Genomic DNA, 115343 nt, shown 5'->3' with positions numbered 1-115343 from the left:
GGATTCCTGATTGGTTATTTCGTGAACTGGTTTATCGTTGCTCCTCGATTACGTAAGTTTTCCGAGAAATCGGAGGCACTGAGTATGTCTGACTTCTTCGAAAAACGCTTCAATGATAAATCGCACTTATTAAAAATCACCTCGAGCGTCATCATCATTATTTTCTTTGTTGCTTATATGGGGTCTCAGCTATCGGCTGCAGGTAAAACATTAGATGCCGTCATTGACTTTGATTTCAATACAGGTCTTATACTTAGCGGTATCTTCGTTTTAGGCTATTCCATTCTCGGCGGATATCGTTCGGTTATGGTTACCGACGTGACGCAAGGGGTTATGATGTTACTTGTACTAGCTGGTTTCCCGCTCTATATGATTTTGTTCCAGCTTGGCGGTTTTGGCACTTTCTTTGACACTGTGAGAAGTATTGATCCATTGCTCGCCTCTCCAGCAGCAGGTAATATTGGTTCGCTCGCAGTCGGTATAATTATCGGTCATATTGCATTTGGTTTTGGTGTACCAGGTCAGCCGCATATATCGCAGCGCTTTTTGTCCGCTAAAGATAACAGCACCATCAAGCAGGGATCCATTATTGCAATGGCATGGATTATTATCTCTATGACAGGAGCTAACCTGCTTGGATTAATCGGCCGCGTCTTGCTTCCTAACTTGGAGGATCCAGAATATGTATTCCCAACTGTTGCGATGGAGGTATCGCACCCTATTATTGCCGGTGTTATCGTAGGTGCTATCTTTGCCGCCATTCAGTCAACATTCTCTTCCCAGCTGATGGTTACTACACAGGCAATTGCAAGTGATATTTGGAAATCCGTTTCGAAAAAGGAATATTCGAGCAAACAGTCTCTTGTTATCAGCCGTACAGCTATGGTAGTGCTGACGCTGCTCGCTATTGGTATAGCACTGCTCAATTTACAATCTGTCTTTGCACTTGTTCAATATGCATGGGCTGGATTGGCAGCAAGCTTTGCGCCGGTTCTTATATTCAGTCTATACTCGAATATCGCTACTAAATGGGGTGCCTTCTCCAGTATGATTACTGGTTCTCTTGTGACGGTAATCTGGAAAGGTTTAGGCTTGGATGCGTATTTATACGAGATTATCCCAGGCTTAGTTGTTTCAACACTTGTATTACTTGTTGTAAGCAAACTTACTAAACAGCGTGACAATGCTCCACTGAAAGAAGAAAGTATGAATCTTTAAAACGAAAGACAGGTTTGCCAGGATAATAGCGGCAAACCTGTTTTTTCCCGTCATAACGTTGACTTTCCCGGGGAACCTTCCTATCATTAGGTTCAGCTATTCTATTTAAAAGGATGAGACGATGTGAAAATTAAGTCTTTGTATAAGACCATCTACGATGATCTTGTCAGCAAGATCATGAGCGGATACTATAAAGAAGGCCAAAAGCTTCCATCTGAAAAAGAACTGGACCAGCTTTATCACGCCAGCAGAACACCTGTGAGACAGGCTTTATCCAAACTGGAAAGTGACGGGTTTATCTATCGGCTGCAAGGGCGCGGATCCTTTGTATCTGATAATCGTCCAAAACAGCTATGGACAAGAATGACTGGGTTCACCAATTATTACTTAAGCGAATGGGAAAAGATCACTTCACGTACAATCGATGTTGAGAAAGTACCTGCACCGGCTGCGATTTCACCGCTGCTGAAGTTAACGGATGGTGACAGTGCGCTGCTGACCAAGATGACTCGCATCCGTTTTTATGAAGGCGATCCTATCATCTATTTGCAGCATTATCTGCATCCTCGTTTCCCAGTTGAATCACTGCAATCAAATGAAAATTTCTTTTCTATTGCAGAAATCTTAAATGAAGAGTTCCAAGTGAAGGTGGCACGAGCGGATGAGGAGATCGAGGCTATTATGGCAGATGATTACTTAAAGGATGTCCTCCAGCTGGATGATGCACACACTCCCTTAATCAAGGTAACTAGAACATCTTATACGGCAGCTGATGAACCCCTGGACGTAAATGTGTACTACGTTAATTCGAAGAGATGGAAATTCGAAGTAAGCTTTCGTCAAAGCGAGAAAAATTTCGAGTTTTTCTGAATCAAAAGCGCACTGCTCGTGCGCTTTTTGTATTGCTTCATGAAAATCGTTGCACTACCAAAAAAATATGTTATACTGCAATCAAATAGCTTGTAAGCGCTAACAAATTATACACTTGCACTTTCCCGCTGCTGTAAAATTTGATTTGGCAAAATGCTAGTAGGAGGAGAATGATGATGCGATCTAAAAAGACGCTTATTCATGTTGCTGTAGATATTAATCAGACTGCAAATCAATTCAAATCAAGCATTGTACTTGTAATGGATAATAAAGTAGTAGATGCGAAAAGCATGCTCGGTCTTTCTAATTCCGTGCTTACTTCTCACTTTTTCCGTTTGGAAATATACGGCGAGGATGCGGAAGAAGCGAAAAGAGCAATGCGGGATGTGTTCTTAAGTAACGGACTGCCTGTTGAAATTAGTGAAAAATAAACCCAATAAAAGACAGCTCCGCCGAAACGGTGAGCTGTCTTTTATTAAAATCGTGAGGCTTTTGGAATGATGTGATTCCGAAGCTGGCCAAGATCCTCGATTTCTATCTCCACTACATCCCCATCTTTCAAAAACTGCGGCGGATTCATGGCAAAACCAACACCGTTCGGAGTGCCGGTCATAATCACATCTCCCGGCTCCAGCGTCATAATCTCAGAAATGAATGAAACAAGATACGGAACGGAGAAAATAAGCTGTCCGGTATTAGAGTCCTGGCGCTTCTCCCCGTTCACAAACGTCCGAATAGAAAGATTGGAAACATCTTCGATTTCGTCAGCAGTGACAAGATACGGCCCCATTGGCGCACTTCTGTCCAGCGTTTTCCCCTGCAGGAACTGGGGAGTCCGCCGCTGCAGATCACGTGCTGTCACATCGTTGGCAATTGTGTAGCCAGCTATGTATTGCATTGCCTCTTTCTCCGGTACTTCTTGCGCTCTCCTGCCGATAACAACCGCAAGCTCCCCTTCATAATCCAGCTTTTCGGTCAGCTTCGAGTGGTATACGCCTTGGTCATGTGCACAAACTGCATTAGCAAATTTACCGAAAAGAACTGGATATTCCGGCATTTCCCTGCCCATCTCTTCTATATGATCCTTATAATTCAACCCTACACAAATAATCTTGCCTGGCTTTGGTACTGGCGGTCCTAATTTCACTTCTTCTGCTCTGTATTGTACTGTGTTAAGACCCTCACTGCGTGCAAATGCCTCCGCTCGGCAAGCACGTTTCAGTGCTTGGGGGCCCATTTGGTAAAATACATGCGGATCTGCGGGAAGCAGGCTCGCTACCGACATAGCTAAATCCACTTCTCCCTCTGACAGAAGAAAATGCCGATATGCCTCTTGCAGATCAACGACACGTCCCTCGACACTGCTTCCAATTCGATATGGATGCAGCTCTTTTCCAGCTTTATAGGTTACTAGCTTCATTATGCTGTTCCCCCTTCATTGTTTGAATACTCGAAATTAACTCTCTCTTCTATGATATAGTAAGAAAGTCAGACAGCATAGAAGAAAGGGAGTCTTAGAATGAAAAATGTTTACTTGAATCATGATGGCGGTGTAGATGATTTAATTTCGCTATACCTGCTGCTGAAAATGGAAAATGTAAATCTAATTGGCTGTTCCGTTATTCCAGCTGATTGCTATTTGGAACCAGCATTATCAGCCAGTCGTAAAATTAACGACAAATTCGGTGATCCGGAAACATTGGAAATAGCTGCATCTACTTCGCGAGGCAAAAATCCTTTTCCGAAAGATTGGCGTATGCACGCTTTCTTCGTTGATGCGCTGCCAATTCTGAATGAACAGCTTCCTGTGCAAACAAAGGTGGCTGAAAAACCTGCACATTTAGATTTAATTGATAAGCTCAAAGCACAAAAAGAGAAAACAACACTCATCTTCATTGGACCGCTGACAGATTTAGCTCGAGCGTTAGAGGTGGATGCTTCTATTGAACAGCATATTGAGAAGCTTGTCTGGATGGGCGGCACCTTGCTGCCGAATGGCAACGTGGAAGAACCTGAGCATGATGGAACAGCGGAATGGAATGCCTTCTGGGATCCGGAAGCCATGGACGTTGTTTGGAAAAGTGACATACTAATTGACATGGTCGCTCTGGAAAGTACGAATCAAGTACCTCTAACTGTGGATATCCGAAACAACTGGGCGAAAAACCGCAAGCATGAAGGTGTGGATTTTGTCGGCCAAAGCTATGCCGCTGTCCCTCCGCTCGTTCACTTTGAGACGAATTCCACTTACTATTTGTGGGATGTGCTGACAACTGCATCCGTCGGAAAAGAAGCATTAGTCAAGAAGAAGTCCGTGTCTGTAAGTGTGGAAGCACATGGACCATCACAAGGTCGTACATATGAAAATCAAGACGGGAAAAGAATTAAATTGGTCTATGATGTGGATCATGATGCGTTCTTCTCTTACATTCTAGACTTAATGAGGGCTTAAACATATAATTGGTATCGCACATATACAAGAAATTTGTTATACTATTCCGTGGCTGTTATCCACAAGTGGATAACTTAAAACGCATGAAACGGAAAGAAGGCAGATTAGCGACATGTATATGGATTACCATCATCACACGAACAACTCGATTGATTCTAAAGCAGTCATGCAAGATGTCTGCAAGGAAGCAATCAGCAAAGGAATTAAAGAAATTTGCTTTACCGAACATTACTCTGTCAATCCTTTGGCGCCTACTTATGGTCATATGGATTTTACTAAATACCAAGCAGACATTGCTGCATCACGGGAACAATTTGGCGATCAGCTGTCCATCAAAATGGGAATCGAGCTGTGCGAACCGCATTTGATGATGGATGTTTATGAAAAAGCGCTTCAGCCTGTTCCTTTCGATTTCATCATGGGTTCTGTGCATAATATCGGCAACCAAAAGCTGCGTCTGCATCTGCGCGCTAATCCAGAGACATTTTATCAAGACTATTTTGCAGAGATGTACAAGCTTGTATCAGATGCAGATATCGATGTTTTGGCACATATTGATCTGATGAAGCGGTATGCTGTCCAAGAAGGTCATGATATCTATTCTTTTGAGCAGCACAAAGATCAAATCGCTGCCATTCTGGAGAAAGCGATTCAGCGCAGTATTGGGATAGAAATTAATACATCCGGCATGCGCAGCTCACTTGGTGAAGCGATGCCGACTCCGCAAATTGTATCGCTTTATCACGACTTAGGCGGCAGAATCTTGACTCTGGGTTCGGATTCTCATAAAGCAGAAACAGTCGGCGCTGGAATAAAAGAAGCCGCGCAAATTGCGCGGCAATGCGGTTTTACTCATATTCACCAATTTGAAAACCGCAAGCCGAAAGCTGTGCCTTTAAGCTAAATTTTTCTCTCATTTCGCAGTTTATGTTTAATAAACGCAACAAATTGATCATCCTGGCTGGACGGCAGCAATGCTGGACGGTCAGGATTTTTCATGACAGCTTCATCTTCCCTCCAAAGTTCTTTTCGTAAGTGGCGAAGTCGAACATAATACGTCATCAGCTTCAAATCAAGCCACATTTCTTCTTTAAAGAATTCAAATACTTCTGCTTGACTGTCCATCGTCTCCTGTTTCTTCTGCGCAATTGTGTATTGCGCTTGTATAATTTGATTCACATGCTTCTCCATTAATTCCAGCTCTTCTGTTGTAAACGTACCTTTTTCAAGGGTATCGTTCATTAGCTTTTCTGCTTCGTCAGTATGCTTCAATATGATTAGCTGCTGGTCCCGAATTGTATTCAATAAATCAGAGAACCGGGAAAACGATTGCTGAATCATTTCTGTCGCTAAATGCATGACGTTTTTTTCAACATTCTCCAATAAGTCCTGAAACGTATGGTAACGTTTATCTGTCAGCCTGACCCCATTATCAGAAGTCAAACGCTGAATAGTCTGTACGCTCGTCATATATCGATAGTACCGACCTGCCATTTCTTCTACTTCATGCTCTGCCGGCACTCTGCCGTCCTCTGCGACTAGCAATCGATCATTACTGGGCATATAAATAAAATAATAATGCACCGGTATTTTATTCTCCTTATAAACTGCGGGACATAAGTCCATACGTTCATCCTGCTGCTGCCGATTACGCTCAGACGCCTCTGTCACCGGCTGCGGTAAAGATTCTTTCGTAATCATCTGATTTCCTCCGTTCTTTCCTGCTCATTACCTATTATTTCACAAATCACCCTATCTCAATCCTACCTTATTCCACTATTCCAGTGTAAGCATTTTCATGACATAGAATTAAAAAAATAACAGCCCGTCAGGACTGTTATTCGGTCTTTGCTGTTCGCGGAAGAATTAATACTTCCACGCGACGGTTTTTCTCTTTGCCTTCAGCTGTATCGTTTGAGGCAATTGGTTTGAACTCTCCATAGCCTTTGGCGCTAAACCAACGCGGGTCAAGCTTGTCATTTTCTAATACAACCTTCATGAAATTAACGGAGCGCATGACACTGAGTTCCCAGTTAGAATGATAGGAAGATGTACTAATCGGGACGTTATCGGTGTGTCCGCTAATGATTACTTCTCGAGGCGGATCCATCACAAGCAGATCGGAAATCTCCCTGGCAATTTCTTCGTCATTTACACTCACTTCACTGCTGCCGGAATTAAATAAGACGTTATCGTTAATCGTTAACAGCAGTCCCTCATCTGTCAAATCCGCGGAAAACTTATTACTCAAATCTTTATCTTTAATGTATGTTTCGATTTTTTCTTGAATCTGCTGCAGTTCTTCCCGCTCTGCCGCTTCGAGAGCAGCTTTGTTCTTTTCTTCTTCACTGACCTCTGGTGTAACAGCAGCCTCTATTGTCTCTTCTTTCTTTTCTTCCTCGTTAATCGGGTCAGTAACTGTAGAACTTGTCTCATTTCCAGACGTCATGCTCGTATTTGACTCCAATAATCCTTCTCCGCCATGCAGCACACTGCTGAAGCTATCGGATATTTTATTGAATTTCTGCGCGTCGATGGAACTTGTTGCAAACAAGACAATAAAAAGCGCCAGCAGCAGGGTCAGAAGATCCGCATAAGGAAGAAGCCAGGATTCGTCGACATGTTCTTCGTGTTTTTTGTGCTTGCGCTTCCTGCTCATACCGCTACTTCCTCTTCTGCATCGCCAAACTCCGCTTTTTCTTTGCTCGGCAGGTAAGCGAGCAGCTTCTGCTCAAGCATTCGCGGTGTTTCCCCTTCCAAAATGGAAAGAATCCCTTCTACCATCAACAGCTTATGCTGCACTTCTTGCTGTGTTTTTCGTTTCAGCTTGTTGGCAATAGGGTGACAAATAACATACCCCATGAAAATTCCCATCAACGTGGCAACGAAGGCCGCTGCAATAGCGTGGCTTAACTTATCAATATCTGATATATCGCCAAGTGCTGCAATTAGTCCAATAACAGCGCCTAGTACGCCTAGTGAAGGTGCATAAGTACCTGCCTGAGTAAAGATAGCAGCTCCAATTGCATGACGGTCTTCCAAGGCATCTACTTCTTCATTCAGCACATTACGGATATATTCTGGTGATTCTCCATCGACAGCCATGCTTAAGCCGTTTCGAAGAAAGTCATCCTCTATATCACGCGTACTGTTTTCTAATGCCAGCAATCCTTCTTTTCTGCTGATCTGAGACCATTCAGAAAACATGCTGACAAGTTCTTTCGTATCAAATTGCTGTTTGCTTTTAAATACAACTCCGAGCAACTTAGGAAATCGTTTTAATTCGTTCCCTGGAAAAGCTAGTGTTACGGATGCAGCCGTACCGACTAGAATGATCAGGATGGCAGCAGGATTAATAAGCGCAGCAGGACTGACACCCTTCAATACCATTCCGACACCAACCGCAACCAGACCTAATATGACACCAATTAGTGAAGATTTATCCATATTTCCATTCTCCTAAATTAGTTTGATTACTCCTTATATCGGATACATTCCAGAAATCTGTATCTTTTTTAATAAACTTTACGTTTCTTTTCCAGTTGAGAAGGCTAATAGTAACAGAAGTGTCATATTTCTATTCGACAGTATAAGGTGCGTCCTTCTACCTAAGCAAATACATAACATTAGACACCATTGGCAGGAATACATGTGACAAAGGTGGTGTTTGTTTCTGTTGTGAAATCGCATACATAGGACGTAAGATAAAAGTAAGCACTTACAAATTAATTTGTTTTTATAAAAGGAGGAAACAGCATGGCACAGGAAAAAACCAGTGTCCGCGCTCGCGTTCAGAAGTTCGGCTCCTATCTAAGCAGCATGGTTATGCCGAACATCGGCGCATTTATTGCTTGGGGTCTTATTACAGCTTTATTTATTCCTGATGGATATTTTCCTAACGAAACAATCGCAGCTATCGTAAGTCCCTCTATCACTTATCTTTTGCCACTGTTAATTGGTTTCACGGGCGGCCGTCTTGTACACGATATTCGAGGCGGGGTTGTCGGCGCAATCGTTACCATGGGAGCGATCGTTGGTTCTCCGGATACGCCAATGTTTTTAGGCGCAATGGCAATGGGTCCGCTTGGCGGGTATGCCATTAAGTTATTTGACCAATATGTTGGATCTAAAGTACGTTCCGGGTTCGAAATGCTCGTTAATAACTTCTCTGCCGGTATTATCGGCGGTGCTTTAGCAATTGGTGCTATCTATTTCGTTGGTCCGCTTCTTGAAGGATTGACAAATGTATTGTCATCTGGCGTTGACTGGCTTGTAGGACTCGGTCTTCTGCCACTTGTCAATGTCTTGATCGAACCAGCAAAAGTATTGTTCCTAAACAATGCAATCAACCATAGTATTTTCACCCCCCTTGGTCTGGAACAATCGGCAGAAGTCGGTAAATCCATCCTATTTTTATTAGAAGCGAATCCTGGTCCAGGACTAGGTATCCTGCTCGCTTTTATAGTATTTGGAAAAGGAAGTGCAAGAGCGTCTGCACCAGGTGCAGCAATCATCCACTTCTTGGGTGGTATACATGAAATCTACTTCCCTTATATTCTGATGAAGCCATTCTTGATTATTGCAGCTATTGGCGGCGGAGTAACTGGAACACTTATTTTCTCCCTGATGGATGTTGGTCTTCGTGCGGCAGCTTCACCTGGTAGTGTTATCGCGATTTTCCTAATGGGTAATCCAAGTGACTATCTTGGCTTGGCACTAGGTATTCTTGGTGCAGCAGCTGTATCCTTCGCAATCTCTGCTGTAATCATGAAGAGCAGTAAAAATGCAGAAACAGATATCGAGGAAGCAACTGCGAAATCAAAAGAAATGAAAGGTACGAAGCCTGCAGCTGCCGTGGGTATTAATCAATCTGGCGGTGCAGCAGATGATGCTGCTGAGAATTTGGATACAGCTCCAGAACATGCAGACAATAGCAGGGAGGCTTTCAATTACAGCAATGTAAACAAGATTACTTTTGCTTGTGATGCCGGAATGGGCTCCAGCGCAATGGGCGCTTCCCTACTTCGTAAGAAAATGAAAGATGCTGGATTGGATGTTCATGTAGACAATGCTGCTATCTCTAACATCCAAGACGATGCAGACATTGTGATCACACAAAAGAACTTAACAGACCGCGCACGTAATAAACGACCAGGTGCGGAGCACATCTCTGTAGAAAACTTCTTGAACAGTCCGAAATACGCTGAACTGATTGAGAATTTAAAGAAGCACCAATAAGCAGGGAGTGATTTGATTTGGAATTGGTTAGCAGCAGAGAGAGAAGAATCATCCTGCAATTGCTGCGTTCCAGACACCAATTCATCTCCATTCGAGAGCTGGCAGAGTTATTACATGTCAGCTCTCGAACTATTCATCGGGAATTGAAACAGGTGGAACGGACACTTGCCGAGTATGAACTATCTTTACTTCGTGTCACTGGTTCTGGTATTCGCGTAGAAGGAGATTCTGATCAGATGGAAACCTTACAGAAGCAGTTGCATGAAGCGGTTGAGGTAGACACGACCCAAGAAGAAAGGCTGCTCCACTTACTCTTTCTGTTAGTAGGAGCTTCGGAGCCGGTTAAGGCCGCTTTTTTGGCAAACAAAGTACAGCTGTCAAAAACAGCTGTCTCCCTCTATTTAGATGCATTGGAGGCAAAACTGGCGGTGTACATGCTAACCATCACCAGGCGCCGCGGTGTCGGCGTTGAGTTGGAAGGCGAAGAGAACGAAAAACGAAAAGCACTTGTTCAGCTTACGATGGAACAGCTGGATCAAGCATCTATATATACATTTACAAATGATTATGAAGAACGAAACTTGCACCAGTTTCTGCAGCAATTTATCAAAGAACAGCAGATGACGTTAGTCGAGAAATATGTCATGGAGCATGTCGCAAAACTGTCTTACTCGATCGCAGATAATGCTTATGTCGCGCTAATCACCTATATCAGCATTACCATTCAGCGGATCAAACAGGGGCGGTTCGTCAGCCTCTCCCCTCCGCTGCTGAAATCTTTACAAAAAACAGAAGAATATACGATTGCTGCTGCACTTAGCAGGGAATTGGAAACTAGCTTGTCCCTTAGCTTTTCCACGTCCGAAATCGGCTGCATTGCTGTTCAAATTCAAGGTGCTAAACGGAACGAAACCATGCATCGTTCTGACCCGCTGTTCGAACTGCAAGTTCAAGCATTCATTCAGCTCGTTGCCGCTGCCATCAAGCTGCCGCAGCTTGAAAAGGATGAAGCATTTACCGACAGCTTGCTCACCCATATCGAACCAGCCATCAGCCGGGCGCGAGAAGGCATTCAGACTTATAATCCGCTCACTGAGAAAATTGAACACGATTACAAGGAAGTTGTTGCAGCAGTCCGTGAGGCTTTGGAAGCTGTCTTTCCTGCCTTTCATTTCGGACAAGGAGAAGTTGCCTTTTTGGCGCTGCACTTTGCTTCTGCAAAGGAGCGGCAGCGCAGCAGGCAACGACTACACGCTTTAGTTGTTTGCGCAAGCGGAATTGGCACTTCAAAAATGCTGGCTAGCAGATTGCAGAATGAATTCCCGGAGATCACACAGGTCACATTATCGTCTTATTTAGAACTAAAAGACATAGAGCCAGACAAATTTGACTTGCTCGTATCGACGATTAGCCTTGATCAATTCAACAAGCCCTACTTGCTTGTCAATCCGCTGCTGCCTTCCCCGGATGTGAAACGGATGGACGCTTTCATTCAGCAGGAGCTGCCAACCATTTATACGAAACGAAAGCAGATAACACCTGCCAGAACAGCATCATCTATGAAGCCGGAAACAGCTGCTTTTGAGCCAAAACTGGCAGAGCTTCAAACACTGGCAGCAGTATCGCGCATACTGTGGAAGCGCTTTTTCATCGATAACGCTTATCAAAGTCAGACTGATTTATTTGCATATATAGAACAGCAGGCTGCTGAACAGTCGATTATTAAAGCAAAAGGAACGCTCGCTGAGCTTCTGCACAATCGTGAAGAGCTTGGCGGTATGGGTATTCCTGACACACGGATGGCGCTGTATCACAGCCGAAACAATGATATAGCACAGCCTGCATTTTGGATGATGGCGCTATCCTCCCCTATTTCAATTAAGGGGATGGACAACCGGGTGATGAAGGCAGACCGCCTGTTCATCCTTGCTGCACCGGACAATTTGCCTTTGAGCTGTTATGAGCTGTTCAGTAAAATCTCAAGTTTTATATTAGAAGAGCATATCCAGCCACTGATTCGTTCAGCGGATCAAAAGGCACTCAGCAAGGAATTGGCGCAGCTGCTCACTGCCCACATCCAGCAATTCACAGATCACTTAGGAGGGTAATCATGCAAGTATTACAAGAAGCAAATATTCTAATGAACACAAAATTAACAGATCAGGAAGATGCCATTCGCAAAGCCGGTCAGATTCTTGTGGATAATGGTTATGTTAACGCAACCTATGTGGATAAAATGATCGAACGTGAAGCATTGACTTCCACGTATATGGGTAATTTTGTTGCCATTCCGCATGGTACAGAAGATGCCAAAGATGAAGTGATTGCTTCCGGAATCTCTGTCATTCAAGCACCAGAGGGTGTGACATTTGAAGGAAATGAAGTAAAACTTGTCTTCGGTATTGCCGGGAAAAACAATGAACATTTAGATATTCTTTCGCAGATTGCTATTGTCTGCTCAGAGGAGGAAAACATCGATAAGCTTGTTAGCGCGACAAGCAAACAAGAGATTATAGATATGTTCTCTGAGGTGGATGCATAATGAAAAGCGTACACATCGGAGCAGGCAATATCGGACGAGGCTTTATCGGCGCCCTTCTCTCTCATGCAGATATCCATGTAACTTTTGCTGATGTCAATGCAGATATCATTTCTGCCCTGAAGGAAAGGCAGCAATATGAAGTTGTTTATGCCCAGGAAGAAGCGCATTCCGAAACGATTACCGGGGTTACGGCTTTAAACAGTACTACCGAAGAAGAAGCTGTCGTCAAAGCAATTGCTGAAGCCGATCTTATTACGACTGCTGTTGGTCCGTCCATCTTGCCTCATGTGGCCCCAGTTATAGCAAAAGGACTTGTTCAACATGCGAAGCAGCCAAAGCCAGTTCATGTAATTGCTTGTGAAAATATGATTCGCGGTTCCAGCCAATTACGTGAATTCGTTATGCCGCATATTGATGAACAGGACAAGGAACAAGTTGAAAGCTATACAGCGTTCTGTGACGCAGCAGTCGACCGGATTGTTCCGATCCAAGAACAGCAGGATTTGCTGACAGTACAAGTTGAGCCTTACTTTGAGTGGGTTGTAGAGAAGAAAAATTGGCAAGGTGCGCTTCCTGCTATCGAAGCAATTACTTTTGTCGATAATCTGGATCCTTATATTGAAAGAAAGCTGCTCACTGTTAATACAGGACATGCCGCTATAGCCTATGCAGGATATGCCAAAGGCTATAGCACAATTATCGAGGCTATCCAAGATGAAGAAATTCTAACATTAGCTAAGCATGCTTTAGAAGAAACTAGCGCACTACTGAAAGATAAATGGAACTTCCAGGAAGACGATTTGAATCACTATATCACAAAAATCCTGCAGCGTTACCAAAATCCATACATTTCCGATCTCGTCACGCGTGTAGGACGCGGGCCAATCCGTAAGCTTGGTCCGAAAGACAGACTCGTGTATCCGACTCAAGCTTTATTGGAGCAAGGGAAAACTGCTGATGCATTGCTGACTACCATTGCTTATGCCTTACATTTCAATCCAGCTGATGATGAGGAAGCAGCTGAATTACAGGAGCGCATTAAGTCAGAAGGTGCTGCTTCAACGTTAGCCAGCATTAGCGGGCAAACCCAAGACAGTGCGCTTGTACAGCAAGCGATAAAGAAATATGAACAGCAAAAAGACAGAGTCTAAACGCTCTGTCTTTTCTCTTCACTTCATTTTCAGCAGCCGCTTTTGCATCCAAATCGCTGCCTGCATCCCATCTCCCATAGCAATGCTGACTTGCTCAGAATGCACGGTTACATCACCGGCCGCCCACACACCTTCTACGTTCGTTTCTTTCGTACGGGGGTTGTTTTCAATATGATTGTTTTTATGAAGCTCCACACCTAAAGACGCTGCCAAATTACTGTTCACCCGATTCTTCCCAAATGCCACAAAAGCTTTCTCTGCCCACAGCTTCTCTCCATCTGTCAGGCGAAATCCTTCTAAGCCGCCACTTTCATCTAGCACTGCCTCTTCAATAGACTGTTCATAATATTCAATGGAATGCAGCTTCAGCTTTTCAAATGTTTCCTCACTCACAGGTTCTTTTTCATGATTGATGAAAATAACATCATCAGACCAGTATGTCAGCATCACTGCTAATCCCGCTCCCGCTTCACCAGTACCTGCGACCACCGTTCGCTTGCCGCTTATCTCATACCCATCACAATCCGGACAAACATATACATCTGTTCCAAGCAATGGATACAAACCTTTAACCGGGATCCGATCTGTTATTCCAGTAGCAAACAAAAGCAATGCTGCATCATGGGATTGCCCATCAGCAGTTTTGACTGTGAAGCCGTGTTTCCACTTTTCCACTTCCACTGCCTCCTGCTGCTCGACACGAATACCGCCATAAGTATCTATTTGTTTTCGCCCAAGTTTCAGCAGATGATTTCCTGATACACCATCCGGCCAGCCAATTAAGTTATGGTAGCTTTGACACCAATGTGATCTGCCATCATTTCGTTTATCCAGCAGCAGGACATCTCGCTTATATCGGCCAAATTGGATGGCAGCTTGAACTCCTGCGATTCCGCCGCCTATTATAATTACATCATGCATATACTTGCACCCCTCCTATTAATCCTTTCATTGCACACTCTACAGCAGTGTTTCCGCTCCGTCAGCATATAGAACACTTCCTGACATATGACCGGCTGCGTCTGACGCTAGAAAGCAGACAATGGACGCTACATCTTCCGGTTTTCCAGGTTTTCCTTTCAGCGGATGCTGCCCTTTAGGGAAAACTTTCGGAATTTCTATCTCCGCTAAATGCGCTGTATCCTTTTCTGTTCTCTCTTCAATGTTCGTCTCAATGCCTCCCGGACATACGACATTCACCCGAATACCATATGCCGACAGCTCAAGCGCAGCCATTTTCCCGAAAGCTGTCTGCGCTGCTTTGGAGGCACTATAAGCACTCATACCAAAGCCTGAAAACGTACGATTACCATTTATTGAACTGGTAATGATGACACTGCCGCCTTTTTCTTTCATGTAAGGAATGGCGTTCTTTAGTGTCAGAAAGGTACCCTTCGCATTTGTACCAAGCGTCTGGTCCCAGTCTTCTTCCGGCAAATGCTCAATCGGGGAAAGTGTCCCATTAATACCTGCATTAGCAAACACAATATCCAGCTGCCCAAATTGATCAATCGTTTGTTTAAACATCTGTTTCAGCTGCTGGCTGTCAGTAACATCTACTGTTGATGCAATTGCTGATCCGCCTGCAGCCTCGATATCAGCAGCCGCATCCTTTACAGTGTCTTCATCCATGTCAAAAAGACCTACACGCACACCTTTGGCCGCCAGCATGGCTGCCGCGGCTCTTCCAATACCTGAGCCTGCTCCGGTCACAATTGCCACTTTTCCATCCAGCGATGCTTCCATCCCGTCATCCACTCCTTTATGTATCTACTAGTTATTTCCTTACTCTCTATGAAGTAAAACCCTTTCTGTATAAAAAAAGAGTGTATCTGCTGAGATACACTCCATGTCGTTAATCTTTTAAAGCTAAATGAATATGTGCCAAATGATGTTTGCCATGCCAAGCATAGATACCTATATTCTCTTTCAGGCTGACTTCCTCTCTTGTCCCCGGATGAATAAATGTTCGCTGAAGCTGCGCCGGGGTGAGCGTGCGCAGCAGAACAACCCATTTACGGTGAATGGAAGCAAGCAAGTCCAGGGCGGACTGCACAGGCATTTCATAATCAGGCAGCTGTGCCCAGCTCGCCTCATCGTATGGTTTTATAACAGGTTTTTCTTCTGTTAACGCCAGTTTGAAACGTACAAAGGAATTCAGATGACTATCAGCCAAATGATGCACAAGCTGCCTAATATTCCATCCTCGTTCTCGGTAGGTACGTTGAAGCTCGAGTTCTGAAAGCTTGTTTACCAGCTCGCACACCTGTTTTGGAAGCTGATCTATTTCTTCTATCCATTGTTTTGTCTGTGATGCTGAACTATCTCCCTCTACACGAAACTGCCCAATCGGATGTCTTCTGTCCATCTGATTACCTCCCCGCTCTTTTAACTAATTTTAACAGAAAAAAGACCGTACCGAGTAGGTACAGTCTTTTTTTAAGTCAGGATACTTGCGAAGCAGCATTGGGTGCTGTAATCCGGCCTTCTGTTTCTTTATCGAAGAAATGCACTTGTTCCATATCAAATAGTAATGTGCGCTTATCTTTGCCTTTAATATCCGAGCGGGCATCAACACGTGCTACAAATTCTTCTCCTTCAACACTTGCATACAGGAAGCTCTCCGCACCCATTAATTCAACTACATCAATCGTTGCTTCTACTTCATGTGCATGTGCAAGACTTTCCTCGTAGTCAGCATCGTGGATATGTTCTGGTCTGATTCCCATCACAATCTCTCCGTTGCCGTAGCCTGCATCCTGCAGCATTTTTCTTTTTGCCGGCGGAAGCTGGAACGTCACATTGCCAAGCTTGGCCTTGCCTTCCTGAATAGTAACGTTGAGGAAGTTCATAGATGGAGAACCAATAAAACCGCCAACGAACATATTGTTAGGGTTGTCGTAAACATCCTTTGGTGCCCCTACTTGCTGGATGATCCCATCTTTCATCACAACTAGTCTGCTTGCCATTGTCATCGCTTCCGTTTGGTCATGTGTAACATAAATTGTGGTCGTCTGAAGGCGCTGATGCAGCTTTTGGATTTCTGCTCGCATCTGTACACGGAGTTTGGCATCTAAGTTGGAAAGCGGCTCATCCATAAGGAAAACTTTTGCGTCTCGGACAATCGCGCGACCAAGCGCAACACGCTGGCGCTGACCGCCGGAAAGCGCTTTCGGTTTTCGGTTTAAGTAATCTGTCAGCCCAAGAATACGGCTTGCTTCCTGTACACGTCTGTCTATCTCATCTTTTTTGTATTTACGCAATTTCAAGCCGAATGCCATGTTATTGTATACATTCATATGCGGATACAACGCATAGTTCTGGAATACCATTGCAATATCCCGGTCTTTCGGCGGGACATCATTCATACGTTCTCCGTCTATATAGAAGTCACCGCCAGAGATTTCTTCCAGGCCGGCAATCATTCGTAATGTGGTTGATTTTCCGCAACCGGAGGGACCGACGAACACGATGAATTCTTTATCATCTATCTCTAGGTTAAAATCTTCAACCGCCGTAACATTCTTGTCGTAGACCTTCTGGATACCGTTCAACTGTAGCTTTGCCAATGTAAGCGCCTCCTTTATTGTATACTCTTACTTTACCGTGTTTCTCCTGTAATTGCTATTTGGCAGTTGCACAAAATGTAAGCGCTTTTATTGTGCGGAATGTTAAAAACAAATATGGTTAATAAGAAACATGCAGTGTAAGAACTACCACTTCGGCAATACTCCGCTTTATGCGGGCACAGCCTCAGCTCTCGCCGAAATTTCACCGCTGTTAGGCACTTAACTCGCGCTGCCCGCCGAATCTCCACATTTTTCCTGAGTTGGTTGAACTCCCTCCTACACAAGAGGCTATAGAAAATTACGAACTAGTTTTAAACGCGAGCAGCCTTTAAGATAGCGGAGTGTATTTTTGAAGCGATGCTTACCATATTTATTAGCTAAAAAGACTATTGTCCCCGCTTCACCATATTGCCTTCTTCAAGCAGAAGCGTATCATCCAGATGGACAGTTGGTGCTTTTACGACGCAGTCAATATGGACGCCTGCCGCAATTGTTCCGCCGAATGTGTTGTTGCTGCCAAATGCAATGTGGATGGTTCCGTATACTTTTTCGTCTTCCAATACGTTACCGGTAATTCGCGCTTTTTCATTGGTACCAACGCCAAACTCAGCTACACAGCGTCCTTCTCCTTCCCCAAGCATATGAAGCAGTCTCTCTCCTTGCCGTCCGCTGGCAGCTGTCAAAAGTCCTTCCTCGATTGTAAGAAGTACTGGCTCTTCTGCTTTTCCCAGGCCGGAAATAGAGCCGTCGATCCAAATTCGGCCAGATGCTGTCCCTTCCAGCGGTGCAATATATGCCTCTCCAGAAGGCAGATTACCCGATTGCCCATTTTCACGGTAGACGCCTGTGCTAGCTACACCATTACGTCCTTGAATAGAAAAGGTTAGCACTTCTCCACCTTTTGATACGGTAACCTTTTGGGCTTGGTCCAGTTTTTGAGAAACATTATATGTCAGTTTTTCTACTGTATCGTAATCAGCGCTGATAGCTCCCTCCAGAAACATATCATATGTAATGCCTGGCATCGTTGCGACGCGGACACCCGCTGCTGCTGCATCTTTCTTGGCTGTCGTATGTGTTAAAGAATGCTCCGTAATACAGACCGCTACATCACAATGTTTCATTGCTTCTGCCACGCCGCTTGGAGGCTCTTCTCCTGACTTCTCTCTGTCCTGTATCACAAGCATGAGCGTTTCTGCTCCAATTGATCTGCCGGCTGCGTACAATGCTTCTGCCAGCTCTTTCTTGCTGTCATCCGTCACAATAAGCAATGTTTCCTCTTTTTTCAGTGCCAAACTGCTGCGCAGTACATTCTTGCTATTCTCCACTAACTTACTCCCCATGAAGGCACCTCCTCTTGTTTCTTCCTATTATACACAAAGAAAACCGCCTGATTAAGCAGACGATTTTCAAAATTAGATAAATAAAAGTAAACTCACAGCCATTACCATCATACCGCTGATTAATCCGTAAATGGATGTGTGTCCTTCATCGTATTTCTTTGCCGCTGGCAGCAAACCATCTAGTGAAATAAAGACCATAATACCTGCTACCGCTGCGAAAATCACACCGAACATGACGTCGTTTAAGAATGGCATAAGAACAAGGTAAGCCAGCACAGCACCTACAGGCTCTGAAAGGCCAGACAAGAAGGAAAGGCCGAACGCTTTCTTTTTGTTGTTGGTGGCAAAATATACCGGAACCGCAACAGCAATCCCCTCTGGTATGTTATGGATGGCAATTGCAATGGCAATCGCTACTCCCAGTGATGGGTCTTGTAACGCAGACGTAAAAGTAGCGATACCTTCCGGGAAATTATGAATAGCAATTGCGAGTGCCGTAAAAGTTCCCATCTTTAGCAAGGCCTGGTTGTGCGCTTGATTGTCCATGTCTTCCACTTTTTTGCCTTCATGCGGATTGGATTGATTAGGAATCAATTTATCAATTAGAGCGATAAGAAGCATTCCGCCGAAGAATCCACCAACTGTCGCCCAGTTGCCTGCTTGTGCGCCAATCGCACCCGTCAAGGCATCCTTTGCTTTAACGAAAATCTCCACCATCGAGACATAAATCATTACACCAGCCGAAAAACCGAGACTGAGTGATAGGAATTTCGTATTTGTTGTAGAAGTAAAAAATCCCATCAAGCTGCCTATGCCAGTGGCGAGGCCAGCCATCAGTGTTAAACCTAGAGCCAGTAAAACATTTTCGTCCATCATTGCCCTCCTCGTTCTGCTGTCCATCTGTTTCTTTTATTATGCACTATATCAATAAAGTTTCACAGTAGAAACTTTTAAGCAGTATTACAACCCTTCTTCCCTTCCTACTATATGGTGAAGCATCTAGGAAGTTTCCAAAAAAATAGCTGGCAATCTCGTTGCCAGCCTTTGTCATTTCAGTGTTTCGACAAACTCCATATTGACTAGCTCTTCGTACTTATAGTCTCCCTTATAAACCCCTGTCTTTGTCACAACATCCATCGTTTTATCGGTAGCTTCTTCGGTAATATAACCATCCTCACTCCAAAGCTTATCTGCGTATGCCCGATCTAAGGAAGCTTGAAGACTTGCTTCATCTGTTGTGGGGAATTCTTCCTTCAATACCCGCATTCCGACTTCTTCATCTTCGTTGACAGTTTTTAAAGCTTTCGTCATTGCTTTAACAAATTTCTGTACTGTTTCCGGATCTTCATCAATTGTAGACTGCTTCACACTAATAACAGAGTATGGGTAATCACCCAAGCTAGGGAATCCATAGAAAGGTTCCCCCCAAACGCCTTTTTCAATACCTTCATAGATTTGCGGCTCTGCTCCATTTGCAATATCTGCTTGCCCGTTTTCCACTAAAGAGACAACAGCACTTGCATCTGCGGGTTCCTCTAGCAGAACATCCTTCCCTGGCTCTAAGCCAAGTTCCATGATTAAATAGCGTGTAAGGAGGTTGGGACTGCCTCCAAAGCGGCCTGCAGCAATTGTTTTTCCTTGCAGAAAAGCAGCCAGCTCTTCATCAGAAGCGCCTGCAGGAGGCGATTCGCCGCCGGCCATCAAATAGACATTGGCCCGGTTAACAACATTGACAACAGAGACGATTGGATCCTTGCTGTCTATATTCGCTAAAGCATTTGAATCGGGACCAGCTATATTGCCCCAGGCATCTCCGCTCACAACTGTTGTTACATGTGCTCCGCCAGTTGCTGTAACGACTTCTACATCCAGACCTTCTTCTTCAAAATATCCTTCATGAATTGCCGTGTACAGAGGCAGATAGCCCGTCAAATGCACCGGTTCTGCAATCGTCAGCTTTTTTAACTTTTCTTCTTTCTCTCCTCCTGTACACCCTGCAATACCCAGCAAAACAGCCAAACACAGAATGCCTAGTAACCGGATCTTTTTCATGCAGACACCTCCTATTGTTTTGGTTCCTGCCCGCGAAGCAGCAGCTTCTCGAGACTAACTGTCCCGGCGTACATAAGCAGCGATAAAATAGATAACACACAAACACCGACCCACACAAGGTCAATATCCAATATTTGGCCTGCATACAAAATCATTCGTCCGATTCCTTGGCGGGAACTAATAAATTCTCCGACAATCGTACCCGCCAGCGCCAAAGCGATATTGATTCGCAAACTGCTTACAATCCACGGCATCGCAGTCGGCACAACTACTTTGGTAAATACATGTCTGCGCTTTGCTCCCAAGGAATACAGCAGCTTCTCCAAATCTTCATCTACTGCTTTAATTCCGCTATGAGCAGCAAGTGCAGTAACAATGACGGTCATCAAGAAGGCCAGCATCACTTTTGAAAAGAAGCCGATGCCGAATAAGATGACGATAACAGGTCCAAGTGCTATTTTGGGTATGGCATTGAATGCAATCAAGTAAGGTTCTGAAATTCTGGAATAATAGGCAGACCACCAAAAAGACAATCCAATCAGCGAACCGAAAAATGTACCTGAAGCAAAGCCAGCTAGTGTTGCAAGTGATGTATAAACCAAATCACTCCAAAGCGTTCCCTTCAGGAGTGCAACTTTAGCAGTTTCATAGATTGTGCTCGGACTGCTCCAATAATAAGAATCCATGACCCCTATACGAGTAAGAACTTCCCATAAAACAATTACTAGAATACCTATACTAAGCTGCCCCGCTATAACAATCCGCTTCATCCGCTGCCGGCGTTTTTTCTCATCTTCGATATACCGATTCTTCTCAGGCTGTGTCATTCTCATCTGGTTCCTCTCTAAGCAAATCCAGCAATGTTTGCTTTAGTGTGATAAATTCATTCGACAGCAGCGTCCCCTCTCCTCGCGGCCGCTCCAGCTCCACGTGAACCTTCGCCTTCAACTTACCTGGACGCTGGGAAAGCACGTAAATGTCATCAGATAAAAAGATCGCTTCATCGATGTCATGCGTCACAAACAAAATCGTCTTCTGAAAATCTTCCCAAATCTTCAACAGCCAGCTCTGCATTTGCAACCTTGTCTGCGCATCCAGTGCTCCAAATGGTTCATCCAGCAAAATAATATCCTGGTCATACAACAGCGTTCTAAGCAAAGCCGCCCGCTGGCGCATCCCCCCGGACAACTCAGGCGGATAGTTATCCTCAAACCCTTCCAAACCATATCTTTTTAGAAGCGGCAATGCTCTTTGCCTTGCATCTCGCTTTGACACTCCTTTAATCTCCAGGCCAAGAATGATATTATCTAAAATCGTCCGCCATGGCAGCAGCAAGTCTTTTTGCAGCATATAACCAACGTATCCGCTCTTGCCGACAATATTTTTGTCGTCTAAAAGAATCTCGCCAGTAGTCGGTTTGATAAGTCCAGCAATCATATTGAAGAGTGTCGATTTGCCGCAGCCACTTGGGCCAATAATACTGACAAAACGCCCCGCTGGGATTTGCATCGTAGTTTCCTGCAAAGCCACTACTTCCTGGCCGTCACGTCTAAATATCTTGCTAGCTTCTACGACTTTTAATTTATACATAGCGCCACTCCTGTCATTTCTATAAATCCATCATACGCAAACGCCCGGTAAATGATGACAAATTCACAGCATGTCCAGCACAAGTTTCTTATTTTCTGCAAAAAGCATAAAAAAAAAAGCCTGCACAGTCAGATATGCCACGCAACACATCACCTGTACAAGCTATAGAACAAGCCGAACAATGCATCCTGCTTGCAAATGAGAGGGATTAACCGAGAACATGACGAAAGCTGCCTGTTGGTTACCATCGTTGTTACCCGAAAATCTTAATGTAACTTTACCATAGGGAATCTTGCATGACAGCAAACTTGTAAGATTATGTGACGACCTTTTTTAAGAAGGAGAAAAAGCTCTAGAATGACTGCCGCGACAGCTATCCTTCCACAAAAGAATCCAGACTCACACATTACTCATCGTTCATGTGTAAGTCCGGATTCGCTTTTCCCTATTGATTCTATACGAATATTAATTACAAAACTTTGCTCAAGAATGCCTGTGTCCGTTCTTCTTTTGGATTGCTGAAGATTTCTTCCGGCTTAGCTTCTTCAACGATGTAACCGCCATCCATGAACAGGACACGGTCTCCCACTTCCCGGGCGAAGCCCATTTCATGTGTAACGACAATCATCGTCATTCCTTCTTGGGCTAGCTGCTTCATCACTTCTAAAACTTCACCGACCATCTCCGGATCGAGTGCGGAGGTTGGTTCATCAAACAGCATGACTTTTGGTTCCATGCATAATGCACGGGCAATTGCGACACGCTGCTTCTGTCCGCCGGAAAGCGAATCCGGATATACATGCGCTTTGTCTTCTAATCCTACTTTACGCAGTAATGCCAGCGCTTTGTTTTCTGCTTCTTTCTTCTTCCATTTACGGACAACCATTGGTGACAGCATAATATTTTGCAATACCGTCTTATGCGGGAACAAATTAAACTGCTGGAATACCATGCCGACATCCGTCCGTACTTTGTTGATGTTCACTTTTTTGTTTGATATATCTGTTCCTTCTATATAAACGTGGCCATCTGTTATATCTTCGATGCGATTGAGACAGCGAATGAAGGTAGATTTGCCGGAACCAGATGGCCCAATTACAACAACAACTTCTTTTTCTTGTATTTCGACGTTAATGTCCTTCAGCACCTCGAGCTCGCCGAACGACTTTTTTAGATTTTTTACGCTGATCATCTGTTGCATACTTCCTTTCTAAAAAGCTCTGTACATATGATAATACTAAACAAACAACAAAATATAAAACAGCAACAGACAAGTAAGGCTCCCAAACTCTGGAATAAGATCCGACTGCAACTTTCCCCCAATAGAACAATTCCGGAGCTGCAATAACGGCTCCTAGCGAAGAATCTTTCACAAGCACAATAAATTCGTTTCCAAGCGGCGGAATCATTCGTTTAAAAGCCTGAGGCAGTATAACGTGACGCAGCACTTGTGCATGACTCATACCTAAGCTGTAGGCTGCCTCCCGCTGTCCCTTATCAATGGAATTAATACCGGCACGGAAAATCTCCGCGATATATGCGGCTGAATTAAGCGCCAATGCGACAATAAGTGATATCAATGGTTCTGGCGGTTTTATGAAAATAGGCATAACTGCAAAATGAATTAAGAAGATTTGTACGAGCAGCGGTGTACCTCTGAAAACATTCACATACCAAATGAACGGCAATCTAAGTATCGGATTGGATAAACTCTTTCCCATCCCAATTACTAAACCGATGATAGCCCCAACTACGAATCCTATCAGCGATGCAAGGATTGTATACCCAAGTCCTCTCATAAAGAAAGGCAAATATTCAATAACAATTTCCCATTTGAAATCCATTTCTCTCACCTCAGTATAACTTATAAAACAAAACGTAAATATAGCGTAACGGATATCATCGTTACGCTATAAGGGAACTAGTTATGGCTGTGCACTTTCTAACGCCTCGATATCAGGTGTGCCTTCAAACCATTCTGAATATATTTCTTCGTATGTCCCGTTTTCCATAATCGTTTGCATTGCTTCATCTATTGCTTCTTTATGTTCACTGCCCTTTGGAAGCAGGATGCCGTAATATTCCTGCTCAAAGCTATCTTTATCATCTATTAATGTAAGATTGGCATCCGGATTGTTTTTCACATAATGCTGTGCAACACCGTTATCCGTTATGACCACTTCAACGTCGCCATTCTGCAATGCCATCATTGTAGCTGCCGAAGACTCATATTTGGAAATGTCTGTGCTGTTCTCGCCAACAAGCTGCTGTGCGGCGCTGTCACCTGTTGTACCATTCTGCACACCGATTTTCATGCCTTTAATATCCTCAGCTGATTGAATATCTGTGCCTTCTGTCGTTGCAATAGTTTGCATTGCTTCAAAATAAGGGGCAGAGAAATCATACGTTTCTTTACGCTCATCCGTGATTGTGATACCAGCTGCGCCTCCAGCCAGTGATTCATCTTTTACACCAACAAGCATTGGATCCCAGCCCGTATTTTTAAATTCATAATCAAGCCCAGCTTCTTTCATAACAGCATCGAGCAAATCGGCATCAAATCCGACAACCTTGTCACCTTCCATCGATTCAAAAGGAGCAAATGTTGCTTCTGTACCGAAAGTAAGCGTCTCCTTGCCTGAACCGCTTGATTCATTATTAGATACACATGCGCTTAAAAATATAACACTAAAAAGTCCAGTAACTAGCATAAGCTTCTTAACTGTTTTCATTGTCTATCTCCCTTTTCTATCTATTTAGTAAACTTGCATTAAAATCTATAATTATTCATTTCTATGCATTTATTCTACATAACATCTTATGTCTTGTAAATATAAAAATAGAACTAATCGTTTCTTTTTAATTATTTTCCACGTTTAAATTATCAGTAAATTATGATTTTATGATACAGTGCATGTATATAAAGGAAAGCAAGGGATACCTATGCACCCACCTCATTCCATATTCGCCAAGGAATTTGAACAGCTCTTGGATTTGCAGCAATTCCGAGAAGCGCTTTTCTTCCTTAAACAGGATAATGAGGCAACAACGAAAGATCAGATGGAAGTAACTGAAGTGGAATCTCCTCCTTTTCATGAAGCGAATCAAGCTGCTTTTTTCAAAGACAAACTGGCGGCTTTCAGCTTGGATAACCTAAAAACGGATAGCGTAGAAATGTATACGGTATTCGTAAAGGCACAGGGAATGGACCGTCTGTTATTATCGCTGCCCACCTGTATACTGTCTTCCCTGCTGGGACCAATGCAGCCGCCCGGGTGGAGGATGGTATCGTTTATGCACCGGCAATGGAGACGATGGCCGCGGCTTGGCTGTACTTCTTCCCTTATTGCGGTCATTCGATGAAGATAATATTATTTTTCTTGCAGATGTTGGAGAAGAAGATTTAGACGATCTACGCGGAATGAAGAGGTTCTACAAATGTGGATGGCTTATCTCTGTAAGCCGGGAGCTCCTGGTGACTTGATTTATTGCGGCGTGGGCAGCCAAGAGCGGACATAGCTTCGGAGAATTTGGCAACTCAAGTGCTATCCATGCAGCAGGACGCGCTATTGCTGCATTGGCATCTATGACTGTACCTCAGAATCCGAAAACAACTTATAATGCAGGAACAATCCATGGCGGCACATTAATTAATACAATTACTTCAGATGCAGACTTTCAGCTTGATTTACGTTTTCTATTTCCAGCCAACCACTTACGGAGTTGGAGGATTAGTACTTATTCACAATGCAGCTCGAAAGGAAATTGAAGCCTGCGTGCAGCCAGGCAGTATCACTGTTTCAGCAGAACTTGTCGGAGACAGACCAGCTGGGAGTCAGGCTGAAGATGCTCCAATTCGCCAAATTGCCCTGCGCGCTGCTGACTTTCTTCGTATAGAAGTTACAATGGAGGAACCGCTCAGTACAGATGCGAATGTACCCTCTCGCACTCGGCGGTGGCGGAAATAGCGGCGGACATCATACATCAGAACAGTTTTATGATCAAACAGACGCTTTTTACGGTCCGCAGTGAATCCTTTTAGTTCTGCTAGGGAAGACCGGTAAAAAGATAAAGTGCATCCTTTACTTCCAGTCCGAGAAAAAAATAAGCAAAAGCCAGCACGGCTTTTGCTATTTTTTAGGCATGCGAAGGATAATCGTACTGAATATCGTCCCATTTACGTGAATATTTCACACTCAAGTCGACACCTTCAAAATACCATGCATCCGACCGCTCAACAAAGTATGTAATACCTTGTACTTCCACACTCGAAATCGGATCATTTGGCTGCTCTGCAGATATGCCAAGTGAAAAACCTTCTTTAATGCCTCCAAATCCGCCATAACGCACATAAAAACGTACTGCACTGCCGGGTTCAAGGTCCATTTCTTGAATAAACCAGTTTGAAGCTGGTTTAGTAATAGATATTTGCATAATTTCACCCCTTTATACAACTATAACAAATAGTGACAGCATGTACCTCATTCGACAAAAATCAAACGAAGTCGTTGATAATTATTAATAAAAAGTTTACAATCTTTTAGGGGTAGTTTACAAAAAAATAATATTTACTATTCCCTGAAAGTAACTTATTCAAACACCATTCGGAGGTTAAGTAATGTTCAAGAAGAAACAAGACAAGTTTTCTTTGCTGCTTACCGATATCGCAAAGAATATTGATAATACTGCAGATTACTTTGTTACGTATAAAGTGAAGGACGAATCTACCCTTTCTGAGTTCTCAAATAAGCTGAAGGAATATGAAACAAAAGGTGACCAGCTTGTACATACAATTATTAAAGAACTGAACCATGCCTTTATCACACCTATCGAACGAGAAGATATCTTGCAGCTGACAAATAGCTTAGACGATGTCCTTGATGGGATGGAAGAATTCTCTGGGATGATGGATACTTATGGCATTTATTCTTCCGACAGTTATATTGATCAATTCTCAGGTGAAATTCGCTCTTGCGCTAAAGAAATTATGACAACAATTGAATTGCTTTCCCTAAATAAACTAAAAGACATTCAAGCACATGCTATTAAGATTAAAGAGCATGAGCAAAATTGCGATACAATTTTCCGTAAGTCTTTAAAGCAGCTTTTCCAAAATGAAAAAGACCCGATTAAGGTTATTCAATACAAAGAGCTTTACTATATCCTGGAAGAGATTGCGGATAGCTGCCAATCTGTAGCAAACAATCTTGAAACCATTATCATGAAGAATGCGTGAGGAATAACTAATGGATGTATTATTACTAATCACCATTCTAACTGTCATATTTGCTCTTGCTTTCGACTTTATCAACGGATTTCATGACACAGCCAATGCGATTGCAACATCTGTTTCTACCAAGGCTTTAAAACCAAAACATGCAATCATTATGGCAGCTATCATGAATTTCGTCGGTGCAATGACTTTTACTGGAGTTGCAAAGACGATTACAAGTGATATCGCCAATCCTGATAATATTGTAAATGGATCTGTCGTAATTTTAGCAGCTCTAATAGCCGGGATTGCATGGAACTTAATTACTTGGTATTACGGTATACCAAGCAGTTCCTCTCACGCTATCATTGGTGCTTTAGCCGGAGCAGTCATTGCTTCCAGCGGTTTTGCTACTTTAAACGGCAGCGGGTTTATAAAGATTTTGCAAGCATTGATTCTTTCTCCAATCCTTGCTTTTGTTGTAGGTTTTATTTTATATAACATCATTAAACTGATCTTCCGGGAGAAAAACCTGCCGAAAACAAACAAAAACTTCCGCCGGGTACAGATCTTGACTGCTGCACTTCAGTCGTTTACCCACGGTACGAATGACGCGCAGAAAGCGATGGGAATCATTACGATGGCCTTGATTACTGCTGGGCTTCATACATCAAGCGATATTCCGCTTTGGGTGCAAGCATCCTGTGCGACTGCAATGGGACTTGGTACTTCTATCGGCGGCTGGAAGATTATTAAAACAGTTGGCGGTAAAATCATGAAAATTCGTCCAGTAAACGGTGTAGCTGCCGATTTAACTGGAGCATTCATTATCTTTGGTGCAACCTTTATCCACTTGCCAGTAAGTACGACGCATGTTATTTCCTCTTCTATCATGGGGGTAGGATCTGCACACCGTCGTAAAGGAGTTAACTGGGGGACTGCCAAGCGTATGGTTATTACGTGGGTTATCACGTTACCAATTACGGCTAGCTTAGGAGCATTAATGTATGCCATCTTGAATATTTTCTTCTAAAAAGAAGTGCACGCTTGGACCAGCCAAGCGTGCTTTTTTCTTAGCCTATTAATCTTTACGCAAATTCCTTGCCCAAATATTACCCACTGTTTGCATCGCTTGTACCAGTACAATCAGGACAATAATAACCACATACATTACGACAGGCTCAAAACGTAAATGTCCATATTGATAAGCCAAATCACCAAGTCCTCCGGCACCAACAAGTCCCGCCATTGCTGTAGCTCCAATTAAACCAATTGTAGCAATTGTCAAACCAAGGATAATGGTAGAGCGTGCTTCTCTGACAATAACACTCCAGATTATTTTTATTGTAGGGATGCCCATCGATTCATACGCTTCTATAACGCCTTTGTTCACTTCCAGCAGCGCCGATTCCATTAAACGAGCAATATAAGGTGCTGTATAAACAACAAGAGGCAGAATAACTCCCTCCACCCCAATTGTTGTTCCAGCTACAAACCGCGTTACCGGAATTAATAGAAACAGAAGGATAATGAACGGTATCGAACGAATAACATTTATAATAGCATTCGCAATCGAATAAAATGCCCGATTTTCTGCCTGGCCGCCTTTACGTGTCATTACGAGCAGAATACCTAAAGGAAGTCCAACTACAATTGATATTGCCAATGGGATGGCTGTCATCAAGATGGTTTCCCATAGCGCTTGCGTAATATCAGCACCCCACTCTGTCCAGAATTCCGCTATCATGACGCCACCTCCTCAACCGTTATCTCACGTTCCTCTAGGTAAGAGATAGCTTTCTCAACTTCAGCAGTATCACCTTGCAGATGAATGAGCAGTTTCCCAACGGAGTTTGCTTTCAGCTGATCAATTCCGCCTGCTAATATACTTGGAACGACCTCGTATTTCTTTGTAATCGCTGCAAGAAAAGGCTCACTGGAAGAACTACCAATGAAGGTAAGCGAAATAATCCGACCTGTTGCGCTAAGTCCTTTCTTGATGCTATCCGGAACTTTGAAGTTAGCATCGTCAAAGACAAAGTCCTTTGTCTGCGGGTGCTGCGGCTTTGTGAACACATCAATCACCGAGCCTTCTTCCACTAACTCTCCTTGATGCATAACACCTACACGATCACAAATGCGCTGAATAACATCCAATTCATGGGTAATCAAGAAGATCGTGATCCCCAATTCTTTATTCACACGCAGCAGCAGTTCTAAAATCGAGGAAGTCGTATTTGGATCTAGCGCACTAGTTGCTTCATCACTTAACAAGACCTCTGGTTCCTGAGCAAGCGCTCTAGCAATTGCTACCCGCTGCTTCTGTCCGCCAGATAATTGAGCTGGATATACATGTTGCTTTTCTTCCAGTCCGACAATTTTCAAATACTTCTCCACGCGCTCGTTGATTTCGTGTTTGGGAACTTTACTAAGCTTCAGCGGACGAGCTACATTCTCGTATACAGTGGCTGTCGAAAGCAAATTAAAATGCTGGAAGATCATACCGATTTTGCTTCTCTCTTTGCGCAGCTGCCCTTTTTTTAGCTTCGTAAGATCTACTCCGTCTATCAGTACTTCTCCTTCGGTCGGACGTTCCAGTAAGTTAGTACAGCGGATCAGGGTACTTTTACCTGCTCCGCTGAATCCGATCACGCCATAGATCTCACCTTTTTTAATTCTTAGGGAGACATCTTTCAATGCCTCCACAGTTTTCTTGCCAGTGGTAAAGGTTTTGGTTACATTCATTAATTCGATCAATTCACTTCCCCCTTACCAGCTTGGAACGACAGATCCGCTGAATTCTTCTTCTACAAATTGTTTCATTTCATCAGATTGATAGATATCTTTCAGCTTGCCTACAATCTCATCATCTTTATTAGCTGTTCGAACAACAAAGTAGTTAGACCATGGATTGTTCTCTGTATCTTCAGCAAAGATGGCATCATCCTTAATTGTTAATCCTGCACCCATTGCAAAGTTTGTATTAATTGTTGCTGCTTGAACTTCTCCCAATTGCGCTGGCAATTGTGCCGCATCCAATTCTACGATTTCCAGATTAAGCGGATTCTCCACTACATCTTTTGCAGTTGCCGTATTCGTTGCTTCCGGATCAACTTTTAACACACCAGCTTGTTCAAATAATTTCAGTGCGCGGTATTCGTTCGCCGGGTCATTCGGTACAGCAATTTTATCGCCTTCTTTTAGTTCTGAAATGTCTTTAACCTTTTCAGAGTAGATACCCATTGGAAACGTTAGTGTTTTGAATACTTCTGTTAGTTCATAGCCTTTATTTTCTTTCTGATCTTCCAGGAAGGTCAACGTCTGGTAACTGTTGGCATCCAGACTTCCTTCATCTAATGCACTGTTTGGCGTATTGTAGTCGTTAAACGTTTTAATTTCTACTTCAATTCCTTCATCAGCTGCAAGTTCTTTTACCTTTTCCATCACTTGCTCATGCGGTCCGCCAGTAGCTCCTACCAAGATTTTGTCCTCTGCTAGTGCACCAGAAGTGTCATTGCCGCAAGCTGCTAAAAATAATGCTAATAGTCCAATAAGTCCGAAGCTTAAGATTTTTTTCATGTTTATCTCCCCTTTTCTTAGCTGTTATCAACTACATTAAAAAAGCGCCTCTCTAAAATAAGAGAGGCGCACCGTATACGTATGCAGCGATTCTCTTATCTCTCAGTCCGGTATTGCCTACCGGCTGCAGGAATTAGCACCTAGATCATCCGATCTGGTTGCTGGGCTTCACAGGACCTGTTCCTCCGCCACTCTTGATAAGAATTTCATTATACTTTTGTGTTGATCTGTTTGTTACTTTACCTTCCAAACAATAGATTGTCAATAAGAATTTACAATTTAGCGAAAAATCACACACGTTTGATATACTAGTGTAAGAGATAATAGCTAGCAAGATACGAAAGCACGGAGACATTTGACAACACTAGCTGTATGGTTCCGTAAAAATTTGCGGTACACGATAACACCGCTTTAAAACAAGCGATTGATCAAGCTGCAGAAGACGACAAGATACTGTTCTTATTCCATCTAGATCCCCATTTAAATACAGGATTTTCTCATCGGTACGACTATTATTATCAGACATTAAAGGAATTTGTCATCTGCTGTGAAAATAAAAGGCATCCTGTACAACTTCATCACTGTCCCGAATAGAACTGCTGGGGAATCGTTGATAAACACATGCAATGATTTAGAACGTGTAAATTTTTATTTATGATGAAACAGGATTCGGCCGGAAGCGAGACGATTATGTCATCTCCTGCTTGAAGCAAAAGACCATAAACGTGTGCGCCCATCTTGATGATCACATCCATCATGCCGCTAGCATCCTCAAATCGGATAACACCCCTTATCCAGAATGACAATCGGAACGCCTTGATAAGCAGCGGACAATCTTGAAAGATGTTCCTGCAGCATATATTCATAACCCTGTTAAAGTGCGTAATGCACAGCAAGCGCAATATCACTATGTCATTGGAACAGATTATCCCGCGTCGATTACGGACCTTAAACCACAAAGAGAACGAGCTTTGGCTCTGTTAAAACAGCAATAAAAGCCGAATGAACATCATCCGGCTTTACTGTGTACAAGGCCTCCCAACACATACGTACACATCTATTCTCTCTGTATCCCAAAGCGGGCGTTGATTTGTCCGCGAAGCATTTGCTGGCGGCTTTCTCTTTCCGCTTCCTTCCTCTTATCTCTTAGCATCTGCTGACGAATTTCGAAAGTTTGCACACCCTCTTCTCTTTTGTTGGCGATATCAATCAGCTGCTCTACATCTGAAAAAGAGTACTTGCGGTTTCCCTTCGCTGAACGTTCTGGAAAAATGAGCTTGCGTTCTTCATAATAACGAATCTTACGCTCTGTAAGACCAGTCAGCTCGCTCACAATACCTATTGTGATTACTTTCCTGTTCTTATAAGAAGGCTCGTTACTCATCTGTTCACCTCATCATCATGTGCTGTTACAGCTCATTATACCGTAATTTGTAAATACTCCTAGTGTTGTGTAAGGAAACCTAACAAACAACAAAAAACTTCGTTAACTTCACTGACATGTTTAATGCATTTGGATTCGATTATTTATATACTGAATTTATATGAAGAAGGAACTCACAGAAGGGAGCACATAACAGGTGGCAGATGATCAGGAGGCCCTGGATTTAGCCAAACAAATTGTTGAACTCGATTAAAACGTGACGAGTACTGGGAAGATCTTGCAGCATTAGCCGGAGAAAGAGCATTTGAATTGCTTCGACTCGTTCAAAATAGATAATAAAGAAAAGGAGACCTTCGCGATTAAGGCCTCCTTTTCTTATTTCACATAGTTAGGATAATCTGTAATGATACCATCTACACCCGCGCGTATAAGCGGCTGCACTTCACCAGGTGCTCTGACAGTCCACGGCATGATACGCATGCCACGCGCATGAATTCTGCCAACCAGTGTATCGTCCTGTGTCACGTTAGTATAATGTGCATTTACATAATCAGCGTACGAACATATCTTATCCAGTTTCCGATTTGTAAGATCCGCACTTCGTGATGTCAGCACACCGAGCGGGACATGCGGCAGAAGCTGCGACAAGTAAGCGACTGACCCGAAATTAAAAGATTGTAAGATTACTTCTGCATGCAGCACATTAGCCAGTTCATTTCTCTCCAGCATCTCCGCTATCGCTTCTTCGATGCCATCATACAGTTCGGGAGACTTCAGCTCAATTAGGAACTTTGTTTTCCCTTTATATCTCTTGATTACATCCTCCAGCAGCGGTACACGCTCTCCTTCATACACGGAATCGTAAGCAGCACCGACATCGTAATAGTGCAGCGAAGCAAACGACAAATCCCTCACATATACAGTTTCATCCGGCGCATTTGCGCTAGTGCGATTAATGGAAGTATCGTGAATGACAACGAGCTGACCATCTTTTGTCATCTGCACATCCAACTCAATATAATCAGCATGCATCTCGACAGCCAGATCAAAGGCTGCAATCGTGTTCTCTGGTGCAAATCCGGAAGCTCCGCGATGTGCGATGACAGGCAGGCTGCCCTTTTGTAACGACGGATTAGCAAGTGACCTTGTAGCTACTGACTCATACGACGGATTAAACTGATTTGTCATTCAGATCATCTCCCTGTAGGTATCTGGATTGTAATCATTACTTTCATATAGAATGATTTCTTGTACCTTTACTATAACGACTTATTATTAAGGCGATGTTGAGCTGCTGTGTAGAATGATGGAGCTATTTTTAAAAAACTGTAAATCATCAAGGCATACTCCTTGATAGCAAAAACAAAAATAGGTTTGCGAATCATTTTTGTCGGGAATACTATGACTAGTTACAGAAGAAAACTAATTACACTGGAGGTAGTTATAATGAGCTTTATCTTATACCTTATCGTTGGCGGTATTATCGGCTGGCTTGCCGGATTAATTCTTGGCCGCGACGTACCAGGCGGAATCATTGGTAATATTATTGCTGGTATCGTCGGCGCATGGCTCGGCGGTTTGATTTTCGGAGATTTCGGCCCTGACTTAGCTGGCATTGCAATCATCCCAGCTTTAATCGGAGCAATCATCTTAGTCTTTGTACTAAGCTTGATATTAAGAGCGGTACGTAAAAAATAACCGTAAGTTAGAAGTCTTGTAGGCTATACTGCCTACAAGACTTTTTTTGTCGACATTGTTCAAAGTATGTAAAATTAATCCACAAATCAATCCTACATGTAAATCATTTTTCACAAATCCTTCACGAGTGCTCAATTTTCACCAGTTATAGTGTAATTGTTCTAAATCATGACTTTCAGGAAGGAGCAGATTATGACACATGTAGAGCTAGCCGGATTAAAGAAGTCCTATGACGGCAAGAAAAACGTCATTGAGCAAGTCGATTTAAAACTGGAGCAAGGTGAATTTTTCGTGCTGGTTGGACCTTCTGGCTGCGGGAAGAGCACCATCCTCCGTATGATAGCTGGACTAGAGCCAATTACAGATGGCAGCTTATTCGTTAATGGAACACGAATGAATCATGCACCTCCAAATAAACGAAATCTTTCCATGGTCTTTCAAAATTATGCACTATATCCGCATTTGAATGTGGAACAGAATATTATGTTTGGCTTACATACAAAGAAGATATCACGTGAAGAACAACAGCACCGATGTGCAGAAGCAGCTGAAATGCTTGGATTAGCCGACTATTTAAAACGAAAGCCTCGCGAGTTGTCAGGCGGTCAGAGACAGCGTGTCGCCTTGGCAAGAGCAATTGTGACACAGTCGCCTCTTTGCCTTATGGACGAACCGCTGTCAAATTTAGATGCCAAGCTTCGCGCTCGAATGCGTTCAGAAATAAGACAAATTCAGCGTAAGTTAGGAATCACAATGATTTATGTTACACACGATCAAACAGAAGCAATGACAATGGCAGACCGCATGATGATTCTCCATGAAGGCCAGGCCATGCAAATCGGCAAACCGCTTGAAATCTACAATCATCCAGCCAATGCTTTTACAGCAACCTTTATTGGATCTCCTGCCATGAATGTGATGGATGCGAAAATAAATCCAGCCGGCATCCATCTGTCACCGCAATGCACGCTGCCTAACCCGATGAAAAGCAGCAATAAAGAAGCCAGCAAGCAGATACTGTTCGGCATTCGGCCCGAACATATTCTTTTTTCTGCACCCGAACAAGCGGATGCTGTTGTTGAAGTCGTCAATACAGAGATTCTCGGCACGGAAACGCTTATTACATTTATTATGGACGATCCGAAGAAGCAATGGATTGCCCGTTGGAACGGGCAATGGCAATTTTCAGTTGGAGATCAAATTCCGATTCGTTTTGATATGGATTCCATTCATCTCTTTTCCAAAGACAAGGGACGACTGCTTTGGACATCTAATGAAGATGAGCCGAATCAGACAGCCAGAGAGGTGCTCAGATGAATGCCGCCCGTGAACTGCAGTCTGTTCCCGCAGAGGAACAGCAGCCAAGTAAGAGTCGATTTGCATTTTTAGAAGGCTGGCTCTATTTATTGCCTTCTATCGTACTGTTCGGTGTCTTTGTTTTTTATCCAATGTTTCGTACCATATATTTAAGCTTTTTTCTAGCAGATCAGATTGGTCCATTTGAATTTGCCGGTCTGGAAAACTATCACTATATTCTTAGCTCTGATAGTTTTCAAAGCAGCATAAAAGCTACAGTTCTGTTTGTTTTATTCACAGTTCCAGCAACCATCATACTCGCCCTTTTCTTAGCGTTGCTGACCAGTGAGAAGATTATGGGTATAGGCATTTTCCGGACTTTCTTTTCTTCGACAATGGGGATGAGTGTAGCAGCATCCAGTGTTATCTGGATGTTCATGTACAACCCTTCAATCGGGGTGTTCAGCAAGGTTGCCGAGTGGCTTGGTTTACCGGTTATCCAATGGCTGCAAAACCCAGATTACGCTTTGCTGGCAGTCTCTCTTTCCACCATCTGGATGAGCACTGGTTTCGCTTATCTAATCATATTGGGCGGTCTGCAAAATATTGATCCCCATCTGTATGAGAATGCGAGAGTTGCGGGGGTTAGTTATTTTTATCAGCTGCGCCGCATCACGCTGCCTATGCTGTCACCAACTTTGTTCTTTATCGTAACCGTTTCGTTCATTAATGCATTCCAGACATTCGGCCAAATTGACATTCTAACGAAAGGCGGACCTGTGGAATCAACGAATGTAATTGTCTATTCCATCTATAAGGATGCCTTTATCAATAACGACGTCGGATCTGCAAGCGCACAGGCTGTTATCCTGTTTTTCTGTGTTCTAGCGCTAACAGTACTGCAGTTTAAGTTAGGCGAAAGGAAGGTGCACTATCAATGACCAGCACAAAACGCATCAGCCTGTATGCTGTCCTGATTATCTGCACCGCTGTCATGATGTTTCCGATTTTCTACGCTTTCAGTATTTCATTTATGGATGGCGAGGAAGTGCTGGATGGGCAGCTGCTGCCTAGCAGCTTTTCGTTAACGAACTATGCGGAGGTATTTGAGAAGGTTCCGCTGCTCACCTATTTGATTAACAGTTTTGCAACATCAGCAATTGTAATGATTGGCCAGCTGCTCGTGAGCAGTTTAGCAGCATTTGCTTTCGTTTTTATGAAATTCAAGGGCAGGGATTTTGTATTCTTTCTGTTTATCTCGACGATGATGATCCCTTGGGAAGCAACAATGGTTCCGAACTTCATGACAGTCCAAAGTCTTGGATGGACGAATAATTATGTCGGTTTGACCATTCCATTCTTCGCACTTGCATTCGGTACGTTCCTGCTGCGCCAGCATTTTAAAACAATACCGAAGGAGCTTTATGAAGCTTCTCAAGTCGCTGGTATTTCCAGGTTCCGCTTCTTTTGGAACGTTATTCTGCCAGTCAGCAGATCAAGTCTAGTTACTTTGGGTATTTATAGTTTTTTGACAAACTGGAACATGTATTTATGGCCGCTTCTCGTCACCAACACAGAATCGGCGCGGACGGTCCAAATCGGACTTAAACAGCTGCAAACACAAGAGATTGCATCTGATTGGGGCGTCGTAATGGCTGGTGTTGTTATCGTCATACTGCCTACTTTGATACTATTATTCGCCGGGCAGAAAAAATTGCAAAAAGGTCTTACGCAAGGTGCACTCAAATAAAAACGAAAGAGGTTGGATCATGAAAAAACTACTAATTGGTCTATCTGTTTTATTTGTACTTTTTCTAACAGCTTGTTCAGGAACAGAGTCTGCAAGCGGAACAACAGAGGATGGCAAGACGGAAATCATCTTCTGGCATGCAATGGGAGGAGAATTAGAAGCGAGTGTCAACGAAATAGTGGATAATTACAACAAGTCACAAGACAAATATACAGTTAAACCGGTCTACCAAGGTTCTTATGAAGAGTCCCTGACAAAACTAAAAACTGTCGCCGGTACCGAAGATGCGCCGGCAGTAACGCAGATTTTTGAAGCTGGTACGAAGCAGATGATCGACAGCGGTAACGTACAGCCTGTACAGAAATTTATTGATGAGGAGAATTACGATACATCTCAATGGGAAGAAAATATTTCCTCCTATTATCAAGTTGATGGCGAACAATACTCCATGCCGTTTAACTCCTCTACTCCGGTGCTCGTTTATAATAAAGATGCATTTGAGAAAGCAGGATTGGATCCCGAGAATGCACCTCGCACTTACAGTGAGCTGAAGGATGCGGCTGAGAAGCTGACGATTAAAGAAGGCGACCAAACATCACAATATGGTTTGTCTATCCTAAACTATGGCTGGTTCTTCGAGGAATTGCTTGCTACACAAGGCGGCATGTACGTAGATAATGAAAATGGCCGTTCTGGTGAAGCAACGAAAGCTGCGTTCAACGATGAAAAAGGTCAAAAAGTGTTTGAATTAATTAGTGACATGCATGAAGCTGGCACTTTCTACAATGTTGGTCAGACTTGGGATGATATGCGAGCAGCCTTCCAATCCGAAACGATTACAATGATGCTTGATTCATCAGCGGGTGTAAAAGGACTTGTGGATAATGCAGATTTTGAAGTTGGTGTTGCTTATCTGCCTCATCCAGATGGTGTTGATCCGCAAGGTGTTGTTATCGGAGGGGCTTCACTTTGGATGGCAAAAGATATCAGTGAAAAGCAGGAACAGGCTTCTTGGGATTTCATGAAGTATCTTTCCACACCTGAAGTACAAGCAAAATGGCATGTCGAATCTGGATACTTTGCTATCAACCCTGCCGCTTACAAAGAAGATCTTGTAAAGCAGGAATGGGAGGAATACCCGCAGCTGAAAGTGACTGTCGATCAGCTTCATGACACCGTATCTAGCCCAGCTACACAAGGTGCGCTTATCTCTATCTTCCCAGAAGCACGCCAGCAAATTGTAACTGGTATGGAAAGTCTTTACCAAGGTACCGATCCGAAAGAAGCTTTGGATAAAGCAGCTGCAGAAGTTGACACTGTACTCGAAAAAGGAAGCCGCAGCAGATAACAAAGAAACGTGAGAGCAATTGCTCTCACGTTTTTTTAATAGCTCGCCTTACTGGTTCGTTTCTGTTTTCGTTTATTCATAAACTTTTTCACAATAGGATAGACTACGGGACCATATTTAATTGCTTTTCGAATAAGGTTTTTCATATTGAATCGCCTCCACTCTTTTAGTTGTATATGCCCTTCTCTTCCTTGTCTCAAACATGCGCCAATGAGAACGCGATGAACATCCCAAGTGCAGTCACAATGCCTACAATAGATCCGCCTTCTTTATATGCTTCTGGGGCCATTGTGGAGGCTACCATTGCAATGATTGCTCCCCCGGCGAATGAATTGAGGATAGCTTTCGTACTTGCACTTGTATCCTGTAAAAGTACTGCTCCTGCCAAAGCGCTGAGAGCGGATATGATCAAAACGGCAACCCACATAAAAAGGATCTTCTTTCGAGAATAGCCACCGCTTTGCATCCCGGCAGTACTGGAAAGCCCTTCGGGAAAGTTACTGATAAATATGGAAACGATTAAAGCGGTACTGGCTCCTCCTCCGGTTGCTAAGCTCAAACCTATCATTGCCGATTCTGGTATAGCATCCATTACGGTTCCAGCAAAGATTGCCAGCCCTGAACTTGAACCTTTCTTCTCCTCCTTATGTATTTCATGAAGGTCGGCTCTTTTCCGATGTTTCCCGCCATTACGCGAAATAATAGCGTTCAGAATGGTAAAGACTACTGCTCCGCCAAGAAAACCAATCGCTTCTTCTTGTATACCGCCGCTAATCTCGTAAGCCTCTTCTAAAAGCTCGTAAGATGTAGAGCCGATTAAGGCACCTGTCCCTAATGCCATAATGAGACCAATAATCCGTTTCTTGACAGGTACGAGCATGAGCAGTGCAGCTCCAATTAAACTGGCCGATCCTGCAACTGCCCCCCATAAAATAGCTTCCCACATATCCATCTTCCTTTCTTTATCATGTAGAGCCATTGCCATAATATATAGAAATTAAACCTAGGTGAAGCTTTTTCACGTAAAAAAAGACCGTCCAATGACGGTCTCCTGCCCTTTTCATGCAGCAGCTTTCTGAACTTCCATTTTCTTTAGCAAACTGGAGAAGACAGCGGCTAGTACTTGCTGAAAAAGCATACCAATGACAACAGGTATAGCGACGGGAGCTGGAAAGAAGCTGACGGCAAGCACGACACCCGCACTGATATTCCGCATTCCTCCGATGAACGTAATACTGACGATTTCTCTTCTTTGGTAGCGGAATAGTTTTCCAAGCAGCCAGCTTAAGAGATATCCGCAAAATGATAAACAAAATACAAGTACGACTTTAACAAGAATAGATACCTCAAACTCATGCAAGTGCGGAGCTACTAGAGAGCTATTGATCGAAACAACACAGATGAGCCCTAATTTCGAGAATGGAGCTAAATTGGTGCTTAGTTTACTGGTAATTTCCTTGCTGCAGAATTGGTGAACAACCATCCCTGCCAGTGAAGGAACAACAATCATCCACAGCAATCCTTCCATCATTGGAAGGATTTCCATTTGAACTTCTCCGCCTACTAGCAGATGCAGGATGAAGGGCACTAAAATGGGCGACAGCAGCGTACCTACCAGAATTGTAGATAAAGTAAGCCCGATATCTCCTTCCTGCATGGCAACCCAAACAAAAGCGGTAATGCCCGTTGGGATAGCAGTCAGCAGGACAAGTCCCGTTATTGTGAAAAGATCTCCTGGAAAAAACAAATGCCCTAAGCCAAGTGCAATTAGTGGCATCATCACGTGAAGAATGGCTAATGAAAGCAGCATTGGACCTGGATTTTTAACTGCGTGCAGCAAGCTTTTAAAACTAGCTGATAAACTTCCTGCAAATGTCATACAAGCAAAGATCCAAGGCACAAGTGCTTCCCCGTGGTGCAGCATGTCAGCCAGCAAAAAGCCTAGCAGCACACTAGTCGGGGTCAAGAATGGCATGTATTTTGTAAGTACTTTATTGATCATGGAAAGGTATCCGTCCCTTTCTTTTTTGTTTCTCCTTTCAGTATATCAATAAAAATAGTGTTGATATGAATAAAAAAAACGCTGCAGATATCGCAGCGTTTCTCGTTTACTGAATTTCCATTCTCAAATCGCCGACTTTGGCCCAGCCGATTGATTTAATAACATGATAAAGACCTACTGAAATGATTAGCGGAAGCACTACACCGATTGCTACATAAATGATGAATGCATTAACACCTTGGCTTGCAAGAATGTTAAGCGGTGCAATAAAGGAATTTAAGCCTAATCCTGCAAGCTCGTAGCTTGTGGTAAAATCAAACAGCACTGTTGCAATCGGCGCACATACAACCGCTGCTATAAACGGCGGAATCACAAGTGCTGGATTCTTGATTAAGTTAGGGAACTGGACTTTCGGCGTCACAACAAACTGTGCCAGAAAACCACCCAAATCGTTTTGACGAATACTCATAAATGTAAAGCCAACAAATTGAGCTGTGCAGCCAATTAAAGCCGCCGCACTGGATACTGGATCCAGCTGTAAGGCGATTGCTAGCGCCGCAGAAGATGCAGGTGTCATCAGTAAAACACTAAACACTAAGGAAATGACAATTGATGCAAGCAACGGGGAACCTGTAACGGAATTAGCAATCTGTGCACTGATCCAAGTTAGTAATGGTGTCGTTACTGCTGCAAGACCCGCTCCAGCTATCCCGCCTGCAAATACGGCAGCAAATGGGATTGCCATCATATCCAGCGGCGTCTTTCCTGCCACTCGTTTCCCGACAAACGTTGCTACCAAGGCCGCCAGCACTGCACTAATTGGCTGACCTGATACCATAGAAGTCAATAATCCATCGGCGCCCACTGTCATGGCTGCTCCGCCGACTGTCGCACTAATCATAGCACTGAAGATAACTAACGTGTTCCCGCCAAGCTGGACAGCAATTCCAGCTCCTAATGCCGGCGCTAGTAAAGCCTTTGCTACAGTACCAACTGCTGTTAAAGTAGGCCAATTTAAAAATTCACCAAAGGTTTCCATTAACAAACCAATACCGAGGGTCACGAGAACTGCATTAGCCATTCCTTGTGATGCTTTATACATTCGGTCAATTACGTATTCCTTCATTATTCTTGCTCCCTCTTCGCTTTAATAGTTGTTTTATTCTGACTATTAAGCTTTTTTTCTCTCTTCCTCCAATAATGGGCGTGACTCCATACCGGATAGTAAATATTTAATAAGTGCATAATAGTATTTAGATATACTACCATCATTTTTAGATTAAAGTAAATATGTTTTTGCAATTATATGAATTTTTCAGTCTACTTTCTTTTTTTTGAAAGGATTATCTGCACTAGCTTGTCGAGTCGGATATCATTCTAAATCAGGTATTCTGCTGCATCTAAGGAGTCCAATGCTCCCATATACTCCAACATACTCAGCCTAGTAAAACATCCTGCCATTTGATATGGTTATTATTTCATGTTAAAATATTGCCTTATTTGGGTATAACAAAAAAAGCAATAGTCTGTCTAGGACCTTTGCAGGAAAATTCAGGAGGTGCCCACTCATTTCGGATTTAATTGACTATTTCACCAGTAATTTTACGTTTGTACTAGGATATACCTGGGATCACATCAAGCTTGTCGGTTCAGCTATTATTATCGCTATCGTAATTGGTGTCCCATTAGGTATTTATTGCTCCGTTAATAAATACGCTGCCTCAACTATTCTCCAAATTGCTTCAATCATGATGACTATCCCAAGTCTTGCTCTATTTGGAATCATGATACCTATTCTTTCTCTTATAAATGAAGGAATTGGTACGTTACCTGCAGTAATCGCACTTGTGCTTTATTCACAGCTGCCGATTATCCGGAATACGTACACAGCTATTAATAACGTCGATCCTGATATACGGGATGCTGCAAATGGGATTGGTCTGACTACATTCCAACGACTATATAAAGTAGAACTTCCGAATGCAATACCATTAATTATGGCCGGTGTACGCACAGCGACAGTACTCAATATCGGTGTAGGCGCCATTGCTACCTTAATTGGAGCTGGCGGTCTGGGCGGAATTATCTATCAAGGTATTCTTCGTAACAATACAACGATGATACTAGCAGGCGCTCTTTCTGTGGCCGTTTTAGCATTAATTGCTGATTTGTTCTTACGCCTAATCGAAAACCTATTCACACCAAAAGGTGTAAAAAAATGATAAGGGTGACAATATGATTCATTTTAATGATGTAACCAAGGTATATAATGGCAATGTAAAAGCTATTGAAAATATGAACTTTAACGTGGAGGATGGCGAATTAGTAATTATGCTCGGTCCATCCGGCTGCGGAAAAACGACTTTATTGCGCATGGTAAACCAACTGGAAAGTATTACGGATGGCGATATCATGCTAAATGGGAAAAGCGTTAAACATTCTAATAAAATTGAGATGCGCCGAAATATCGGCTATGTTATTCAATCAAATGGTCTATTCCCGAATATGAATATTGAGGATAACGCAATGATCGTCCCCAACTTGCTTGGCTGGGACCGAAAGAAAATGCGTGATCGCTTTAACACACTGATGGAATTAGTCGGCTTAAATCCCGACCAATATCGTAAACGATTTCCGCATGAGCTTTCCGGAGGTCAGCAGCAGCGTGTCGGGGTTGCCCGTGCTTTGGCTGCTGATCCACCTGTCATGCTAATGGATGAGCCGTTTGGTGCGTTGGATCCAATTATCCGTACGCATCTTCAAGAGGAATTCCTGCAGATTCAGAAAGAATTAAAGAAAACGATTCTTTTTGTCAGCCACGATATTGATGAAGCTGTCAAAATGGCAGACAAAATCGCCCTTCTTAAAGGCGGTCAAATGATGCAATACGCAGAACCTGCCAAAATGTTAAACAAGCCAGCAAACAGCTTTGTAGCTGAATTTGTTGGGCAAGATCGTGTCCTGAAAAGTATGAGTCTCTACACTGTGAAAGATTTAGCAACCGCGCTAACATTAAAGCCTGTCTCTGAATCTCTCGAAGCTCAAAATATTAACGAAAACCTTTCCTTGCGCGTAGCTATATCGAAGCTGTTAAACCAGGAAGCGGATCAGTTAATTGTAGAAAATAACAATGGTACGAATAAAGGCAGCATCACTTTAGACTTGATCGAGCAGTTCCTTCATCGTGAGATCAAGGAGAGCGTTTGAGGGGGACTGTAGATATGGAACGGACAAACAAAACCATCGCTCTGATCATTAAGCTCATCTTTTGGGGACTTCTCGCTGCCTTCTTTGTATGGGCGTTTACCAATAGTATGTTCAGTACTATTGTAGAACAGCCGGACACTTTCTTTCGCCTGCTAGGTGAACATGTCACGATTGTCTTACTTTCCGGGGCAGCAGCTGTCCTGCTCGCTGTACCGCTTGGTATTTTCGTTACACGACCCAAATTCCGCAAGTCAGAATGGCTGATTATCGGTATTGCTAACCTTGGTCAAACTGTGCCAAGTTTAGCTGTACTTGCATTAGCTATGGGCTTTCTCGGTATTGGAATCAGCGCAGCAATTGTTGCTCTCTTCGTCTACTCGCTGTTGCCAATCATCCAAAACACAATTGCCGGTATCGATTCTGTTGACGATGACATGATCGATGCTGCCAAAGGAATGGGGCTGACGAATTCTCAAATCCTTTGGAAAATAGAATTGCCAAATGCACTCACTTCGATTATAGCAGGAGTTAGAACAGCGCTAGTTATTAATATTGGTACTGCTGCACTTGCTTACCTGGTTGGTGCAGGCGGTTTAGGAGTATGGATTTTCACTGGTATCCGTCTATTTGATAATGCCTTCCTGATGTCCGGAGCTGTCCCTGTTACCCTGTTAGCCATCCTAATTGACTACTTGTTCAAATGGCTGCAGTTTGCCTTGGTACCTAAAGGACTCCGTTTAGCCAGAAAAGCACAAAATTCGTAATGAAAGGATACCAATAACATGAAAAGACGATTATCCCTGTTTGCATTATTAACAGCAATGCTGCTTGTTCTAAGTTCGTGTGGCCCTGGCGGAAAGAATATTACTGTTGGAGCCAAAACCTTTACTGAACAGCTGGTTTTTGCCAAGATGACTACATTTATCCTAGAAGATAATGGATACAACGTAGAAGAAATCCAGAACTTAGGTTCATCGGCAATTCGCCAAGCAATCGAAACACAGCAAGTAGATTTGACGTGGGAATACGTTGGAACAGCTTTGGTGACTTATCTTGGAGAAGAGCCTATTGTTGATAAAGATAAAGCAATGGAGACACTTCAAAGAGAAGATAAGAAGAACGGTGTAGCTTGGACAAACCTTTTAGAAGCCAATAATACGTATGTCCTTGCGATGAAAGAAGAACAGGCTGCTGAACTTGGCATTGAAACGTTAAGTGATTTAGCAGCATATGAAAACGAAAACCCAAATGAACTGCGTTTTGGTATGGAAACTGAATTTGCAAACCGCGATGATGGAATGCCTGGTTTAGAAGAATACTATGATTTTGACGTTCCTGACTCTAATATTAAAGAAATGGAATTTGGACTCTTCTATACTGCTATAGATAATGGAGAAATTGATGTAACGCAAGGATTTGCTTTCGATCCCCAAATAAAAGAACTCAACTTGAGAATTCTTGAAGATGATCGAAAATTTTTCCCTTCTTATAACTTAGCTGCTTCTATCAACCAAGAAACATTGGATAAATATCCAGAGTTACCGGAACTACTGGAGCCGCTGCAGAAGGCACTGACGAAGGACACACTGCAAGAGCTCAATTATCAGGTAGACATAGAACAAAAGAGTGTAGAACGCGTAGCAAAGGATTTTCTTGAAGAGAATAACTTGCTCAAAGACTGACAAAAACGGCCCTTGCTAGGGTCGTTTTTTCGTTTAGCTTACGATATTATAAGTGTGCATGACATAAGAAAAAGATTTAATATGTTTCTATCTATAGCAATTTTTTTACTAGCAGGTATTGCCGAGATTGGCGTGGGATATCTAATTTAGCTCCGGCTGCGCGAAGGAAAACCTAGTTATCTCGGGTTTCTAGGCGGCATTGCCTTGATACTTTATGGCATAATTGCTACCTTCCAGACCTTCCCTTCATTCGCACGTGTATATGCCGCGTATGGCGGTGTGTTCATAGTATTGTCCTTGTTATGGGGCTGGTTTATCGATAAAAAGACACTTGATTTATACGATTGGATTGGGGCATCTTTATGTATAGCTGGAGTTGCCGTTATGCTTTTAGCACCACGGCATTAAAATAGCTGCCATGCAAAGCTGGCAGCTATTTGTCTCGTTTTTATACAATTGTAGAACCGTCAGAGCTTAAAATATTGCGGTACATGGACGGACGACGATCGCGGAATAATCCCCATTCCGTACGCTGCATGGACAGCTCGTCCAGATCAAATGCAGCAGTAATTATCTCTTCTTTCGTACGCCCTGCTTCAGCCAGTAAGTTCCCTTGCGGCCCAGCAATGAACGAGGATCCATAAAATGTGATAGACGAATCTTCATCTGCTTCCACACCGATTCGATTGGATGCTACCACAGGCATCAGATTAGCAGCTGCATGCCCTCGCATACACATTTGCCAATGATCTTTAGAATCAATGCTAGGGTCTTCTGGCTCAGAACCGATGGCAGTCGGATACAGCAATATTTCTGCACCTTGAAGCGCCATGCTTCGAGCTGCTTCCGGGAACCATTGATCCCAGCAAATTCCTACGCCTATCTTGCCATATGCTGTTTCCCATACTTGAAACCCTGTATCACCAGGTGAGAAATAGTATTTCTCCTCATAACCTGGGCCGTCTGGAATATGCGTTTTGCGGTAAATGCCCAGTACGGTGCCATCGGCATCAATCATGGCTACCGTATTATAATTTGCATTGTTCTTCTTTTCGTAGAAACTGATTGGCAGTACAACGCCAAGCTCTTTGGCAACTCCCCTGAAATGCTGCACAGCTTTGTTCTGCTCCAGCTCGGTTGCATACGTATAATATGCAGGCTTTTCTTTTTGACAGAAATAAGGCGTTTCAAATAACTCCTGTAACAGAATGACATTCGCACCTTTGATTGCTGCTTGGCGAACGAGCTTCTCTGCGTTAGCAATATTTTCTTCCACAATACCAGTGCAAGCCATTTGTGTAGCTGCTACGGTTACTTTTCTCACTGTCTTCCTCCTTTTATTGCTGGCATTTGTTGTGTTGTGCAATGTACATTGCCGCCCTCTTTAATAATCGCCAATCCATCGATTGTCCGAATACGGCGTTCCGGGAACTGCGCCTGCAGCAGCCTTATTGCCCGCTCATCTGTCCCGGCTGCAGTATTACCGAATACCGGCAGGATGATGCCTCCGTTCACAAAGTAAAAGTTGATATAACTAAGTGTTAAACGCGTGTCATTCCAGCTAATCTTTGGTGGCTGCTGAACAGCGACAACTTCAATTTGGCGGCCTCTTGCATCCTTTGTTTCATCAAGTATCCGCAAATTCTCTTGTGTAATCTCATAGTTTTCATCGTCAGGATCATTTGTCACCTGCAGCAGTAATTTGCCTGGCGCTAAGAAGCTGGCAACATTATCAACATGTCCATCTGTTTCGTCACCAGAGACTCCGCGCTTCAGCCAAATCACCTTCTCAATACCAAGGTATTGGCGCAAGTATGCCTCTATCTCCTCTTTAGAAAGATCCGGATTACGGTTCGAATTCAAGAGGCACTCTTCTGTCGTAATAAGTGTCCCTTCACCGTCCACATGTATAGAGCCGCCTTCCAGTACAAGTGGTGCATCTAATTTCTTTACATCTAAGTGTTCTAGAACAGCTGGAGCTACGGCATCATCTAAGTCCCATGGGAAATACTTTTCTCCCCATGCATTAAATCGCCAGTTCACCCCTGCCAAGTTACCTTTGTCGTCACGGACAAACGTTGGACCGTTGTCACGCAGCCACGCGTCATTATGAGAAATCTCCAGCAGTGTAACATTATCGTTGTTTCCTACGTAAGCAACCGCTGTATCTTGCTCCTTGGCATTCACCAAGACAGTAATTGGTTCGAACTCTGCAATTGCCAGAATCAGCTCGGCATACCCGGCACAAACAGATTTCCAATCTTCTGGATAAACGAGCGATTCCTTTACAGGCCAGCTAATCAGCGTACGCTCATGCTCCTCCCATTCGGGAGGCATTGTATATGTGAATTGTTGTTCCATTTTTAGCATCACTCTTCTATATTAGTTTTAAAACGGACTTCCCGGAATATCATATAACAAAATGCACCACTCAACAATCAGTAAGGCTGGTTTTATGATAGATTCCAGAAAATAACTGTTCATATTCATATAGCCTTGCTTGTAAAGAAGGATAAGCGGTTAGACAGAAATAGAGACTTCTTATAAATTGCTTAAAGTTTGACCTCATCAGCAGATTAGCGGTTGTACTTTCCGGCCATAACGCAAGCACTTGTTCCGCTTTCCCCCCTATAACATCAGCGAGTTTCTCTGGATCAACTCCGGCTTGCAGAGAAGAGTGAACAGCTACAGCCATTCGTTCGTCCTCTTCATGCGCTAGAGCACAGAAGGGAAATGCCATTTTGTTAACCATTTCCTTTACGAGCTGGAAGCGTTGATCTGCTGTTACTTCTGGCAGCACAATCAGTTCGTTCAAAGCATCGGCCGTATGTGCCAAAGTGTGAATCCATCCATATTCCTCATCATAGCCTTCTCCATTGGTTTCTTGCTGGATATAACAGTACATTGCGTCATAAACCCGTCGAACCATTGCAGCAGACAAGAAAGCCTCTTGCCAATGGCGGTAAAGAAATGCCGCAACCCATAAGGTCGAGAAGCATCTTGTATATTTAGCTTTGTGGAAAAGATATGCATGAGTGAGGATCTCTTCTAACATTTGTTTCATAATCTCAGTAGATACCAACCCTTCCACAATCCAAGAACTGCCGAATCCATAAACAAGTCTATCCCGTAAGACTGAATCAGGATCCCCAATGTACTGCAGCATAAAGGGAACCAAATCATTTATTTCCTCATTATTTATATGACTGCTGTCGGCAGCCAAGTGTTCAAGTCTTCGTTTCAAAACATCTCGTTCCATTCTCCGCCCCCTCTGCAGCCAAATTATACCACTAAAAAACGAAGGATTTCTCCTTCGTCTACTTGGCCGCTTGAGCAGCTGGTGCTGGATTTGGTTGTGGTTTTGGCGTTGGTTTGGCGAACTTCTCTTTGAAATAACTAATAACAAATGAAGTCACTGCTATTGATACAATGGAATAAAAACCTTTTACAAGCCCTACAGAATAAAGACTTAGCATAACGACACAGAAATCAAAAATAAAGTTAACCGTTCCTGGGTTCGTACCGAAGCGCTTCTGCAGAAACAAAGCAAGAATATTTGCTCCTCCTAAAGATGCTTGGTTCGCGAACAAAAGAATCAAACCAAAACCAATGATTAATCCTCCAGCAACACTGGCAATGATGCCAGGCAGAGCAATAGCTGGATATAGCGGATGGAGAAAGGTAAACAAAGTCAGAACGGATACAGCAGCAATAGTAGTGACCGTAAAACGCCATCCCATTCTGACGAAGGAGAAGATATAAAATGGAATATTAACAAGGAAGAATACAATTCCAAATGGCAGAGATAGCAAATAGGAAAATCCTAATGAAAGTCCCGCTGTTCCGCCTGTTACCAGCTCTGCGCTCTTCAGCATATACAGACCGATGCTGGCCAGGAAACAGCCTAGTACGATTTTAATATATTTTTGCAGCAAAACGACATGCTCCTCTCTAATAAATCCATTATGTTAACCTAGATGCAGTAAGTATGGCCGAAATCCTTTTTACTCACTTTCTATGTTAGAATAAATAACATCAGAAATGAATAGATATTTGCAGGCAATACCTTCAATTGAGGTTCATATTGAAAATAATATGCAGGAATCACCTGCAATGTGAAAGGAAGCGTATACGATGGATCATATTGACCGTACTATGCTGGAATTACTGCAGCATGATGGCCGTATTACCATAAGTGAGTTATCGAAGCGGCTTGCCTTAAGCAGACCGAGTGTATCGGAGCGTATGGCAAGATTAGAAGAGCGAGGTGTAATTGAGCATTATACAGCTCGTGTGGCACATGCAAAAGTAGGACTGGACATCCTGCTGTTTATCCAGGTGAGTGAATTAAAGATTCCTCATTTGGAATTTGAGCATTTAATTGCAAACGAAGAAGCAGTATTGGAATGCCACCGTGTGACAGGACCGATCAATTACTTGCTGAAAGCAGCTGTGCCCGATATGAATGGCATGCGGGAACTGATTGATCGACTCATACCTTACGGGACATTCAATACCTCTACTGTACTCACTTCTCCTGTTGCTTATCGGGCATTGCTGCCGAGAGAAGATTAGTAGTGCTTCCATTCTGACTGATAAATCTCAATTAAATGCGGATCGACGAGTGTATTCGGCCGAAGTTCAACCTTTTCTCCGTCAGCATTGGTGATTTCTCTATCTTCATCTTTGCCGAATTCCGTCATCCCTGGAATCATGGATGATTTCAAATACTGCGTCGGTACTGTTACCTCCAGTTTATCCGCTTCAATCGGATTTCTGCTGGCCATGACAAAACCCCAGTTGCCGAAGCTCGGAACATCCAAATGGAAGTTCTCCGTCTCTAAGCCGGTTCCGCGGATTGTTTCATCGATTGTCCAGTAAGTTTTCGTAGCAAAAACCGGGCTGGTAGCTTGGACAATCATAGCTCCCTCCGGGTGCATATGGTTGCGGACTAAAGAGTAAAATTCTTCTGTATACAGCTTGTTTAAACTCTCGTCATTCGGATCGGGCAGATCGACAATGATAACATCGTACACCTGATCTGATGCTTTTAAATAATTAAACGCATCTTCGTTTTTTATTGTCACTTTATCGTTGTGCAAAGAACGATTATTTAAATCGAGCAGCTTCGGCTCTGTTTTAGCTAAATCGGTCACAGCAGGATCAAGATCAACCAATGTGATATCCCGGACATCATCATATTTTAAAATTTCGTTCGCAGCCAGACCGTCGCCTCCGCCTAATATCAGCACATGGTCATGCTGCTTCGTTTGAGACATGACTGGATGAATAAGCACATCATGATAGCGATGCTGATCAATAGAACTAAACTGCAAGCCTCCATTCAAGTATAGGCGCAGATCCTCCCTGTCTTGTGTAAGAATGACCTTTTGGTACTGACTTTGTTCCATATGGATAATCGGATCCTGATACAGCTTCTGCTCGAAGGAGAACGCTGTTTCCTCCCCGAAAAAGACACCCAAAATCAGCAGAATACCGATGACTGATCCGACCAGAGCATGTATCGCTAAGCGTTTTACTTCTGAGCGAAACAGCCAGAGGACAATCAATGCTACCGCTAAGTTGATCAACCCTACTAAAAAGGCAGACTTAACGATACCGAATTGCGGACGAAGCAGGAAAGCAAACAGCAATCCTCCAAGTAACCCTCCAGCATAATCACTGAACAGCACACGTGCCGTACTGCGATTCAGCGACTCTCCAATTTCGTTGGCCTTACGAATTAGTATCGGCAGCTCCACGCCCGTTAGCGTGCCAACAATCAGCGTGACAAAATATAAATAAAACGCATCTGTTCCTTCTGGCGTGTAAGCCGTTATTCCAAACATCGTGAAGCTTGAGAAACCGCCAATCAATGCTACGAAAAATTCTATGTAGATAAATGCTAATATTAAATTCTTCGTTACACGTTCACTGATACTTGCGCCAATCCCCATACCTGTCAAAAACAAAGAGATGGTGAGCGTGTATTGCTTCACACCATCTCCGAGAATATATGACCCTAGCGCTCCAAACAAAACTTCAAATACGATACCGCAGATTGATACAATACCGGAAGCCCAGTAAATGAGCGAGGTTTTATTCATTACTTTTTGCTGCATCTCATTTCATCTCCGAACCTTTAAGCTTACGTAATAGACGCACCGATAACAAATCCAAGTCCTACTGAAACTGCCAGCGAGACAATTCCGACAGCCACATTATTTTCTTTTAGCTTGGCTTGAACGGAAAAACTTCGCGTCACACCTTCAAACACGAAGTAAGCAATCATCTGCAAGAGCACTCCATAAGCGCCCCAAATGAGCGTCTCCCAAAGTTCACTGCTGTGATAAATAGAAAATGAGAGCACTAAGCAAATTCCAATCACCTTACCGCCAATTGATAGTGCTACTGCTGTATTGCCTTGTTCAATCTCTTCCCAATCCTTGTATTTGTGTGTGATCAATTCAAAGATAATAAGACCGATGATGACAATCACAACTGCAATGATAAAGTACAGAAAAGTCGATAAGAATGGGTTCATAAGACATTGCCTCCTTGGTTTTTATTTATTTACCCGCACTCGGACCGCCGCCGCGATAGTTCGAGTTGCCGCGACTGACACCGCCTGAGCCGCCATCGTTACCACGATATGATGATGTATAACCGCCATAACAGCCGCCATTCTGACATGTATTCATTCTGCTCTGGCTCCAGTTATTACCGAAAAGAGAATTCAACAAAGCAAATGTAAAGAAAGTATTCAAGTAGTTCGGGGAGTAGTTTTCACGCACAAATGTCCTGTCTGCCACTTCAATTAAGGTAACATCGCTGTCTTCTTCACTCGGCTTCACTGTTATGAATACATCATCATAAATGATAATTTGCTGTCCATTCTTTTTCTCGCTGATTTCATCCGGCCCTTCTGTCTGTTTGAATAACTCAATTAGTTCTTCGACTGTATACAGACGTGTCGCGTAAACATTTGCATGTCCGCTTCTTTCTCCAGAAACGACATCTAGTAAGTGGAAGTTGTTATCGATTAATGTTTCAATCGATTCCCCAGCACTGTTTTCAAATTTTGAAGTAACAGTTTCTTTTTCCGGCTCGTCTGGAATGTCACTTAGTGAAACAGCGTCGTTATTATTCGAATCACCACATCCAGCCAAAACAAGAACAAATAGTAAGCAAACACCCGCCAGCCAATATTTCATGAAGGCTCCTCCCTTCTCCTATAATCCATATGTAAAGCCGACAGACGAAAACCCTTGCATCAGCAAGGGTCAGCCCGCCGAACGTGCTGGCTGCTTATTCTTTGCCCATTTTCTTTTTCAAAGCAGCAAGCTCATCGTCCACTCCGCCTTTATCCAATGCAGCGAATTCATCATCCAGTGAACGGTTGGATTTAGACATATCCTCACTTGTTTCTGCCTCTGCTTCATACTGCAGCACTTTTTCTTCCATGCGCTCAAAGCCGCCGCGTGATTCATCACTGCCGATACCCGACATTGTGCGATTCATCTTCGTACGTGTTTTTGCAGATTCAGCTCGAGCTTTCAAGGAATCTTTCTTCAACTTCATTTCAGCATATTCTTTCTTCATCTCATCCAGTTTCTGACGGATAGATGCTACATCACTTGCTGCACGTTCCCAAGAAGCATGAAGCGTATCAGCTGTTTCTTGATGTGTCTTTTTATCTTCTAGAGCACGGCGCGCAAGGTCATCATTACCAGCTTCAATTGCTGTCTCTGCTTGCTGCTGGCGTTTATCAGCCATTGCCTTCGCATCATCATATTTTCGTTTTAACATTTTTTCGTTAGCAATCTGTTTCGCTACTGCTGTTTCTGCTTCCCGGATATCCGCTTCCATGTCACGCATAAATTGATCCAGCATTTTTACCGGATCTTCCGCTTTATCTAACATCGCATTCAATTCTGAACTCACAACTGTCTTCATTCTGTTAAAAAACTTAAACATATAAAATCTCTCCTTTAGTAGTCTTAATTGGAACCCGCAATGATTTTGATTTCACGCGTGTTAATTTCGTAACCATAACTAACTTCAATCTCACTTCCCCAGCCTTCAAGCCCAAGAAAATGCTCTTCCTCTTCATCATAATAATCCGCGAAATGGACAGTTGCACCATTTACATTCCGACTTCTTCCTTCGCCGACAACTCTGGCTTCTCCTTGTTCATCAAGGAAATATTTCCTGCCTTCGTATGTCAGCTCCTTCGGATACGGTTTTGAAACGGAAAGCGGAACTTTTTTGTATATACCCAGCTCCAGCTCATCATCCATTTCCGCAGAGAGCCATAATATCGTGTCTCCCTCCACCAGCTGGTAGTCGAACCACTCATAGTTCCCTTGTCTGGAAGTGATCTTACCGACTACTTCGTAGGTGACCAAATCATATTCAACAATGTCACCCACTTGAATGGAGAGCGCATTACGTTCTCTCACAGCAGGACGATCAGGAGCTTTTTTCTTAAATAAGCGGGAAAGAATACCCAAAACCTTTCACCATCCTTATATCTTGTACCTTCTATACGCATCAGGATACAGAAAGTTTCAAACTTTTTTCTTGTTCTTCTCTAATTATACAGGTCTGCACAGCCAGTTGCATGGACTAGCTATCTAAAAACAGGATTACCAAGACAGAAAGAAGGGGAAAATACTATCAGATTGCCACAAAGGAGAAGTTGTATGAACATCCGTTTCGGCTACGTATCAACAGCCTTGAATTTATATGAAGCATCACCAGCAAAAACCATGACCTATGCACGTTGGTCCAAACTGGAAAAAAAAGAAAGGTCAGCTCTGCTGCATGCAATTACGAGAGAAAACCTAGAGCGAACGATCCGTATTCTTCACTATAATATCGCCCATCAAATTAAACTTTACCGCTTCTCTTCCTCGCTGGCACCACTGGCAACGCATGAAGAAGTAGAGTGGGACTATATTTCACCTTTCACGGACTTATATGAAGAGATTGGGCGGCTCGTTCGGGAATACGGTATACGCTCAAGCTTTCATCCGAATCAGTTTACCCTGTTTACCAGTGATAAACCCCATATCACCCGAAATGCAGTCAAGGATATGCAGTATCATTACAATATGCTGACAGCGATGGGTTTAGAAGACGAAGCATATATTAATATTCATGTCGGCGGTGCATATGGCAATAAAGAGCTTGCATTGGAACGGTTCCATGATAATATTAAGCAGCTTCCAGAGCCAATAAAAGCTCAAATGACATTGGAGAATGATGATAAAACCTATACGACCAGCGAAACATTGGAAGTGTGTGAAAGACATCAGGTTCCGATGATGTTTGATATTCATCACTATATGGCGAACCATACAGAGGAGGAGCCGTTAGAAGAGATTCTCCCTCGCTTCATGGATACATGGAGAAATCGAAAGCATGTGCCGAAAATCCATACCTCTTCCCCTAAATCGGAGAAGGCGTACCGCAGTCATGCCGACTATGTTGATGTGGAATTTCTAATGCCATTGATTAAGCAATTGAAAGCAATCGGACGGGATGTAGATTTTATGATCGAGGCGAAGCAAAAAGACAAAGCAGCCTTGCAGCTAGCTGAAGATGTTTCCCGCATTCGCGGGGCAAAACGAATCGGAGAAGCAACGGTGGAGATATAAAGCGAACAGGCATTCCAAGGACGGAATGCCTGTTATTCATCTTCTTACTTTTATTTTATTTATCCTTGTCTGTAAGGTCTTCTTATCTTTAGAGGAACTTACTTTATTTACTGCAGATTGGGCGGCTTGCTTCGCTTTCTTTGTTCTCTCCTTCTCTGCCTTCTTCACTTTGTATTTTGCATCCGATAGTTTTTTGTATCTGCTGCTTTTTTCTTTAACCTTTCCAAGCGCTTTTGCAAACTATCTTTATCTTTTCCAGCTTGCAGTTCGTTTATGGTACTTTGTGCTTTTTTAAGATTCTCCTCAGCGGGCGACCTCTCTGCTGCCTTTACGGCAGCTTTTGCTGCATGGAGCTGTGATTGCTTCACCTTGTTAAGACGCGTTTGCAAGCTGGTCCTGTCTTTGCCTTTTGCCACTGAATGAATAGCTTTTTGCGCAGTGTCCACGTTCTTTTTTGTCTTACTTTTTTCTGACTGGCCGACTTTGTACTTCGCTTCTTTCACTAGCAGTGTCTGTTGCAGAAGACCAGGGTCAGCAACAACGAAACGAGGTATACAATCTTCGCTGAAAAATTCATTAGGTGTGTGTTATTCCTCTCCATAAAATTCTATTACTATTTATCAGCTCGAAACATGAATTCACACAGCAAAAGACAATTTTATACACTGCAGCTTAACAATCTCAATATTTGTTTCTTCTTCTCCCGGCCACATAAAGGAGCGCCCCGACGGAAACAGCAGCAACCCCTGCAGCTATTACATTACCGAAAGAGGAAGCGGTGTCCGGCAATTGCTGACCTTTTGTTTTATCTTCTAACTCGTCACGCTCAGCCGCATTATAGGAAAGCACAATCTCTTCGTCCTCTTTTTCAGGGGTTTCTTTTGTTGTAACTGGTTCTGCCTTCAACTTAGGTTCAACCGATGCTGGCATCGTATTTGATTCTTTTTCTTCCTCTTCCTGTTTCACTTCCGACAAAGGCGCTGCAGCTTTTTCATCACGCTTAACAGTTTCGGAAGAAATATAATCCTTTAATTCTTGCAAACTTGTAAAGTCAGCTAGTGTCTGATCGTTAGCTGCCAGCAGTTCTTCCAATTCCTCCTGACGCAAGCCTGCTTCTTCCAAAACGAAATGAACAGATACGCCATTCACATCTTGATAGATTATGTCTTTTATAGCTTCCAATTTCAGATAACTGTACAAATCAAAATCATACTTTGCGAATAATTCTGCTAACTGTTTCTCCGTCATACCGAGATCATTCACTAGCTGCTGTAACGCTGCTTCTGCCTCTTCGTTTTGCTCTTCTTTCTGCCCTTCATTTGTCTCGCTATTCTCTATTGCATCATGCTGCACTTCTTGTTTAGCAGCATCTTGTTCTTTTGCTATTTCTGCCTCATCAGGCTCCCTTACTTCTTGAGATTCAGGTTGCGGATATTGAACGAACCCGTAGCCGTAAAGCGGATCTCGTCCTGCTTGTCCCAGATCAGCGGTGTACTGCCGCAAGCGTTGCCGCAGCTGTACGTTTGTATCACTCGGATACTGCTGCTTCAGAAGAGCAAGCATAGCAGTTACATGGGATGTAGCTTGCGATGTGCCGCTCATCAGCTTATACTCAGAATCAAGATAAGTACTGGCGATGTCTTTCCCCGGAGCTGCAAATTCCACCTCTCTGCCCACGGTGGAAAAAGCTGCAATGTTGTTATGCACATCGGTTGCAGATACACCAATTACAGCATCATAAGCGGCAGGATACTCGACCGGATGTCCAGCACCTTCATTTCCACTCGCACTTACTAGCAAAATACCAGCTTGGTAAGCTTTCTCCATTGCGTCTTCCATGGCTTGCCTGGTATCAGCAGAGCCTATACTCAGGTTAACAATGTCCATGTCATTGGCGATTGCCCAATCAATTCCTTCTAATAAATCAGAGAGTGTTCCTTCGCCTTTCTCATCAAGAACTTTGACTGCAAATAATGCTGCATCTGGAGCAATTCCATCTATACCCTGCTGGTCATGCTTTGCACCAATAATACCGGCTACGTGTGTGCCATGACCTTTATCATCTGCATAAGAAGTTGTATAATCAACAGCTGCATAGCCCCCAGCAATTGCGAGTTCAGGATGCGGAGAGATTCCGCTATCCATCACTGCTACTTTCACACCTTTTCCTGTTAAACCTGTTTCCCAGGCAGAAGCAGCATGGATGGATGCAAGATTCCATTGTTCTATTACTTGAAATGGCGTCTCTCCATTTTCTGCGATACGGAATGTAACATCATTCTCCACAAATTTAATATCTGGATCACGCTTTAATTTCTCAATAGAGTCCGTATCTGCCGAAACCGTCGCAGCCGAAAGCTGGTCATATTGCTCCTTTACAACGGCTCCGCTATTTTTAACATCCTGTTCTCCTTGTTCGTTTTCATAGACAACGATTACTTGAGCTTGTTCCTGGGCATCTGCATTTTCGACCGGCAGCAATAAAATTGAACATGTTAATAAAGAAGCGAATGCCAATTGCTTCGCTAATGGCTTTTTCATTTATAAAAATCCCTTTCCCGAATAAAGTCATGCTCTTTATATCGGCATATAGCGGCAAAGGTTAACCAAAGTTTATATATGTACATATTATTTTTACTAGAAACAATTTCTACTAGATTCTTATAACAAAAGACGACAAATGAGCACTCTTTTGCAAAAAAAAGCAACTCTCTCCTAGAAAGAGCTGCTCGTTTTTAGGGTTAGGAAGTACATATGCGAACAGCTTCCTCCCGTTTATTTACTGTATGTTCTTTTCCGACCTTTGCGAGTAATCCGGTCTTTTTCAGCAGCCGCTCTGGCTGTCCATGGACACCGAGTAACAACAGCTGTTTGCTGGCTTTTTTATAGTGATCTACAAGTTTATGCAGTGCAGCTTCGGCGGATGTATCCATATAGGAGACTTTCTGCAAATCAAGAACAAGCGAATCTGGTTCTTCGTGCATCGCCTTTTCCACCACATTTTCTAAAATATCGGTAGATCCAAAGAACAAAGGTCCTTCAAACTGGCATATCCGTAAACCATCTGTTTCTTTAACGAGGATTTGTTCATCTTTTACAAACAGGACTGCACTCATTCGTTTGACAAAAACGACAAACGCTAACAGCAAACCGCACCCGACGCCAACTGTCAAATCAGCCAGAACAGTAAGCACAAAGGTAACTGCGAGGATAAACGAATCGAATGTGCGCATGCGGATAATATGGATTACCTCTTTCCGTTCACTCATATTCCATGCAACTACCATAAGAATCGGTGCCATACTGGCTAAAGGAATGGCAGAAGCATAAGGTGCTAGCAGGAGCAAAATGAGCAATACGAAAATACAATGCACGACACCTGATACAGGTGAGAAAGCTTTATTCCGAATATTCGTTGCCGTTCGTGCAATTGCACCTGTTGCTGGAATACCGCCAAAAAGCGGAACAGCAATATTTGCTATACCTTGACCGACGAGCTCCCGGTTGCTGTGATGCTTCGTTTTAGCCATATTATCTGCTACTGTGGCCGACAAAAGTGATTCCACTCCGCCTAATAAGGCAATTGCAATAGCTGATGGCAGCAAGTAGATGATCTTGTCCAATGTAACAGCCGGGAATTGCAAATGTGGCAGCTGACTTGGTATATCTCCGTAAACACTGCCAATCGTCGCGACATTTCCTGGAAAGAATAAGACTGCTGCGAGTGTTGATAAAATTAGTCCCACTAGCGCTCCAGGTACTTTAGGGAGAATTCTCGGAGTTAGCAGTATTGCTGCTAATGATACACTTGCCACAATTAAACTATATAGATTAATCGTGTCTGCAGCTGCTGTGAGAGCTTGCATCTTTTGCACAAATCCCTCTTCCTGCTCTGCTTCGATACCTGTGAAATTCCCAATCTGTCCTGTGAAAATAATGACAGCAATTCCTGCAGTAAATCCAATAACAACAGGGCGCGGAATGAACTTAATTAGACTGCCGAGCTTCAGCAATCCGAATAAAACGAGCAACATTCCGGCCATCATGCCTGCCAGCAAAAGATCCTGATATCCAAATTGGATAACAACTCCCAGCAGAATCGGAACAAAAGCTCCGGTCGGCCCTCCAATCTGGAACCTTGATCCGCCTAGTAATGAAATAAGCAGACCGCCGATAATGACTGTATACAGACCATATTCCGGGTTGACTCCTGATGCTATGGCGAAGGACATGCCAAGTGGAATAGCAACGATACCGACGACAATTCCGGCAATAATATCCCGCCGCAGCGCTTGCAGATTATAACCGCTGTATCTTCCAAGTCTCTTCATTTCATCACTGCCTTTCGTTTTTGTTGTCACCTTGTCTTTCCGTTGGCATACATTGCAGAAAAGCTGACTGCCGCCTCCTCTCACTTAACTGGTAAACCAAGTATTCGTGAAAATAAAAAAATTGTATATCATACCATTGTCTATAGATTCTATTATTCTCATAAATGATCAGCATTTTCTTTAGTTTTTTAAAGCGAACTATCCTCCTGCTCTGATAGAAGCTGCGCTTCATGAATCCTTTCAGCACAGAGGTAATTGTATAATTCTCGTAAAATAATTGTAGGTTTTTTGTATTTCCGGTGCTTTCTTCCTACCTCCTTCCGCCTGTGCATTTACGTTTATTTTTCCAAGCGGCCTCCTCCTAATTTCCTTGCTGTTTTAATAATAAATTTATATATAAGAATAAGATTAGAATTTGCTTAGAATATTCATATATGCTAATATACGCATATAAGCAAATAAGAGGAGCGACTGTCCATGAAGTATAATACGGAGCCGGAATTGACAGAAGCGCAACTAACACACGTTTCACAAATATTTAAAGCACTTGGCGATCCGACTAGAATTCGAATTTTGCATTTTCTTCTTGATCAAGAATACAGCGTCAATGAAATCGCAGAGAAACTGGAACTGCATCAATCTACTGTTTCGCATCAGCTAAGCACGATGAAAAAAATCCGTCTTGTAAAGTCCAGACGGGAAGGTACAACGATTTATTATTCACATGATGACAAGCACGTCATCGATTTACTAACAGAAGCTATTAATCACGCTTGCCATAATTAATCTATCGGAGGAATATGTATGGGACACGGACATGCACACGATCATGCACATGGTCATCATCACGGAAACAATGCTAATAAAAAAGCTTTATTGATTAGTTTTATCCTGACAGCCGGGTTCATGCTTCTGGAAGCAATTGGAGGCTTTCTAACGAACAGCCTTGCATTGCTGTCCGATGCCGGCCATATGCTGAGTGACGCTGTATCTCTAGGCGTCGGTTTGTTTGCCTTCATACTCGGTGAGCGCGTTGCGAATTACAGCAAAACATACGGGTATAAGCGATTTGAAATTTTAGCGGCACTATTCAATGGTGTTACGTTGATACTAGTATCGCTATATATCTTTTATGAAGCGATTCAACGGTTTCAAGAACCTGCTGACATTGCTTCAGGCGGCATGCTGACGATTGCTGTAATTGGTTTTCTTGTAAATATAGTCGTTGCTTGGATCCTCATGCGCGGCGATACAAGCGAGAACTTGAATATCCGAGCAGCTTTCCTTCATGTACTAGGCGATTTGCTCGGTTCAGTAGGCGCAATCGCTGCCGGTTTGCTGATACTTCTTTTCGGGTGGAGCTGGGCTGATCCAGTTGCCAGTGTCATTGTTGCTGCTCTCGTTATCACAAGCGGGTGGCGCGTTACAAAGGATGCCATTCACGTGTTAATGGAAGGCACGCCACGGAACGTGGAAATGTCTAAAATCATTGATTGTATGGAAAAGGCACCTGGTATTATTTCCATTCATGACTTGCATGTATGGAGCATCACTAGCGGACAGAATGCTCTTTCCTGCCATGCCGTTGTTCAAGGTAATTTACTAGTCGAAGAAAGCCAGCATATGCTCCGAAACATTGAGCATGATTTGGAGCATCTAGGTATTGGACACGTAACCATCCAAATGGAAACAGCTTCACACACGCACGAGGAATCTCTCATGTGTCAGCATGATGCAGAATCTCATTCGCATACCCATGCTCATTAGAAAAGACGAGGATTTTTTCCTCGTCTTTTTGTTCTTGCAGAAAGGAGCAGGACGTCTGTCTAATTGCCGAATAACAGTTCTGTCAGGCGTTTGCCAACTACCATGCCAATGCCGGATCCAGCACCAAATAAAGAAATGACACTTATCAACACAGCACCTTTGACGCGCAGCTTTTCTTTTTTAAAGCTGTTATTCGATTGTATCTCCTGTATTTTCATCTCTTGCTCATACAGTTTCTCCATAACCTGATTCTGCGCGTCACTTTGCTTTTCAAGTGTCTCGGCCACTTTTGCTGTATGACTTTCGATGTGTTCCAGCCATTTCCCCACTGGCAGCAGCCGTTCATTAATCGTAACCAAATCCTCCTTGATAGCATCGATTTCCTCTTGAAAGTCCTCCCGAACTTTCAATTGCATTTCTAACAGCTCCGCACGTGAGATTTGATTATTGTTCTTGCCGGGTACCAATGTGCCTACCCCTCTCTTATCGTTCTGCTCCTTTCTATTTTATATTATGCATGTATCTTTTTGTCTGATTGTGTACGTACCTGCCGACATCAACCCGCTCTTTGTTCAGCTTCCAGTTTCCTTCTATCTAGGTTAGGTGTAATTCCGAATAAGATAAAGGTTCCAAACAAACCAATCAATGTGAGTAATATGCCCATGATAACGGAAGACAGGTAACCGCTCAGTGTTACAGTTAAGGAAACAATCAGCATAGCTAGGTTATACTGCAATCCCCCAAAAGCCATATAGGCACTGCGCTTATCATCCGGCGGAATGGCAGCCATATAAGACTGTTCAACAGGTACCCGAAATACCTCGCCCACCGTCAGCACAGCCATCATAATGAACAACACCCAAATATTTGTCGAGAACGTAAGCGCTGCATAACCCATTGTAAATACAAGGCAGCTCGTAACGAGTACGAACCTATCTTTCATCCCTGTAATCAATTTGGCAGTAAACAGTGCCAGCAGGACGACAAGAATGGTATTTTCACTTCGCAAGAAGCCCATCATCTTAACGCCATCTACTTCCCAAAACAGGAACTGCTGCGTCGGCATCTCTTCAGACAGGCGAATGCCGATATAGCTTGTCAGCTGAAACTCCATACTTAAAACAAGTATGCCTCCTGCTATAAACCACACGAACAGCCGATCCTGCATCACATTTCGGTAGGTACCAAAGATTTGCGTGATATGCTGCAGCGGTCTAATCTCGGCTTTCGCTGGGAAATGCGTTTCTGAAATGAAAAAGTAAACAATGAATAATGTCGCAGCAGCAGCGATTGACAGTGCCATGAATAATTCAAATAAATAGTTCTCAAACATAAACGCACCGGCAATACCGCCTAATGCAACCGATAAGTTGCTAGCCCAGTAGCCGATTGAATAAATTAAGCGGCGCTGATCAGGTGTACTGACATCTATCAGCATGGCATCGTTAGCTGGTCCGGCCAATCCCCAGCACAAACTGTTCAGCATAATCATGCTGTATGTAATAGCTGGTGATTCAAACCATGGTGAATTGCTCAGCATCATCGTTAAAAAGGCCACTAGGCGAAGTGACTCTGCCAGCAGCATGATTTTGCGCCGTCCGAATACGTCGCTGAAGTACCCGCCTAACAAAGACATCCCAATGCCAAGAAACACATTAACAAGCAGCAGAATACCCGCCACTTTTGCTCCGAAATGCATCGCTAAGTAAATGGTCATAAACGGCATCACCATACTGCCGATTAAGCTGGACACGAATGATTCTCCAAGTCGTATTTTTATATTCGGATGGAAATCCCTAAAACGCATTGTATTCCCCCTTTTCTATATTTTCTAATTATATAGATAACTTACAGATAATTCCACAAGTGAAGAAAAAAAATAACCTCAGCTCGTGGTCTGAGGTTATTCCGAATGCGCTTCAAGAAAGTCGATCATCTTCTCGAAACTGTATTGAGCTTCTTCCAAATATAATTTTCGCTGATACTCGTGACCTGCGGCAGGATGGGAATTATCAAAGAACATCCTGTTTACTTCCACTCCTGCCTGTTCTAATTTACTTGCCATTTCTACACTTTGCGGGTGCAGTTTGTCGACCTCGCCGGATGAGATGAACGTCGGCGGATAATCTGGATTAATCTGGTAAACCGGTGACATATCACGCAGTCTTGGATCATGCATGTAATCTTTATTACCCGTATAGGACCAGAGGAATGTCGTCATATTATGGAAGCCTGTCTGCTGCGCCTCCTCCAAATTCAAAACCCCATTATAAAGCAGCACTCCTTGCAGCTGATCCGGCTGCAGAGCGGAATTCTCCTCTATAACTGACTCCGTCGTCGGATTGGTAGCCATACCTGCCACCATACCAGCCAAGTTCGCTCCTGCTGAACCACCGCCGACAAAAATTTGCTTTGTATCGCCTTGATAGTTTGGGGCTTCCCTTAGCGCGAAGCTGATTGCATCATTTAACTGATACAGCTGTGCTGGAAAGTTATATTCAGGCGCCAATCCATAGTTTACATTAACAACGAGATAGCCTTTGGAGGCAATCCACATTGTGAAAGGATTTTGTGAGGCTTTGTCCCCGCCGACCCAGCCGCCACCATGAATATAAATAACTATCGGCAGCGTTCCTTCCGCATCTTTCGGATAATAAAAATCCAAACGGCCATCGTAGTTCTCCGTCGGATAGACAACATCTTTCACCGCAGCCACATTATCCGGATAAGGTATTTCCGGTTGTTTATCACTTTGATCCGCATCCATAAAAGCTCTTATCTCCGGGGAAAAGAGACTGCCAATAAGAATTAAGAAACCGACTGCCGCTATAGCAATCCCGGTAATCCATATCTTTTTTCTTCGCCGCATACAATCTCTTCCCTCCCTTCGTTTTAATACTGTTGCCGCTTCATTTAATATAAGTAAGGCGTTATCTCTACATTATCTGGTTTACCTAGTATTTCTGCTGCAACCATCTTGCCAGCGTAAGGCGCCAGATTAAGTCCAGCTGGGCCAAATCCAGCTGCCAGATGCAGTCCGGCCACCTTTTTCACAGATCCTAAGATTGGATAAGGGTTCGGTCCGGCCGGACGAAGACCGACACGAAACTCGGTTACTTCTGCCTGTGCAAGACCAGGTGCTACTTTTAATGCTTCCCGGAGTACCTCTTGCATGCCGGCGGCTGTTTGTTTCGTATCATAGCCTGAATGAACTTCCCTCGTGGCACCGGCTACTACTTTTCCGCCATCAAATCCGAGCATATAATGGCTGCTCTTTGGCATGATAACAGGCCATTCGCTTGTGTCAGCATCAACATGCATATGCATAATCTGACCTTTTTGCGGTTCAATCGGCAGCTTAACACCAACTGGCTCCAAAAATTGATTTATCCAAGCCCCGGCAGCTGCAACAACACGATCTGCAGTTATTGTTTCTCCATTGATTCGTACACCCGTTACTTTATCTGTCCCTTCATGCAGCAAGCTTGCATGCCCTTGCACATAGCGGACACCATGACGCTCTCCTGCTGCAAGCAATGCTTGAAGCAGCTGCCGTCCATCAACTCGTGCTGCACCTTCCAGATACAGAGCTGTCATATCTTCTCGGAGCGGCGGGAATTTCTCTCTTGCTCCCTCTGGGTCTAATCGTTTTATTTCCCCGATTTCCGGTGTTTCCAATCGTTGTTTATATGCAAGCTTCTCTAATTCATCCAAGCGTTTTTTACTGGCACTAACATATAACGCTCCGACTTGCTTGTAGCTGACATCCGCTTGCCCATCTTCTTTCAGCATCTCCAGCAATTTTGGATAATAAATAGCTCCTGCTTTTGCCAGTATGTAATAGGCCTTGATCCGCACTCGTTTGGACAGCCATGGGGAAATGATTCCTGCCCCGGCAGCTGTTGCCTGCCCTTTCGCTTTGGAATCAACTAGAACCACTTCTGCTCCTGATCGTGCAAGATGGTAGGCGGTACTCGCTCCGGCAATGCCGCCGCCAACAACTACAATACGCATGACGTTTCCCCCACTTTATCTTTTCCACCTATTATACACGGTTCTGCCAGCTGTTTCAGAGAATGCCTTTCGTGCTACACTAGCAATATAAACCAAAGGAGATGAAGATGATGAAGCAAACATTGATCGACCGTCTTACTACATACGCAAAAGTGGATACACAATCTAATGAGGATATAGAAACAACTCCCTCCACACCCGGTCAGCTTGTACTGGCGAATATGCTGGTAGGAGAACTAAAGCAAATTGGCATGGAGGAAGTCACAATTGACGATAACGGCTACGTCATGGCAACACTCCCAGCTACAACCGAAAAAGACGTACCCGTAATCGGCTTCATGGCCCATGTGGACACAGCAACGGACTTCACTGGTAAGGATGTAAATCCGCAAGTAATTGAGAATTTCGATGGAAACGACATTACCCTTAATAAAGAACTGGATGTTGTCCTATCAGCCGCAGATTTTCCTGAACTGCCAAGCTATAAAGGACACACGCTGATGACAACAGATGGAACAACACTTCTTGGTGCGGATAACAAGGCGGGAATTGCAGAAATCATGACAGCAATGGAGTACTTGATCCAACACCCAGAAATCAAGCACGGAAAAATTCGCGTAGCTTTCACACCTGATGAGGAAATTGGCCGCGGCCCGCACAAATTTGATGTGGACGCGTTTGGGGCAACTTATGCTTACACAATGGATGGCGGTCCGTTAGGTGAATTAGAATATGAGAACTTCAACGGAGCGGCTGCAAAGGTTACCTTTAACGGAAACAATGTGCATCCGGGCACAGCTAAAAATAAAATGGTGAACAGCATGAAAATCGCCATGGAATTCAACGGAAAAATCCCAGAAGATGAGGCACCAGAATTCACCGAAGGACGCGAAGGCTTCTTCCACTTACTCTCCATCCAAGGAGATGTGGAACAAACAAAATTGCAGTATATTTTACGCGACCATGATCGTGATAAGTTTGAAACGAAGAAAGCTTTATTCGAAGAAATCACAAAAGAAATCCAAGCAGAGTATGGTGAAAAAAGTATTGAACTTGATATGCACGATCAGTACTATAACATGCGAGAGAAGATTGAACCTGTTATGGAAATAGTCGATATTGCATCAGATGCGATGAAACGCTTAGACATTGCGCCGGTCATCAAACCAATTCGCGGAGCAACCGACGGATCCCAAATCTCGTATAAAGGTTTGCCTACTCCAAACGTTTTCACTGGAGGCGAGAACTACCACGGAAAGTTTGAATATATTTCTGTTGATAATATGGAAAAAGCAACAAATGTTATCATTGAGATTGCAAAGCTGTTTGAAGAACAAGCAAACTAACATGGAGGCTGGAACAAAACTTTTTAAACTATATAAAAACAAACAATACTGCGTTAAATGCAGTATTGTTTGTTTTTTGCATAGGAGATGAAAGCATTGCTTCGGAAGTACACTCCGCTGATTTGTGTTATGAGAAACCTTCATTAGTGTAGGAAAAATATGAAGACTCCTCGAAAATAAGAAGCGATTTTCTTGTCGGTGTCTTTCTTCAGAAGCAATTGTCAGTGATAGGTAGAAAAGCAGCAGCCGTCGGAGGACTGCATTAAAAAAGCAGAGATGTTTTAATCGTTTGCATTTAAGATGTATTCATCTTGTTTTGTCCCATGCCCTCTTTCCCTTTATTGACAACAAGCACATTCTTTTATATAATTATCTCGAATTCGAGATAAAGGAAGCGAGACGACTATGGCTACTGACAACGTAGGCTTATCTTTAAAGCTATTTGTAGTTTTGACAAGGGCTCTTCAGTCTATTAAGAAACGTATTGAAGAAGATATCAAGAAACAAGGAATTAATTTAACGGAATTTGCTGTTTTAGAATTACTTTTCCACAAAGGCGACCAGCCAATACAGAAAATTGGCAGTAAAGTACTTTTATCCAGCAGCAGTATCTCCTATGTGGTAGATCGCCTTGTCCAGAAGGAAATGATCAGAAGACGTCCATGTCCAGATGACAGACGCATCACCTTTGCCACACTAACGGAAAAAGGACATACTTTTATGGCAGATTACTTTCCGAAGCATGAACAAGCGATTCATAGTATTTTGTCCGGTCTGGATGACAAAGAAAAAGCACAAGTTATTGAACAAATTAAAACACTAGGCTTCCATGCTGAGGGCACTTCAGCAGACAAGTAAAAGGAGGAGTTACGTATGAAGCATATTTTCAAACCTGCCAAACAAGCAGACAAACCTGTATTTCTCCTGCTCCACGGTACAGGTGGTACCGAGCAGGATTTGCTGCCGCTCGCTGATATAATAGATCCGGAGGCGGGCATATTAAGTGTACGTGGAAATGTCTCCGAAAACGGCATGCCTCGCTTTTTCAGAAGATTAGCTGAAGGCGTATTCGATGAAGAAGATTTAATTGCTCGCACAAAAGAATTACGCAGTTTTCTTGATGAAGCCGCAGAGAAGTATAACTTTGATCGAAATAATATTATCGCAGCAGGTTATTCAAATGGCGCTAACATTGCTGCCAGTCTGTTATATCATTATTCCAATCCGCTAAAAGGAGCCATCCTCCATCATCCAATGGTCCCTAGACGGAATATCACATTGGCGCAGCAGCAAGGAACTCCTGTACTGATTACAGCAGGTACGAATGATCCCATTTGTCCAAAATCAGAAGCAACTGACCTAGAACAGATGCTGAAAGATGCAGGTGCAGATACAGCTATCCACTGGGAAAATAACGGTCACAGCCTAACTCAGACAGAAGTTCAAGCTGCCGCAGCTTGGTATCGGAAACACTTTTAAGTATACGCCTGAGGCGTATGCTTTTGTTTATGGGAATAACTAGCGGCTGCATACCAAAATGTGGTATATTGGTATGTAAAGGAAATCGGATTTATTCATCCGAACACTTCAGAGAAATACCTCGTCTAGGAAGGAGAATAAATATGAACAAATCATATAAGAGATTCTCACTAATCTTTAACTCTATTATCGCTTTATTTGCTTTAGCAGTTATCTGCTCTTCCATAATTGGATGGAAGGAAATGGACAGATCACTGCTTTATCTGCTGCTAGGTATCGGTATTTTTATAAGCGGAATAGCATCAATAGTAAAGACAGCCAGGCAGCGCGTTAATACATCCAGCTGAGTCTTGCATCTCTGCTCGGAAAATTGCCCACAAATAAACAGAGCCTGCGCTATTTAGCGCAGGCTCTTCTTCTTTAATCCATCCCAATCCAAACACTCTTTACTTCTGTATAGTTGTCCAATGCATACGAGCCCATTTCCCTGCCAATGCCGGATTGCTTATAGCCGCCAAATGGAGAAGCTGCGTCAAAAGCGTTATAGCAGTTCACCCATACTGTTCCGGCACGAAGCTTATTGGCAATGTAATGCGCTTTGGTTACATCTTGTGTCCAAACGCCAGCAGCTAATCCGTATTCACTGTTATTGGCACGTCGAATTAAATCATCCAGGTCATCATATGGCATGGCCGATATGACCGGTCCGAAGATTTCTTCCTTCGCTATCGTCATATCATCATGTACGTCTGCAAAAATCGTTGGCGAAACGAAATATCCTTGCTCCTGCGGCTTTGCGCCGCCAGTAACGAGCTCAGCACCTTCATTTCTGCCTTTTTCAATATATCCTAATACACGCTCCTGCTGCTCCAGCGAAACAAGTGGTCCGATTTCTGTATCGGCATGAATTCCTGCTCCTTGTTTAATTTTCTCTGCGTGCGCTGCCATATCGGAAATGACATTATCAAATTGTTTCTTTTGAATAAAGACACGAGATCCTGCACAGCACACTTGCCCTTGGTTAAACATAACTCCGTTCAGTGTACCAGGGATCGCTTTTGTCAGGTCAGCATCTGGCAGGACAATATTCGGTGACTTGCCTCCAAGCTCCAATGTCACCCGTTTAAGTGTCTTTGAAGCATTTGCCATGATTTGTTTTCCTACACTCGTAGAGCCAGTGAAAGCAATCTTATCCACATGTGGATGATCCACTAGCGGCTGTCCAGCTGTTTCTCCGAATCCAGGCACAATATTGAGTACTCCTGGAGGAAACCCTGCTTCTTGTGCTAATTCTGCTAAGTATAAGGCGGATAACGGTGTTTGTTCAGCAGGCTTTAATACGACCGTACAACCGGCTGCTAAAGCTGCACCAAGCTTCCACATTGCCATCAGGAGCGGAAAATTCCACGGTATAATTTGCCCTACCACACCAAGCGCTTCATGTCTTGTATAGTTAAAATATGGACCATTTACGGGGATTGTCTGTCCAACAATTTTTGTTGTCCAGCCTGCGTAATAGCGCATGTGTTCAATTGCCAGCGGAATGTCCGCGTTTGTCGTTTCTCTAATCGGCTTCCCATTGTCCAGCGTTTCCAGCTGGGCAAGTGCATCTGCATGCTCCTCCATTAAGTCTGCCAGCTTGTACATAATTCGGCTGCGCTCTGCAGCTGTCATTGTCGTCCAAGGTCCTTCATCAAATGCCTCACGCGCAGCTTTTACAGCACGATTAATATCCTCTGCTCCTGCCTCATAAACAGTTGCTAATACTTCGCCCGTTGCCGGGTTAAACGATTCAAACGTTTTTTCCGAAGCACTCGTGACAAACTCCCCATTAATGTACAGCTTCTTTGACCCATTTAGAAAACGCTCCACTTTCTCGTGCATACCTGCTGCTAATTGACTCATAGAATCCTCCTCAGAATAGTTTCTAATTTTGTCTAAGCGTCGTGATGCGAGATAAGTCTTATGGGTACCGCTTACATGTGCTATAGTAGCACCCTTTCCCTCTAGATAGCAACGAAGAGCCTAGAAGAATTGTCCGCTAAATTTCGACATAGAAAAGCTCAGCCGACTGGCTGAGCTTCCATTCCGATCTTATCTAAAAATTCCTGCACAACCTGTATATATTCCTGTTTGTTTTCAGCTAAGGACATGGCGTGATCTCCTTGTGGGAATAGATGCAGCTGTTTATAGCCATTCTCTTTTCTTGCATATAAATCCTTTGTCATCTGAACTGGTATATAAGCATCCGGCAGACTGCTTAGGAATAAGACTGGCTTTTCAATATTCGCTACAGAATGTATCGGTGAAACATCTCGAAAGCGATAACCGTCCGTACGCTGGACTACAAATTCTGCAGCTGGCAGAAACAGCTGACGCGGCAGGTGGAATTGTACCTTCAGCCGGTAGGCGACCTGCTCAGCAAAGTCACTATACGGGCAGTCGGCAATGTAGAAATCAGCGCCATCCTCAACAGTTCCGGCATATAAAAGTGTTGTAGCCGCTCCCATTGACTCACCATGTACACCAAGCTTCAAATCATAATCGTACCGTTCTTTCGTCCATTTGATTACTTGCGCAAGATCATCTCGTTCATGATAGCCGTAAGTGATGCTGTTTCCATCAGATTGTCCATGCATACGCTGATCATAAAGAACGACATTATAGCCCATATCCAGAAAGATATCCATGTACTTCACAGAGTTATATTTATTCACTGCTACTCCGTGTGAAATAACCATCACATAGCGAGAATCGGGGTCAGCTATGTAATGGGTACCATAAATATGTCCACAAGTGGAGTCCACACTGAATTCCTCTTTTTGCAATGCATCATAAGCAGCTTGATTAAAGCGCCCTGCCTCCGCCTCTCGCTTTATTGTTTCTTCTTCAGTGAAAGGTTTCATCCGGCGCAGCTCCCTGTTTACAAGCGCGGTAACAACTGCTGAATAGCCTGTCACCAAACACGCAGCAGAAAGAAGTAATCCTTTTCTCCCCATATTACTACCCCCTTTTTGTATTCTATTTTACAATAAGTATAACTAATCGTTGCTTTTTAAAACAAAATGAGTTAACTTATCAAGTGATAAGTTATTAAAGAGGGCAGTTATTATGGCTAGAAAAAAAGAAGTATCCGCTGAACAAACACAGCGCACCATTATTGCGACAGCTGAACGTCTCTTTATGTCGCACGGGTACCGAGCAATCTCGACTCGGCGGATTGCAGAAGAATGCGGCATTACCCAGCCAGCTTTATACCATCATTTTCCGAACAAGCAAGCCATCTACTTAGAGGTCGTCCGCACGATTATGGTGCAAACAGAGCGAGCGATGACGGATGTTCTCCAAGATTATGCTAACAGCAGAGAGCGCATCCAGCGTATTGCGTACTTTATGATTATGAACCATCAAGGCGATATGACACAGATGTTTCACGATCTGCAATATGAAATTGATGAGGAGCATCGCCAAACGATTCAGGACTGGTGGATGCGCAGCTACTTTAACCCCGTCATGCAGACACTGACAGAAGGAATTGCCAAAGGGGATGTCATGTCGCTTCCATCCGCACCGCCGATGGAGCTCTCCTTCTTTGTGCTGGAAATGATGAAGTCCTTCCTGCCTCCATCGAAGCAGGATTATGAAGCACGTCGCGAATTTGCCGAAAAGAAATCAACTATGCTAGTCGACATCCTGTTTGACGGGATTCGCAAAAAATAAAAGATTATATGCATAATCTTTTATTTTTTGAGTATAACTTATCAGTTGATAAATTAGTCAGGAGGAATGAGATTTGAAAAAGTTCGGCAGTTTGATTAGTGGAAAATATGGCCGCTGGGTCATTGTTGCGGTCTGGATTGTACTTGCACTTGTATTAAATCTCACTTTGCCACATGCAAATTCCCAAGAAGATGCACAAGCAGAAACATTCTTAAACGACACAAATAGTGAAGAAGCAGCTCGTATTATTGAGGAGGAGTTCTCAACTAACAGCGGACTGCCCGCTTTATTAACGTGGCACCAAGAAAATGGATTATCTGATCAAGATTTGAAGACAATTCAGCAATTCAGTGCAAAGCTGCAAGATGCAGATATTGAAGCTGCAACTGTAACACCGCTTCAAGATATACCGCTTCCTGCTTTGAAGGAACAGCTTTCCGATGATGGGACAACACTCGTTATGCCGATTGTCTTTGAAAGCGGCACAGCAACGGAAACTGTAGAAGCAGGGCTGGCGGAAGTCGAAGATACAGCAAATGAGATATTCGAGCAAAATCCATTCAAACAGAAGTTGAACAGCAGCGATTTACTTGTTCGCGCAACAGGCCCTGCTGGTATCGCAGTGGATGCGGTTAGTCTCTTTTCACAGGGAGATACAACGCTCTTGTTCGGCACCGTCTTCATTGTTTTAATCTTTTTGCTGGTAATCTATCGTTCTCCTATTCTTGCTTTAATACCTTTAGTTGGAGTGGGGTTTGCCTATTTAGTTATCAGTCCTATCCTGGGAGCATTAGGAAAAGCAGAATTAATTTCTTTTGATTCACAAGGTCTTGCCATCATGACAGTACTGTTATTTGGTGCAGGTACTGACTACTGCCTATTCTTAATTAATCGCTTCCGAGAAAATCTGTGGGAAATAAAAAGCAGGAAGACCGCAATTGTTCGCTCGCTTACCTCTGCGGGCGGCGCTATTGCAATGAGCGGGCTAACTGTCATCGCTGCCATGCTCGTTTTGCTAGTTGCTAATTACGGATCTATCAATCGGTTCGCTATCCCGTTTGCAATTGCCATCTTCATCATGCTGCTGGCAAGCCTTACGCTAGTACCAGCATTATTGACGATCATTGGCCGCGCCTCCTTCTTCCCATTTATCCCTAGAACGGAAGAGATGCAGGAAAAACGCGCACAGAAAAAAGGAAAGCCGGTTCGCACGAAGAAACCGCACAATAAGTTTGGCAAAAGCATCGGGAATATGGTCATCCGTCATCCGTGGAAAATTGCTATTGCGACAGTAATAGTACTTGGCATTTTGGCCGGTATGGCGTCTCGTATTACGTACACATATGATACACTCTCTTCCTTCCCAGATGATATGCCGTCCAAAGAAGGCTTCGGCATCTTAACAGAACATATGAATGCTGGTGAATTGGCTCCTGTGTCGGTTATCGCAAAAACAGATGACCCAGAAGCTGTACGCACCACTTTAGCTGACTTGCCTTATGCAGCTGCTGTGATGGAGCCGGAACAAGCAGAAACAGACAATCAATTGATTCGCATCCAGCTGGAACTAGAAGAAAATCCTTATTCGAATGACGCAATGGCGCACATACCAGCCATTCGTAAAGCTGTCGCTGATGTAACTGGCAGCTCTAACACTGTCTGGATTGGCGGTCAGACTGCTGAACAATATGACACGCAGCAAGTTACCAAGCATGATGAAAAATGGATTATCCCAATTGTTATCGGCTTTATTACTTTGTTGCTGCTAACCTACTTGCGTTCTGTTACGGCTACGATTTATCTTGTCGCAACCGTTCTGCTGTCCTTTTTCAGTGCTTTGGGACTGGGCTGGCTCATCTTGCATTACGGATTCGGTGTTGACGCAATCCAAGGCTTTATCCCGCTTTATGCTTTCGTGTTCATAGTGGCACTTGGAGAAGATTATAATATCTTCATGATTTCAAGCATCTGGAAGCGCAGTAAGACCATGCCGATTAAACAAGCCATAGCCGATGGCGTTGCTCATACTGGCGGCGTTATTACATCTGCTGGTTTAATTCTAGCGGCAACTTTTGCTGTATTAACGACTTTGCCAATTCAAATTCTTGTACATTTTGGAACAATTACCGCAATCGGTGTTCTGCTCGACACCTTCCTAGTCCGTCCATTCCTAGTTCCTGCCATCACAGCTATTCTTGGCAAATGGGCATTCTGGCCATGGAAGAAACGGATGGAGCAAACAGAAGAAAATAAACAAAAAGCACACGGCTAAATAACAAGCTGGTTATTTCTGCAAGCAAATCCTTTCCATTAGCTTGTCTCCTTTTGCTACAGTAGATATAGACATATAAAAGGAGCTGAGTGAGAAATGCCAGAACGTGTGAAATTAGGTAAATCCGGTTTGTATGTAAATCCAATTGGTCTTGGTACAAATGCAGTTGGAGGCCACAATCTTTACCCGAATCTTGATGAGGAACGCGGGAAAGATGTGGTTCGCCAAGCCATTGAAAACGATATGAATTTCTTTGACACAGCTTATATTTACGGACCAGAACGTTCAGAAGAGCTTGTTGGGCAAGTTGTGAAGGAAAGCGGTAGACGCGAGGATCTCGTTATCGCAACAAAAGCAGCACATAAGATTATTGGTGACGACACTGTCATGGACAATTCACCGAAATTCTTGAAAGACTCTGTAGAAAGTGCTTTAAAACGTTTGCAGACAGATTACATTGACTTGTTCTATATCCATTTCCCTGATGAAGAAACGCCTAAAGCAGAAGCCGTCGGCGCGTTGAAGGAACTAAAGGATCAAGGAAAGATACGCGCTATCGGCGTGTCCAACTTCTCTATAGAGCAGCTAAAAGAGGCAAACGTGGATGGCTATGTAGATGTACTGCAAGCTGAATACAACCTATTCAAGCGTGGTGCAGAGCAGGACCTGCTACCATATACAGCAGAAAACAATATCTCTTTCGTCCCTTATTTCCCGCTCGCTTCCGGATTGCTTGGCGGTAAGTATGATGAGAATACAACTTTCGATGACTTGCGTGCAAAAGATCCACTTTTCCAAGGAGATGTATTTAAGCAAAACCTGAAAAAAGTTGATCAGCTTCGCGACATCGCAGCAAAAAAAGATGCAGAAATAGCACACATTGTTCTGGCTTGGTACCTGACACATGACAGCATTGACTCCATCATACCCGGAGCAAAACGTCCGGACCAAGTAATAAACAACCTGAAAACATTAGACGTGAAATTGACTGATCAAGATATAGAAACAATCAGCAATATCTTCCGATAAGAAATAAAGCGGATGCAGCAGCATCCGCTTTTTCTTGTTTAAATAAACGTTTGTTTAAATCCCATAGACCTTTGGACTGAACAAGCTTGCTGCGTGTCTTTACAATGCAGCATCCTGTGCTCCCCTTTGTGTAAGAAAACACTATTGTCCTTGCCCTGTGCTTATTATGCAGATGTAGTTCCTTGTCCGCCGTCGATTCGATAATAAGAACCAGTAATGAATGATGCTTTATCAGATGCCAGGAAGAGCATCAGGTCAGCAATCTCTTCAGCTGTTGCATAGCGGTTCATTGGAACGCTGGCTTCAAAGCCTTTTCTTGCTTCTTCTTCATGTCCTTTAGCTGCATTTGTTTCAATTGAACGCATCATCGCTGTGTCTACACCAGACGGCGCTACAGCATTCACGCGTACGCCATAGTCAGCCACTTCCAATGCAGCTGTTTTATTGATACCAATTAACGCATGTTTTGATGCGATGTAAGCACTCATACCAGGTGCGCCAAGTAATCCGCCATTAGAAGCTGTATTTACAACAGCACCGCTCTTCTGTTCTGTCATGACCTTCAGCACATGCTTCAATCCCAGGTAAGCACCTACTACATTTACACTTAATACTTTTTCAAGATTCTCAACTGAGGAATCTACAATATTTCCAAATTCGCCGTTGATACCTGCATTATTAACGAAAACATCAATATGGCCGAAATGCTCTTTTGTTTTTTGAACATAATTTGCTACTTCTTCTTCTTTTGCAACGTTAGCTGTCAGCAATATTTTTTCTCCATCAATAGATGCTGCTGCTTTTTCCAGTGCTTCTTGAGAGAGATCTACGAGCGCCAATTTAGCTCCTTCTGCTGCAAATTTCTTAGCTGCTGCGATACCAATACCGCCTGCTGCCCCAGTTATAAGTACGACTTTATTGTTGAATTCCATGTTCAGATCCCCTTTCAGAGTATGTAACTTTACACTTATTATCCGTAACTAAGTTACTTTTTTCAATATAATTGCTTGAATTTACAGTAACATCACATTCACTCTAAATAGATTGCTTACATAAAAAACCGAACTCATAGAATTCTTAACAAAGAAATTCCATAAGTTCGGTTTCTTATTATGACCAAGACAATTCGTTACTATCTCGTTTAATCTGTGGGATTCAATATACGGTGCAGGAAGCGCTGGGTGCGTTCTTCTTTCGGGTTCGAGAGCACTTCTGCTGGTGCTCCTTGCTCCACAATGACACCACCATCGATAAAGATAACTTCATCGGCAATTTCCTGCGCGAATTTAATCTCATGTGTTACAACAACCATTGTCCAGCCTTCATCAGCTAGATCTCGCATGACACGCAGCACTTCTCCGATTAATTCCGGGTCAAGTGCTGATGTTGGTTCATCAAAAAGCATGAGTTCAGGCTTAATGGCAAGTGCTCGGGCAATGCCGACTCGCTGCTGCTGTCCGCCTGAAAGCTGGTATGGATACAAATCCTTTTTATCTTTCAGCCCTACTTTATCAAGCAGCTCAATCGCTTCTTCTCTAACTGTTTTTTTGTCGCGTTTCTGTACTTGTACTGGTCCTTCCATAATGTTCTCCAGTACTGTCCGATGCGGAAACAAGTTATAGGATTGAAACACCATTCCAGATTTACGGCGAAGCTGGATTAACGATTGCTGCTTCACTTTTTGACTGAAATCCACTTGATGATCTTCAAAACCGACAATGCCTTCATCTGGAATTTCCAGCGCATTTAAGCAGCGTAACAAAGTTGTTTTACCCGAGCCAGATGGGCCAAGGATGGCGATTACTTTTCCTTTATCCACTTGCATATCAATGGATTTTAGTACGGTATTATTTCCGAATGTTTTCTTCAGACCTTTTACTGCAAACATAGCTACCCCTCCTCACCTTACTGTGTAGCGGTCTAATCTGCGTTCAAGCTGATGCTGTGCCAGTGATAAAATGAAGCAGATAATCCAATAAATGAAGGCAGCCAAAATATATATATATACAATCTGATCTAAGTTTGTCGCACCAATCTGCTGTGATTTACGAAACAGTTCGGTTACGAGGATTTGTGATGCCAAAGATGTTTCTTTTACTAAACCGATAAAGCTATTAGACAATGGCGGGACCGAGACACGTAATGCCTGCGGAAGTATAACGCGGAATAACGTTTTCCGGTAAGACATCCCGATTGTATAGCCTGCTTCCCACTGTCCTTTTGGTACGGAAAGGATGGACGCTCGGATAATCTCTGATGCATATGCCCCGACGTTTAGAGAAAAGGCAATGATCGCTGTCGGATAGGGATCAAGTGTTACATTTAATTCTGGAAGCAAATAAAAGATTATGAATAACTGCACGAGCAGCGGCGTTCCTCGGATAGCAGAGACATAGATATTAAAAATCCACTTTAAAGGCTTAATCTTCGAGATTCTAACTAAAGCTGTAATAAGTGCGATAATCATACCAATAAAGAATGAAATAAGGGTCAAGGGGATCGTTACCTTGATCCCCTCAATCAGTATCGGCCAGAATGACTGCTGCATGAGCTCCCAAGGGATGACAATCCCGCCGAGTACCATATTATTTGTTAACATCTTCGCCAAACCATTTCGTTGAAATTTCTGCTAACGTACCATCTTCACGCATTTCATCAAGTGCCTTATTGAACTGCTCAACTATTTCACCGCTGCCTTTACGGAAAGTGAAGTAAGTTTCTGTTGATTCTCCAGCCTCAAAGGCAATCTTTACTGGTGCATCTTTCTCTGTATTGTTCAGATAATCAAGTACTGCCAGCTTATCATTGAATGTCAGATCAACGCGGCCCTGTTCAATCAGCTGAATGGATTGCGCTAAACCTTCTACACCTTCAATTTTTGCTCCTGCCTCTTCTGCACGGGTATTGTAATTGCTTGTCAATGACTGCGCAGATGTTTTACCTTCTACATCTTCAATAGAAGTAATGTCGTTGTTATCTGCAGCCGTTACAACAACAGATTGAGACTGCGTGTAAGGATCAGAGAAGTCATATTGGTCTACTCGTTCGTTATTTTCTCCTTTACCTACTTGGTTCGCAATAACATCAAAACGTTCACTGTTCAAACCAGAGAACATGGAATCCCATTGCGTTTCCTCAAACTTCACATCCAAGCCAAGGTGCTCGCCGATTTCTTTCATGACATCTACATCATAGCCAGTCAATTCACCATTATCGTTATGGAAAGTGAACGGAGCGTATGTGCCTTCCGTTCCAACTGTAATGACTCCTTCATCTTTCACTTCTTGCCATAGGTTGCCGTTGTCTTTGGGATCCGATGCAGAGTCATCTCCGTTTCCACAAGCAGCAAGAATTGCGAATATCGACAAAAATAACAAACCTAATAGTGCTTTTTTCATGTGCAAAACGCCCTTTTCTATAAATTTTAACTTTCAACAGTGTAAGGCCAACATCAGGAAAAGTAAAGAAATAAGTCTGAGTATTTTAATCAGGATTGTACATGTGCTCTTCTTGTTAGTATAAACGCATTAATGAGCAGTCATGCAGACTTATTTAACAACTGTCCAGGACGCAAAATATTACTTTTTCTATCTGTTTTATTCTCTTTTCCTTGTACCCAATCAGCTGGCAGAGCATGTCATATAAGCATGAATTTGTTGTTGTGTATTCGTTACAGCGTTTACCAATCAAAAAATGCAGCATATACGAACAAGAAGCATGTGTATTTCATCCATCAACTGGTCACATTAAACAGCAGAGAAACTCTGGAGGTATTAAACATGCGCTATTCAACCGGCACTAATCAATCAATATTTATACTGCATACAAAACAAGCTGAAAATACGAAAGCTACAGCTAGTGTTACCCAAAAAACTCATCAAATAACGCATCAGCTTGTCTTTCTTTGGATTAGATTATCTCCAACGGCAAGAGTATGCTTTGAGATGATCAAATGAATAAAAAGCAGCGAGGACTCTTCCTGACAGCTATTGCGACCGGCACGATGCTTAATCCGCTGAATTCTTCTATGATATCGTTAGCATTGCACAGTATTCAGCATGAATTTTCTCTAAGCTTTGCAACTGTTTCGTGGCTAATTTCCACTTATTATCTTGCCAGTGCTATCGTGGTTCCAATCGCCGGCAAAGTCGGTGATTTGATCGGGAGGCGCAAAATGCTGCTGATCGGTCTCTTGCTAGTTGCTGTTTCTGCAGTCGGTGCACCTTTTGCAGGAACATTTATGGTACTGCTGGGAATGCGCTTGTTTCAAGCAGTTGGCAGCAGCGCCATTTATCCGGCCGGCATGGCGCTTGTTCGAAAACATATCCATGAAAAGCAAGCATCTGCTTTAGCCATTTTGTCGATTTTCACGTCTTCCATGCTGGCATTTGGCCCAACAGCAGGCGGTTTTCTGATTGACTTTGGCGGCTGGCCGGCAATTTTCACTGTGAATGCTCCATTTATTTTGCTAAGTTTCCTATTAACATGGTTCGCTGTTCCTAAGGATCCAGAAACCACACATTACACCTTCCGGGCCTTTTGGAAGCAGCTGGACAGCATTGGCATTGGCTTCTTTGCTATCGGGATGAGCTTTTTGCTTTATTTTCTGCTTTCCTTTGAACATGGTTTGCATTGGGTTCCGCTTGGCGTAGGAATGGTATCGCTTGCAGCCTTTTTTGTGAGGGAATTGAAAGCAGCTCATCCATTTATCGATGTAAGGTTACTGCGAACTAACCGACGCCTTACACTTGTCTATATTCAATTTATCTTATTGAATATATTCAACTACAGCCTCTTTTTTGGCTTACCGAGCTTCTTCCAGGATGTGATGCAATTTAGTCTCAAAACAAGCGGACTAATGATGATGTTTCTTTCCGGGGCAAGCACACTTGTCGCCTTCCTAATGGGGCGCTGGATTGACCGTGCTGGTACAAGCGTACCTACAATTGTTGGGGGCATCCTTATGTTCGGGGGACCTGCTGTTCTTGTTTTCATTTCACAGCATCTTACACTCATAAATCTGGCTGTTCTCCTCATATTCCTTGGTATCAGCTACGGAATTGGAAATGTTACCTTACAAGCCGCCATGCTGGACGCTTCACCTGACCACCTTACAGGAACAAGCTCTGGTCTCTTCCAAACTTGCCGGTATATTGGGTCAATTCTCTCTTCCGTTGTATTAGCTATTGTTTTTGGCACGGATCTTTCACTGGCTGGCTTTCATACACTAATGATCATTCTGACTGTAACTGGCATCACATTTAGCTTGTCCGCGGTCTATGCAAAACGATTGGATGAACCTGCTAATTAAATCCTTTTTCCGACTGTTTGATAGTTAGACTAGTACTAGAATAAAGCGCAAAACCGCCATCAATACAACACCAAACAGCACCGTGAGCAGCAAGCTTTTTGTCCATAGTGCGACTAGTAACGTGGGAATCATGACAGTGATTGTTTGCCAATCCAATGAAATTGGATTTCCTTCTTCTATTATATTGGATACAACCAATGCGGTTAAGATGCAGATAGGTATATAGGATAGCCATTTCATTACTGATACAGGCAGTTTTAAGTTTCGGATGATTAGAAAAGGTAATATCCGCGGTAATGCTGTCACAGCAGCACAAGCGGCTATCAGCAATAGCATGGGCAAGGAAATACTCATTTTTCTGTTATCACTCCAATTGTCGCTCCGATTACCGTTGCCAGCAGCACCGCCACATGCGAACTCATGAAACAGGACAGTATCAGCATCAGAATAGCAATACAGAGGACAAGCTTGATATAGTGCTTTATTTTTTCTGATTCGATAGCATCCAGCTGCAGTACGAGCAACGCAAGGAACATCGCTGTTAGTGCAAAATCAAGACCAAACATTTCCGGTTCAGCAATCCAGTTGCCGAATAATGCACCCGCTGTACAAGCCATAATCCAGCATAGATACGCCGTCATATTTAATCCATTCATCCAGCTCACCGACATAGGCTGCTTTTGCTGTAATTTACCAGCAGCCACACCAAATGTCTCATCCGTCAGCAGAATGCCAATCCCAATGTTGCGTCTGACAGAATAAAACGTAAAATGAGGTGCTAGTGTAGCACTCATCAGAAAATGGCGCAGATTTACGATAAACGTCGTCAGAATAATAGCCGCAGCTGGACTCCCATCCAGAAATAATGCTGCAAAAATGAATTGAGCAGAACCCGCGTAAACGAGAACAGCCAGCAATGCCACTTCCAATGCACTCATTCCAGCTGCAACACCGACTACACCTGCTGCAATCCCAATACTAATGTATCCTAGCAAAGTAGGGATACAATCCTTAACTCCCTGCTTAAAATCTAATCGGACTTTCTCTCGTGCCTTCCCTACCGCTTCCACTATGCCCCCCCTCTCTGTCTTATCCGTTCCGTTTCTCTATAAAAGATAGTATATCAAAGAGCAGCGGCTGTTGAAATAAGCATTCTTGACCTCTCATAATCATTTCTTTATCTCATTTCTCTTTCACTAAATGATAATAATACGCTTACTTTAAATAGCCTACTTCCCTTCTAAGAGCCCGCTGAAAATAGAACCTTATTATTTCTCCTTATTAACCTTCAGGAACTAGGATACGCTTTATTCTTTATTTACCATTAGATGTTTTTTTTCTTTCTATTTTGGGTAATATTTCTTATCTAACTTGAAAAATATTACTAAACAATATAGAAGAACTACTTATATTCTTATAAACAGGAGGGAGATAATGAATGGAAAACATGATAAAAGAATCAACCCAAGCTCTAGATAACAAAGCAGTTTTAGCAGCAGCTGAGGCATCATGAGCAATGATTGAATTTACTCCCTATGGTGAGGAGATGTGGGCAAAAACATTCGCTGAGACAATTGGACACCAGCAGAATGATCAAGGCAAGGAAGGAAAAGAACGTGTAAAAGAGGTTATAGAAGAACTTTATACCTTAAAGCAGGATGCTTAAAATTTACTATAAACAAGCAAATGAACTAGCCTCGCTAATCTAGAGAATATCAGCGCTAGAAGCATTTAGTTGAAAATAACTGGTATAATATACCTATATTTTTAACTGAGTATGCTATATAATCATGGCATAACAGAGGCTGCTTGGTTAATTGACATAAATCAGCAAAGCTAGTACGCTAAGTCCCGTTAAGGAATGACGTTTGGGGAGTAATAAAGTATGTATAAATTTGAGATTGATGACAAAAAGAAGGTCCTTCTTATTACGGCAGAGGGTTTCTTTAAGAATGATGAATCCGAAGCTTTCATGGAAAAGCTATATGAGGCATTCGGATTGGTTCAAGCTACCGACTATGACCTAATCGTCGATGTTAGCAATTTAGATGTGGTAAAACAGGATTTGGTTTATAAGATTGCGGATGCTTTCGAATTATATGACGAGCTCGGATTCAAGAACATTGTCATCATCAATCCAATTTCCATCCTAGCGAAGGTTCAGCTTTTTAATATTGCTAGAAGCGTCCATTTTTCTGGCGCTTTCGTAGACTCACTAGATGAATGGAAGGCGCGTTAACGCGCCTCCGTCCAATCTGTACGCTGCTTTGTCGTTACGTGTACGACTAAGCCTATGATGGTAAGTAATATAAGTGAGGTAAGAGCCAGTCTGCTTGCCAGGTCCCCAAAATCCTTCAGCACCAGCGTAATACTTCCATAAATGACAGGTCCTATAATGGACGACACCTTCCCCGAAAAGGCAAACAACCCAAAAAACTGCCCTTGCTTCTCTGCCGGAGACAAATCCACAATAAGTGTTCTTGATGTTACCCAAATAGATCCCAGAGCAATTCCGAAAAGTCCTCCAGCAATCCAAAACATCCACTGCGCAGTTGCCAATGCACCAATTGTTAAAGCAATAATCATTACTAAGGCAACGACTGAAAACGATCGATGTGCACCAATTTTATTTGCAATTTGTCCAAAACAGAACGAACCAATAATTGCAGTTACTGTAGATACAAGATAAAGCAAGATAAATTGACCCGAACTGAAACCAACTACAGAAACTGCATATACACTCATAACCGCTATCGTCGTAGCAATTGCATCATTGACAAAGAAATAAGCCATCATGAAACGGAATATCGAGCGGTGTTTGCTGATTTCTTTAAATGTAGTAATGATTTCTTTGTAACCTCTCCATATACTAACCCGAGTACATTTCTGTTTTGGCTGCTTGTCTTTGAGGAAAAAAAATAAAGGTAAGCTGAAAATGAGGTACAGCCCGGCCGTGGCCAAGAATACATATGCGTAGCCATAATCCATCAGAAAATAAACGAGCAGTCCGACAAGTGTACCAATATACCCTACCGCTACTCCAAACCCAGATAAAGTCGATAATCGTTCCCTCGGTACCAAATCACTTATCTTCGCATCATAAAATACAAGACTGCTGTTATAGAAAAATTTAGCCAGTACAAAAACCAGCACAGTGGCTATAAACGGAATTGGCAGTCCGAACAGCAGTCTATCTGATTCCCAGCCCGCAAACACGCCCATAAAAATTGTGCAGACAATTGAGATTCCTGCAAACCGTACAATATAGCGCTGCTTGCGTCCTGTTTGATCTATCCAAACGCCGAACAAAGGTGAGAAGATGACCAGAAAGAAACTGGCTAATGCATTCGCATAGGCTATTAATGTATTGCCGAGCTGCTGCATTTCCTCTGTATTTCCGATTGCGTCCGTCACATAGAAGGGAAAAAAGACGGTTGTAATATTAGAAGAAAAGATTGTATTGGCAAAATCGTATAACGCCCAAGATAAAATTGGAAGCGAAAGCAGAAAACCAAGTCCGCCAGCTCGCTTTGCTGACTGCACATCTCGTTTACCTTCCATGAGAATCCTCCTTTTTCTTCCACTATACCGTAAGCTAGAACACCCAAGTGTTATTTTACAAAAAATTAACAGCTCTTCCACCCGGAACTTGCTGTGTCTCTATAAACTGCTTACCTGCCCTCTTTGCCGGTCGTTTCTAAAGGAAGTAAGACGGGTAGATTAGTAAGAGATTAATTCTTATAAGGGTGATATAAATGTACTTACAGTCTATCGCAGTGATTGTTATCTTAATAGGCGTACTCCAAGCAATGCTCATACTGTTTGATTTCCGCACACATCGTCAGATGATGAAAATTATGTATATCGTTTGGCCCTTAATTGGTGTTTACTTTCCGTTTATCGGTATTTGGGCTTATTATAAAATTGGCCGTGAAGATAGTATGGCAAAAGGGCAGGATATGGATGGCGACATGCATCATGCTGACAAGCCATTTTGGCAGCAAGTATTTGTTTCCACAACGCACTGCAGCGGCGGTTGTGCATTAGGTGACATGATTGGCGCTCCAATCGTATTTTGGACAGGGTTTACAATTGCGGGAAGTACGCTGTATGCGGATTATGCAGTGGAGTTTATCCTTGCCTTCCTATTTGGTATTCTTTTTCAATACTTCGGTATGGGAATGAACAAGAAAAAAGACAGTCATATTTCGGATGCAGTCAAGACAGATGCGCTTTCTTTAATTGCATTTGAAATAGGTATGTTTGGTTTTATGTACGTTGCACACACCCTCATCTTCAACGGTTTGCACCCAAACAGCTTCCTCTTCTGGTTTATGATGCAGATCGCTATGATTATCGGCTTTGTCACAAGCTATCCAGTCAATTGGATTATGGTGCGTAAAGGTATAAAGCACAGTATGTAAAAAGAAACGGAAACAATGTTGATATTGTTTCCGTTTCTTTTTATGCAGATTTCTCTTTTAGCTTTTTCATCTCTTCCACCCAAATCTCGACTTCTTCCCGAATCTCTTTCTGACGTGCATCTACCCCATCAATTTTATTCTGCTCCAACTCGCTTAGTTCTTCCCGAGCGGCATTAAAGCGTTCTTGGATTAATTGCGTTACTTCATCCTGCAGCTTTTCAGAAATAATCTCATCTTCTGTCAGTTTGGCAAGCGCAGCTTCATACCGCTCCTCTTCATTTCGCATGATATTCGCTACCTTGTCGAGCTCTTTGCGCTGCCGTTTATATTCATCAAGTACTTCCCAGCTATTCGGCGGAATATTAACCGGCGCCCACACAAGGTCAATTGTGGATGGCAGCCATTCATATTCGATTGTTGTCTGCAAATCTTCTGCACTATTCGCGCTGTAATATTCGCCTGTTCCTGCTTCTGCTACTTTAGCCAGCTGGTCTTCGGATTCTTCGTCGACATTAAAACCAATAACATTTACAATCCCTGATTCCTCGCTTGCTGCCTGCTCCGCCGCCTTAATGGGATCTCCGCCGCACGTATCTTTACCATCACTTACAATATAAATTGCTGTTGCTCCTTCTAAGGAACTGCTTTTCTCAGCTGCAAATTCTATTGCACCTGCGAGCGGCGTCCACCCTGTTGCGTCAATTGCATCTGCTGCTTCTGTAAACTTCTCTGCATCATAAGCACCGGAGGGGTACACTTCTTCAATGCCTTTACAAGATAATTCCATATCCGAATCTGATTCCGATCCTTTATGGCCGTATACTATCAGTGAGATATTACTGGAACTTCCAAGCGTCTTCGCAAAACTTTCCACCGCATCTTTCGCTATCCGCATTTTCTGCTCCCCATCTACTTCCAGCAGCATACTTGAGCTGGCATCCAGCAAAATGATACTATTCTCAACTGCAGGATCTGCTTCCTTATTTGCTGCTTCTGGCCGCGGCAAATAAGGATCCTCAAAGGAAGGGTTCAATGCTTCAGCTGCTTCAATTGTTTCTTTATAAGAAGGACTTCCCAGAGAAGCAATCAGAGCTCTATGTAAAATATCTGGATTATTATCTTCCTTTATCACGTCTTTCAAGTACGGTATCGCTGCATCAACGGCATCCTCAGATACTCCCTTATCTGCATCTGCTGTATCTTCAGAAATAGATGCAGTAACACGGCCGGCTGGCTGCTTCTTCAGATCTGGCAATGTGCCTTCCGTGCTCAAATTGCTGAGTGTATCCATATCAACTGTCTTTGTCTCCGTTTCTTTACCCACTTTCTCAGTATTTGATGGTTCATCCGATGCACTATTCGTACTGCACCCAGCTAAAAAACAAATGATGCCCAAGATCAAATACACAACTCTTTTTTTCATCGGCACGACTCCTCACCTCTCTGTCCTCGCAAACCCGCATTAAAAGCAGGCAGTAGTTGACTGTTTACTCAGCCACTTGCTCTACAATCGAATGTCCGCGCGACTCGTCATCATACATCCATTCCCACTGCTCATGTAATCGAATTCGGCCGTCCGGCAAAATCTCCGGCGTCGACAAGCATTGCCCGCTGCGCAGTTCACCTTGTTCATTAATATGATGATAACGAAATCGGAGTTTACCATCTGACTCTACCAAACCGATTAATCTCCCTTCCAAGATTGAACCACCTCTATAGGCCGCGGTAAGGATTTGACCATCCTGTCGGTAATGAAAAGTCGTTTGACTGGATACTTCTCCGTTGTCCGAATTAGCAACAGCTCGGAATGTCAGATTATGATAATTCATTTTTCACTCTCCACTCTTAGCCGCTTCCTTGCCCGCTCCGCGCGTTCTTTCGCTTCCTCAACTGTGTCGGCAGCTGATAATACAACTGCTACACGACGACCGACAGTTGTGGTCGGTTTGCGGAACACCCGAAGTTGCGTTTCTTGCTCTTGCAGCGCTTCCACCATTCCGGAAATATGGTAGGAATCAAATGCTGCTTCCGCCTTCAATGGGCTTGTGGCACCAGGCTGCATCAATTTTATCTCTGTGATTGGTAATCCCATAATTGCGCGAATATGCAAAGCAAATTGAGACAGCTGTTGTGTCGCCATTGTCACCATACCTGTATCATGCGGCCGCGGCGAAACTTCACTAAAGTATACTTTGTCATCAGCAAGAAAGAGCTCTACGCCAAACAACCCATATCCACCTAGTCCTGCTGTCACCCGTTCAGCTATTTCCTGCGCCTCTTCCAGCTGTGAATCTGTCAGCGGATGCGGCTGCCAGGAAGCTATATAGTCGCCATTCTCCTGCTCATGCCCAATCGGTGCACAGAAGTAAGTTCCGTTCACAGCTCTAACTGTTAACAGTGTGATTTCTGCATCAAAATGAATAAATTCTTCCACAATGACACGCGGTTTCTGCACTCTGCCCCCTTCCATCGCCATTTGCCAGCTTTTCTCGATATCTTCTTTGCTGCGGCAAACGCTCTGTCCTTTGCCTGATGAACTCATCAACGGTTTAATAACACATGGAAACCCGATTTCTTCTACTGCTGCTTGGAATTCTTCATATGTATCAGCAAATTGGTAGGCAGCAGTTGGCACATCTAATGTTTCCGCAGCAAATCGGCGAATACCTTCTCGGTCCATCGTCAATTGTGCTGCTTTGGCCGTCGGCACGACATGGTATCCTTCTTTCTCTAACTCCATTAATTCATCTGTAGCGATAGCTTCAATTTCCGGAACGATAAAATCTGCTTTTTCCCATTCGAGGATTTGTCTTAGCTTACTGGCATCCAGCATATCGATCACATAACTTCGATCAGCAACAGCCATTGCTGGTGCTCCGTCGTATCGGTCCACTGCAATCGTCTCAAGTCCGAGCCGCTGTGCTTCCATTACAACTTCTTTTCCTAATTCTCCAGATCCAAGCAAGAGCATTTTTTTCGTTTGAAACATCTGATCGCCTCCTGAAAATTTTGCAGCCATAATTCGACTTTATCTGATATGCTTATGTTACCATGTCTGTACAAAACAGGTAATCCGCAACTGTAATTCTAGGAGGAAAAATGTGTTCTCGTTTATCGACATTCCTGGTATCCACCTTATCTATACTATTTTCAGCGTTCTGCTGCTGAGTGTCCTTACTTCGGTCGTGTTATATGTGAGTCAGCATATGATGCGGACAGTAGTAACTGCCCGAAAGGTAGTCATGGTGTCTTCCTTGGCAGGTGTGAGCGGTACATTGGCAACCTTCTTATTTATCTTATCAATTGACGCCAATCAACTAAAGCAGGCTTCAGCGCTGTTTTTTCTCAGCATTTTCCTCGTAAGCACGATGGGCGGCGCGATCACATTGCGAATGATTCGGATTCCAATTGAAAATACACAATATAACTTGCTGCTCAGTATTTTATTAGCCTTCATTATCTATGCGCTCCATATATTCACACCGTTCGCCTTGTATGCAGATCGGATTCATATCAATCCAGCCGAAGTAATTGTCACGATTGCACTGACACAATCCACCGTCTTCTCTATGTTCCGATTTTTGAACATGTATACACATAGAAGGCAAATAAAATGGAGTAAATTCACTTTGTTAGCAGGCAGCTTCATGACCGGTGTCGGTATTGTCGGGTTAGGTTACAGTATTTTCGCTGCCTTTGTTTCATCTCCATCTGCTGAAGATGAAAGGCTGCTATTTCTGCTGCCTGTAGGTATCGTTTTGTTTATCAATATATTCCTAACCGTTATACCACTGTTTTACAGGAATCGGACGTTGCTGACGATGCATCAGCTCTATCAATCCTTATTTGATGACAACCCTTATGCCGTATTCGCTGTCGAAGCAGACAATACAATTCAGCATGCAAACAAGAAAAGTGCGCATTTAACGGGCTTTGATAACGATTCTATTCCATGCTTGGATGCCGCATCTTTGTTTCCTGATAAGGAAACCTTTCAGAAGAACCTTGCACTTCTCAAAAGCGGCAGCCCGCAGCAATGGGATACCAAGCTCGTCCAGCGTTCAGGTGAGCAAATTGATGTGCATGTCACCGGTATACCAACAATTATTAGGAAGCAGGTTGTCGGTTACTTTCTAGTAATGAACGATACTTCTCAAACAAAAGAAACTGCGAAACAAATTCAATTTCTTGCTTACCATGATGATTTAACCAGACTGCCGAATCGCCGCTTAATGCAGCAGACCATGCAGCGATATACAAAGAAGCACAAGCCGTTCAGTATAATGCTCATTGATTATGACCTTTTCAAACGTATAAATGATATTTTTGGACATTCCTTTGGCGATGAAGTTCTAATGGAAACGGCCGATCGACTGACAAGAATTCTTGATGGCAGCGGCACTGTCCACCGGGTCGGCGGTGATGAATTCCTGCTGATCATTCCGGGAAAGCCGGCTACTCAAATCGCGCAATCAATCGTTAAGAAATTCCAGCAGCCAATGCGTATCCAAGAATACGAACTCGTTTTGCAGGCTAGTATTGGAATTGCTTCCTATCCGGCAGATGCAGAGGATATGGATAATCTATATAAATATGCCGATATCGCGATGTACCAAACAAAAGAAAATGGCGGCAATAGCTATACAGTCTTTCAGCAAGAAATGGCAGAAAAACAAGTACTTCGTTTTGAGATTGAACACGAATTACAGAAAGCGATTGAAACGCAAGCATTCGACTTGTACTTTCAGCCGAAGTTTCATAGTTTCAAACGAAACATAACAGGTGCTGAAGTGCTGCTACGCTGGAACCACCCGGAGCGAGGATTTATACCGCCAAATGTCTTTATTCCCATCGCCGAAGAGAGCGGCCTAATTGTTGAAATAGAACGAAGTGTCATTGAACGTGTTATGGCTTGTTTGGCAGATTGGGATCATGCAGCAGAGAGTGCAATTCCCCGTATTTCCATTAACGTATCAGTCAGTACTTTCCTGCAGGATGATTTCTCCGCCTTCTTCTGTGACCGGCTGCAGCATTACAATATTTCAGGCTGTTTACTGGAACTTGAGATTACCGAACGTGTTGTCATGCAAAATGAAACGAAAATTAATATGATTTTGCAGCAGCTGCGGGAGACAGGTGTCCGAATTAGTATTGATGATTTTGGTACCGGCTACAGCTCCTTGAGTTATTTGGATAAACTCAAAGTTGATATTCTCAAAATTGATCAAACGTTTATCCAGCATATCCAGCACAACCAGACGATTGTTGCCGCTATTCAATCATTGGCTGATAACTTACAGCTTCACACTATTGCTGAAGGAGTCGAAACGGAAGAACAGCTTCAAAAGATCCGTTCGCTTGGCTGCACAGAGGTGCAAGGCTATCTATTTTCCAAGCCGCTCCCGCAAGCTGACTTCGAAGCTTCCTATATTGAACAAATACCCGCTGGGCATTAAGCCTTCGGGTATTTTTGTATAAGCATTTGCTTGTTCCCGCATACTAATAGCCAATACCCTAAGAGGAGTGGAATTTGTGCGGACATATGCAAACAGAAAAGCAATCCTGCTTTGTATGGCAGCGATACTTATCTTTGTCTCCCCCCTGTTTTTACTTGGAGATCAAGCTCATATCCGCGTCCACGATAATCTTGACTCTAACTTAGCATGGTATAAGGTACTCGCTGAAAGCGGCCAGTTATTTGGCGGAGTTCATGCCGTTATCCCTCAGATAATCGGCGGTTTGCCAAGAGACGCTCTTGGTACAGAATGGACGCTCATCGTTTGGCTGCACACCTGGTTTCCGACAATGACGGCTTATGGCATCAGCCAGCTGCTTACAAGACTGATTGCATTTCTAGGTATGTATTTGCTGCTTCGTACGCACATAATACGGAATGAAAAAGCACATTGGATTGTTGCTCTCGTATCGCTTGCTTTTGCGCTTACACCTTTCTGGCCGTCAGGAATGCTCAGTACAATGGGACATCCGTTAGCGCTGTGGGCTTTCCTGTCTATACGTGCTCAGAAAGCAACCTGGAAACATTGGATCGCTATTACATTGCTTCCCTTCTATGCGAGTTTCGTACTTGGCTTTTTCTTTTTCCTCGCTTTAATGGGAATCGTCTGGCTAGTGGATGTCATTCGTTATCGTCGTTTCAATTTTGTCTTCTTATTCAGCATTGTATGGATGACAGCTGTCTTTCTCGCGACGGATTATCGACTCGTCTACACGATAATCGCAGGGTCCGAGACGATGCACCGGGTTGAGTTTGTCTCTTCCAGACAAGAGTTTTCCCAGACACTTCGTTTGTTTCAGAAAAACTTTTTGCTAGGACACAATCATGTGATGACGCTTCATACGCTTGTCATCCTTCCTGTGCTCGCAATTACGCTGCTGCTCGTTCTTTTCACAAAAAGACGAACGAGACCAATGTATATTTATCTTGGCCTGACAGGATTAAACCTGCTGCTATCCTTTTGGTATGCTCTTTGGTTCAACAAGATATGGAAGTTGCCTAAAGAACATCTCGATTTGTTATCTGCATTCAATTTTGCTCGCTTCCATTTCCTGCGCCCACTCGTTATCTACGTTAGTTTCGGCTTAGCTTGTTATTTGTTATGGCAGCTTGGCAGACGGAGTATACGCGGATTAGTTTATGTATTTCTTTGCCTTCAGCTAGTCGTATTGGCTTTATCAAATGAAGAGATTGTTTACCGCTATTATAAGCAAACTCCTTCAGTTGGAGAATTTTATGCCGTCGATCAGTTTCAAGAGATACGCGATTATATAGGAATGCCGCAAAACTCCTATAAGGTAGCTAGTATTGGCCTGCATCCTGCCATTGCGCAGTATAACGGGTTTTATACAGTAGATACATACAATAACATTATTCCGCTCGCGTACAAGCACCAATTCCGTGAAGTAATTGCTGATGAACTTGCAAAAGACAAACAGCTAAAACGTTATTTTGATGAATGGGGCAGCCGCTTATATGTCTTTTCTGCGGAATTAGGAAAGCATTATGACTTCCGTAAGCATACTAGCAAGACTATCCAGAACCTTGAATTAAACACACGAGCATTACATGAGCTAGGCGGTAACTTTATCCTATCTTCCGTTCCGATTGAGAATGCTGCAGCCAACCACCTGAAATTCGAGCGGAGTTTCGATCATCCTGATTCAGCTTGGCGCATCCATCTGTATCGGGTGCAATCAAAGGAGGGAATGCATTGACTTCTTCATTACCTGTACTAACTTTAGTAATTCCTTGCTATAACGAAGAAGCAATTTTGACTGATACTTGCGCGAAGCTTAGTTCTACATTGGCTTCCCTAATGGTAGAACAGCTCATCTCTCCAGCGAGCACGATGCTCTTCGTAGATGACGGCAGCAAGGATCATACGTGGCAGCTGATTAAAATCGAACACCTAGCCAACCGGCTTGTTACCGGAATCAAGCTTGCGGCTAACGCTGGCCACCAGCGGGCACTTCTTGCCGGGATGATGCATGCCAAGCATTATTCAGACTGTGTCATCACACTGGATGCTGATCTGCAAGATGATATTTCCGTTATCCGGACATTTGTATTGCGTTATCTTGAAGGATTTGAAATTGTTTACGGAGTCCGGAATGATCGAACCTCGGATACTAGTTTTAAGCGGAATACAGCCGCCCTCTTCTATAGGTTCATGGATACGCTTGGCATCCGGTTAATCTCAAATCATGCTGACTACCGGCTGCTGAACAAGCGGGCGCTAGATGAGCTAAGCCGTTATGGGGAATCTAAGCTATTTCTGCGCGGCATCATTCCGCAGATCGGATTCAAATCCGATATCGTTCCCTATGAAAGAAAACGGCGACTGGCCGGCGAAACAAAATACCCGCTCAAGAAAATGCTTAGCTTTGCATTTGAAGGGATTACGTCTTTCAGTGTCGCACCAATTCGATTGATAGCCGCAATTGGCTTCACGCTGTTTTTAGTCAGTATGCTCGCTGCTTGTTATGCTGCTTTTCAGAAGTTATTCGGTGATCCCGATGCAGGCTGGACATCTTTAATTATCTCTATCTGGCTTCTTGGGGGGCTCCAACTAATGGCTATCGGGATTATTGGTGAATATATTGGTACTATTTTTGCAGAAGTAAAAAAACGCCCTCTGTATTCAATCGATTCTAAATTGGAGCAAATACATCCAATAGGCACATCGAAATTTACAAAGACTTAACAATTATTTTGCATTAGGTCAGCTTTTCTGTTAGAATATCTTACAAACAGGATACCCCCAAATATTTCTGTTTGTTTGCTGCTGTGTGCTCAGCAGCATGCAAAAAGCCACTCTTTTGAGTGGCTTTTTTGCTTTCTATTCTTGTTAATCTTCGCTAATCCGCGATTCTCTCGCGGCTTCTGTCTGCTTTTCTACATAATTGCTGTATTTTTTATGCCAAAACTTTAGGGAAACAATATAGAGAATAATAGTAGCCACAACCAGGACAGCAACTGACGGCCAGAACCAGTTCGACACTGCAGCATTCTCATAAGCCAATCCAATTGGAGAGAAGACAACGTACACGAATAAGATTGCCATGATTAGTGTGATGGAAGCAGGAATAGCATGCTTCCAAGGGACTAGATGATCTTCCCCATTTTCAGCGTAAAAGACCGGTTTAATTGTTTGAAGTGGTTTCGCTTTTGCCATAATTAGCATAAAGACCACTTCGATTCCCAGCAAGATGCCGTAAACATGGATATAATTGATTCCTGGATCCCAATCGAAAATCTGTCGGAATCCCCAGACCATCATGTAATATGCGAGAACATGGAATCCAATAACCACTTTGGCAGCCATAGAAGGAATTCGCTTGAAAAGCATGCCCATTAAAACAATGACAAGAATTGGAATATTAAAGAATCCTGTAAATTGTCGGATTAAATTCCATAATCCATTAGGTGCATACATCAGGAATGGTGCAACAAAGAAGGATACGAGCGCAATCAGGATGCCGAGTATCTTGCTGACCTTGATGAGTTTATCGTCAGAGGCTTCCGGATTGAAGACTGGCTTGTAAATGTCCAGTACAAGCAGCGTTGCCACACTGTTAAGTATCGAGTTGAAACTGCTCAATACTGCGCCAAATAGTACGGCAAGGAAGAATCCAAGCATCCAAATCGGCAGCACGTCACTTACTAATGTCGGATAACTCAAATCACTATCTCTAATAGAATCACCGTACATATGGAAGGCAATCAGACCGGGAAGCAGCATAAAAATTGGTACTAGCAGTTTCAGATAACCAGTGAACAGGACTCCCTTTTGTCCTTCTGCGAGATTCTTTGCACCTAACGCACGCTGGATAACGTATTGATTCAGCGCCCAGTAGAACAAGTTAGCAAATATGATCCCTGTAAAGATAGAAAAGAAAGGCACATTATCATCACTGCTGCCGATGGCATTCAGTTTCTCCGGACTATTATGGACAATATGCTTCATTCCTTGAACCAGGCTCCCATCGCCCAGCATGATAAAGCCAAGTATCGGAACAAGAAAACCGATGATAACAAGTCCAATTCCATTCAGCGTATCGGATACTGCAACAGCACGTAATCCGCCGAAAATAGCATAAATTGCTCCAATAATACCTACGAACCAGATTGTCAGCCACAATGCCTGCGTATATGTAATATTAAGGAGTTCAGGAAGATCAAATAATTGAAGGACGGCTACACCACCTGAATAGAGCATAGAGGGGATAGTTACACACATATAGCCTAGAAGGAAAAGAATGACTGTCATACGACGGACTGTTTCATCATAACGCTTGCTCAGAAATTCCGGTACTGTCGAAATACCAATCCCCAGAAATTTCGGCAGCAGGAAAATAGCCATGATGATGGCAGCCAGCCCAGCTGTTACTTCCCACGCCATCCCTGACATGTCATTTGCAAAGCTCTGGCCGTTTAAACCAATCAGCTGCTCGGCCGACAGGTTGGTTAACACGAGCGATCCAGCAATGAACACACCAGTTAAACCGCGTCCAGCTAAGAAGTATTCATCAGCTGTACCGACATTTCCCTTTGTCATGTAATATGATACCCCTGCCACTAATGCCATGAAGATAGCACAAGTTGCCAGGATAAAGATAATTTCACCAATACTGAACATTTGATCACCCTTTATGTAGAAGATTAACCTGGAAACTATCTAGGCATCTATTAAGTAACCGTTTTCCGGCATTGGGAAACCTGTTTTTATAAATTTATTTTCACTTCATCTGATGCTGCTCGAACATACACCAGCTCATAAGTATTCTCATCTTGTAACGCTATCCAAGCTAACTGCAGCTGCAGCGCATCACGAATCTGTTCTTTTGCATGCTCAACAGGAAGCAGTATGTTCACATCTGTTATAGCACGAGGTAATCTGTCGATGATGCACTCTCTAATAAGCCCTGTATACATACCTACATGAATGCTTGCCGCAACCGCATCGATGGAATAACCGTTCCATACATACTGAAATTGAAAAATATAGGTTGGCTCTAATTCGTCCTCAATTGCCGCATCGGCAGCCATTTCTGCACCAGCCAACTTCCATTGGCCCCACGGTTTCTCTCCCTCAGCAACAAGTGATAAAAATCGCAATGCTTGCAGCTGCAGTTCCTCTTTCGTTAACAATTCGCCTTTCTGCCACGGCGTAGAGCCTGAATAGAAAATAACTTCCTCATTTTTACGAACAGCAACCTGATCTGGTATATCTTCTATGCTATGCGCTTCAACCAGCTCTTTCTCTGCCCACAGCTGCAAACCTTCTTCTTGGTAATAGTTAACAAATAACTCATTCAGTCCCATTAAGGCCGCCCAATCTCCACTCACTTCCGGTTCTTCTATATCCATCAAAACAGGCGGCAATTCGCTGTACAGCACAGTTCCATCCGCACGCACACCAATTGCTTGGTCGTAAAGCTGATAAGCAGCAGCCCCGTCTGCCACTGTCAGGACAATTGGTGACTCCTCAAGCAAATTCTCCATGGCAGCTGAGACGGACACTGGCTTCTTACTATCAAGCAGAGTATACGTATGCTTGTATAATTGTGCTGCCGTGATATAGCCAGAACGATGCACTTCTGCGGTCAGCCCAGCACTTGGAATTGGCAATTGGTACTTGGAATCAGATTCAGCCAACCGAATAACTGTGTAATCCTCGTATGCCTCTATCTGGACCGTCTGGTTCGCTTCCGGATAGAAAGCTGATGCAAACTGGCTTGCCGCCAATTCCGGTTCAGTTCCTTCTGCTGCTGGCAGCTCCACACTCAAATCGAATCCAATTAACTGGCCCTCACTATCCAAGTCAACGATGCCGCACTGTTCTCTATTCTCTGTTAAAAGAAGCAGCATGTTCCCTGCTTCCTCAACCTGTATGAAAGGAGGAAGAAATTGTTTTAAATTATCTATTAGGTCTTTCATAAGTTAACTCCTTTATCTTCTGCTTTATTGCTAACATTATGGCACAAAAATAAAAAGGCGCACAACAGCCGGTGCTGTCGTGCGCCTTTTCATTTTACTGTACTGTAAGTTTTACCGTAGAACCAACCGGATCCTGGAGTGAGTACCTGTTATGTTCCTGTTTCACTTCCAAACCCGCCGCTTTTGCCTTTTCTATTGCTATCCTACGAGTGTCCTCATTTGGGTAGACGATCGTAAACCAATCCATGCCAGCTTCATCTATACTAATAGAAGGCGCATTTGATCCATGCCACGTATTGAGTCCGATATGATGATGATAACGACCCGTGGAGACAAATAAAGCACCTGGATAGCTTGAAACAACCGTCTCGAAGCCTAATACATTATTATAGAACGCTGCTGCTTCACCGATATGCCGCACATACAAGTGAATATGACCAATCACAGTACCTGCCGGAAGACCTGTCCATTCCGCATCGGAAGATTCTTTCAGCAAATCCTCCCCATCAAGCGGATCGGTTGTCATTTGGATCTCCCCGTTTACCCACTTCCAGCTTGTGTCTGTCTTATCTGCGTATATTTCGATGCCATTTCCATCAGGGTCATTTAGATATATTGCTTCACTAACGCCATGATCTGACGCTCCGAATGCTACCCGGTGCAGCACATAGAATTTAACTACATCTGCCAAATTTTTTCTTGATGGCAGCAGCAATGCAAAATGATATAAACCAGCATGCCGATCTGGCTTCTGCTTTAGGTCTTTGCCCTCTTCAAGATATAACAAAATATCAGTACCTGAACCAAGCGCAGCTTTTCCGTTTTCCTCTTCCATTACTTGTAAGCCGATTACTTTTGTATAATAGTCGATAGATCGATTGAGATCTGTTACACGTAATTTCACTTGGCCAACATAGGTTTGCGGCGGTTGTTGATAAAAGATAAAAGCTCCCCCTCAATCACTTACTTAATGTAAGTAAGTATATTTTAGAAAGCCATCAACGTCAAGTAACAAAAAAGAACACCACGTTTCCGTGATGTTCTTTTCCATTTCAATACAACAAACCGACGATTGTTGCAGATAAAAAGCTGACAAGCGTTGCGCCGTATAGAAGTTTCAAACCGAACTTCGCTACTGTATTTCCTTGTTTCTCGTTCAAACCTTTTACCGCTCCGGCAATAATACCGATAGAAGAGAAATTCGCGAAGGAAACGAGGAATACAGAAACAATTGCAGTAACGCGATCGCTTAACTGATAAACGCCGCTATCTAATGTCTGCATTGCGACAAATTCATTTGATACCATTTTTGTTGCCATAATGCTTCCTGCATCAATTGCTTGTGACCAAGGAACACCCATTAAGAAGGCAAATGGTGCAAAGACGTATCCAAGCAACTCTTGGAAGTTGATACCGAATACAGCATCGAAAACGCCGTTAATCATGGCAATTAAAGCAACAAAACCGATTAGCATTGCTGCAACGACTACAGCGACTTTGAAACCATCCATAATATATTCACCAAGCATTTCGAAGAAGGATTGTTTTTCACCTTTTTCTTCTTCAATCATGTCTTGTTCTGGATCTACATCATACGGATTAATAAGTAAGGCAATGATAAATCCGCCAAATAAGTTCAATACAAGCGCTGTTACAACATAACGTGGTTCAAGCATTGTCATATAAGAGCCGACAATCGACATCGACACAGTAGACATTGCAGATGCACAAAGTGTGTACAAACGATGACGCGGCAGTAAGCCAAGCTGTTTTTTCAGAGATATAAATACTTCGGATTGTCCAAGTACTGCTGATGCCACTGCGTTATAAGACTCGAGCTTCCCCAGTCCGTTCACCTTACTAAGTGCAATTCCGATATACTTAATAAGGAAAGGCAGAATGCGCCAGTATTGCAGAATACCGATTAACGCTGAAATGAAAACAATTGGAAGCAGCACATTCATGAAGAAAGTAGATTCTTCAGGATTCACAAGTCCGCCAAAAACAAAGGTGATTCCTTCTGCTGCATAAACGAGCAGCTGGTTAAATCCTTTAGATATACTTCCTACAAACACGTTTCCTGCTCCTGTATTCAAGAGGATGTAACCGAATACAAGCTGCAGCACAAGCATGATAATAATCGGGCGAATCTTCACCATTTTTCTATTTGAACTAGCAATCCATGCTAATCCCATAAACACGAATAAACCAATGATACCGATAATGTAACTCATGATGCTCCCCTTTCGCGCCTTTCGCTGTAAGCTTTAGACGACATTACTCATCAAAGTAAAACATTTTTTTCACAACGAGTCCTATTATGCCATATTAATTAGTCAATACGTAGCATCATATAAAAAATAAATTTATTGTAAATATTCTAACTTGTATCTCCTAGTGTACAAGGATAATAGGGAGAAAACAAGCTTGTCCGAAAGAAGTTAAACAGTTCTTCGTTACATTCCTTTTCCAAAGCTTATTGCGCTTCTATTAGTCTTACTGTTCACGATTTATGTATACATCTCTTTTCACAACAAAGAGAGACCGCTGTCTAGAGCAGCGATCTCTTATTTAATAGAACGTCATCGTGTAAACAGAACGGAAATCACTTTTCGGCAGAAGCTGCTGAACTCCTGCCTTCTCTGAAAGCTCTCCCGTCGACTCCACTGTATCAGCAATTCCGAACCATGGCTCAATACAGATAAAAGGTGCCATCGTTCTTGCTGCTTTGTCGTATTTTGACCAGATACCGACAAACGGAAAATCGAACATCGTAACAGTTACGCCATTACCTCCTTCTGATTGAAGATGTACTTCTTCAATATGGTCGTAAACAAGCGCATCGTTTTCAAAAAGATCTGCTTTTACAGACACCGCCGGCAATACGGTTGGCTGGCCATTTTCCCGAATTAAGCCGTCAACTAGTTCATAAGCAGTTACTTGTTTGCCCTGCACAGGTTTTATTCGGAGCTTGTAGTCTGCTGTTTCTTCGCCCGATAAAAGCGGAAGCCGAAATGCTGGATGCGCACCAATAGAGAAATACATTGTTTCCGCTTGTTCCAGATTGGTTACTTTCCACTCCACGGAAAGCTTATCATGATCCAGCTGATAAGCAATCTCGACACGGAATTCATAAGGATAAATCTCCTTGTAGCTGCCATTGGATTCCAAGTTGAATGTAACAGCTGATTTATCAGCGTGCGACACTTGAAACGTTGCATCACGCAGAAAGCCGTGCTGTGAAAGCTCGTATGTATTGCCTTCTGCTGTATATTGATTATCCTTCAATCGTCCGACAATCGGGAATAAGACGGGAGACACTCGGCCCCAATAGGCAGTGTCTCCGCTCCACATATACGAGATCTTTGTATCCTTATGTACAACACTGCGAACTTCTGCACCTAATTCAGCTACTTCCACCTTCAGCAAATCATTCTCCATACAAATCATGCTTCTTTCACCTTCAATATCTTTTGGCGAATTGCTTCTGCTACTCCATGCGCGTTATTAGAGGTCGTTATATAATCGGCTGCTTCCTTGATTGCTGGAATCGCATTTTCCATTGCAACACCGCAGCCTGCGTACTGAATCATCGACAAGTCATTGCCATTATCACCGATTGCCATTACTTCCTCTTGTTGAATCCCGAGCTGCTCGGCTAGCTGCTTCACAGCATTCCCTTTGCTTGCTTCTGGATGCAGAATCTCATAGAAATACGGTGCACTTTGTACCATTGTATATCGGTTTTTCCATTCTTCCGGCACCTTGCTGATTGTCTCATTCAGGCGTGCCGGTTCATCTATGTACATCATTTTAGGAATTAGCACATCGCGCGGAATTTCATCTACTGTCCGGTAATGAAGCGGCATCTTCGTCATGTAAGATTCCAGAACCGTATAGTTGCTAATGTCCCGATTGGATGTATATAAGTTTTCTGCGTCGAAATAATGCATTGGTGTATCGAGTTTCATGCTAAGCTGATGCAAATCAATAAAATCATCATGCGTTAAAGATAACTGCGAGACTACTTCATTCGTGTGCGCATTTTGAACAAGCGCCCCATTAAATGCGATAACAAAGTCCCCATCTTCATTTAAAACCAATTCCTCCAAATAACGATACACCCCATTAATCGGACGTCCTGTGCAAAGCACAATCTTTACACCTTGTTTTTTGGCTTCCTGAAGTGCTTCATGCACCTCCATTGTTACTTCGTGCTGATCATTTAACAGCGTGCCATCCATATCAATTGCAACAAGTTTATACATATCCCTTTTCCCCCTCAAATAGCTGCCCTATGTATTTCTCTTTTAGTATACCGAAATAGGACAAGTTTAGGTGTCAAATTCCTTTGTAATACGTTGCGATTCGCTTTCCTTCTATACAGCCATTCTTCCTGAAAACACGCTGCATCGGTATATTTGCAGCATGCGTGCTGCCTTTGTATACGGCAGCTCCCATCTCTTGAAGCATAAATAAACTGGCCGCATGAACAAGCTGTCCTACTCCTTGTCCGCGTACACTTGGCAAACTGCCAATATAATAGATGCGCCCTTCCCCATTCTTGCCTGGTTCCAAATGGGGGATCGTCATAGCAATTGGGAGGTCCTCTTGATAAATAATACGGCAGCTGGACTGCCAAGCATCCCCCAAAAGAGCTTTAACATCTAGAAGCTGCATATCCGCATGGTGGGTGGATGCTTGATTAGCCGAGTCTGTCATACACGCTTCCCATACTTCCAAAAATTTGTTTTCAGTAGTTTCCCCTCTTCCGACAGCTTCCCAACGATAATAAGAAGGAAGTGTTTGCTCATCCGCAGCTGTTTCTGATAGACATATTTTTCTGCGAACAGGTCATATTCATAATCGAGCAGCATGCTGTGAAAAGTGTCATAACTTTCATCCTCTGTATATACACTAACTCGAGCATGAATAGCAGGATGTTGGTTTATCTCTGCATTTGCTTTTTCAAGCACACCGCAAAGTTCCTGAACAATCAAAGATTTATCAATTTGTTCTATCTCAATTCGGCTAGGAAATATACTGTACTGAAATGATCACGGGCACCTACCATTTCAATCGATCCAGCAGCTGCTGAAGCTGCAGTATCTCTTCTTCTGAGATTTCCCACTGCGTGACTTCCTGCTTAATAGCTGCTAGGGTGCCGTACTCTTTTACAAACCCATTCAGCCTTGCCACGACTGTGGAATGGTGAAAGCTAGCTTCATCAGGAAAACAACTCATCAGCTGTTCCGTCGCTCTTTTAAACCGTTTTAAATAGTACTTTTGATGATGCGGCTCCGCTTCGGTGAATTGATGCAGCGGCGCTATTTCTGTATATATCGTATTATCTTGTTCTGTTTCCAAATGCCGTTTTACCATTTCCATCACGCGTTTCTGACTGGCATTACGATAAAGCAAAAGACTAATATACTGTCTTTCTTTATACGCAGGTCGATTTGGATTGTGATTTTGCCAAAACTTACGCAGCAGCTGCTCAAGCGATATCTTGTCCAAATCAAACGTTACTTCCACTGTTTCCGTATGGTCTCCCAATTGGCGGTATGTCGGGTTTGAATTCGTTCCGCCCGCAAAACCAACCCGTGTACGAAGAACTCCTGGCAGCTGTCCGAAATTCGCATCCGGACTCCAGAAACATCCCATCCCAAAAACAAGTGTATCCATTCGTTTGTTTTCCAGCATATGCTGTTCTATTTCTTGTATGTTTATATCCATGTACCTATACCTCCTTTTATAGTAGAACAAAAGCACTGTAAATAAATTTCATAATATTCAACAAGAGTTGACCTATAGTTAGCGAATAACCCCTGTATTTGACTAACGGTTCTGTCAACCAACAGTGTTCTCCTATGCTATTATGTGACTTAAGAACCAGTAAATAAGGACGAGCAGATTCATTTTGTGTACCTTTTTACAACATGCGTTAACTTCCTATAAGCCTGCTCGCTTAAATTCAAAAGGAGGAAGCAAGTAAAATGATCACTGTTCCAGGCAGCACGGAAACACGTACTTTATCTAAAATCAAGCGCACATATATGCGTCCGCGGATTGTCGCCTTCATCCCAGCCCACAATGAAGAAAAGGCCATTCACGACTGCTTGATGGGATTGAAAGAGCAGGTACTGCCTAGCGGTGTAGAACTTGACGTATTTGTTGTAGCAGATAATTGCACAGATCGCACGGAAGAAATTGCCCGGGAAGCAGGCGTCGAACTCGGATTGTCTATTAATATTATCGTAACAGAAAATAACAAACAGCGAAAAGTTGGCGCGCTGAATGCTGTCTGGAAGAATATCTACGGCGATAATATGGATATTTTTGAAATGGAACGAACAGATTACGAGATAGCCTACCAGCGTTCTGTGAAAGGAATACTCGGCATGGATGCCGACAGCCGTTTAGCCCCCCGAGCACTTCAGTATTTATGGGACGGATTAATGAGCGCGCGTAATATTGGCGGTGTAATGGCTAAATATACAATGCGAATGCCAAAGAAAAAAGGTCTTCTCTCTAAAGACGATCCTTACTATGAAGAGAAGCTTTACAGCGGCGAGTATGGCGGACCAATGGCTAGATGGTGGACACATCAACAGAAGCAAGATATGGCAAGCTGGCTCCTCAGTCTGCAATACCGAGGCGGCAGTACGTATGTGCTTGGCGGCCAGGCGACACTGTTCAGACCTGAGGCACTATATGAAGTGATGCAAAGCAACAAACTGGATGGTCCTTGGCAAAATGACTCTGATGTAGAAGACATGCTGCTTACATGGCAGCTGCAGAAAAATGGCTGGAAAACACTGGTTAGTCCACGTGCTCGCTGTTTTGTTGATGCAATGCGCTCTTATCATACATTCCGTAATCAGCGCGTAAAATGGAGTTCTGGTACTGTCAGCTTGCTTACCGACCGTGATTTGATGTTGAAAACAAGACATACCGGTCACTTGTGGCGTTCTCAAATGAAATCATTATTGGATTTGCTCATCCGTGTTGTTTTTGTACTAATGCTCGGTGCAGCAGTTGCAACCGATCAATTTCAGTGGTCATGGATATGGGTAATACCAATTGGTCTTGCTTCGATACTAAATACCATTCTGGCATTAAAGACACCGATGCACCGGCCAATCGATGTGATACTCGCCTTTTTGCTCATAAGTCCCGAAATCTACCTATGGGTAAATCTAATGACTTTCGCTCAAGTATGGGCCGAAAAACTATCCAATGACAAAAAAGATGGCTGGGCAAACCAATATCAGGCAGAAGCTGGTAAAACGAAAAGCAAGCTCGTTCAAGGTGTACTTGCTTTGCTGTTAGTCGTTAGTCTTGTCATCTTTGCTTGCTACTATTTCCGCGATTACCTGACGAGCGAAGCAGTCCAAGCAGCGACGAGTCCATACTTGATGGCAGGATGGATTGGTTTGACTGGCTTGACCATCTTTATGTCTCTCATTATGCTTTATCAGATTTGGACACTTCGAGGCAGACATCAAGCATAACGGAAACAGGCCGCCCTTCCATTTGGCGGCTTTTTTGCTTTATACTTGGAGCAATAGACAGAAAGAAGGGGATCGCCTTGTTATTTCGACCTTGTATTGATTTACATAACGGACAAGTGAAGCAAATCGTCGGTTCTTCCATTACATCAGAAAATGACAAAGTAGTAGAGAACTTTGTATCTTCCTATAACGCCGCACACTATGCCGCCCTATTTAAAGAAAAGCAAGTTTCTGGAGGGCATGTTATCATGCTCGGACCTGGTAATGAGCAAGCAGCAAAGCAAGCGCTTCAAGCTTATCCCGGCGGATTGCAAATCGGCGGCGGCATCAATTCTGAAAATGCAGCAGCTTATCTGGAAGTTGGCGCAAGCCACGTTATTGTCACCTCTTACATTTTTCATGACGGTATTCTGGATGAAAACAGACTGCGAAAAATAACGGAAACAGTCGGCAAAGAACGGCTTGTTATTGATTTGAGCTGTACGTACCATGATGGAAAATGGGTCGTTGCCACAGATCGGTGGACGAAGCGGAGCAATTTTGAAGTTAACGCTGCAAATTTGGCAGAGCTTGCTGCTTATTGCGATGAATTCCTCATTCACGCTGTGGATGTAGAAGGAAAACGGAATGGCATCCAAGAAGAGCTTGTCCGCCATTTGGCCGCGCACATGCCAGTAACAGCGACATATGCCGGGGGAATACGGTCCTTGGAAGATATCGACCTTTTCCGGAAACTAACAAATAATAACATGTGTTATACAATCGGTAGTGCACTTGACTTATTCGGCGGTGATGTTTCATTGACTGATGTTTTAGCTAAAGAGAATAATTAGAAGCGGCTGGGACAACCAGATTAGTTAATTCTATAAGCGAACAATCACTAGCTGAGTCTTCTCATGCTCTAATGAAGTCGTGCATCGGACGAAGAAATTCGAGAGGTTCCGCATTCTGCCTGCGCTAAGTGTTAACTCAGATAAGCACAAGGGGGCTCACCAGCCGCCTGCAGGAAAGCGGAGTGTGCTTCCTCACTGATACTAATAAAAAAACCAAACAATACTGCTATCAACTGCAGTATTGTTTGGCTACCTACATAGCATAGCTGAAACACTATTGTCTCAGCCTCTTTATTATTTCCATTTATCTGTGAAGTTTGAAAGCAAACCTTGTGCTTTCTCAGTTAAGTTTCCTGTCGCTTCATTGGCTTGTTCAGTTACCTGTTGTACTGCTTCTTCTCCTTGATCCGCAGCACCTTGTAACGCCTCTGTTCCTTGATCCATAGCCTCTTGTCCGAGCACTGTGCCCTGCTGTGCCAAATCGCTCGCCTGATCAGTTAGATTATCAACACCTGCTGCTTCTGTCACAGAATCAACAGTTTGCTGCGCTTGTTCGGATACTTGCTCTCCATTCAGCAGTTCCCCTGCTTTATTAGCAAGTCCTTCTGGTGCAATATCACTTATCTTGTTACCGATAAGTTCCTTAAAGGAATCAAAAATCCCCATATAAACACCTCCTATGGGTTCACTATATGGCATGGCTGTACGAAATACAACGCTTACACCTTGAATAGCGTGTAAAGAAAGTGTGAACAAACTAACTCTTCGCTGTATATTCCCATACATCTGCTAACGAAGCAGCAAGTGTATGCGTCGGTTCCCAGCCAAGTGCGCGAATTTTTTCGGCTGTCATTGACAGCTTCGCTTCGATTGATGCCTCTGTTTTCGCATGTATCGAGAAATTGTAATTGCTCACTTGTCGAAGTACCGACAAAACTTCTCCCAATGAAACCCATCGTCCCGAGGTGATTTCATACGTTTCTCCAGCTTTACCATGCAGAAACAACACTTCGTAAGCAACTGCCAAGTCTCTCACATCAATAAAATCTCTTGTTACCGTGACATCGCCAACTTGAAATTGAACTTCACCTGTTTCCTTTAGCTGACGGATTTGTTCTGCAAATAATGTACATACACCATTTGATTTGCCCGGTCCAATGATATTAGAAGGTTTGGCAATCATAACGTCTGCACCGAACAGATTATGCCAGGCGAGGCCTACCGTTGTCTGCAATGTTTTCGTTAGACTATATGGATGCTTAGGCGATACTAAGCTGGCGGCGTCATCTTGCAGCACACTTCCAGCAACGACCAAACGAGCTGGAATTTCCATTGTTCGGATTGCTTCCACTATATGAAGTGTCGATTCCACATTTGCCTGCCAGCTTTTTAACGGTGTCTCCCAAGATGCAGGTACACTGTTCTCTCCTGCAAGATGAAGAATATAATCCGGTCTTATATTTTCCAATAGCGCATGTACGGCAGCCCTTTCCGTCAGATCAAGTGTATGAATTGTTAGCTTCTCTCCAATGTCATCAAGCTTCGTTTTCCTTGTCACCGCATTGACAGCATACCCTTTTTCCAGAAAATGCTTTACTGTATGACGACCGGTAAAACCGCTTGCCCCTGTAATTAGGATCCGCTTTTCCATACCTACCTCCTGTTACATCAGATGCACATCTTGAAATAACTGTTTCCAAAGTGCATTATTGCCTTCCCAAATCTCATTGTCTGGCAGCTCTACGCTATAAACGTTATCTATAGGCCAGTGCTTTTCAACAATCCCAGAAACCGGACCATGGTTCACTACAAGAATCCGGAAATCATGTTCAATAATGGAACGCAGCACACGCTGAAGTTCTGCCGTATCCTCCAGTGTTGCATTGGTTCGAATAAATAAAATACGCTGTGCTGTAAGGAGTTTTTCCAGCAGCCGGTTCACGCGGCGATCCAGCTTCTCCTTCACCTGCGGGTACGTCGTCAGCTGTGTCAGGCTGTTCTCCGCTGTATGAAAGTCATGATTCGACATAACAAAATTTCTGTCATCTGAAACAAGCAGCATGTCTGGTGTCGCATGACCGACAATGCGCAGATTTTCATACAGCATGAAATCGGCAAAACGCTTCTCAAACAGCTGTATCACATTAGGTAACAGCGGTGTGCCCATCCAATCAAGCGGCCCTGAAAATGGCCGAAGATTATTTTTCTTCATTTGTATGGCTCCAAGACAAAGATCTCCAAGGCTATACACTGCATCATAGCCGCCTTTTAGCAAATCGTTTCCCACACATATCCCTCCTTTTTGCAATCTCCTCTATCTATTAGATTCGCTCATCTCGTTTCTTGAAAGAGCAAACAGTCCATTTTAGAGAAAATCACATCTGGTGCCATGCCTTTTTTATACCGTCTGTAAGAGAAGTAGATGGAAGCCATTTTAGGTGCGCAACAGCTTTATCATTACTAAGGCAGCTGTGCGAAATGTCTCCAGAACGACTGGTAGTGAATTGCATATCTAAGGAAGGATGTATCTGTTTGAAACATTCCACTAAATCAAGAATCGACGTGCTGGTACCCGTACTTGCGTGGTAAATACCGCTTTCTTGCTTTTGCATTGCGGCAATATTAGCTGTAACAATATCATTCACAAAGATAAAGTCTCTTGATTGGGTGCCATCTCCGTGGATCGTGATTGGTTCTTTCCGCTTCAGCTTTTCTAAAAACACGGCTACAACGCCGCCTTCCCCCTTCGGCTTCTGACCCGGTCCGTACACATTTCCGTAACGAAGAATTGTGTATGGAAGCTGATAAAATTGATGAAATAGCTGAATGTACTTCTCAGCAGATAATTTGGATAAGCCATAATAAGAGATGGGGTTTGCTATATCTTCTTCCTGAATCAGTATCTTCTGAATGTCACCATAGACAGCAGATGTGGACGCAAAAATAAATTTCTTTACCCCTGCAGTACGGCTTGCTTCCAGCATATTAATCGTACCGCCAATATTTACATCTGCATCCTGCACGGGGTTTAATATGCTTTTCGTCACATCTGCCTGTGCTGCTAAATGGAATAGTATGTCTGGCTGCTCTTCAATGACGGCACGATATGCATCTGCACTTTTAACATCAAATTGATATAACTTTACATCCTGCGGAATATCAGCATTTCCAGCTGAGAGATCATCCAAAATGACCACCTCATGATCCTCACCTTGTAATGTCTTCACAAGGTGAGAACCGATAAATCCTGCTCCGCCAGTCACGATTATTTTCATGATGGACCTCCTAATCAGCTGTCTGGTGCAAAGCGCTTATAAATTTCCAAGAGCCGTTCCACGCCTACATCCATTGACCAATGCTGCAGGCCCCATTCTCGCGCTTGTTCTCCAAGCTTACTTCGGTAGTCATCATCTTCCAGCAATGTTTCAATTGCCCCTTGTAAAGCTGGCGCATCCCCTTTAGGTACGATTAATCCTGTTACGTCATGCTCAACCATTTCCGGCAGCCCGCCCGCGTCTGTCACAATTACAGGTTTGCTGCTTACCTGCGATTCAATAACACTAAGAGGCTGGTTATCCATCAAACTTGGAAGCACACTAATATCCGCTAGCTTCAATAGAACTGGAACGTCCTCTCTCTTGCCAAGGAAAAGCACCTTATCGCCCAAACCTAAACTCGCCACTTGGGCTTGCAAATGCTGCTTCCGATTGCCGTCTCCGACAATCCAGCATACCCAATCATCACGTTCTTTCAAGGCTGCTAACGCGTCAATGAGATAATGGACACCTTTGAGTTCAATAAGTCTGCCCGCATAAATAATCACTTTCTTCCCTGGCGGTGTCTGCATCGTTGTCGGTTTGGCTTGCTCTTCTTGGAAACGTTCCACCGAGAACCCATAATGCAGTTTTTCAAATTTATCTTCAGGTACTCTGAATTCTTCCATCAATATTTTCTGCAGCCACTCATTAGCTGTAATCGTCACATCTGCACTAGAAGCTCCTAATCTTTCAATCTCATCAAAATAAGCACGTGCAAGATTGGATGTTGGGGATTTATGAATTGTTGTAAGCTGGTGGCGTATTTCATGCGACACTAATCCGTGCAGCGTGGCAATAAGCGGAACGCCTTCAGGACGTGCTCGATCCAGTGCCACCGTGGAAATGACATCGTGCGTATGAATGATGTCATAATCAGCAAGCCCGAATTCTGCAGCTGCTAGTTCATACGTGTACCGCTGTACTTCTGTGTATTCGACTAGATGATTCGAATAAATTTTTGGGAAACTGTTTTTCTGGAGGGTGCTATACACATAGGCTGACCAACGTTCCTTTGGTATGGTCTTCTCACGCCCAGAGACTTGAATATACGTGTTCTCTCCGCCATAACCCATAATATCGACAGTATGGCCCAGATCCACCAGTCTGCTTTTCAGCTGGGATAGATAATTCCATACCCCGCCCAAATGCGGAATGGACCAATATGTTGCTAACAAGATTTTCATTCTATTACCTCCCATACAAATAAAAACGCCCATTGATAAACCTTTAACAGTATATGGTGCAAATGGAAGCACGTGCCTGGCACAAAAAAGGCTTCCTGCCTCAGCAGGAAGCACAATCAATCAGGAATGGCAGCTAAAATGTCCAGATCGGGTATGGTAATCCGGCTGTTGTTAATAAAAATTGACCTAGTTCCGTCCGCGTTCTGCTCCGTTTTAAATCCGTTTATCTGTTCTGGCTGGTATGGCACAGGAGTTGCTGGCACGAAATTTGGTGCAGCTGCTCCCTGTGGTTCTGTTACAGTTACCTCCCCAAGTGCTGTGCTTTCCACAGGTGTGTCCACTGTCTCGACGGGCGGTGGCGTGAGTTGCTCTGGAACAATTACACTGTCCGTGATTGGAGATGCAACTTCAAGTGATGGAACCTCTTCTGCTTGTTCTGCTGCTTGCGGAACTGCGGAAGAAAGTGTTGCAGGAAAGCCTCTCGTAGGTGAAAACGCTCCTCCCCAGATGGTTCCACCTGCGGAAGGACCCATTGCTCTTCTGCCATATAATCGCGTAGGTATTTTATTCGGCACTTTTATCATCCTTTCCACAGCCAGTATATGAACATCCTGCGCCATTGTTATTCCTAGCAAGAAAAAAAACGTCAGCCCTGTGTATCTATCCAATCCCTTTCTAAATCTATCCATATACTAATCAACGAAAATACGCTTGTGGATAGCGGTTTTAAAGGAGGTTACTTGTGAAGGTTTTAACTGTCTTAGGAACGCGCCCTGAAATTATCCGGCTATCTATCATAATCAAAAAACTAGATTTGCTGGCAGAATCGCACGTACTTGTTCACACCGGTCAAAACTATACCTCCAATTTAAGTGATGTATTTTTTGATGAAATGCACATCCGAAAGCCTGATTACATCTTGTCACAAAGTCAGCAGACATTAGGCGAACAGCTGGCAACGATGTATAAGGAGCTGGAAGTCATTCTGGAAAAGGAGGTACCGGATAAAGTACTTGTGCTAGGAGACACCAACAGCGCTCTTAGCGCTATACTCGCAGAACGGATGCACATACCTGTTGTCCATATGGAAGCAGGCAACCGTTGTTTTGATTTGGAAGTACCAGAGGAGAAGAACAGACGTGTCATCGATGCAATCTCCAGTCTCAACCTGCCTTACACACCGGGCAGCAGAGAAAATTTGCTGCGCGAAGGTCTTCCGGCAAATCGCATCGTCGTATCAGGAAATCCAATCTATGAAGTGCTCGAGCAATACACAGCCAGTATCCAAAAAAGCCGGATTCTAAAAGAACTCAAGCTGAAGAAACAATCCTACTTGCTGACAACCATACACCGGGCAGAAAACGTAGATCATCCAGATAAACTGCGGACGATTATCAATGGGTTAAGTGCTGCTGCTGAGAAACTAAATAAGCGCATGATTTGCAGCATCCATCCACGGACCCAATCAAAAATCAGTCAGTTAAAAGATGTGACATTGAGTCCGCTTGTTGAATTCCACCAGCCGTTTGGTTTTTTTGATTTTGTCACACTCGAAAAACATGCACTGTTGGCAATGACCGACAGCGGAACGGTACAAGAAGAATGCTGCCTGTTCCACGTCCCAACAGTCACAGTACGCAAAACGACGGAACGTCCTGAAACTGTTGCTTGCGGCAGCAATATCGTCTCTGGCATTGACGCCGCTGCGATTGAACGGTCCGCCATCATTATGGCCGCTGCCGCGAAAGATTGGGAGTTTCCAAAAGGATATACTGACCCAAATGTATCGGATAAGGTCACCAAAATTATTTTAGGAGGTTTGGAGATTGTTTAAAGATAAAACAATTTTTATTACTGGAGGAACTGGCTCGTGGGGATATGAGCTTGTTAAACAGCTGCTGCTTCACCGCCCGAAAGAGATACGTATCTTCTCCCGTAATGAATCCCATCAGTTTACAATGAAGCAAGAGTTTGACAACAATCCGAAGCTGCACTTTAAAATCGGCGATATCCGCGACCGCGAAGCATTAATCGAAGCAACTGAAGGCGTGGATTATTTATTCCATCTTGCAGCACTTAAACACGTACCAGTTTGTGAAGATCAGCCGCTGGAAGCGCTCAAAACCAATGTATTAGGAACACAGCATGTCATAGATGCAGCCATCCACCATAAAATCGATAAAGTCATTTACATCTCGACTGACAAAGCATCCGATCCTGCTAACTTCTATGGTCTTTCCAAAGCAATGGGAGAAAGGCTGATTACACACGCGAATACACTACATGCAAACACAACATTCGTATGTATCCGCGGCGGTAATGTACTTGGAACAAACGGGAGTGTCATTCATGTCTTCAAGAAAGCGATTCGCCAAAATGGAAAAATCGGTATCACAGATCCAGAAATGACCCGTTTCTTCTTAACTGTAGAGGACGCTATCAAACTTGTATTTAAAGCAACCTTTGAAGCTGTCGGCGGGGAAATCTTCATCATGAAGATGCCGGCCATCAAAATAACAGATCTTGCAAAGGTACTGATGGAAGCCTCCGGCACAAAGGATATTGAGTTTGAAACATTAGGCATCCGTCCTGGCGAGAAAATTCATGAGTTGTTATTAACGATTAATGAAAGCAACTCCGCCATTGTGTATGATGATCGCTACTTCGTTATCCTGCCAGATATTAAAACAGAAGCCATTAAAAACCAATATAAAGGCTATAAAAAAGTGGAGATTACCGATTACAATTCCAGCCAGAACCTGCTTTCACTTAAGGAAATCCAAAGCATGCTTGCAAAAGGTGGTTTTATTTAATGAAGATACTTATCCTCGGCGGAAAGGGAATGGCGGGGCATGTAATGTACAGTTACCTGCGCAAGAAGCCGGATTACGATGTGTATTATACTTCCCGCGATCGAACGGATAAGAATAGTATTTACTTGGATGCAGTTGATACGCTTGCAGTGGAACAGCTGATTAATTCATTAGAACCAGCGATTGTTGTTAACTGTACCGGGATCTTGAATGAGGCTGCAGAGAAAAACCCGCTTTTAGCTTTCCGAGTAAACAGCCTGCTGCCTCATCAGCTTGCTGCTTTTATGGATAGAAAACAAGGCCGCTTGATTCAGATCAGCACCGACTGTGTTTTCTCAGGTACAACTGGGAAATACAAAGAAACAGACTTCCGCGATGGAGATTCCGTTTATGCACAATCTAAGCAGCTTGGTGAGGTTACAGCAGCACCGCATCTAACTATTCGAACTTCCATTATCGGACCTGAGCTTAAGAAAGACGGTATCGGACTGTTTCATTGGTTTATGAATCAAAGCGGACAGATTAAAGGGTTTGAGAAAGTTTATTGGAATGGCGTCACAACACTTGAATTGGCGAAAGCAACCGACTTTTTCATTCAGCAGCAAACGAGCGGGTTATTCCACCTTTGTCCTGATAATAAAATAAGCAAACACGACCTCTTGCAGCTTTTCAAAGAGGTCTATCAAAAAAACGACATCCAGATTATCCCGGACGCCGCTCATGTCTTGGATCGAACCATTGTAAACACAAGAAAATCACCTGCATATGCTGTGCCAAGCTTTCGTGAGATGCTGGAGGAACAAAAGCAAATTTATCCGTTACTCGTATCCTGAATACCTAAGTCCAGCAGCATTTGCTTAAACGAGCTCGCGTAAGAACGATAACTAAACCTTTCCTTCACATGCCGAAGGCCGTTCTCGCGAATATAAGTGCGCTGATCTATATTGACTATTAATTCTTTCGCTTCTCGAAGCGCTGAATCTGGATCACCTATATCGTAATATTTCCCAGTTTGATTATGAATCACTGCACGGCGAACGCCATCTGAATCTGTCGTTAGTACTGGGCAGCTGCAGCTGATGGCTTCTATAACTGCATACCCTGCGCTTTCTACCTTGGATGTTGATAATAAGAAGCCGCCCGAATCACCTATTAAGGAGAAGTAATACGGCATATCGGTATGCGGGACATCCGGAAAAATTGACACATGTGCACGCAGCTGCAAACTGTCCAGCATTTGTTCAAAGGCGTCATTCTCACTTTGTGCCGCCAGCGACGGATCATGGAACATATAAAACTGCAAATCCTGGCGATATTCAGTCAGCATTTTATGAGCGATCTGGAGAAACTCCCGCCAGTTTTTATTATCTTCTAATCTGCCCACCCAAGCGATAATTGGGTTTTCTGCAGCTGTACCAGCCATGTACGCAAAGCTGTCTGTATCGAAGCATATATCAAACCCAAACGTCGGTGTCGTCGGATAAAAATGCCGGTAAATAGCTGCAATATGTTCTGTCATTGGGTGCAGCAAACCGTTGGCATAATTGTTAACAAGCGGCACTGCCAGTTCGAGTTGCGAATAAGCAACTTCTTTTGGTCCAAAACCTTGTGATTCCAAAATAAGCTTGCCTGTAAACCCTAGCCTTCGAAAACGGGCAAAGCTCAAGAAATCGGATGTAACAACTGCCGCATCAAAATTATTGGCATCGAAAATCTGCTTGATGTCTGCATCTTCGTTCGTTATATACACCGGTGCTCCGTGGTCATTTACGAGTTCACGACGTTTTTCATAATACAAAAAGTGAGCAGAGATGCCTTCCAATTCCAGCGCAGCTCTTCTCTGCCGATTAAGTGTCTCTACGCCACCGCTCGGAACGTAAAATACAAATAACACCTTCATGTTCTGCCTCCTTTACTAGGCGTACAATATCCATTTCATGCTTATGCTGGAGGCAGAAAAAATATGATATTTAGGAGGACGCAGCAATGCTGCCGAAAGTAACGATTATTATCCCTTTTTACAATGATAAATATGTTCCTATCGCCATTCAAAGTGCTTTGGATCAAACGTACCCGAATACAGAAGTAATTGTAGTAGACGATGGGTCTACGGAAGAGGTTGATAAAATTCAGCCTTATATGGAGCAAATCACTTATATACGAAAAGAAAATGGCGGCACAGCCACTGCCCTTAACTACGGTATTCAGCATAGCACCGGGGAATATATAGCGTGGCTAAGCTCTGACGATATGTTTTTACCGCATAAGATTCAAGTGCAAATGGACTATATGCTAGCCAATAATGCGCCAGTCAGCTTTTCCAACTATCATCTGATGGATAAAGATAATGAAGTTTTCATTCCTTGGTGCGGCAAACGCTTTTCTCCTACGAATAATTTAAGAGAAGTTTATGAAACTTTCCTGACAGTAAATCCCGTCAACGGGTGCACTATTGTAATCCGTAAAGATGTCTTAGATACAACCGGAGCCTTCAACCCAGGATTTTTATATACACATGATTATGATTTGTGGTTCAGAATCCTGCTGAGCGGTTTTCGCATGCATTACATTGACCAGCCACTCATCCACTTCCGTTCACATGAGGGGTCTGGAACGTCTAGATTTCAGCCGCAAATCATTCACGAAATGAACACAATTGAAACACACTATCGTCCGATTTTAGAAGAATACTTGCAAAACCACCCTACATTCTATTAAAGAAGGAGTTTATCTTATGAAAAAGAAGCAGATAGCATCATTAATTAAGCGCGCACCTGCTGGCTATCAGATACCAGATAAACGCCTCCTTCCGTTTATGACACGATACGGCAAAACAAACTAGGAGGCCTGGTGTAAATGAAAATCTTAATCGTTTCCTACTATCCACTCCCGTATGTTGGAGGGTTGTGGACAGTTGTAAGCAATCTACGTAATGAATTGACAAGAACAGGCCATGAAGTAGATATCTTAGCGCAGAATGAATCGCTGACCGAGTATCGAATACTTGGACAGAAAGCTCCTTTTCAAGTATCAGACGTAGAACCTTTTATTGAAGAAGAAATGCAAGTTACCTTCCCGAAGCTGGAACCCTTTACCTCCATTTATTTAACAGAGGTCTTAAAATACACCTTAGAACTAACCGGACTCGCACTAGATCTATCTAAATACGATATCATCCATGCGCAGGATGTAATTGCAGCAGCGGCTATCGACCGGATTAAGCCTGCTCACATTCCTATAGTAACAAGTATCCACGGCTATCTTTCAAAGGAAATAGCATTATCAATCCAAGGGCGCCACCCCGATATAACAACAGAAGAACTTTATGAGAGTTTCGAATACCAATACAACTTGCACTTGGAACATATAGGCTGTCATGTTAGTGAGTTAATCCACACACCAGCTACTATCACAAAAGTAAATCTTATAGAACAGCACAGTATTCCGGAAGCAAGATTTGACCATTTTCCTTATGGAATAGATATAGAAGCCTTTCGCAATAGTCCACAGCAATTAGAACTTATACCAGCTAAAAAGAAGCCGGTTATTTTATTTGCAGGAAGAATCGTCCAAGTGAAAGGTGTGCACATTCTCGTAGAGGCTTTGCGCCAGCTAAAAACAATTTCTACAGATTGGGAATGCTGGATTCTTGGCACTGGAGATGGCGTGAAGGCTATTAAAAATCA

Annotated in this window: 118 protein-coding genes, 2 pseudogenes and 1 riboswitch (2 of these 121 only partly in view); of the genes and pseudogenes, 51 read left to right on the top strand and 69 right to left on the bottom strand. The window is 43.3% G+C overall.

Annotated elements, in window-relative coordinates; genetic code table 11:
• The 3 genes from CRO17_RS02530 to CRO17_RS02520 form a co-directional block, all read left to right on the top strand.
• A protein-coding gene (locus tag CRO17_RS02530; RefSeq protein WP_097038950.1) for a sodium/proline symporter crosses the window boundary here: on the top strand, positions 1–1218 show its 3' portion. It extends 225 nt beyond the left edge of the window; 1218 of the gene's 1443 nt are visible here — the last part of the coding sequence; its start codon lies off the left edge, out of view; it ends in the stop codon at positions 1216–1218.
• Between the two features lie 123 nt (positions 1219–1341).
• Positions 1342–2088: a GntR family transcriptional regulator gene (locus CRO17_RS02525; protein WP_097038947.1), complete on the top strand. Its 747-nt coding sequence runs from the start codon at positions 1342–1344 to the stop codon at positions 2086–2088.
• Between the two features lie 173 nt (positions 2089–2261).
• On the top strand, positions 2262–2519 hold the full coding sequence (locus CRO17_RS02520) for an HPr family phosphocarrier protein (RefSeq protein WP_342748949.1): 258 nt from the start codon (positions 2262–2264) through the stop codon (positions 2517–2519).
• A gap of 44 nt (positions 2520–2563) precedes the next feature.
• On the opposite strand, the gene CRO17_RS02515 is transcribed toward CRO17_RS02520, so the two are convergent.
• Positions 2564–3508 carry a fumarylacetoacetate hydrolase family protein gene (locus CRO17_RS02515; RefSeq protein WP_097038946.1) on the bottom strand — a complete coding sequence of 315 codons (945 nt, stop codon included), beginning with the start codon at positions 3506–3508 and terminating at the stop codon, positions 2564–2566.
• Positions 3509–3607: 99 nt separating this feature from the next.
• Between CRO17_RS02515 and CRO17_RS02510 the strand changes: the two genes are divergently transcribed.
• Both CRO17_RS02510 and CRO17_RS02505 read left to right on the top strand, forming a co-directional pair.
• Positions 3608–4540, top strand: a complete 933-nt coding sequence (locus tag CRO17_RS02510; protein WP_097038944.1) for a nucleoside hydrolase — start codon at positions 3608–3610, stop codon at positions 4538–4540.
• A 112-nt stretch (positions 4541–4652) separates the two neighbouring features.
• Positions 4653–5444, top strand: a complete 792-nt coding sequence (locus CRO17_RS02505; protein WP_097038942.1) for a histidinol-phosphatase HisJ family protein — start codon at positions 4653–4655, stop codon at positions 5442–5444.
• Here CRO17_RS02505 and CRO17_RS02500 read toward each other — a convergent pair.
• From CRO17_RS02500 to motA, 3 genes are all read right to left on the bottom strand, one after another.
• Positions 5441–6241, bottom strand: a complete 801-nt coding sequence (locus CRO17_RS02500; RefSeq protein ID WP_097038940.1) for a hypothetical protein — start codon at positions 6239–6241, stop codon at positions 5441–5443. The genes CRO17_RS02505 and CRO17_RS02500 overlap by 4 nt on opposite strands.
• A gap of 136 nt (positions 6242–6377) precedes the next feature.
• The gene (motB, locus tag CRO17_RS02495; protein ID WP_097038938.1) at positions 6378–7199 is read right to left on the bottom strand and encodes a flagellar motor protein MotB; all 822 of its coding nucleotides are present in this window, start codon (positions 7197–7199) and stop codon (positions 6378–6380) included.
• Entirely contained in the window at positions 7196–7987 is a 792-nt protein-coding gene (gene motA, locus CRO17_RS02490; protein ID WP_097038936.1) for a flagellar motor stator protein MotA, read from the bottom strand. Before motA ends, motB begins: the two co-directional genes overlap by 4 nt.
• 309 nt (positions 7988–8296) lie before the next feature.
• On the opposite strand from motA, the gene CRO17_RS02485 reads away from it, so the two are divergent.
• From CRO17_RS02485 to CRO17_RS02470, 4 genes are read left to right on the top strand one after another with little or no spacing between them, the layout of a single operon-like run.
• A complete protein-coding gene (locus CRO17_RS02485; RefSeq protein ID WP_097038933.1) occupies positions 8297–9778 on the top strand; it encodes a PTS mannitol transporter subunit IIBC in 1482 nt (493 codons plus the stop codon).
• Positions 9779–9795: 17 nt separating this feature from the next.
• Positions 9796–11886, top strand: coding sequence for a BglG family transcription antiterminator (locus CRO17_RS02480; RefSeq protein WP_097038931.1), 2091 nt, complete (start codon positions 9796–9798; stop codon positions 11884–11886).
• A 2-nt stretch (positions 11887–11888) separates the two neighbouring features.
• Positions 11889–12320, top strand: a complete 432-nt coding sequence (locus CRO17_RS02475; RefSeq protein ID WP_097038929.1) for a PTS mannitol transporter subunit IIA — start codon at positions 11889–11891, stop codon at positions 12318–12320.
• Positions 12320–13471: a mannitol-1-phosphate 5-dehydrogenase gene (locus CRO17_RS02470; RefSeq protein ID WP_097038927.1), complete on the top strand. Its 1152-nt coding sequence runs from the start codon at positions 12320–12322 to the stop codon at positions 13469–13471. The genes CRO17_RS02475 and CRO17_RS02470 overlap by 1 nt, the downstream gene beginning before the upstream one ends.
• Positions 13472–13489: 18 nt before the next feature.
• On the opposite strand, the gene CRO17_RS02465 is transcribed toward CRO17_RS02470, so the two are convergent.
• The 12 genes from CRO17_RS02465 to CRO17_RS02410 all read right to left on the bottom strand — a co-directional run bounded on the left by CRO17_RS02465 (position 13490) and on the right by CRO17_RS02410 (position 24757).
• Complete coding sequence (locus tag CRO17_RS02465) at positions 13490–14392, bottom strand: NAD(P)/FAD-dependent oxidoreductase (protein ID WP_097038925.1); 903 nt, start codon at positions 14390–14392, stop codon at positions 13490–13492.
• A gap of 39 nt (positions 14393–14431) precedes the next feature.
• The gene (locus CRO17_RS02460; protein WP_097038923.1) at positions 14432–15217 is read right to left on the bottom strand and encodes an SDR family oxidoreductase; all 786 of its coding nucleotides are present in this window, start codon (positions 15215–15217) and stop codon (positions 14432–14434) included.
• Between the two features lie 109 nt (positions 15218–15326).
• Complete coding sequence (locus CRO17_RS02455) at positions 15327–15839, bottom strand: YfiT family bacillithiol transferase (RefSeq protein ID WP_097038921.1); 513 nt, start codon at positions 15837–15839, stop codon at positions 15327–15329.
• Between the two features lie 76 nt (positions 15840–15915).
• A complete protein-coding gene (locus tag CRO17_RS02450; RefSeq protein ID WP_097038919.1) occupies positions 15916–17040 on the bottom strand; it encodes an ABC transporter ATP-binding protein in 1125 nt (374 codons plus the stop codon).
• Between the two features lie 386 nt (positions 17041–17426).
• Positions 17427–18383: an aminopeptidase gene (locus CRO17_RS02445; protein WP_097038917.1), complete on the bottom strand. Its 957-nt coding sequence runs from the start codon at positions 18381–18383 to the stop codon at positions 17427–17429.
• A 72-nt stretch (positions 18384–18455) separates the two neighbouring features.
• Positions 18456–19256, bottom strand: coding sequence for a zinc transporter ZupT (zupT, locus tag CRO17_RS02440; protein WP_097038915.1), 801 nt, complete (start codon positions 19254–19256; stop codon positions 18456–18458).
• 174 nt (positions 19257–19430) lie between these two features.
• Complete coding sequence (locus tag CRO17_RS02435; protein ID WP_097038913.1) at positions 19431–20435, bottom strand: ABC transporter substrate-binding protein; 1005 nt, start codon at positions 20433–20435, stop codon at positions 19431–19433.
• A gap of 11 nt (positions 20436–20446) precedes the next feature.
• Positions 20447–21262, bottom strand: a complete 816-nt coding sequence (locus CRO17_RS02430; protein ID WP_097038912.1) for an ABC transporter permease — start codon at positions 21260–21262, stop codon at positions 20447–20449.
• The gene (locus tag CRO17_RS02425; RefSeq protein WP_097038910.1) at positions 21249–22025 is read right to left on the bottom strand and encodes an ABC transporter ATP-binding protein; all 777 of its coding nucleotides are present in this window, start codon (positions 22023–22025) and stop codon (positions 21249–21251) included. The genes CRO17_RS02430 and CRO17_RS02425 overlap by 14 nt, the downstream gene beginning before the upstream one ends.
• Positions 22026–22494: 469 nt before the next feature.
• The gene (locus tag CRO17_RS02420; RefSeq protein WP_097038908.1) at positions 22495–23217 is read right to left on the bottom strand and encodes an amino acid ABC transporter ATP-binding protein; all 723 of its coding nucleotides are present in this window, start codon (positions 23215–23217) and stop codon (positions 22495–22497) included.
• Positions 23156–23869 carry an amino acid ABC transporter permease gene (locus CRO17_RS02415; protein WP_097038907.1) on the bottom strand — a complete coding sequence of 238 codons (714 nt, stop codon included), beginning with the start codon at positions 23867–23869 and terminating at the stop codon, positions 23156–23158. The genes CRO17_RS02420 and CRO17_RS02415 overlap by 62 nt, the downstream gene beginning before the upstream one ends.
• An 81-nt stretch (positions 23870–23950) precedes the next feature.
• A complete protein-coding gene (locus CRO17_RS02410) occupies positions 23951–24757 on the bottom strand; it encodes a basic amino acid ABC transporter substrate-binding protein (protein WP_097038905.1) in 807 nt (268 codons plus the stop codon).
• Between the two features lie 211 nt (positions 24758–24968).
• Here CRO17_RS02410 and CRO17_RS02405 point away from each other — a divergent pair, with 211 nt between their 5' ends.
• From CRO17_RS02405 to CRO17_RS02395, 3 genes are all read left to right on the top strand, one after another.
• Positions 24969–25388, top strand: a complete 420-nt coding sequence (locus CRO17_RS02405; protein ID WP_097038902.1) for a hypothetical protein — start codon at positions 24969–24971, stop codon at positions 25386–25388.
• A 124-nt stretch (positions 25389–25512) separates the two neighbouring features.
• Entirely contained in the window at positions 25513–25794 is a 282-nt protein-coding gene (locus tag CRO17_RS17995; protein ID WP_097038900.1) for a peptidase dimerization domain-containing protein, read from the top strand.
• Positions 25709–25993: a hypothetical protein gene (locus tag CRO17_RS02395; protein ID WP_143595982.1), complete on the top strand. Its 285-nt coding sequence runs from the start codon at positions 25709–25711 to the stop codon at positions 25991–25993. Before CRO17_RS17995 ends, CRO17_RS02395 begins: the two co-directional genes overlap by 86 nt.
• Before the next feature lie 169 nt (positions 25994–26162).
• Here the strand turns inward: CRO17_RS02395 and CRO17_RS02390 are convergent, their stop codons facing one another.
• Complete coding sequence (locus tag CRO17_RS02390) at positions 26163–26459, bottom strand: HesB/YadR/YfhF family protein (protein ID WP_097038895.1); 297 nt, start codon at positions 26457–26459, stop codon at positions 26163–26165.
• A 184-nt stretch (positions 26460–26643) separates the two neighbouring features.
• Between CRO17_RS02390 and CRO17_RS02385 the strand changes: the two genes are divergently transcribed.
• Both CRO17_RS02385 and CRO17_RS02380 read left to right on the top strand, forming a co-directional pair.
• Positions 26644–27261 carry a DUF47 domain-containing protein gene (locus CRO17_RS02385; RefSeq protein ID WP_097038892.1) on the top strand — a complete coding sequence of 206 codons (618 nt, stop codon included), beginning with the start codon at positions 26644–26646 and terminating at the stop codon, positions 27259–27261.
• A gap of 10 nt (positions 27262–27271) precedes the next feature.
• Positions 27272–28270 carry an inorganic phosphate transporter gene (locus CRO17_RS02380; protein ID WP_097038890.1) on the top strand — a complete coding sequence of 333 codons (999 nt, stop codon included), beginning with the start codon at positions 27272–27274 and terminating at the stop codon, positions 28268–28270.
• A gap of 48 nt (positions 28271–28318) precedes the next feature.
• Here CRO17_RS02380 and CRO17_RS02375 read toward each other — a convergent pair whose 3' ends face one another.
• From CRO17_RS02375 to CRO17_RS02365, 3 genes are read right to left on the bottom strand one after another with little or no spacing between them, the layout of a single operon-like run.
• On the bottom strand, positions 28319–28984 hold the full coding sequence (locus tag CRO17_RS02375) for a methionine ABC transporter permease (protein ID WP_245864559.1): 666 nt from the start codon (positions 28982–28984) through the stop codon (positions 28319–28321).
• Complete coding sequence (locus CRO17_RS02370) at positions 28981–29994, bottom strand: methionine ABC transporter ATP-binding protein (RefSeq protein ID WP_097038889.1); 1014 nt, start codon at positions 29992–29994, stop codon at positions 28981–28983. Before CRO17_RS02370 ends, CRO17_RS02375 begins: the two co-directional genes overlap by 4 nt.
• Before the next feature lie 12 nt (positions 29995–30006).
• Positions 30007–30816, bottom strand: a complete 810-nt coding sequence (locus tag CRO17_RS02365) for a MetQ/NlpA family ABC transporter substrate-binding protein (protein WP_097038887.1) — start codon at positions 30814–30816, stop codon at positions 30007–30009.
• A gap of 92 nt (positions 30817–30908) precedes the next feature.
• Positions 30909–31020: riboswitch (SAM riboswitch) on the bottom strand.
• Between the two features lie 632 nt (positions 31021–31652).
• Here CRO17_RS02365 and CRO17_RS17320 point away from each other — a divergent pair.
• Positions 31653–31811, top strand: coding sequence for an FAD-binding domain-containing protein (locus CRO17_RS17320; RefSeq protein ID WP_179636777.1), 159 nt, complete (start codon positions 31653–31655; stop codon positions 31809–31811).
• A gap of 62 nt (positions 31812–31873) precedes the next feature.
• On the opposite strand, the gene CRO17_RS02355 is transcribed toward CRO17_RS17320, so the two are convergent.
• Entirely contained in the window at positions 31874–32200 is a 327-nt protein-coding gene (locus CRO17_RS02355; RefSeq protein WP_077306802.1) for a MerR family transcriptional regulator, read from the bottom strand.
• 196 nt (positions 32201–32396) lie between these two features.
• Between CRO17_RS02355 and CRO17_RS17670 the strand changes: the two are divergent.
• Positions 32397–32536, top strand: a pseudogene (locus CRO17_RS17670) (hypothetical protein).
• A 39-nt stretch (positions 32537–32575) separates the two neighbouring features.
• Here CRO17_RS17670 and CRO17_RS02350 read toward each other — a convergent pair.
• Entirely contained in the window at positions 32576–33388 is an 813-nt protein-coding gene (locus CRO17_RS02350; protein ID WP_097038883.1) for a glycerophosphodiester phosphodiesterase, read from the bottom strand.
• A 258-nt stretch (positions 33389–33646) separates the two neighbouring features.
• Between CRO17_RS02350 and CRO17_RS02345 the strand changes: the two genes are divergently transcribed.
• The 5 genes from CRO17_RS02345 (at position 33647) to CRO17_RS02325 (ending at position 38292) form a co-directional block, all read left to right on the top strand.
• Positions 33647–33898: a GlsB/YeaQ/YmgE family stress response membrane protein gene (locus CRO17_RS02345; protein ID WP_097038881.1), complete on the top strand. Its 252-nt coding sequence runs from the start codon at positions 33647–33649 to the stop codon at positions 33896–33898.
• Between the two features lie 192 nt (positions 33899–34090).
• Positions 34091–35215 carry an ABC transporter ATP-binding protein gene (locus tag CRO17_RS02340; RefSeq protein ID WP_097038879.1) on the top strand — a complete coding sequence of 375 codons (1125 nt, stop codon included), beginning with the start codon at positions 34091–34093 and terminating at the stop codon, positions 35213–35215.
• The gene (locus tag CRO17_RS02335) at positions 35212–36135 is read left to right on the top strand and encodes a carbohydrate ABC transporter permease (RefSeq protein ID WP_097038877.1); all 924 of its coding nucleotides are present in this window, start codon (positions 35212–35214) and stop codon (positions 36133–36135) included. The genes CRO17_RS02340 and CRO17_RS02335 overlap by 4 nt, the downstream gene beginning before the upstream one ends.
• Positions 36132–36944, top strand: coding sequence for a carbohydrate ABC transporter permease (locus tag CRO17_RS02330; RefSeq protein ID WP_097038875.1), 813 nt, complete (start codon positions 36132–36134; stop codon positions 36942–36944). Before CRO17_RS02335 ends, CRO17_RS02330 begins: the two co-directional genes overlap by 4 nt.
• Positions 36945–36963: 19 nt before the next feature.
• Positions 36964–38292, top strand: coding sequence for an ABC transporter substrate-binding protein (locus CRO17_RS02325; RefSeq protein WP_097038873.1), 1329 nt, complete (start codon positions 36964–36966; stop codon positions 38290–38292).
• Positions 38293–38488: 196 nt separating this feature from the next.
• On the opposite strand, the gene CRO17_RS02320 is transcribed toward CRO17_RS02325, so the two are convergent.
• From CRO17_RS02320 to CRO17_RS02310, 3 genes are all read right to left on the bottom strand, one after another.
• The gene (locus CRO17_RS02320; RefSeq protein ID WP_097038871.1) at positions 38489–39238 is read right to left on the bottom strand and encodes a ZIP family metal transporter; all 750 of its coding nucleotides are present in this window, start codon (positions 39236–39238) and stop codon (positions 38489–38491) included.
• A gap of 114 nt (positions 39239–39352) precedes the next feature.
• Positions 39353–40294 (bottom strand): bile acid:sodium symporter family protein, encoded by a 942-nt coding sequence (locus tag CRO17_RS02315; protein WP_245864558.1) that lies wholly within the window; start codon positions 40292–40294, stop codon positions 39353–39355.
• A gap of 106 nt (positions 40295–40400) precedes the next feature.
• Positions 40401–41420 carry a PTS sugar transporter subunit IIC gene (locus CRO17_RS02310; protein WP_097038870.1) on the bottom strand — a complete coding sequence of 340 codons (1020 nt, stop codon included), beginning with the start codon at positions 41418–41420 and terminating at the stop codon, positions 40401–40403.
• 364 nt (positions 41421–41784) lie between these two features.
• Here CRO17_RS02310 and CRO17_RS02305 point away from each other — a divergent pair, with 364 nt between their 5' ends.
• The 5 genes and pseudogenes from CRO17_RS02305 to CRO17_RS02285 all read left to right on the top strand — a co-directional run bounded on the left by CRO17_RS02305 (position 41785) and on the right by CRO17_RS02285 (position 45591).
• Positions 41785–42516 carry an ABC transporter permease gene (locus CRO17_RS02305; protein WP_342748959.1) on the top strand — a complete coding sequence of 244 codons (732 nt, stop codon included), beginning with the start codon at positions 41785–41787 and terminating at the stop codon, positions 42514–42516.
• Positions 42517–42529: 13 nt separating this feature from the next.
• Positions 42530–43501 carry an ABC transporter ATP-binding protein gene (locus CRO17_RS02300; RefSeq protein WP_097038866.1) on the top strand — a complete coding sequence of 324 codons (972 nt, stop codon included), beginning with the start codon at positions 42530–42532 and terminating at the stop codon, positions 43499–43501.
• A 14-nt stretch (positions 43502–43515) separates the two neighbouring features.
• Positions 43516–44265 (top strand): ABC transporter permease, encoded by a 750-nt coding sequence (locus tag CRO17_RS02295; protein ID WP_097038865.1) that lies wholly within the window; start codon positions 43516–43518, stop codon positions 44263–44265.
• A gap of 18 nt (positions 44266–44283) precedes the next feature.
• A complete protein-coding gene (locus CRO17_RS02290; RefSeq protein WP_097038863.1) occupies positions 44284–45183 on the top strand; it encodes a glycine betaine ABC transporter substrate-binding protein in 900 nt (299 codons plus the stop codon).
• An 81-nt stretch (positions 45184–45264) separates the two neighbouring features.
• Positions 45265–45591 (top strand): annotated as a pseudogene (locus CRO17_RS02285) (YnfA family protein).
• Positions 45592–45631: 40 nt separating this feature from the next.
• On the opposite strand, the gene aguB reads toward CRO17_RS02285, so the two are convergent.
• The 4 genes from aguB to CRO17_RS02265 all read right to left on the bottom strand — a co-directional run bounded on the left by aguB (position 45632) and on the right by CRO17_RS02265 (position 49118).
• Positions 45632–46507 carry an N-carbamoylputrescine amidase gene (gene aguB / locus CRO17_RS02280; RefSeq protein ID WP_097038861.1) on the bottom strand — a complete coding sequence of 292 codons (876 nt, stop codon included), beginning with the start codon at positions 46505–46507 and terminating at the stop codon, positions 45632–45634.
• On the bottom strand, positions 46504–47544 hold the full coding sequence (locus CRO17_RS02275; protein ID WP_425444385.1) for an agmatine deiminase family protein: 1041 nt from the start codon (positions 47542–47544) through the stop codon (positions 46504–46506). The genes aguB and CRO17_RS02275 overlap by 4 nt, the downstream gene beginning before the upstream one ends.
• Positions 47545–47614: 70 nt before the next feature.
• Positions 47615–48442 (bottom strand): DUF2785 domain-containing protein, encoded by an 828-nt coding sequence (locus tag CRO17_RS02270; RefSeq protein ID WP_097038857.1) that lies wholly within the window; start codon positions 48440–48442, stop codon positions 47615–47617.
• Positions 48443–48500: 58 nt separating this feature from the next.
• Positions 48501–49118, bottom strand: coding sequence for a YitT family protein (locus CRO17_RS02265; RefSeq protein ID WP_245864557.1), 618 nt, complete (start codon positions 49116–49118; stop codon positions 48501–48503).
• Between the two features lie 199 nt (positions 49119–49317).
• Here CRO17_RS02265 and CRO17_RS02260 point away from each other — a divergent pair, with 199 nt between their 5' ends.
• A complete protein-coding gene (locus CRO17_RS02260; protein WP_097038855.1) occupies positions 49318–49758 on the top strand; it encodes an Lrp/AsnC family transcriptional regulator in 441 nt (146 codons plus the stop codon).
• On the opposite strand, the gene CRO17_RS02255 is transcribed toward CRO17_RS02260, so the two are convergent.
• The 5 genes from CRO17_RS02255 to CRO17_RS02235 form a co-directional block, all read right to left on the bottom strand.
• Complete coding sequence (locus tag CRO17_RS02255) at positions 49755–51305, bottom strand: polyamine aminopropyltransferase (RefSeq protein WP_097038853.1); 1551 nt, start codon at positions 51303–51305, stop codon at positions 49755–49757. The two genes, CRO17_RS02260 and CRO17_RS02255, sit on opposite strands and share 4 nt — an antisense overlap.
• A 26-nt stretch (positions 51306–51331) precedes the next feature.
• Entirely contained in the window at positions 51332–51727 is a 396-nt protein-coding gene (locus CRO17_RS02250) for a DUF350 domain-containing protein (RefSeq protein ID WP_097038851.1), read from the bottom strand.
• A 25-nt stretch (positions 51728–51752) separates the two neighbouring features.
• Entirely contained in the window at positions 51753–52397 is a 645-nt protein-coding gene (locus CRO17_RS02245) for a DUF4247 domain-containing protein (protein ID WP_097038849.1), read from the bottom strand.
• 94 nt (positions 52398–52491) lie between these two features.
• Complete coding sequence (locus tag CRO17_RS02240) at positions 52492–53160, bottom strand: PspA/IM30 family protein (protein WP_097038847.1); 669 nt, start codon at positions 53158–53160, stop codon at positions 52492–52494.
• A gap of 23 nt (positions 53161–53183) precedes the next feature.
• The gene (locus tag CRO17_RS02235; protein ID WP_097038845.1) at positions 53184–53696 is read right to left on the bottom strand and encodes a DUF4178 domain-containing protein; all 513 of its coding nucleotides are present in this window, start codon (positions 53694–53696) and stop codon (positions 53184–53186) included.
• A gap of 192 nt (positions 53697–53888) precedes the next feature.
• Between CRO17_RS02235 and uvsE the strand changes: the two genes are divergently transcribed.
• Positions 53889–54845, top strand: a complete 957-nt coding sequence (gene uvsE / locus CRO17_RS02230; protein WP_097038843.1) for a UV DNA damage repair endonuclease UvsE — start codon at positions 53889–53891, stop codon at positions 54843–54845.
• A gap of 164 nt (positions 54846–55009) precedes the next feature.
• Here uvsE and CRO17_RS02225 read toward each other — a convergent pair whose 3' ends face one another.
• The 3 genes from CRO17_RS02225 to CRO17_RS02215 all read right to left on the bottom strand — a co-directional run bounded on the left by CRO17_RS02225 (position 55010) and on the right by CRO17_RS02215 (position 59176).
• The gene (locus tag CRO17_RS02225; protein WP_097038841.1) at positions 55010–55348 is read right to left on the bottom strand and encodes a GA-like domain-containing protein; all 339 of its coding nucleotides are present in this window, start codon (positions 55346–55348) and stop codon (positions 55010–55012) included.
• 178 nt (positions 55349–55526) lie between these two features.
• Positions 55527–57386, bottom strand: coding sequence for a S8 family peptidase (locus CRO17_RS02220; RefSeq protein WP_097038839.1), 1860 nt, complete (start codon positions 57384–57386; stop codon positions 55527–55529).
• 200 nt (positions 57387–57586) lie between these two features.
• The gene (locus CRO17_RS02215) at positions 57587–59176 is read right to left on the bottom strand and encodes a SulP family inorganic anion transporter (protein ID WP_097040037.1); all 1590 of its coding nucleotides are present in this window, start codon (positions 59174–59176) and stop codon (positions 57587–57589) included.
• Between the two features lie 477 nt (positions 59177–59653).
• Between CRO17_RS02215 and CRO17_RS02210 the strand changes: the two genes are divergently transcribed.
• Positions 59654–59962, top strand: coding sequence for an ArsR/SmtB family transcription factor (locus tag CRO17_RS02210; protein WP_097038837.1), 309 nt, complete (start codon positions 59654–59656; stop codon positions 59960–59962).
• Between the two features lie 18 nt (positions 59963–59980).
• Positions 59981–60943 (top strand): cation diffusion facilitator family transporter, encoded by a 963-nt coding sequence (locus tag CRO17_RS02205; RefSeq protein ID WP_097038835.1) that lies wholly within the window; start codon positions 59981–59983, stop codon positions 60941–60943.
• A 59-nt stretch (positions 60944–61002) separates the two neighbouring features.
• On the opposite strand, the gene CRO17_RS02200 is transcribed toward CRO17_RS02205, so the two are convergent.
• From CRO17_RS02200 to CRO17_RS02185, 4 genes are all read right to left on the bottom strand, one after another.
• Positions 61003–61359, bottom strand: a complete 357-nt coding sequence (locus tag CRO17_RS02200) for a hypothetical protein (RefSeq protein WP_143595979.1) — start codon at positions 61357–61359, stop codon at positions 61003–61005.
• Positions 61360–61499: 140 nt separating this feature from the next.
• The gene (locus tag CRO17_RS02195) at positions 61500–62750 is read right to left on the bottom strand and encodes an MDR family MFS transporter (protein ID WP_097038831.1); all 1251 of its coding nucleotides are present in this window, start codon (positions 62748–62750) and stop codon (positions 61500–61502) included.
• Positions 62751–62846: 96 nt separating this feature from the next.
• Positions 62847–63812, bottom strand: a complete 966-nt coding sequence (locus tag CRO17_RS02190; protein ID WP_097038829.1) for an alpha/beta hydrolase — start codon at positions 63810–63812, stop codon at positions 62847–62849.
• A gap of 44 nt (positions 63813–63856) precedes the next feature.
• Positions 63857–64957, bottom strand: coding sequence for an NAD(P)/FAD-dependent oxidoreductase (locus tag CRO17_RS02185; protein WP_097038827.1), 1101 nt, complete (start codon positions 64955–64957; stop codon positions 63857–63859).
• Between the two features lie 110 nt (positions 64958–65067).
• Here CRO17_RS02185 and pepT point away from each other — a divergent pair, with 110 nt between their 5' ends.
• The 4 genes from pepT (at position 65068) to CRO17_RS02165 (ending at position 68129) form a co-directional block, all read left to right on the top strand.
• Positions 65068–66303 (top strand): peptidase T, encoded by a 1236-nt coding sequence (gene pepT, locus CRO17_RS02180; protein ID WP_097038826.1) that lies wholly within the window; start codon positions 65068–65070, stop codon positions 66301–66303.
• Positions 66304–66708: 405 nt separating this feature from the next.
• Positions 66709–67161, top strand: a complete 453-nt coding sequence (locus tag CRO17_RS02175) for a MarR family winged helix-turn-helix transcriptional regulator (RefSeq protein WP_097038824.1) — start codon at positions 66709–66711, stop codon at positions 67159–67161.
• 15 nt (positions 67162–67176) lie between these two features.
• Positions 67177–67782, top strand: a complete 606-nt coding sequence (locus tag CRO17_RS02170; protein ID WP_097038822.1) for an alpha/beta hydrolase — start codon at positions 67177–67179, stop codon at positions 67780–67782.
• A 143-nt stretch (positions 67783–67925) separates the two neighbouring features.
• Positions 67926–68129, top strand: a complete 204-nt coding sequence (locus tag CRO17_RS02165; protein WP_097038820.1) for a hypothetical protein — start codon at positions 67926–67928, stop codon at positions 68127–68129.
• Between the two features lie 73 nt (positions 68130–68202).
• Here the strand turns inward: CRO17_RS02165 and CRO17_RS02160 are convergent, their stop codons facing one another.
• Both CRO17_RS02160 and CRO17_RS02155 read right to left on the bottom strand, forming a co-directional pair.
• Entirely contained in the window at positions 68203–69687 is a 1485-nt protein-coding gene (locus CRO17_RS02160) for an aldehyde dehydrogenase family protein (protein WP_097038818.1), read from the bottom strand.
• Positions 69688–69845: 158 nt separating this feature from the next.
• Positions 69846–70781 carry an alpha/beta hydrolase gene (locus CRO17_RS02155; RefSeq protein WP_097038816.1) on the bottom strand — a complete coding sequence of 312 codons (936 nt, stop codon included), beginning with the start codon at positions 70779–70781 and terminating at the stop codon, positions 69846–69848.
• Between the two features lie 112 nt (positions 70782–70893).
• Here CRO17_RS02155 and CRO17_RS02150 point away from each other — a divergent pair, with 112 nt between their 5' ends.
• From CRO17_RS02150 to CRO17_RS02140, 3 genes are all read left to right on the top strand, one after another.
• Positions 70894–71502, top strand: coding sequence for a TetR/AcrR family transcriptional regulator (locus tag CRO17_RS02150; RefSeq protein WP_097038814.1), 609 nt, complete (start codon positions 70894–70896; stop codon positions 71500–71502).
• Between the two features lie 73 nt (positions 71503–71575).
• Complete coding sequence (locus tag CRO17_RS02145) at positions 71576–73774, top strand: MMPL family transporter (RefSeq protein ID WP_097038813.1); 2199 nt, start codon at positions 71576–71578, stop codon at positions 73772–73774.
• A gap of 96 nt (positions 73775–73870) precedes the next feature.
• Positions 73871–74803 carry an aldo/keto reductase gene (locus CRO17_RS02140; RefSeq protein ID WP_097038812.1) on the top strand — a complete coding sequence of 311 codons (933 nt, stop codon included), beginning with the start codon at positions 73871–73873 and terminating at the stop codon, positions 74801–74803.
• Positions 74804–74967: 164 nt separating this feature from the next.
• Here the strand turns inward: CRO17_RS02140 and CRO17_RS02135 are convergent, their stop codons facing one another.
• The 4 genes from CRO17_RS02135 to CRO17_RS02120 form a co-directional block, all read right to left on the bottom strand.
• Positions 74968–75735: an SDR family NAD(P)-dependent oxidoreductase gene (locus CRO17_RS02135; RefSeq protein ID WP_097038811.1), complete on the bottom strand. Its 768-nt coding sequence runs from the start codon at positions 75733–75735 to the stop codon at positions 74968–74970.
• A 209-nt stretch (positions 75736–75944) separates the two neighbouring features.
• A complete protein-coding gene (locus CRO17_RS02130; protein ID WP_097038810.1) occupies positions 75945–76691 on the bottom strand; it encodes an amino acid ABC transporter ATP-binding protein in 747 nt (248 codons plus the stop codon).
• 12 nt (positions 76692–76703) lie between these two features.
• Complete coding sequence (locus CRO17_RS02125) at positions 76704–77402, bottom strand: amino acid ABC transporter permease (protein ID WP_097038809.1); 699 nt, start codon at positions 77400–77402, stop codon at positions 76704–76706.
• Positions 77389–78201 carry an amino acid ABC transporter substrate-binding protein gene (locus CRO17_RS02120; protein WP_097038808.1) on the bottom strand — a complete coding sequence of 271 codons (813 nt, stop codon included), beginning with the start codon at positions 78199–78201 and terminating at the stop codon, positions 77389–77391. The genes CRO17_RS02125 and CRO17_RS02120 overlap by 14 nt, the downstream gene beginning before the upstream one ends.
• Before the next feature lie 554 nt (positions 78202–78755).
• On the opposite strand from CRO17_RS02120, the gene CRO17_RS02115 reads away from it, so the two are divergent.
• Positions 78756–80114: an MFS transporter gene (locus CRO17_RS02115; RefSeq protein WP_097038807.1), complete on the top strand. Its 1359-nt coding sequence runs from the start codon at positions 78756–78758 to the stop codon at positions 80112–80114.
• 24 nt (positions 80115–80138) lie between these two features.
• Here the strand turns inward: CRO17_RS02115 and CRO17_RS02110 are convergent, their stop codons facing one another.
• Positions 80139–80468 carry an AzlD domain-containing protein gene (locus CRO17_RS02110; protein ID WP_097038806.1) on the bottom strand — a complete coding sequence of 110 codons (330 nt, stop codon included), beginning with the start codon at positions 80466–80468 and terminating at the stop codon, positions 80139–80141.
• Positions 80465–81184, bottom strand: coding sequence for an AzlC family ABC transporter permease (locus CRO17_RS02105; protein ID WP_097038805.1), 720 nt, complete (start codon positions 81182–81184; stop codon positions 80465–80467). The genes CRO17_RS02110 and CRO17_RS02105 overlap by 4 nt, the downstream gene beginning before the upstream one ends.
• 446 nt (positions 81185–81630) lie before the next feature.
• Here CRO17_RS02105 and CRO17_RS17405 point away from each other — a divergent pair, with 446 nt between their 5' ends.
• Both CRO17_RS17405 and CRO17_RS02100 read left to right on the top strand, forming a co-directional pair.
• The gene (locus CRO17_RS17405; protein ID WP_179636775.1) at positions 81631–81780 is read left to right on the top strand and encodes a hypothetical protein; all 150 of its coding nucleotides are present in this window, start codon (positions 81631–81633) and stop codon (positions 81778–81780) included.
• A 219-nt stretch (positions 81781–81999) separates the two neighbouring features.
• A complete protein-coding gene (locus tag CRO17_RS02100) occupies positions 82000–82353 on the top strand; it encodes a hypothetical protein (protein WP_097038804.1) in 354 nt (117 codons plus the stop codon).
• On the opposite strand, the gene CRO17_RS02095 is transcribed toward CRO17_RS02100, so the two are convergent.
• The gene (locus tag CRO17_RS02095) at positions 82350–83675 is read right to left on the bottom strand and encodes an MFS transporter (RefSeq protein WP_097038803.1); all 1326 of its coding nucleotides are present in this window, start codon (positions 83673–83675) and stop codon (positions 82350–82352) included. The two genes, CRO17_RS02100 and CRO17_RS02095, sit on opposite strands and share 4 nt — an antisense overlap.
• A gap of 194 nt (positions 83676–83869) precedes the next feature.
• Between CRO17_RS02095 and CRO17_RS02090 the strand changes: the two genes are divergently transcribed.
• A complete protein-coding gene (locus CRO17_RS02090; RefSeq protein ID WP_097038802.1) occupies positions 83870–84538 on the top strand; it encodes a DUF4396 domain-containing protein in 669 nt (222 codons plus the stop codon).
• A gap of 40 nt (positions 84539–84578) precedes the next feature.
• Here CRO17_RS02090 and CRO17_RS02085 read toward each other — a convergent pair whose 3' ends face one another.
• From CRO17_RS02085 to purT, 3 genes are all read right to left on the bottom strand, one after another.
• Positions 84579–85961, bottom strand: a complete 1383-nt coding sequence (locus CRO17_RS02085) for a VWA domain-containing protein (protein ID WP_097038801.1) — start codon at positions 85959–85961, stop codon at positions 84579–84581.
• A gap of 64 nt (positions 85962–86025) precedes the next feature.
• On the bottom strand, positions 86026–86367 hold the full coding sequence (locus CRO17_RS02080) for an avidin-fold protein (RefSeq protein ID WP_097038800.1): 342 nt from the start codon (positions 86365–86367) through the stop codon (positions 86026–86028).
• Positions 86364–87527: a formate-dependent phosphoribosylglycinamide formyltransferase gene (gene purT, locus CRO17_RS02075; protein WP_097038799.1), complete on the bottom strand. Its 1164-nt coding sequence runs from the start codon at positions 87525–87527 to the stop codon at positions 86364–86366. Before purT ends, CRO17_RS02080 begins: the two co-directional genes overlap by 4 nt.
• 112 nt (positions 87528–87639) lie before the next feature.
• Here purT and CRO17_RS02070 point away from each other — a divergent pair, with 112 nt between their 5' ends.
• The 3 genes from CRO17_RS02070 to CRO17_RS02060 all read left to right on the top strand — a co-directional run bounded on the left by CRO17_RS02070 (position 87640) and on the right by CRO17_RS02060 (position 92760).
• On the top strand, positions 87640–89994 hold the full coding sequence (locus tag CRO17_RS02070; RefSeq protein WP_097038798.1) for a putative bifunctional diguanylate cyclase/phosphodiesterase: 2355 nt from the start codon (positions 87640–87642) through the stop codon (positions 89992–89994).
• 67 nt (positions 89995–90061) lie between these two features.
• A complete protein-coding gene (locus CRO17_RS02065) occupies positions 90062–91771 on the top strand; it encodes a DUF6044 family protein (RefSeq protein WP_425444384.1) in 1710 nt (569 codons plus the stop codon).
• Positions 91768–92760 carry a glycosyltransferase family 2 protein gene (locus tag CRO17_RS02060; RefSeq protein WP_097038797.1) on the top strand — a complete coding sequence of 331 codons (993 nt, stop codon included), beginning with the start codon at positions 91768–91770 and terminating at the stop codon, positions 92758–92760. The genes CRO17_RS02065 and CRO17_RS02060 overlap by 4 nt, the downstream gene beginning before the upstream one ends.
• Before the next feature lie 144 nt (positions 92761–92904).
• Here CRO17_RS02060 and CRO17_RS02055 read toward each other — a convergent pair whose 3' ends face one another.
• The 9 genes from CRO17_RS02055 to CRO17_RS02015 all read right to left on the bottom strand — a co-directional run bounded on the left by CRO17_RS02055 (position 92905) and on the right by CRO17_RS02015 (position 101732).
• The gene (locus tag CRO17_RS02055) at positions 92905–94695 is read right to left on the bottom strand and encodes a solute:sodium symporter family transporter (RefSeq protein ID WP_097038796.1); all 1791 of its coding nucleotides are present in this window, start codon (positions 94693–94695) and stop codon (positions 92905–92907) included.
• Between the two features lie 86 nt (positions 94696–94781).
• A complete protein-coding gene (locus CRO17_RS02050) occupies positions 94782–95996 on the bottom strand; it encodes a hypothetical protein (RefSeq protein WP_097038795.1) in 1215 nt (404 codons plus the stop codon).
• A 94-nt stretch (positions 95997–96090) separates the two neighbouring features.
• A complete protein-coding gene (locus CRO17_RS02045; protein WP_097038794.1) occupies positions 96091–96900 on the bottom strand; it encodes a VOC family protein in 810 nt (269 codons plus the stop codon).
• 148 nt (positions 96901–97048) lie between these two features.
• Positions 97049–98230, bottom strand: a complete 1182-nt coding sequence (locus CRO17_RS02040) for a NupC/NupG family nucleoside CNT transporter (RefSeq protein ID WP_097038793.1) — start codon at positions 98228–98230, stop codon at positions 97049–97051.
• Positions 98231–98567: 337 nt separating this feature from the next.
• A complete protein-coding gene (locus tag CRO17_RS02035) occupies positions 98568–99446 on the bottom strand; it encodes an aldose 1-epimerase family protein (RefSeq protein ID WP_097038791.1) in 879 nt (292 codons plus the stop codon).
• Positions 99443–100264 (bottom strand): sugar-phosphatase, encoded by an 822-nt coding sequence (gene yidA, locus CRO17_RS02030; protein ID WP_097038789.1) that lies wholly within the window; start codon positions 100262–100264, stop codon positions 99443–99445. The genes CRO17_RS02035 and yidA overlap by 4 nt, the downstream gene beginning before the upstream one ends.
• Positions 100265–100337: 73 nt before the next feature.
• Positions 100338–100718, bottom strand: a complete 381-nt coding sequence (locus CRO17_RS02025) for an N-acetyltransferase (protein ID WP_097038787.1) — start codon at positions 100716–100718, stop codon at positions 100338–100340.
• The gene (locus CRO17_RS02020) at positions 100715–100972 is read right to left on the bottom strand and encodes a hypothetical protein (RefSeq protein ID WP_097038784.1); all 258 of its coding nucleotides are present in this window, start codon (positions 100970–100972) and stop codon (positions 100715–100717) included. Before CRO17_RS02020 ends, CRO17_RS02025 begins: the two co-directional genes overlap by 4 nt.
• Before the next feature lie 91 nt (positions 100973–101063).
• Entirely contained in the window at positions 101064–101732 is a 669-nt protein-coding gene (locus CRO17_RS02015) for a peptide-methionine (S)-S-oxide reductase MsrA (RefSeq protein ID WP_097038782.1), read from the bottom strand.
• A gap of 260 nt (positions 101733–101992) precedes the next feature.
• On the opposite strand from CRO17_RS02015, the gene CRO17_RS02010 reads away from it, so the two are divergent.
• Together CRO17_RS02010 and hisA are read left to right on the top strand one after the other, a co-directional pair.
• Positions 101993–103510: a glycosyltransferase family 2 protein gene (locus tag CRO17_RS02010; RefSeq protein ID WP_245864554.1), complete on the top strand. Its 1518-nt coding sequence runs from the start codon at positions 101993–101995 to the stop codon at positions 103508–103510.
• Positions 103511–103587: 77 nt separating this feature from the next.
• The gene (gene hisA / locus CRO17_RS02005) at positions 103588–104343 is read left to right on the top strand and encodes a phosphoribosylformimino-5-aminoimidazole carboxamide ribotide isomerase (RefSeq protein WP_097038780.1); all 756 of its coding nucleotides are present in this window, start codon (positions 103588–103590) and stop codon (positions 104341–104343) included.
• A gap of 294 nt (positions 104344–104637) precedes the next feature.
• Here the strand turns inward: hisA and CRO17_RS02000 are convergent, their stop codons facing one another.
• The 6 genes from CRO17_RS02000 to CRO17_RS01975 form a co-directional block, all read right to left on the bottom strand.
• Positions 104638–105009 (bottom strand): hypothetical protein, encoded by a 372-nt coding sequence (locus tag CRO17_RS02000; RefSeq protein ID WP_097038778.1) that lies wholly within the window; start codon positions 105007–105009, stop codon positions 104638–104640.
• 91 nt (positions 105010–105100) lie between these two features.
• Positions 105101–105994 carry an NAD-dependent epimerase/dehydratase family protein gene (locus CRO17_RS01995; protein ID WP_097038776.1) on the bottom strand — a complete coding sequence of 298 codons (894 nt, stop codon included), beginning with the start codon at positions 105992–105994 and terminating at the stop codon, positions 105101–105103.
• Positions 105995–106006: 12 nt separating this feature from the next.
• Positions 106007–106630, bottom strand: coding sequence for a DUF1796 family putative cysteine peptidase (locus CRO17_RS01990; protein WP_097038774.1), 624 nt, complete (start codon positions 106628–106630; stop codon positions 106007–106009).
• Between the two features lie 88 nt (positions 106631–106718).
• Positions 106719–107618 (bottom strand): NAD-dependent epimerase/dehydratase family protein, encoded by a 900-nt coding sequence (locus tag CRO17_RS01985; RefSeq protein ID WP_097038772.1) that lies wholly within the window; start codon positions 107616–107618, stop codon positions 106719–106721.
• A gap of 14 nt (positions 107619–107632) precedes the next feature.
• Complete coding sequence (locus CRO17_RS01980) at positions 107633–108844, bottom strand: glycosyltransferase family 4 protein (RefSeq protein WP_097038769.1); 1212 nt, start codon at positions 108842–108844, stop codon at positions 107633–107635.
• Between the two features lie 116 nt (positions 108845–108960).
• Entirely contained in the window at positions 108961–109419 is a 459-nt protein-coding gene (locus CRO17_RS01975) for a hypothetical protein (RefSeq protein WP_143595978.1), read from the bottom strand.
• A gap of 167 nt (positions 109420–109586) precedes the next feature.
• Between CRO17_RS01975 and wecB the strand changes: the two genes are divergently transcribed.
• Genes wecB through CRO17_RS01960 form a run of 3 tightly spaced genes read left to right on the top strand, consistent with a single transcriptional unit; the run spans position 109587 to position 112490 of the window.
• Positions 109587–110678 carry a non-hydrolyzing UDP-N-acetylglucosamine 2-epimerase gene (gene wecB, locus CRO17_RS01970; RefSeq protein WP_097038765.1) on the top strand — a complete coding sequence of 364 codons (1092 nt, stop codon included), beginning with the start codon at positions 109587–109589 and terminating at the stop codon, positions 110676–110678.
• Positions 110671–111657: a polysaccharide biosynthesis protein gene (locus tag CRO17_RS01965; RefSeq protein ID WP_097038763.1), complete on the top strand. Its 987-nt coding sequence runs from the start codon at positions 110671–110673 to the stop codon at positions 111655–111657. The genes wecB and CRO17_RS01965 overlap by 8 nt, the downstream gene beginning before the upstream one ends.
• Entirely contained in the window at positions 111657–112490 is an 834-nt protein-coding gene (locus CRO17_RS01960) for a dTDP-4-dehydrorhamnose reductase family protein (RefSeq protein WP_097038761.1), read from the top strand. The genes CRO17_RS01965 and CRO17_RS01960 overlap by 1 nt, the downstream gene beginning before the upstream one ends.
• Here CRO17_RS01960 and CRO17_RS01955 read toward each other — a convergent pair.
• Positions 112469–113557, bottom strand: coding sequence for a glycosyltransferase family 4 protein (locus CRO17_RS01955; protein ID WP_097038759.1), 1089 nt, complete (start codon positions 113555–113557; stop codon positions 112469–112471). The genes CRO17_RS01960 and CRO17_RS01955 overlap by 22 nt on opposite strands.
• Positions 113558–113643: 86 nt before the next feature.
• On the opposite strand from CRO17_RS01955, the gene CRO17_RS01950 reads away from it, so the two are divergent.
• Both CRO17_RS01950 and CRO17_RS01945 read left to right on the top strand, forming a co-directional pair.
• Positions 113644–114375, top strand: a complete 732-nt coding sequence (locus CRO17_RS01950; protein ID WP_097038757.1) for a glycosyltransferase family 2 protein — start codon at positions 113644–113646, stop codon at positions 114373–114375.
• A gap of 138 nt (positions 114376–114513) precedes the next feature.
• On the top strand, positions 114514–115343 hold the 5' portion of the coding sequence (locus CRO17_RS01945; protein ID WP_097038755.1) for a glycosyltransferase family 4 protein. 397 nt of this gene lie beyond the right edge of the window; 830 of the gene's 1227 nt are visible here — the first part of the coding sequence; it begins with the start codon at positions 114514–114516; its stop codon lies off the right edge, out of view.

Source organism: Terribacillus aidingensis (assembly GCF_900215625.1).
GTDB classification, from domain to species: Bacteria; Bacillota; Bacilli; order Bacillales; family Amphibacillaceae; genus Terribacillus; species Terribacillus aidingensis.
Note: the sequence above shows the minus strand (reverse complement) of the source record. Positions and strands in the feature narration are given on the sequence as shown.

Coding starts and splice junctions, on each gene's coding strand:
- CRO17_RS02520 (WP_342748949.1), top strand. CDS start 2,262: ATGATGCGATCTAAAAAGACGCTTATTCATGTTGCTGTAGATATTAAT.
- CRO17_RS02515 (WP_097038946.1), bottom strand. CDS start 3,508: ATGAAGCTAGTAACCTATAAAGCTGGAAAAGAGCTGCATCCATATCGA.
- CRO17_RS02510 (WP_097038944.1), top strand. CDS start 3,608: ATGAAAAATGTTTACTTGAATCATGATGGCGGTGTAGATGATTTAATT.
- CRO17_RS02505 (WP_097038942.1), top strand. CDS start 4,653: ATGTATATGGATTACCATCATCACACGAACAACTCGATTGATTCTAAA.
- CRO17_RS02500 (WP_097038940.1), bottom strand. CDS start 6,241: ATGATTACGAAAGAATCTTTACCGCAGCCGGTGACAGAGGCGTCTGAG.
- motB (WP_097038938.1), bottom strand. CDS start 7,199: ATGAGCAGGAAGCGCAAGCACAAAAAACACGAAGAACATGTCGACGAA.
- motA (WP_097038936.1), bottom strand. CDS start 7,987: ATGGATAAATCTTCACTAATTGGTGTCATATTAGGTCTGGTTGCGGTT.
- CRO17_RS02485 (WP_097038933.1), top strand. CDS start 8,297: ATGGCACAGGAAAAAACCAGTGTCCGCGCTCGCGTTCAGAAGTTCGGC.
- CRO17_RS02475 (WP_097038929.1), top strand. CDS start 11,889: ATGCAAGTATTACAAGAAGCAAATATTCTAATGAACACAAAATTAACA.
- CRO17_RS02470 (WP_097038927.1), top strand. CDS start 12,320: ATGAAAAGCGTACACATCGGAGCAGGCAATATCGGACGAGGCTTTATC.
- CRO17_RS02465 (WP_097038925.1), bottom strand. CDS start 14,392: ATGCATGATGTAATTATAATAGGCGGCGGAATCGCAGGAGTTCAAGCT.
- CRO17_RS02460 (WP_097038923.1), bottom strand. CDS start 15,217: ATGGAAGCATCGCTGGATGGAAAAGTGGCAATTGTGACCGGAGCAGGC.
- CRO17_RS02455 (WP_097038921.1), bottom strand. CDS start 15,839: ATGGACAGAAGACATCCGATTGGGCAGTTTCGTGTAGAGGGAGATAGT.
- CRO17_RS02445 (WP_097038917.1), bottom strand. CDS start 18,383: ATGGGGAGTAAGTTAGTGGAGAATAGCAAGAATGTACTGCGCAGCAGT.
- zupT (WP_097038915.1), bottom strand. CDS start 19,256: ATGGACGAAAATGTTTTACTGGCTCTAGGTTTAACACTGATGGCTGGC.
- CRO17_RS02435 (WP_097038913.1), bottom strand. CDS start 20,435: ATGAAAAAGATCCGGTTACTAGGCATTCTGTGTTTGGCTGTTTTGCTG.
- CRO17_RS02430 (WP_097038912.1), bottom strand. CDS start 21,262: ATGACACAGCCTGAGAAGAATCGGTATATCGAAGATGAGAAAAAACGC.
- CRO17_RS02425 (WP_097038910.1), bottom strand. CDS start 22,025: ATGTATAAATTAAAAGTCGTAGAAGCTAGCAAGATATTTAGACGTGAC.
- CRO17_RS02420 (WP_097038908.1), bottom strand. CDS start 23,217: ATGATCAGCGTAAAAAATCTAAAAAAGTCGTTCGGCGAGCTCGAGGTG.
- CRO17_RS02415 (WP_097038907.1), bottom strand. CDS start 23,869: ATGGATTTCAAATGGGAAATTGTTATTGAATATTTGCCTTTCTTTATG.
- CRO17_RS02410 (WP_097038905.1), bottom strand. CDS start 24,757: ATGAAAACAGTTAAGAAGCTTATGCTAGTTACTGGACTTTTTAGTGTT.
- CRO17_RS02405 (WP_097038902.1), top strand. CDS start 24,969: ATGCACCCACCTCATTCCATATTCGCCAAGGAATTTGAACAGCTCTTG.
- CRO17_RS02390 (WP_097038895.1), bottom strand. CDS start 26,459: ATGCAAATATCTATTACTAAACCAGCTTCAAACTGGTTTATTCAAGAA.
- CRO17_RS02385 (WP_097038892.1), top strand. CDS start 26,644: ATGTTCAAGAAGAAACAAGACAAGTTTTCTTTGCTGCTTACCGATATC.
- CRO17_RS02380 (WP_097038890.1), top strand. CDS start 27,272: ATGGATGTATTATTACTAATCACCATTCTAACTGTCATATTTGCTCTT.
- CRO17_RS02375 (WP_245864559.1), bottom strand. CDS start 28,984: ATGATAGCGGAATTCTGGACAGAGTGGGGTGCTGATATTACGCAAGCG.
- CRO17_RS02365 (WP_097038887.1), bottom strand. CDS start 30,816: ATGAAAAAAATCTTAAGCTTCGGACTTATTGGACTATTAGCATTATTT.
- CRO17_RS02355 (WP_077306802.1), bottom strand. CDS start 32,200: ATGAGTAACGAGCCTTCTTATAAGAACAGGAAAGTAATCACAATAGGT.
- CRO17_RS02350 (WP_097038883.1), bottom strand. CDS start 33,388: ATGACAAATCAGTTTAATCCGTCGTATGAGTCAGTAGCTACAAGGTCA.
- CRO17_RS02345 (WP_097038881.1), top strand. CDS start 33,647: ATGAGCTTTATCTTATACCTTATCGTTGGCGGTATTATCGGCTGGCTT.
- CRO17_RS02340 (WP_097038879.1), top strand. CDS start 34,091: ATGACACATGTAGAGCTAGCCGGATTAAAGAAGTCCTATGACGGCAAG.
- CRO17_RS02335 (WP_097038877.1), top strand. CDS start 35,212: ATGAATGCCGCCCGTGAACTGCAGTCTGTTCCCGCAGAGGAACAGCAG.
- CRO17_RS02330 (WP_097038875.1), top strand. CDS start 36,132: ATGACCAGCACAAAACGCATCAGCCTGTATGCTGTCCTGATTATCTGC.
- CRO17_RS02325 (WP_097038873.1), top strand. CDS start 36,964: ATGAAAAAACTACTAATTGGTCTATCTGTTTTATTTGTACTTTTTCTA.
- CRO17_RS02320 (WP_097038871.1), bottom strand. CDS start 39,238: ATGTGGGAAGCTATTTTATGGGGGGCAGTTGCAGGATCGGCCAGTTTA.
- CRO17_RS02315 (WP_245864558.1), bottom strand. CDS start 40,294: ATGATCAATAAAGTACTTACAAAATACATGCCATTCTTGACCCCGACT.
- CRO17_RS02310 (WP_097038870.1), bottom strand. CDS start 41,420: ATGAAGGAATACGTAATTGACCGAATGTATAAAGCATCACAAGGAATG.
- CRO17_RS02300 (WP_097038866.1), top strand. CDS start 42,530: ATGATTCATTTTAATGATGTAACCAAGGTATATAATGGCAATGTAAAA.
- CRO17_RS02295 (WP_097038865.1), top strand. CDS start 43,516: ATGGAACGGACAAACAAAACCATCGCTCTGATCATTAAGCTCATCTTT.
- CRO17_RS02290 (WP_097038863.1), top strand. CDS start 44,284: ATGAAAAGACGATTATCCCTGTTTGCATTATTAACAGCAATGCTGCTT.
- CRO17_RS02275 (WP_425444385.1), bottom strand. CDS start 47,544: ATGGAACAACAATTCACATATACAATGCCTCCCGAATGGGAGGAGCAT.
- CRO17_RS02270 (WP_097038857.1), bottom strand. CDS start 48,442: ATGGAACGAGATGTTTTGAAACGAAGACTTGAACACTTGGCTGCCGAC.
- CRO17_RS02260 (WP_097038855.1), top strand. CDS start 49,318: ATGGATCATATTGACCGTACTATGCTGGAATTACTGCAGCATGATGGC.
- CRO17_RS02255 (WP_097038853.1), bottom strand. CDS start 51,305: ATGCAGCAAAAAGTAATGAATAAAACCTCGCTCATTTACTGGGCTTCC.
- CRO17_RS02250 (WP_097038851.1), bottom strand. CDS start 51,727: ATGAACCCATTCTTATCGACTTTTCTGTACTTTATCATTGCAGTTGTG.
- CRO17_RS02245 (WP_097038849.1), bottom strand. CDS start 52,397: ATGAAATATTGGCTGGCGGGTGTTTGCTTACTATTTGTTCTTGTTTTG.
- CRO17_RS02240 (WP_097038847.1), bottom strand. CDS start 53,160: ATGTTTAAGTTTTTTAACAGAATGAAGACAGTTGTGAGTTCAGAATTG.
- uvsE (WP_097038843.1), top strand. CDS start 53,889: ATGAACATCCGTTTCGGCTACGTATCAACAGCCTTGAATTTATATGAA.
- CRO17_RS02220 (WP_097038839.1), bottom strand. CDS start 57,386: ATGAAAAAGCCATTAGCGAAGCAATTGGCATTCGCTTCTTTATTAACA.
- CRO17_RS02215 (WP_097040037.1), bottom strand. CDS start 59,176: ATGAAGAGACTTGGAAGATACAGCGGTTATAATCTGCAAGCGCTGCGG.
- CRO17_RS02210 (WP_097038837.1), top strand. CDS start 59,654: ATGAAGTATAATACGGAGCCGGAATTGACAGAAGCGCAACTAACACAC.
- CRO17_RS02205 (WP_097038835.1), top strand. CDS start 59,981: ATGGGACACGGACATGCACACGATCATGCACATGGTCATCATCACGGA.
- CRO17_RS02200 (WP_143595979.1), bottom strand. CDS start 61,359: ATGCAATTGAAAGTTCGGGAGGACTTTCAAGAGGAAATCGATGCTATC.
- CRO17_RS02195 (WP_097038831.1), bottom strand. CDS start 62,750: ATGCGTTTTAGGGATTTCCATCCGAATATAAAAATACGACTTGGAGAA.
- CRO17_RS02190 (WP_097038829.1), bottom strand. CDS start 63,812: ATGCGGCGAAGAAAAAAGATATGGATTACCGGGATTGCTATAGCGGCA.
- CRO17_RS02185 (WP_097038827.1), bottom strand. CDS start 64,957: ATGCGTATTGTAGTTGTTGGCGGCGGCATTGCCGGAGCGAGTACCGCC.
- pepT (WP_097038826.1), top strand. CDS start 65,068: ATGAAGCAAACATTGATCGACCGTCTTACTACATACGCAAAAGTGGAT.
- CRO17_RS02175 (WP_097038824.1), top strand. CDS start 66,709: ATGGCTACTGACAACGTAGGCTTATCTTTAAAGCTATTTGTAGTTTTG.
- CRO17_RS02170 (WP_097038822.1), top strand. CDS start 67,177: ATGAAGCATATTTTCAAACCTGCCAAACAAGCAGACAAACCTGTATTT.
- CRO17_RS02165 (WP_097038820.1), top strand. CDS start 67,926: ATGAACAAATCATATAAGAGATTCTCACTAATCTTTAACTCTATTATC.
- CRO17_RS02160 (WP_097038818.1), bottom strand. CDS start 69,687: ATGAGTCAATTAGCAGCAGGTATGCACGAGAAAGTGGAGCGTTTTCTA.
- CRO17_RS02155 (WP_097038816.1), bottom strand. CDS start 70,781: ATGGGGAGAAAAGGATTACTTCTTTCTGCTGCGTGTTTGGTGACAGGC.
- CRO17_RS02150 (WP_097038814.1), top strand. CDS start 70,894: ATGGCTAGAAAAAAAGAAGTATCCGCTGAACAAACACAGCGCACCATT.
- CRO17_RS02140 (WP_097038812.1), top strand. CDS start 73,871: ATGCCAGAACGTGTGAAATTAGGTAAATCCGGTTTGTATGTAAATCCA.
- CRO17_RS02135 (WP_097038811.1), bottom strand. CDS start 75,735: ATGGAATTCAACAATAAAGTCGTACTTATAACTGGGGCAGCAGGCGGT.
- CRO17_RS02130 (WP_097038810.1), bottom strand. CDS start 76,691: ATGTTTGCAGTAAAAGGTCTGAAGAAAACATTCGGAAATAATACCGTA.
- CRO17_RS02125 (WP_097038809.1), bottom strand. CDS start 77,402: ATGTTAACAAATAATATGGTACTCGGCGGGATTGTCATCCCTTGGGAG.
- CRO17_RS02120 (WP_097038808.1), bottom strand. CDS start 78,201: ATGAAAAAAGCACTATTAGGTTTGTTATTTTTGTCGATATTCGCAATT.
- CRO17_RS02115 (WP_097038807.1), top strand. CDS start 78,756: ATGAATAAAAAGCAGCGAGGACTCTTCCTGACAGCTATTGCGACCGGC.
- CRO17_RS02110 (WP_097038806.1), bottom strand. CDS start 80,468: ATGAGTATTTCCTTGCCCATGCTATTGCTGATAGCCGCTTGTGCTGCT.
- CRO17_RS17405 (WP_179636775.1), top strand. CDS start 81,631: ATGATTGAATTTACTCCCTATGGTGAGGAGATGTGGGCAAAAACATTC.
- CRO17_RS02100 (WP_097038804.1), top strand. CDS start 82,000: ATGTATAAATTTGAGATTGATGACAAAAAGAAGGTCCTTCTTATTACG.
- CRO17_RS02095 (WP_097038803.1), bottom strand. CDS start 83,675: ATGGAAGGTAAACGAGATGTGCAGTCAGCAAAGCGAGCTGGCGGACTT.
- CRO17_RS02090 (WP_097038802.1), top strand. CDS start 83,870: ATGTACTTACAGTCTATCGCAGTGATTGTTATCTTAATAGGCGTACTC.
- CRO17_RS02085 (WP_097038801.1), bottom strand. CDS start 85,961: ATGAAAAAAAGAGTTGTGTATTTGATCTTGGGCATCATTTGTTTTTTA.
- CRO17_RS02080 (WP_097038800.1), bottom strand. CDS start 86,367: ATGAATTATCATAATCTGACATTCCGAGCTGTTGCTAATTCGGACAAC.
- purT (WP_097038799.1), bottom strand. CDS start 87,527: ATGTTTCAAACGAAAAAAATGCTCTTGCTTGGATCTGGAGAATTAGGA.
- CRO17_RS02055 (WP_097038796.1), bottom strand. CDS start 94,695: ATGTTCAGTATTGGTGAAATTATCTTTATCCTGGCAACTTGTGCTATC.
- CRO17_RS02050 (WP_097038795.1), bottom strand. CDS start 95,996: ATGAAAGACCTAATAGATAATTTAAAACAATTTCTTCCTCCTTTCATA.
- CRO17_RS02040 (WP_097038793.1), bottom strand. CDS start 98,230: ATGAGTTACATTATCGGTATCATTGGTTTATTCGTGTTTATGGGATTA.
- CRO17_RS02035 (WP_097038791.1), bottom strand. CDS start 99,446: ATGATTTGTATGGAGAATGATTTGCTGAAGGTGGAAGTAGCTGAATTA.
- yidA (WP_097038789.1), bottom strand. CDS start 100,264: ATGTATAAACTTGTTGCAATTGATATGGATGGCACGCTGTTAAATGAT.
- CRO17_RS02025 (WP_097038787.1), bottom strand. CDS start 100,718: ATGACAGACTCGGCTAATCAAGCATCCACCCACCATGCGGATATGCAG.
- CRO17_RS02015 (WP_097038782.1), bottom strand. CDS start 101,732: ATGGATATAAACATACAAGAAATAGAACAGCATATGCTGGAAAACAAA.
- CRO17_RS02010 (WP_245864554.1), top strand. CDS start 101,993: ATGATCACTGTTCCAGGCAGCACGGAAACACGTACTTTATCTAAAATC.
- CRO17_RS02000 (WP_097038778.1), bottom strand. CDS start 105,009: ATGGGGATTTTTGATTCCTTTAAGGAACTTATCGGTAACAAGATAAGT.
- CRO17_RS01995 (WP_097038776.1), bottom strand. CDS start 105,994: ATGGAAAAGCGGATCCTAATTACAGGGGCAAGCGGTTTTACCGGTCGT.
- CRO17_RS01985 (WP_097038772.1), bottom strand. CDS start 107,618: ATGAAAATAATCGTGACTGGCGGAGCAGGATTTATCGGTTCTCACCTT.
- CRO17_RS01980 (WP_097038769.1), bottom strand. CDS start 108,844: ATGAAAATCTTGTTAGCAACATATTGGTCCATTCCGCATTTGGGCGGG.
- CRO17_RS01960 (WP_097038761.1), top strand. CDS start 111,657: ATGAAGATACTTATCCTCGGCGGAAAGGGAATGGCGGGGCATGTAATG.
- CRO17_RS01955 (WP_097038759.1), bottom strand. CDS start 113,557: ATGAAGGTGTTATTTGTATTTTACGTTCCGAGCGGTGGCGTAGAGACA.
- CRO17_RS01950 (WP_097038757.1), top strand. CDS start 113,644: ATGCTGCCGAAAGTAACGATTATTATCCCTTTTTACAATGATAAATAT.